Origin of the sequence: Pedobacter cryoconitis (assembly GCF_001590605.1) — a bacterium.
In the GTDB taxonomy this organism is placed as follows: domain Bacteria; phylum Bacteroidota; class Bacteroidia; order Sphingobacteriales; family Sphingobacteriaceae; genus Pedobacter; species Pedobacter cryoconitis_A.
Genome location: NZ_CP014504.1, coordinates 230,516 through 345,858 on the forward strand (window position 1 = coordinate 230,516; position 115,343 = coordinate 345,858).

Annotated in this window: 93 protein-coding genes and 7 tRNA genes (2 of these 100 running past the window's edge); 63 read left to right on the plus strand and 37 right to left on the minus strand. The window is 39.0% G+C overall.

Translation table 11 applies throughout. The features are described from left to right. Positions 1–675 carry the 3' portion of a glycosyltransferase family 2 protein gene (locus tag AY601_RS01075; protein ID WP_068395349.1) on the plus strand. It extends 495 nt beyond the left edge of the window, so the window shows 675 of its 1,170 coding nt (coding positions 496–1,170); its start codon lies off the left edge, out of view; its stop codon occupies positions 673–675. A 41-nt stretch (positions 676–716) separates the two neighbouring features. Here the strand turns inward: AY601_RS01075 and AY601_RS01080 are convergent, their stop codons facing one another. The 3 genes from AY601_RS01080 to AY601_RS01090 are packed head-to-tail and all read right to left on the minus strand — an operon-like array spanning position 717 to position 12,118. Continuing rightward, the gene (locus AY601_RS01080) at positions 717–4,769 is read right to left on the minus strand and encodes a non-ribosomal peptide synthetase (RefSeq protein WP_198163579.1); all 4,053 of its coding nucleotides are present in this window, start codon (positions 4,767–4,769) and stop codon (positions 717–719) included. A 7-nt stretch (positions 4,770–4,776) separates the two neighbouring features. Then, positions 4,777–11,334 carry a type I polyketide synthase gene (locus AY601_RS01085; RefSeq protein WP_068395353.1) on the minus strand — a complete coding sequence of 2,186 codons (6,558 nt, stop codon included), beginning with the start codon at positions 11,332–11,334 and terminating at the stop codon, positions 4,777–4,779. Next, positions 11,327–12,118 carry an FkbM family methyltransferase gene (locus tag AY601_RS01090; RefSeq protein WP_068395355.1) on the minus strand — a complete coding sequence of 264 codons (792 nt, stop codon included), beginning with the start codon at positions 12,116–12,118 and terminating at the stop codon, positions 11,327–11,329. Before AY601_RS01090 ends, AY601_RS01085 begins: the two co-directional genes overlap by 8 nt. A 441-nt stretch (positions 12,119–12,559) precedes the next feature. Here AY601_RS01090 and AY601_RS01095 point away from each other — a divergent pair, with 441 nt between their 5' ends. From AY601_RS01095 to AY601_RS01120, 6 genes are read left to right on the plus strand one after another with little or no spacing between them, the layout of a single operon-like run. Continuing rightward, complete coding sequence (locus tag AY601_RS01095; protein ID WP_198163580.1) at positions 12,560–13,147, plus strand: TetR/AcrR family transcriptional regulator; 588 nt, start codon at positions 12,560–12,562, stop codon at positions 13,145–13,147. 25 nt (positions 13,148–13,172) lie between these two features. Next, positions 13,173–14,411, plus strand: a complete 1,239-nt coding sequence (locus tag AY601_RS01100; protein WP_068395360.1) for a Pycsar system effector family protein — start codon at positions 13,173–13,175, stop codon at positions 14,409–14,411. 7 nt (positions 14,412–14,418) lie between these two features. Further along, positions 14,419–16,482 (plus strand): polyphosphate kinase 1, encoded by a 2,064-nt coding sequence (gene ppk1 / locus AY601_RS01105; RefSeq protein WP_068395362.1) that lies wholly within the window; start codon positions 14,419–14,421, stop codon positions 16,480–16,482. Next, positions 16,479–17,348 carry an SdiA-regulated domain-containing protein gene (locus tag AY601_RS01110; protein ID WP_232324676.1) on the plus strand — a complete coding sequence of 290 codons (870 nt, stop codon included), beginning with the start codon at positions 16,479–16,481 and terminating at the stop codon, positions 17,346–17,348. Before ppk1 ends, AY601_RS01110 begins: the two co-directional genes overlap by 4 nt. Positions 17,349–17,406: 58 nt before the next feature. Next, positions 17,407–19,761 (plus strand): GAF domain-containing protein, encoded by a 2,355-nt coding sequence (locus AY601_RS01115; RefSeq protein WP_068395364.1) that lies wholly within the window; start codon positions 17,407–17,409, stop codon positions 19,759–19,761. Between the two features lie 11 nt (positions 19,762–19,772). Continuing rightward, positions 19,773–22,367: a BamA/TamA family outer membrane protein gene (locus AY601_RS01120; RefSeq protein ID WP_068395366.1), complete on the plus strand. Its 2,595-nt coding sequence runs from the start codon at positions 19,773–19,775 to the stop codon at positions 22,365–22,367. A 62-nt stretch (positions 22,368–22,429) separates the two neighbouring features. On the opposite strand, the gene AY601_RS01125 is transcribed toward AY601_RS01120, so the two are convergent. Further along, positions 22,430–23,233: a hypothetical protein gene (locus AY601_RS01125; protein ID WP_068395369.1), complete on the minus strand. Its 804-nt coding sequence runs from the start codon at positions 23,231–23,233 to the stop codon at positions 22,430–22,432. A 226-nt stretch (positions 23,234–23,459) separates the two neighbouring features. Between AY601_RS01125 and AY601_RS01130 the strand changes: the two genes are divergently transcribed. Continuing rightward, complete coding sequence (locus AY601_RS01130) at positions 23,460–24,866, plus strand: glycogen synthase (RefSeq protein WP_068395371.1); 1,407 nt, start codon at positions 23,460–23,462, stop codon at positions 24,864–24,866. 9 nt (positions 24,867–24,875) lie between these two features. Next, the gene (locus tag AY601_RS01135; protein ID WP_068395373.1) at positions 24,876–26,150 is read left to right on the plus strand and encodes a glucose-1-phosphate adenylyltransferase; all 1,275 of its coding nucleotides are present in this window, start codon (positions 24,876–24,878) and stop codon (positions 26,148–26,150) included. 405 nt (positions 26,151–26,555) lie between these two features. Here AY601_RS01135 and AY601_RS01140 read toward each other — a convergent pair whose 3' ends face one another. The 3 genes from AY601_RS01140 to AY601_RS01150 are packed head-to-tail and all read right to left on the minus strand — an operon-like array spanning position 26,556 to position 30,379. After that, the gene (locus AY601_RS01140; protein WP_068395375.1) at positions 26,556–27,608 is read right to left on the minus strand and encodes a ferredoxin--NADP reductase; all 1,053 of its coding nucleotides are present in this window, start codon (positions 27,606–27,608) and stop codon (positions 26,556–26,558) included. A 38-nt stretch (positions 27,609–27,646) separates the two neighbouring features. Then, entirely contained in the window at positions 27,647–29,005 is a 1,359-nt protein-coding gene (locus AY601_RS01145) for a sensor histidine kinase (protein WP_068395377.1), read from the minus strand. Between the two features lie 3 nt (positions 29,006–29,008). After that, positions 29,009–30,379: a sigma-54-dependent transcriptional regulator gene (locus AY601_RS01150; RefSeq protein WP_068395379.1), complete on the minus strand. Its 1,371-nt coding sequence runs from the start codon at positions 30,377–30,379 to the stop codon at positions 29,009–29,011. A gap of 222 nt (positions 30,380–30,601) precedes the next feature. On the opposite strand from AY601_RS01150, the gene AY601_RS01155 reads away from it, so the two are divergent. The 13 genes from AY601_RS01155 to AY601_RS01215 all read left to right on the plus strand — a co-directional run bounded on the left by AY601_RS01155 (position 30,602) and on the right by AY601_RS01215 (position 47,799). After that, positions 30,602–31,846 carry an efflux RND transporter periplasmic adaptor subunit gene (locus AY601_RS01155; protein ID WP_068395381.1) on the plus strand — a complete coding sequence of 415 codons (1,245 nt, stop codon included), beginning with the start codon at positions 30,602–30,604 and terminating at the stop codon, positions 31,844–31,846. A gap of 94 nt (positions 31,847–31,940) precedes the next feature. Further along, entirely contained in the window at positions 31,941–32,639 is a 699-nt protein-coding gene (locus AY601_RS01160) for an ABC transporter ATP-binding protein (protein ID WP_068395383.1), read from the plus strand. 65 nt (positions 32,640–32,704) lie between these two features. Then, positions 32,705–35,098, plus strand: a complete 2,394-nt coding sequence (locus AY601_RS01165; RefSeq protein WP_068395385.1) for an ABC transporter permease — start codon at positions 32,705–32,707, stop codon at positions 35,096–35,098. 10 nt (positions 35,099–35,108) lie between these two features. Further along, on the plus strand, positions 35,109–37,502 hold the full coding sequence (locus AY601_RS01170) for an ABC transporter permease (protein WP_068395387.1): 2,394 nt from the start codon (positions 35,109–35,111) through the stop codon (positions 37,500–37,502). Positions 37,503–37,512: 10 nt separating this feature from the next. Then, the gene (locus tag AY601_RS01175) at positions 37,513–39,906 is read left to right on the plus strand and encodes an ABC transporter permease (RefSeq protein WP_068406994.1); all 2,394 of its coding nucleotides are present in this window, start codon (positions 37,513–37,515) and stop codon (positions 39,904–39,906) included. A 42-nt stretch (positions 39,907–39,948) separates the two neighbouring features. Then, on the plus strand, positions 39,949–40,632 hold the full coding sequence (locus AY601_RS01180) for an ABC transporter ATP-binding protein (protein ID WP_068395389.1): 684 nt from the start codon (positions 39,949–39,951) through the stop codon (positions 40,630–40,632). A gap of 17 nt (positions 40,633–40,649) precedes the next feature. Then, positions 40,650–41,447: an ABC transporter substrate-binding protein gene (locus AY601_RS01185; protein WP_068395391.1), complete on the plus strand. Its 798-nt coding sequence runs from the start codon at positions 40,650–40,652 to the stop codon at positions 41,445–41,447. Between the two features lie 112 nt (positions 41,448–41,559). Beyond that, a tRNA-Leu gene (locus AY601_RS01190) sits at positions 41,560–41,641 on the plus strand. Between the two features lie 123 nt (positions 41,642–41,764). Next, positions 41,765–42,568, plus strand: a complete 804-nt coding sequence (locus tag AY601_RS01195) for a Fic family protein (RefSeq protein ID WP_068395393.1) — start codon at positions 41,765–41,767, stop codon at positions 42,566–42,568. Between the two features lie 636 nt (positions 42,569–43,204). Further along, on the plus strand, positions 43,205–44,560 hold the full coding sequence (gene tig, locus AY601_RS01200) for a trigger factor (RefSeq protein ID WP_068395395.1): 1,356 nt from the start codon (positions 43,205–43,207) through the stop codon (positions 44,558–44,560). Positions 44,561–44,867: 307 nt separating this feature from the next. After that, complete coding sequence (clpP, locus tag AY601_RS01205) at positions 44,868–45,557, plus strand: ATP-dependent Clp endopeptidase proteolytic subunit ClpP (RefSeq protein WP_068395397.1); 690 nt, start codon at positions 44,868–44,870, stop codon at positions 45,555–45,557. Positions 45,558–45,560: 3 nt separating this feature from the next. Further along, positions 45,561–46,802, plus strand: coding sequence for an ATP-dependent Clp protease ATP-binding subunit ClpX (gene clpX / locus AY601_RS01210; RefSeq protein WP_068395399.1), 1,242 nt, complete (start codon positions 45,561–45,563; stop codon positions 46,800–46,802). Positions 46,803–46,935: 133 nt separating this feature from the next. Beyond that, positions 46,936–47,799 (plus strand): AMP nucleosidase, encoded by an 864-nt coding sequence (locus AY601_RS01215; protein ID WP_068406998.1) that lies wholly within the window; start codon positions 46,936–46,938, stop codon positions 47,797–47,799. Here the strand turns inward: AY601_RS01215 and AY601_RS01220 are convergent. Genes AY601_RS01220 through AY601_RS01245 form a run of 6 tightly spaced genes read right to left on the minus strand, consistent with a single transcriptional unit; the run spans position 47,796 to position 53,065 of the window. Then, positions 47,796–48,299, minus strand: coding sequence for a SixA phosphatase family protein (locus AY601_RS01220; RefSeq protein ID WP_068395401.1), 504 nt, complete (start codon positions 48,297–48,299; stop codon positions 47,796–47,798). The genes AY601_RS01215 and AY601_RS01220 overlap by 4 nt on opposite strands. A gap of 8 nt (positions 48,300–48,307) precedes the next feature. After that, entirely contained in the window at positions 48,308–49,288 is a 981-nt protein-coding gene (locus AY601_RS01225) for a glycosyltransferase family 9 protein (RefSeq protein ID WP_232324677.1), read from the minus strand. An 11-nt stretch (positions 49,289–49,299) separates the two neighbouring features. Then, positions 49,300–49,791: a D-glycero-beta-D-manno-heptose 1-phosphate adenylyltransferase gene (gene rfaE2, locus AY601_RS01230; protein ID WP_068395405.1), complete on the minus strand. Its 492-nt coding sequence runs from the start codon at positions 49,789–49,791 to the stop codon at positions 49,300–49,302. 10 nt (positions 49,792–49,801) lie between these two features. Next, positions 49,802–50,356 carry a D-sedoheptulose 7-phosphate isomerase gene (gmhA, locus tag AY601_RS01235; protein ID WP_068395407.1) on the minus strand — a complete coding sequence of 185 codons (555 nt, stop codon included), beginning with the start codon at positions 50,354–50,356 and terminating at the stop codon, positions 49,802–49,804. Next, positions 50,356–51,339, minus strand: a complete 984-nt coding sequence (gene rfaE1 / locus AY601_RS01240; protein ID WP_068395409.1) for a D-glycero-beta-D-manno-heptose-7-phosphate kinase — start codon at positions 51,337–51,339, stop codon at positions 50,356–50,358. Before rfaE1 ends, gmhA begins: the two co-directional genes overlap by 1 nt. Before the next feature lie 40 nt (positions 51,340–51,379). Further along, the gene (locus AY601_RS01245; RefSeq protein WP_068407001.1) at positions 51,380–53,065 is read right to left on the minus strand and encodes a DNA polymerase/3'-5' exonuclease PolX; all 1,686 of its coding nucleotides are present in this window, start codon (positions 53,063–53,065) and stop codon (positions 51,380–51,382) included. 117 nt (positions 53,066–53,182) lie between these two features. Here AY601_RS01245 and AY601_RS01250 point away from each other — a divergent pair, with 117 nt between their 5' ends. Both AY601_RS01250 and AY601_RS01255 read left to right on the plus strand, forming a co-directional pair. Then, a complete protein-coding gene (locus AY601_RS01250) occupies positions 53,183–53,791 on the plus strand; it encodes a hypothetical protein (RefSeq protein ID WP_068395411.1) in 609 nt (202 codons plus the stop codon). A gap of 57 nt (positions 53,792–53,848) precedes the next feature. Continuing rightward, complete coding sequence (locus AY601_RS01255) at positions 53,849–55,159, plus strand: hypothetical protein (RefSeq protein ID WP_068395413.1); 1,311 nt, start codon at positions 53,849–53,851, stop codon at positions 55,157–55,159. 39 nt (positions 55,160–55,198) lie between these two features. Here the strand turns inward: AY601_RS01255 and AY601_RS01260 are convergent, their stop codons facing one another. Continuing rightward, entirely contained in the window at positions 55,199–56,149 is a 951-nt protein-coding gene (locus AY601_RS01260; protein WP_068395415.1) for an Rpn family recombination-promoting nuclease/putative transposase, read from the minus strand. 161 nt (positions 56,150–56,310) lie between these two features. Continuing rightward, a complete protein-coding gene (sppA, locus tag AY601_RS01265; RefSeq protein ID WP_068395417.1) occupies positions 56,311–58,080 on the minus strand; it encodes a signal peptide peptidase SppA in 1,770 nt (589 codons plus the stop codon). A gap of 94 nt (positions 58,081–58,174) precedes the next feature. Between sppA and folK the strand changes: the two genes are divergently transcribed. Continuing rightward, positions 58,175–58,672 (plus strand): 2-amino-4-hydroxy-6-hydroxymethyldihydropteridine diphosphokinase, encoded by a 498-nt coding sequence (gene folK / locus AY601_RS01270; protein WP_068395419.1) that lies wholly within the window; start codon positions 58,175–58,177, stop codon positions 58,670–58,672. A 20-nt stretch (positions 58,673–58,692) separates the two neighbouring features. Then, a complete protein-coding gene (locus AY601_RS01275; protein ID WP_068395421.1) occupies positions 58,693–59,070 on the plus strand; it encodes an Hpt domain-containing protein in 378 nt (125 codons plus the stop codon). 78 nt (positions 59,071–59,148) lie between these two features. Here the strand turns inward: AY601_RS01275 and pssA are convergent, their stop codons facing one another. Beyond that, positions 59,149–59,832 (minus strand): CDP-diacylglycerol--serine O-phosphatidyltransferase, encoded by a 684-nt coding sequence (gene pssA, locus AY601_RS01280; protein WP_068395423.1) that lies wholly within the window; start codon positions 59,830–59,832, stop codon positions 59,149–59,151. A gap of 6 nt (positions 59,833–59,838) precedes the next feature. Next, positions 59,839–61,572 carry a transcription termination factor Rho gene (gene rho / locus AY601_RS01285; protein ID WP_068395425.1) on the minus strand — a complete coding sequence of 578 codons (1,734 nt, stop codon included), beginning with the start codon at positions 61,570–61,572 and terminating at the stop codon, positions 59,839–59,841. 285 nt (positions 61,573–61,857) lie between these two features. Between rho and pyrF the strand changes: the two genes are divergently transcribed. From pyrF to AY601_RS01315, 6 genes are all read left to right on the plus strand, one after another. After that, entirely contained in the window at positions 61,858–62,688 is an 831-nt protein-coding gene (gene pyrF / locus AY601_RS01290) for an orotidine-5'-phosphate decarboxylase (protein WP_068395427.1), read from the plus strand. Positions 62,689–62,814: 126 nt separating this feature from the next. Further along, positions 62,815–63,036 (plus strand): PspC domain-containing protein, encoded by a 222-nt coding sequence (locus tag AY601_RS01295; RefSeq protein WP_068395429.1) that lies wholly within the window; start codon positions 62,815–62,817, stop codon positions 63,034–63,036. Positions 63,037–63,122: 86 nt separating this feature from the next. Then, a complete protein-coding gene (locus AY601_RS01300) occupies positions 63,123–65,747 on the plus strand; it encodes an FtsK/SpoIIIE family DNA translocase (protein ID WP_068395431.1) in 2,625 nt (874 codons plus the stop codon). Between the two features lie 12 nt (positions 65,748–65,759). Then, positions 65,760–66,410 (plus strand): LolA family protein, encoded by a 651-nt coding sequence (locus tag AY601_RS01305; RefSeq protein WP_068395433.1) that lies wholly within the window; start codon positions 65,760–65,762, stop codon positions 66,408–66,410. Between the two features lie 116 nt (positions 66,411–66,526). Then, a complete protein-coding gene (locus AY601_RS01310; RefSeq protein WP_068407004.1) occupies positions 66,527–67,288 on the plus strand; it encodes an MBL fold metallo-hydrolase in 762 nt (253 codons plus the stop codon). 57 nt (positions 67,289–67,345) lie between these two features. Continuing rightward, positions 67,346–67,429, plus strand: a tRNA-Leu gene (locus AY601_RS01315). Positions 67,430–67,490: 61 nt separating this feature from the next. Here the strand turns inward: AY601_RS01315 and AY601_RS01320 are convergent. Next, positions 67,491–69,278, minus strand: a complete 1,788-nt coding sequence (locus tag AY601_RS01320; protein ID WP_068395435.1) for an MAC/perforin domain-containing protein — start codon at positions 69,276–69,278, stop codon at positions 67,491–67,493. A gap of 210 nt (positions 69,279–69,488) precedes the next feature. Further along, on the minus strand, positions 69,489–70,550 hold the full coding sequence (locus AY601_RS01325; RefSeq protein ID WP_198163581.1) for a helix-turn-helix domain-containing protein: 1,062 nt from the start codon (positions 70,548–70,550) through the stop codon (positions 69,489–69,491). Positions 70,551–70,704: 154 nt separating this feature from the next. On the opposite strand from AY601_RS01325, the gene AY601_RS01330 reads away from it, so the two are divergent. Both AY601_RS01330 and AY601_RS01335 read left to right on the plus strand, forming a co-directional pair. Further along, positions 70,705–71,553: a sugar phosphate isomerase/epimerase family protein gene (locus tag AY601_RS01330; protein ID WP_157288112.1), complete on the plus strand. Its 849-nt coding sequence runs from the start codon at positions 70,705–70,707 to the stop codon at positions 71,551–71,553. A gap of 194 nt (positions 71,554–71,747) precedes the next feature. Further along, positions 71,748–72,455 carry an SMI1/KNR4 family protein gene (locus tag AY601_RS01335; RefSeq protein WP_157287634.1) on the plus strand — a complete coding sequence of 236 codons (708 nt, stop codon included), beginning with the start codon at positions 71,748–71,750 and terminating at the stop codon, positions 72,453–72,455. Positions 72,456–72,533: 78 nt separating this feature from the next. Here the strand turns inward: AY601_RS01335 and AY601_RS01340 are convergent, their stop codons facing one another. Then, positions 72,534–72,764 carry a hypothetical protein gene (locus AY601_RS01340; RefSeq protein WP_068395442.1) on the minus strand — a complete coding sequence of 77 codons (231 nt, stop codon included), beginning with the start codon at positions 72,762–72,764 and terminating at the stop codon, positions 72,534–72,536. A gap of 219 nt (positions 72,765–72,983) precedes the next feature. Here AY601_RS01340 and AY601_RS01345 point away from each other — a divergent pair, with 219 nt between their 5' ends. From AY601_RS01345 to AY601_RS01365, 5 genes are all read left to right on the plus strand, one after another. After that, positions 72,984–73,355, plus strand: a complete 372-nt coding sequence (locus AY601_RS01345) for a hypothetical protein (RefSeq protein ID WP_068395444.1) — start codon at positions 72,984–72,986, stop codon at positions 73,353–73,355. Between the two features lie 200 nt (positions 73,356–73,555). After that, positions 73,556–73,756 (plus strand): hypothetical protein, encoded by a 201-nt coding sequence (locus AY601_RS01350; protein WP_068395446.1) that lies wholly within the window; start codon positions 73,556–73,558, stop codon positions 73,754–73,756. Between the two features lie 203 nt (positions 73,757–73,959). Beyond that, on the plus strand, positions 73,960–76,962 hold the full coding sequence (locus AY601_RS01355; protein ID WP_068395448.1) for a SusC/RagA family TonB-linked outer membrane protein: 3,003 nt from the start codon (positions 73,960–73,962) through the stop codon (positions 76,960–76,962). Positions 76,963–76,974: 12 nt separating this feature from the next. Next, positions 76,975–78,573: a RagB/SusD family nutrient uptake outer membrane protein gene (locus AY601_RS01360; RefSeq protein ID WP_068395450.1), complete on the plus strand. Its 1,599-nt coding sequence runs from the start codon at positions 76,975–76,977 to the stop codon at positions 78,571–78,573. A gap of 47 nt (positions 78,574–78,620) precedes the next feature. Next, the gene (locus tag AY601_RS01365) at positions 78,621–79,682 is read left to right on the plus strand and encodes a phosphatidylinositol-specific phospholipase C1-like protein (protein ID WP_084359008.1); all 1,062 of its coding nucleotides are present in this window, start codon (positions 78,621–78,623) and stop codon (positions 79,680–79,682) included. A 123-nt stretch (positions 79,683–79,805) separates the two neighbouring features. Here the strand turns inward: AY601_RS01365 and AY601_RS01370 are convergent, their stop codons facing one another. Continuing rightward, entirely contained in the window at positions 79,806–81,419 is a 1,614-nt protein-coding gene (locus AY601_RS01370; protein ID WP_068395452.1) for an ArnT family glycosyltransferase, read from the minus strand. Between the two features lie 80 nt (positions 81,420–81,499). On the opposite strand from AY601_RS01370, the gene AY601_RS01375 reads away from it, so the two are divergent. The 4 genes from AY601_RS01375 to AY601_RS01390 are packed head-to-tail and all read left to right on the plus strand — an operon-like array spanning position 81,500 to position 85,039. Continuing rightward, positions 81,500–82,177, plus strand: a complete 678-nt coding sequence (locus AY601_RS01375; protein ID WP_068395454.1) for an HAD family hydrolase — start codon at positions 81,500–81,502, stop codon at positions 82,175–82,177. A gap of 10 nt (positions 82,178–82,187) precedes the next feature. Beyond that, positions 82,188–83,177, plus strand: coding sequence for a UbiA prenyltransferase family protein (locus AY601_RS01380; protein ID WP_068395456.1), 990 nt, complete (start codon positions 82,188–82,190; stop codon positions 83,175–83,177). Next, on the plus strand, positions 83,178–84,620 hold the full coding sequence (locus AY601_RS01385) for a GMC oxidoreductase (protein WP_068395458.1): 1,443 nt from the start codon (positions 83,178–83,180) through the stop codon (positions 84,618–84,620). 2 nt (positions 84,621–84,622) lie between these two features. Next, positions 84,623–85,039: a hypothetical protein gene (locus tag AY601_RS01390; protein WP_068395460.1), complete on the plus strand. Its 417-nt coding sequence runs from the start codon at positions 84,623–84,625 to the stop codon at positions 85,037–85,039. Between the two features lie 90 nt (positions 85,040–85,129). Here the strand turns inward: AY601_RS01390 and AY601_RS01395 are convergent, their stop codons facing one another. Then, positions 85,130–86,068: a hypothetical protein gene (locus tag AY601_RS01395; RefSeq protein ID WP_068395462.1), complete on the minus strand. Its 939-nt coding sequence runs from the start codon at positions 86,066–86,068 to the stop codon at positions 85,130–85,132. A 133-nt stretch (positions 86,069–86,201) separates the two neighbouring features. Beyond that, positions 86,202–86,372, minus strand: a complete 171-nt coding sequence (locus AY601_RS25210) for a DUF2158 domain-containing protein (protein WP_084359010.1) — start codon at positions 86,370–86,372, stop codon at positions 86,202–86,204. A gap of 210 nt (positions 86,373–86,582) precedes the next feature. Here AY601_RS25210 and AY601_RS01400 point away from each other — a divergent pair, with 210 nt between their 5' ends. Together AY601_RS01400 and AY601_RS01405 are read left to right on the plus strand one after the other, a co-directional pair. Then, a complete protein-coding gene (locus tag AY601_RS01400; protein ID WP_068395465.1) occupies positions 86,583–87,881 on the plus strand; it encodes an esterase-like activity of phytase family protein in 1,299 nt (432 codons plus the stop codon). A 242-nt stretch (positions 87,882–88,123) separates the two neighbouring features. Then, positions 88,124–88,207 (plus strand) — tRNA-Leu (locus AY601_RS01405). A 538-nt stretch (positions 88,208–88,745) separates the two neighbouring features. Here the strand turns inward: AY601_RS01405 and AY601_RS01410 are convergent. Next, positions 88,746–89,267 (minus strand): hypothetical protein, encoded by a 522-nt coding sequence (locus AY601_RS01410; RefSeq protein WP_068395467.1) that lies wholly within the window; start codon positions 89,265–89,267, stop codon positions 88,746–88,748. A 10-nt stretch (positions 89,268–89,277) separates the two neighbouring features. Next, complete coding sequence (locus tag AY601_RS01415) at positions 89,278–90,627, minus strand: hypothetical protein (RefSeq protein ID WP_157287636.1); 1,350 nt, start codon at positions 90,625–90,627, stop codon at positions 89,278–89,280. A 257-nt stretch (positions 90,628–90,884) separates the two neighbouring features. On the opposite strand from AY601_RS01415, the gene AY601_RS01420 reads away from it, so the two are divergent. From AY601_RS01420 to AY601_RS01440, 5 genes are all read left to right on the plus strand, one after another. Beyond that, positions 90,885–91,928 carry a hypothetical protein gene (locus AY601_RS01420; RefSeq protein WP_068395471.1) on the plus strand — a complete coding sequence of 348 codons (1,044 nt, stop codon included), beginning with the start codon at positions 90,885–90,887 and terminating at the stop codon, positions 91,926–91,928. 116 nt (positions 91,929–92,044) lie between these two features. Next, positions 92,045–93,064: an LLM class flavin-dependent oxidoreductase gene (locus AY601_RS01425; RefSeq protein ID WP_068395473.1), complete on the plus strand. Its 1,020-nt coding sequence runs from the start codon at positions 92,045–92,047 to the stop codon at positions 93,062–93,064. 63 nt (positions 93,065–93,127) lie between these two features. Continuing rightward, positions 93,128–94,165: an aldo/keto reductase gene (locus tag AY601_RS01430; protein ID WP_068395474.1), complete on the plus strand. Its 1,038-nt coding sequence runs from the start codon at positions 93,128–93,130 to the stop codon at positions 94,163–94,165. 130 nt (positions 94,166–94,295) lie between these two features. Further along, positions 94,296–94,727: a DUF2147 domain-containing protein gene (locus tag AY601_RS01435; protein ID WP_068395476.1), complete on the plus strand. Its 432-nt coding sequence runs from the start codon at positions 94,296–94,298 to the stop codon at positions 94,725–94,727. Continuing rightward, positions 94,727–95,743, plus strand: a complete 1,017-nt coding sequence (locus tag AY601_RS01440) for a WD40/YVTN/BNR-like repeat-containing protein (protein ID WP_068395478.1) — start codon at positions 94,727–94,729, stop codon at positions 95,741–95,743. Before AY601_RS01435 ends, AY601_RS01440 begins: the two co-directional genes overlap by 1 nt. Positions 95,744–95,748: 5 nt before the next feature. Here the strand turns inward: AY601_RS01440 and pncB are convergent, their stop codons facing one another. Continuing rightward, entirely contained in the window at positions 95,749–96,933 is a 1,185-nt protein-coding gene (gene pncB / locus AY601_RS01445; RefSeq protein ID WP_068395480.1) for a nicotinate phosphoribosyltransferase, read from the minus strand. Between the two features lie 388 nt (positions 96,934–97,321). On the opposite strand from pncB, the gene AY601_RS01450 reads away from it, so the two are divergent. Next, positions 97,322–98,467, plus strand: a complete 1,146-nt coding sequence (locus AY601_RS01450) for a fatty acid desaturase family protein (RefSeq protein ID WP_068395482.1) — start codon at positions 97,322–97,324, stop codon at positions 98,465–98,467. Between the two features lie 54 nt (positions 98,468–98,521). Here AY601_RS01450 and AY601_RS01455 read toward each other — a convergent pair whose 3' ends face one another. Both AY601_RS01455 and AY601_RS01460 read right to left on the minus strand, forming a co-directional pair. After that, positions 98,522–99,082 (minus strand): hypothetical protein, encoded by a 561-nt coding sequence (locus AY601_RS01455; RefSeq protein WP_068395484.1) that lies wholly within the window; start codon positions 99,080–99,082, stop codon positions 98,522–98,524. After that, positions 99,075–99,974, minus strand: coding sequence for an NAD(P)-dependent oxidoreductase (locus tag AY601_RS01460; RefSeq protein ID WP_068395486.1), 900 nt, complete (start codon positions 99,972–99,974; stop codon positions 99,075–99,077). Before AY601_RS01460 ends, AY601_RS01455 begins: the two co-directional genes overlap by 8 nt. A 276-nt stretch (positions 99,975–100,250) precedes the next feature. On the opposite strand from AY601_RS01460, the gene AY601_RS01465 reads away from it, so the two are divergent. Both AY601_RS01465 and AY601_RS01470 read left to right on the plus strand, forming a co-directional pair. Then, positions 100,251–101,150 carry an oxidoreductase gene (locus AY601_RS01465; RefSeq protein WP_068395488.1) on the plus strand — a complete coding sequence of 300 codons (900 nt, stop codon included), beginning with the start codon at positions 100,251–100,253 and terminating at the stop codon, positions 101,148–101,150. Positions 101,151–101,187: 37 nt separating this feature from the next. Next, on the plus strand, positions 101,188–101,994 hold the full coding sequence (locus tag AY601_RS01470; protein ID WP_068395490.1) for a helix-turn-helix domain-containing protein: 807 nt from the start codon (positions 101,188–101,190) through the stop codon (positions 101,992–101,994). Between the two features lie 119 nt (positions 101,995–102,113). On the opposite strand, the gene AY601_RS01475 is transcribed toward AY601_RS01470, so the two are convergent. Together AY601_RS01475 and AY601_RS01480 are read right to left on the minus strand one after the other, a co-directional pair. Continuing rightward, positions 102,114–102,641 carry a hypothetical protein gene (locus AY601_RS01475; protein WP_157287637.1) on the minus strand — a complete coding sequence of 176 codons (528 nt, stop codon included), beginning with the start codon at positions 102,639–102,641 and terminating at the stop codon, positions 102,114–102,116. A 124-nt stretch (positions 102,642–102,765) separates the two neighbouring features. Then, positions 102,766–103,524: a glycoside hydrolase family 11 protein gene (locus AY601_RS01480; RefSeq protein WP_068395494.1), complete on the minus strand. Its 759-nt coding sequence runs from the start codon at positions 103,522–103,524 to the stop codon at positions 102,766–102,768. A 760-nt stretch (positions 103,525–104,284) separates the two neighbouring features. Between AY601_RS01480 and AY601_RS01490 the strand changes: the two genes are divergently transcribed. From AY601_RS01490 to AY601_RS01500, 3 genes are all read left to right on the plus strand, one after another. Next, positions 104,285–104,545, plus strand: coding sequence for a hypothetical protein (locus AY601_RS01490; RefSeq protein WP_068395498.1), 261 nt, complete (start codon positions 104,285–104,287; stop codon positions 104,543–104,545). Positions 104,546–104,746: 201 nt separating this feature from the next. Next, complete coding sequence (locus AY601_RS01495) at positions 104,747–105,112, plus strand: transposase (RefSeq protein WP_068395501.1); 366 nt, start codon at positions 104,747–104,749, stop codon at positions 105,110–105,112. Positions 105,113–105,122: 10 nt separating this feature from the next. After that, positions 105,123–106,076 carry a transposase gene (locus AY601_RS01500; protein ID WP_068395503.1) on the plus strand — a complete coding sequence of 318 codons (954 nt, stop codon included), beginning with the start codon at positions 105,123–105,125 and terminating at the stop codon, positions 106,074–106,076. Between the two features lie 122 nt (positions 106,077–106,198). On the opposite strand, the gene AY601_RS01505 is transcribed toward AY601_RS01500, so the two are convergent. From AY601_RS01505 to AY601_RS01525, 5 genes are all read right to left on the minus strand, one after another. After that, positions 106,199–106,283: transfer RNA gene (locus AY601_RS01505), tRNA-Leu, on the minus strand. Between the two features lie 48 nt (positions 106,284–106,331). Further along, a tRNA-Gly gene (locus tag AY601_RS01510) sits at positions 106,332–106,404 on the minus strand. A 43-nt stretch (positions 106,405–106,447) separates the two neighbouring features. Further along, positions 106,448–106,532: transfer RNA gene (locus tag AY601_RS01515), tRNA-Leu, on the minus strand. A 48-nt stretch (positions 106,533–106,580) separates the two neighbouring features. Then, a tRNA-Gly gene (locus AY601_RS01520) sits at positions 106,581–106,653 on the minus strand. A gap of 137 nt (positions 106,654–106,790) precedes the next feature. Next, positions 106,791–107,276 (minus strand): regulatory protein RecX, encoded by a 486-nt coding sequence (locus AY601_RS01525; protein WP_335340585.1) that lies wholly within the window; start codon positions 107,274–107,276, stop codon positions 106,791–106,793. 138 nt (positions 107,277–107,414) lie between these two features. Here AY601_RS01525 and AY601_RS01530 point away from each other — a divergent pair, with 138 nt between their 5' ends. Next, entirely contained in the window at positions 107,415–109,874 is a 2,460-nt protein-coding gene (locus tag AY601_RS01530) for a bifunctional UDP-N-acetylmuramoyl-tripeptide:D-alanyl-D-alanine ligase/alanine racemase (protein ID WP_068395506.1), read from the plus strand. 9 nt (positions 109,875–109,883) lie between these two features. Next, a complete protein-coding gene (locus AY601_RS01535) occupies positions 109,884–110,474 on the plus strand; it encodes a DUF502 domain-containing protein (protein ID WP_068395508.1) in 591 nt (196 codons plus the stop codon). Between the two features lie 18 nt (positions 110,475–110,492). Here the strand turns inward: AY601_RS01535 and AY601_RS01540 are convergent, their stop codons facing one another. Together AY601_RS01540 and AY601_RS01545 are read right to left on the minus strand one after the other, a co-directional pair. Continuing rightward, a complete protein-coding gene (locus tag AY601_RS01540) occupies positions 110,493–111,200 on the minus strand; it encodes a TIGR00730 family Rossman fold protein (protein WP_041884462.1) in 708 nt (235 codons plus the stop codon). Between the two features lie 19 nt (positions 111,201–111,219). Beyond that, positions 111,220–112,698, minus strand: a complete 1,479-nt coding sequence (locus AY601_RS01545; RefSeq protein ID WP_068395510.1) for a sodium:solute symporter — start codon at positions 112,696–112,698, stop codon at positions 111,220–111,222. A gap of 143 nt (positions 112,699–112,841) precedes the next feature. Between AY601_RS01545 and parS the strand changes: the two genes are divergently transcribed. The 5 genes in view from parS to AY601_RS01570 are tightly spaced (at most 15 nt apart) and all read left to right on the plus strand, a layout consistent with a single transcriptional unit that may run on beyond the window. Next, complete coding sequence (gene parS, locus AY601_RS01550; RefSeq protein WP_198163582.1) at positions 112,842–113,282, plus strand: antitoxin Xre/MbcA/ParS toxin-binding domain-containing protein; 441 nt, start codon at positions 112,842–112,844, stop codon at positions 113,280–113,282. Positions 113,283–113,294: 12 nt separating this feature from the next. After that, complete coding sequence (locus AY601_RS01555) at positions 113,295–113,759, plus strand: RES family NAD+ phosphorylase (RefSeq protein WP_068395514.1); 465 nt, start codon at positions 113,295–113,297, stop codon at positions 113,757–113,759. A 15-nt stretch (positions 113,760–113,774) separates the two neighbouring features. Next, positions 113,775–114,392 carry a recombination mediator RecR gene (gene recR / locus AY601_RS01560; protein WP_068395516.1) on the plus strand — a complete coding sequence of 206 codons (618 nt, stop codon included), beginning with the start codon at positions 113,775–113,777 and terminating at the stop codon, positions 114,390–114,392. 6 nt (positions 114,393–114,398) lie between these two features. Then, positions 114,399–115,214 (plus strand): SDR family oxidoreductase, encoded by an 816-nt coding sequence (locus tag AY601_RS01565; protein ID WP_068395518.1) that lies wholly within the window; start codon positions 114,399–114,401, stop codon positions 115,212–115,214. A gap of 3 nt (positions 115,215–115,217) precedes the next feature. After that, positions 115,218–115,343: the 5' portion of an alpha/beta hydrolase gene (locus AY601_RS01570; RefSeq protein ID WP_084359015.1), read on the plus strand. 717 nt of this gene lie beyond the right edge of the window; 126 of the gene's 843 nt are visible here — the first part of the coding sequence; the start codon lies at positions 115,218–115,220; its stop codon lies beyond the right edge, outside the window.

Genomic DNA, 115,343 nt, shown 5'->3' on the forward strand with positions numbered 1-115,343 from the left:
GAAGCATCGGCTGATGCCAGTTCAGCAGGGGAGGGTTTTTACTGGAAATATGAGTCTAAACTAAAAAAACTGGACTATGAATTATATTCCAATGTAGGAGCAGCCGGAGAATTGTTCAGTATCAGGACTGCATTGTACCAGCCTGTTGAAAGCGATACAATTATAGATGACCATATGATTGCCATGCGCATTGCTGAGAATGGTTATGTGATTGCTTATGAACCTGGAGCCTATGCTATGGAAACCGCATCGGCTGATGTCAAAGAAGAGCTGAAAAGAAAGATCAGAATCGCTGCGGGGGGCATGCAATCCATCCTTCGTTTAAAAAAAGCGGCAAATCCATTTCGTAATTTTGTATTTACGTTTCAATATATTAGTCACAGGGTTTTACGGTGGACAATTGTACCGGTTCTTTTAATCCTGGTTTTTATACTGAATGGCCTTATCGCATTTTCAAAACCTGTTGTCTTTTATCAATATTTATTTGCGCTGCAAGTGCTTTTCTATGTATTAAGTATGATTGGGTTTTATTTTGAACAGCGGAATATCCGTGTAAAAGCCTTATTCGTTCCTTATTATTTTTGCATGATGAATTATGCCGTACTTGCAGGTATTTTGCGATATTACCAAAAAAACCAGAGTGCAGCATGGGAAAAATCGAAAAGAAAAGCTTAACCACATTCAAAAATTTTAAGAGACACGTTGTCCAGCGCATTTTAGGATACACTATCCAGCACTTGCTGGAGTGTCCTTGCAAATTCTTTATCGTAAGGTGCCAGGAGCATCGTTTTATGGTCTCCGGGCACATCATGTACTTCAACTCCTTTTAAGGCATATTTCTGCCAGCCCAGGTATTTAAAATCCTCTACAAAATAAACATTGTCTGTGGCTCTGAACAAATGTACCTTCTCTTCAAAAGGAGCTAGTTTATAGGCTTGATAAGCAATGTCATACTTCTTGTCAATCCGCCTCATAATCTCATAGATTCCCCCCGCTTCTTCTTCTGTTTTTGTCTGGGTCCCAAAAATTTCCTTTAATCTGGTAGTGATGATATGTTTCTGATAATTAACAGTCGCTTTGGGGTTCTTGAAAAATGAAGTGATGATCCACCAGAATTTTGGTAACTGTTTCTTCACCCTTTCTTTGAAAACACTAAAATCATTTCCGTGGAAGTCCAGGTTTTTTGCATTGGTATCAAAAATACCCAGCATTTTAATCTCATGTCCCAGTTCTCTTAACTGTCTGGCCATTTCTATCACGACATATCCTCCAAAAGAATAGCCTGCAAGTGCATAAGGGCCATGTGGGTTTTGTGCCAGTATACTTTCTATATAATAACGGGCAATGTCTTCCATATTGTCCATGGGTTCTTCCACGCCGTCCAATCCTTGCGCCTGAATACCAAATACAGGTTGTTCCTGGTCTACATGCAACCCAATCCCACTAAAGTTAAGTACATTGTAACCGCCTCCATGAACAATATAGATCGGAGTCTTTGAACCTGATGGTTTAATAGGTACCAAAGAGGTATAGGTAGTTGGGCGGTTCTGTCCATCCAGTAATTTTCCTAAAGTCCGGATGGTCGGATATTCAAATAAAGTAGCAAGTGGCAAACCATGTCCGTTAGCTTTTTCTATCTGGATCATGAACTGGATTGCGATGAGTGAATGTCCGCCCAGTTCAAAGAAATTATCATCAATTCCTATTTCTTTGACATCGAGTAATTGTTCCCATAATTTGACAATGGTAAGCTCAGTTGCCGTTTGCGGTGCTTTATATTTGCTGAAATCACCAGCATGCAGATGGTCGGGGGCTGGCAATAATTTTTTGTCTATTTTACCACTGCTTGTTCTTGGAAATTCCATGACCCAGACAAATACGGAAGGGATCATAAAGGCGGGTAATCTGCTTTGAATTTCGTTTCTTACAAAAGCAGTATCCTGATTTCCGGTAGCAGAAGCTAAATAAGCGACTAATCTTTTCCGGCCGTTATGGTCTTCTTTCGCAGTCACTACAACTTGCGCGATCCCTGGAATGCGGTTTAATACGGCTTCTACTTCTCCAAGTTCAATCCGGTAACCTCTTATTTTAACCTGGTCATCGTTACGGCCCAGGAACTCAATATTTCCATCAGGTAATATTCTGGCCAAATCACCTGTACGGTAAACACGTACCTGTTTTCCATCAGGTAAATTTAAGCTGACAAACTTCTCCGCAGTCAGTTCAGGTTTATTTAAATATCCGGCAGCCAGGCTGGCACCAGCAATACATAATTCCCCAATTTCTCCCGGGGCCAGTATTTCCAGGTTTTCGGTAGTAATATGGATAGTTGTATTGGAAACCGGGCTTCCAATGGGAGGTAAAGCCGGCCATTTGGAAGGATTTCCGGTTAATTTCAATTGGGTCACCACATGGCATTCAGTAGGGCCATATTGATTGTAAAGGATACAACCCGGAACAGCTCTGAAAAACTGCTCAATCTGCGGGGTAATTTTCAACTGTTCACCGGCTGTCATCACTTCTTTTAAAGCTTTAGGGAATTTACCCATACTTGCTGCAGTTTCGGCAAGGAATTGTAAGGCTACAAAAGGCAGATAAATTCTGTTGATCTTTTTTAGCTCAATCTTATCCAGTAAGTTATCAGGGTTTAACCGGAGTACATCGTCAATCAGGATCAGTTGTCCGCCTGCACAAAGTGTACAGAATATCTCCTGGAAAGATACATCAAAAGTTAACGGTGCAAATTGCAGGGTTATACTCCCTGCTCCGGCAATAGAATTGACCATTTGCCACTGGATTAAATTGACCAGGGCAAGCTGGGTCATGTAAACGCCTTTAGGCTTTCCGGTAGAACCTGAAGTATATAAAACATAGCCGTTCGGATTCTGCAGGCTGTCGTTTTGTACAGGTAAACTATAAGTAAGATCGAAATCTATCGTTTGTAAATCCAGCTGCTGAAAGAACTTGTTTTCTACGGCCCCGGCAATACAAAAATGGAGATTTGAATCATTTATAATCTGGCTCAGCCTGATTTCCGGATAATTAGGGTCCATTGGCAGATAGGCTTTTCCTGCTTTAAGAATCGCCAGGATAGCCACGATCATATTAATGCCGCGTGTAGTACTGATTCCGATGATTTCCTCCTGAGGTGCACGGTTCAGGATTGCCCTGCTCAGGTTGTCGGCCCTGATTTCAAGATTGCTATAACTAATAGACTCATCCTGAAAAGTAATGGCGGTCTGATCTTTAAAAGCGGCGGCAGCTTTTTCAAATAAATGCTGAATTGTAACCCCTTTTAGTGCAGCAATCTCTGCGCTGAAATCGGGTATGGCTAATGCAGAAATAGCTGTACTTCTTTTAAAGACAGGAGCGGAAAGAAAATATGGATTATCCTGCTGAACCAATTCTTTCAGTTTCAGGTTGGGATGTGCAGTGATAAACTTTAAGATATTTTCAAAGCCAGCCATCATTTGCTCAATGGTCTGCTGTTCAAATAACTGGGTATTGTAAGACCATTCCAGCACAAATGAATTTTCTGAGCCGCTGGCATTAATGAACAGTTCGAAGCTTTCAAAAGCTCTTGGATTACTGATCAATTGATAGTCAAGGTTTTCAAAAGCTACCCCGTCATCTAAGCCCATGTCTACATTGAAAACAACGGGGGCCAGGGGGATTCTGGAAGGATCTCTTGCAATCTTAAGATTTTTCAATAAGTTACCCCAGGTAATCTGCTGATGATCGAAAGCATCCAGCACAGCTGATTTTCTCAGTTTCAGGTATTCCTTAAAACTGTAGTTTTTATTCGGGTAACTTCTTAAAGGCAGAAAGTTTACACAATGTCCAACCAGGTTATAATGTCCGGTAACGGATTGTCCGGAAGCTGGTAAGCCGACCACGACATCTCTTTGCCCGGTTAAAAGGTGCAGAAATACTTCAAAGGCAGCCAGAAAAGTAATAACCAGGCTGCTTCCTTCAGCTCTTCCGGTTTCCTTCAGCGCATGGATCAATTCCTGTGAAATATGGAAATCCAGGCGCTTACTCTGGAAGGTTCTGAGCTGCGGACGTTCATGATCAGTGGGTACATCCAATACTGGAATATGCTGTTCATACTGGCTGAGCCAGAATTGTTCGTTGGCTTTGCGCTCCGCGCTCTTTGAAAACTCCAGTTGTTCATAAGCAAAATCAGTTAAGGAAGTTGCTTCTTGCAGATCTGGATCAGTATGGTTGACCAGCGCAGTATAGATTTTACTGATGTCCTGTAAAATAATCCCCAGTGACCAGCCATCACAGATAACATGATGTCCTGTAAAAGTGAAATGGTATTCCTGATCGGAAAGCTTTTGCAGACCTGTTTTAAACAGCGGGCCATTCAGCAGATCAAATAAGAATAAGGCATCACTTTCAACGTATTGTTTGATCTCCTGTTCCTTTTGAGCAGAACTCAGCGCCGATAAATCTGTAAAAGCCAGTTCATCTTTTACCTGGTCAAAAATCAGGATAGTAGCACCGTCCCTGCTAAAAGCTGACCTTAAGGCTTCATGGCGCTGGGCTACTCTTTTGATCGTATCTTTTAATAAAACAGGGTTTATATTTCCTTTTAGACGGAGTGAAACAGATTCATTGTATGCTCTGCTCGCATCATTCCCTCCCAGCATACAAGAAGTCCAGATTTCTAGCTGAGGCTCCGTTGATGGTGCAGTACGAATGATTTCTCCTGCTATAAAAGGATCAAAATCAACTGGTTTATAGGTTATGTTTTGTTTACGCACTATCATTTTAACTATTTGACTCCACCTGAAGATATTTTCCCGGATTTTCCGGATCTGTAATGAACCAGGCAGGATTTCCCGATTGATCTCTCCCTAATCTTGCACCTGGAACAGGCGGTTGAAGTCCGGATGTTCCTGTTGAGCGGACAGGTTCAGTTAAAGATGGGGATTGATTTAGAGGAATTAGTCCGGTTTTCATTAATTCCAGCACACTTTCTTTGAATTGCGCTGCAATCTGATTGATTTCATCCAGGGTATGCGCCTCTGTTAAAAAACAAGGGAAACCATCCCAGATATGAATTCCTTTGTACCGCATTAAGGTAAACAGCAGCTCACTGTATGGATATTCTGCTGTAAATTTTATTTTCCACAAAGAACCAAAATGAGCGGCAAGCATGGGCAGGCCCAATTCCTCAATGGTATCATTTAATAAGCCGGCCAGATAAGTAGTATTGTTATTTAATTTGAGCTGGAATTCATGACCTTTTGCTTTCATGTATTCCAGGCTGGCTTTGCCAGCAGCCAGTGCCAAAGGGTGTCTGACAAAAGTCCCGGCGAAATAAGTAACGCCAACTTCCGGGTAAGAAGCATCTCCAAAAGACCAAAAACCGCCATCCAATGCATCCATAAACTGTTTTTTTCCAGCAATAGCTCCGATTGGTAAACCTCCGCCAATGACTTTTCCATAAGTGCCCAGATCGGCCTGGATGCCAAATATCGCTTGTGCACCACCCTGATTTGCGCGAAAACCGGTGATGACTTCGTCAAAGATCAGTACAGTTTCAGCTTTCAGGGTAATCTCCCTGAGCGCTTTCAGAAATGCTACAGGTTGAAATTCTGGTCTTCTGCTCTGTACAGGTTCTACCAGAACAGCGGCAATTTCATTTGCCCGCTCTTTGATGATATTTAATGACTCTTCAGTCCCATAATCCAGGACCAGCATATTTTGAACAGCTTCGGGCATAATACCCGGAGCGGCTGGAAAGCTTTTTAATTTTTTAGTTCCCCTGATAATGACCTCATCATTAATTCCATGATAAGATCCTGAAAAAGAAACAATTAAAGAGCGTCCGGTTACTGTTCTTGCAATTCTCATTGCGCCTAAAACAGCTTCAGAGCCAGTATTACATAAGGCAGCGCGGTCAAAACCAGTGAATTCACAAATCAACTGGCTAACATCACCGGCAAGCTCATGCTGCGGGCCTATTTCATATCCTTTTTCTACCTGTTCCAGGATTGCATTTTTTAATACCGGATGCTGATAGCCTAATAAGTTTGAGCCAAAACCATTCAGGGCATCTATATATTCATTTCCATCGATATCCCATAAATGACTTCCAGCAGATTTATTAGCGACAATAGAATAAACAATCTCTTTGGTATAAGGCTTGAACCCGGATACTACCCGGGGATCGGCCATATGGGACCTGTGTTTTTGTGTATAAGCTTTACTGGCAGCGGTTTTTTGAGTATAGCGTTGTGTTAATTGCGCCAGGAATTCTTTTTGCTCAGGTGTAAGCGCAGTTGAACTTTTTTCAATTCGTGCAGTGGCCCCGAATGGTTTTTTAATTTCTATCAGTTCCTCTGCAGAAATATCCGTTGCTGGTGCAAGTACCGGCGCGGCCGAAACTGCATCCCTGTAATTGGAAGGCGCAGATCCACTCATTAATTCTACCTGTTTAGTCAATAACTGCAACTGCTGAGCGATTAACCCCAGTGCAGTATCTGCAGGTGCAAAGGCAGGTGCAAAGGTAGCAGGTGCACTGTCTTGCTGTGTATAAGCCGGTGATGGGCTTGGTATAGCTGCGGGAACTGGCTCCTGTGGTGTATTTTTATCTATATAAAAGGCAAGTGCCTCAATAGTTGAATATTCTTCATTCAATTGTCTAAAGCTGACCGGAAGCGAGAATTCTTTTTTAAAGGTAATTGCTACCTGTGTCAGCAGTAATGAATCCAGTCCGATTTCAATAAAACTTGTATCTGGGGTAATGCCATCCATTTCAATTCCTGAGGCATTTTCCAGCAGATGTTTTATTTTCTCAATCAGTGTATCTTTCCTCATGGCAATAAGGGTTGTATTGTTTTGGTGAGTATTGGTCAATAGATTTTGTTTTGCAATGTTTTTTGGTTCTGCCCAGTATCGTTTTTTATGATAACTATAAGCTGGCAGCTCAACCCGCTGTCTTTGCTGATGGTTATATAATGCCTTCCAGTCTGGGGTTAATCCTGCTAACCAGGTTTTTCCTAAAGCTGTTAAAATGGCATCGTAAGCGCCTGTGGCTTCTTTTTTATCCAGACTGGCGATAGCGGTAAAAGTAGTTTTGGCTTCGTGCTGCCAGGCCAGTGTGGTACAGGTATTTCCTGGTCCGGCTTCAATCAATACTGGATGATCCAGTGCTAATATCGTATCCAGTGCAGGAGAAAACCGCACTGTGTTTCTTAAATGTTCCGTCCAGTAAGCAGGGTTCTGTGCTTGCGCATCGGTCAGAAAATCACCAGTAACTGTAGAAACAATTGGTTTTTGCGGTCTGTTTAATTTAACCTGGCTTACAATTTCATTGAAGTCTTTGAGGATAGGGTCCATCATTGCAGAGTGAAAAGCATGACTGGTCAATAATCTTTTATGTAAAATCAGTCTTTCATCAAGTTTGAGCTGAAAAGCATCAATATCTTCATTCTTTCCGGCAACGACACATAATTTGGGACTGTTTATGGCTGCAATGGCTAAGCTTTCGGGAAGGATTTTCTCAATTTCCAAAGCAGAAGCTCTTACACTTAACATGCTTCCTTCTGGTAGTCCGCTAACCATTGCACCACGTGTAGCAATCAGTTTAAGACCGTCTTCCAATGTGAAAACACCGGCTAAATGTGCTGCAACGTACTCTCCTATACTGTGTCCGCAAAGGATAGAGGGCTGTATTCCCCAGCTGATCCACAAACGTGCAAGTGCATAAGAGGTGATAAATAAAGCAGGTTGTGTATATTTTGTATTGTTCAGCAGTATACCCGCCTGGAGGTCCTCAGCCGCTGCATAAATAAGCTGCCTGATATCCAGCTCCAGGTATTTGGTTAATATCAATGCACATTCATCGATAGCAGCTTTGTAAACAGGCTCATTTTCGTATAATTCAGTACCCATGCCAGGGTATTGTGCACCCTGACCAGGAAATAGAAATACAGTTTCGCCTGGCATTATTTTAACAATAGCAGTGGATACGGTATATCCCTCTGCTAATTCCTGTCCGGTATTTGCAACGAGGAAACTACGTTGTAAAAAATCAGCCCTTGTAGTTTGCAGCGTATAAGCAGCATCAGCGTGATTAAGCTCAGGTTTTGTATTCAGATATGTTTTTAAAACCGATTCATAAGCTTGTAAGCTCTCTGTTGATTTAGCCGACCAGGTAAACAGGTTTTTTAAACGTCCCTGATCTTCATTCAGTGCTTTTAAATGGTCGTGTTCTTCTACAATGACATGAACATTTGTTCCTCCTACACCAAAAGAGCTTACACCTGCTCTCCTTATTTTATCCGTATCCCAGGGTTTTAACTTGTCATTGACATAAAACGGAGAATCGGCAAATGATATATTTGGATTGGGCTTTTCAAAGTTGATAGAAGGAGGGATTTCTTTATAATATAAAGCAAGGGTTGTTTTGATCAGACCAGCCACACCTGCAGCTGCAGTCATATGTCCCATATTGCTTTTAATAGAACCTATAGCACAAAATTGTTTGGCGGTTTGGGTTCCGAATGCTTGTTTTAAGCCTTCAATCTCAATCGGATCACCCAGAGGAGTGGCCGTTCCATGCGTTTCCACATAAGAGATCGTAGCAGGATCAACGCCGGCATCCTGAATAGCCATTTCAATTGCAGCAGCTTGTCCATCGGTACTTGGTGCAGTAAAGCTTCCTTTGGCGCCTCCGTCATTGTTTATACCGACACCCTTAATCAGGCCATAAATAGTATCTCCGTCTTTTAATGCAGTTGCCAATGTTTTCAAAAGTACAACTCCTGCTCCATCACTGAATACTGTTCCGGTAGCGTTGGCATCAAAAGAGCGGCAATGGCCGTCCTGGCTTAACATGGCACCTTCCTGATAAATATGTCCGCTGTGAATGGGAGAGGTAATACTTGCCCCACCAGCAATAGCAACGTCACATTGGTTTTTTCGCAGGCTTTCTACGGCCTGGGTAACTGCAAGCAGAGAAGTAGAGCAGGCTGAAAATACACTCACTGCAGGGCCTTTCAAATCCAGCTGGTAAGCCGTCCGGGAAGAGATATAATCTTTCTCGTTGACCGTCATGACCTGGAAACTACCTACCTGGTTAATCAAATCGGTGTTGCCTGCCACATTATGAGGGAAATAACTGTTGTTTCCAGAACCTGCAAATACACCGATCAGGCCATCATAAACCGCAGGTAAATGTCCTGATTTTTCCAGCACATCCCTGCTGATCTCCAGGAATACCCTTTGCTGCGGATCCATGAGTTCGGCAAGTTTAGGATTGATCCCGAAAAATGCGGGGTCAAATAAATCTGCGCCATTCAGAATACCTCTGGCTTTTACGTATTGCGGATCATTTTTGATTTCATCCGGAATACTACTATCGAGATCTTTAAAGAAAGTAATTGTTTCTTTACCGTTACGCAGTACTTCCCATAACTCTTCGATTGTGTCTGCACCGGGGAATTTACCCGCCATGCCGATAATGGCAATCGGTTGTTCCGGATCTGAAGAGTGTACTCTTTGTTTTTTTGTCGCTGCCGCTGCCGTATCAAGATAATTTACGAGCTTACTGATTTGCGGAAATTGATAAAGTTTTGTGATCGGCAGTGCAATATGATGTTCAGTTCTTAAGGAAGAAACTGTTTTTAAGGCTAAAAGAGAGTTACCACCCAGTTCAAAGAAATTATCATTGATCCCGATTTGATCTATTTCTAATACATTGCCCCAGATTGCGGCAATTCTTTTCTCCAAAGTCGTTTTGGCCGGACTATATAGCGTGGCTAATTCAGGTCTTTTTCGTTCTGGTAAAGGAAGGTTTTTTTTGTCCACTTTACCACTGGTTGTTTTAGGCAGATCTTCCATCCAGATGAAAGCGGAAGGGATCATATAATCAGGTAAATTTGCTTCCAGTTCATTTCTGATCAGGCTTGTATTCCTGTTTTTAGTATCGGCAACAAGATATGCCAGCAACCTGTATTGGCCACTTAAATCGGGTTTAGCGATAACAACAGCTTGTTTGACACCAGCTATCTGGTTGAGCAAAACTTCAATTTCTCCCAATTCAATTCTATAACCTCTGATTTTTACCTGATCGTCCTTTCTTCCCAAAAACTCAATACTACCATCATTTTCATAACGGGCAAGGTCACCAGTCACGTAAACACGGGTCTGCAGACCATCTACGGCGATCCAGATAAATTTTTCAGCAGTTAGCTCCGGCCTGTTCAGGTAACCTTCAGCAAGGCTGGTCCCTGAAATTGCCAGTTCTCCGGTTTCTCCCGTTTTCAGTACATTGTTGTCCTGGTCTAAAATATAAATAACCGTATTGGAGATAGACCGGCCAATATTTGGCAATGGCGGCCATTTGGAAGGTGCTCCGGTCAGTTTAAGTTCAGTGACCACATGGCATTCTGTAGGGCCATATTGGTTAAAAAGAACACAGTTGTTTAGTCCTTCGAAAAATTCTTTGACCTGCGGAGTGATTTTTAACTGTTCACCAGCAGTCATCACCTCTTTTAAATGCTGAGGATATTGCTGGCTGGCAGTGGCAGCTTCAGCTAAAAACTGCAATGCCACAAAAGGCAGAAAAATACGGTCTATAGCAGCCTCATTGATGAAATTCAGCAGGTTGACAGGATCTAGTCTCAAGTCATCGTTAATGAGTACTAAGGTTGCTCCTGTAGTGAGTGTGCAGAATATTTCCTGGAAAGACACGTCAAAACTTACAGGTGCGAATTGTAAGGTTTTACTGCCCGGGCCTGTAATTGAATGCTGCTGCTGCCATAAAATAAGGTTGACCAGGGCAGCCTGTGTCATATATACTCCTTTAGGTGTACCGGTAGAACCTGAAGTATACAGTACATAAGCATTGGGATTTTGCACGAGTGGTGCTTCCTTTTGCTGTGATACAGCTGTTTCAGCAGCGGTATTGCTGATCATGATATTTAATGCTGATGAACCAAAAAGTTCCTGTTCCTGAACCTGACAAATGCAGGTTTTAAGACCAGAATCTGCAACGATTTGCTGTAACCTTTGTTTGGGGTAGGCAGGGTCTAAAGGGAGGTAAGCTTTTCCTGATTTGAGTATAGCCAGCAAGGTAATGATCATGTCGGCAGATCTGGTTGTACTTAAGCCAATAAGATCTTCATTCAGCGTTAATTCAGAGATTTTTGCACTCAGGTCTGTCACTCTTTTTAAGAGTGCTTCGTAAGTGAGCTGTTCCTGCCCGAAAGCAAGCGCAGTGAGTTTTGGGAAATTCTTTGCTGCATCCTCAAAAAGAGAATAAACTGAAGGAATAGCTTCCAAATCAACAAAATCCTGTTTAGTAGTGTTATGCATTAATTTCTAATTTTTTTAACTGATCATAAATGTCTTTCCTGATAAACAGGCGTTTCATCGCAACCGTGGAATGTGCCAGTACATAACCAGCTTTCCTTAATTTATTACAGCTCCTTTTTATTCTGAAATGGAATGATTTGTCCTTTGTATTGTAAATTTCATCAAATTCTACCAAGATAGCTTTAACATTCAGCTTATCTTCAATAATTGTATCAATCACCTTGTATTCAGCTCCTTCTATTTCTATTTTGAGCAAATCAATATGCTGGTGGCCCAGCTCGGTCATCAGGTTGCTTAAACGGTCAACAGGAGCTTCAATGAAATTCTTTGATTCTGTAAATAAAATAGCAGAATGAGAGGAATAATTCTCTCTTTCAGGGTCGTAGAACCTTAATGTTTTCTTCTCATCCCAGAGTCCTACCGGAACAAATTTGATTTCAGAGAACTGTTTGCTGCTGATATTGTAAACGTAAGGTGCAAGGGTTTTATCCAGGGTGAGCGGGATTCCATGATTTACATAATCTTTAACCTGATTGAAGTGGTTAATTCCATAAGGGGAAGGATCAAAAATGTAAACTTTTGCATCAAAAGCCATTTTAAGCTCTGTATCGAAAGAAATATCTTCGCCAGCACCTACACAGTAACAAATGGAATGTGATCCTAAAAAGTGATCAGGAACCATATATCCATGTCTTTCGGAGCCGAAATAGCTTAAGTTTTTCAAGAGCTGTACGTTGGACTGATGATGAATGCCGAGCATTCTTTTAATAAATTGAGTTGCCATCCTGAGAATGCGGTTGAATTTGCGTTAAAATTACGTTCTGATTGGTGTTGTCTTAATATAAGAAAATCAATTAATATTATATTAATCCGTTTTGATTTGGGTTATTTAATTCGTTTAATGCATTTTAGTATGACTTGACCAGGCTGATTAAGTTATTCAATTAGAATTCATTTATTTTGGGTATACTCAGAAGAACAGGCAAAGATCGTTCCTGTTCTGATATTCCAGGTTTGAGTTCATGATAACTTGTTGTCTGACTCTGTTTAAATCAATTTGTCATTGTTTGTTACCATTTAATCCTATCATTTATTTAGAAAGGAAAGGGGGTTCTTTTTATTCATCAGGGTATTATTTTCCCCAGTTAAATTCAATACTTTTGGAATTCAAAAAGCAGTCTGAAATTAGCAGACCTGTTAAGCAGAACCTATTGAAACAATGTTTATGGATAAAGATGAAATCGTAGTTAGTGAGATCTTAATTGCCGCCAAATCTTTGTTTGGGAAATTCGGATTAAAAAAGACAACTATAGAAGATATCTCTGCTGCCGCCGGAAAAGGAAAAAGCACGCTTTATTATTATTTCCCCGGAAAAAACGAAATCTTCGCTGCTGTTGTTAAAGATGAAATGAAAGCAGTAATTAAAAATTTGCGCGAAATAGTAAACCGCGTATTTTCTGCGGAAGATAAGCTAAAAGCTTTTCTGAATTTTCAAAGCACAGCTATCCTGGAATTCCGCAGTCTCTATAAAGTGATTTTTGTAGACATGATTGAATCCCGGAGGATGTTGCTGCCCCTTAGACTAAAATATGAACAGATGCAACTGGGGATGATCAGTGAAATCATTCTTGGTGGTACACAAAGCGGGGAATTCAGAGACCTTTCTGCAGAAAGTATTCATAAGATGTCCTTCGTATTGATCGTTGCTTTCAGGGGCTTGCACTTTCCGCTCTCTATTAATCCTTCAGAAGTACAATCCCATGAATATTTTGATGAGCTCGTAGAGATGCTTATTGAAGGCATTGGGAATTAAGAATTTAAACCTCCATATTTATAGCATGAATTACCTGGATATCCTGGATCAGGTCAGAGCGCATGTCTCGAACTTGTTTCACCTGAATAAAGATGAGAGATTAACTTATCATAACTTGTTGCATACCGAGCAGGTTGTGAAAGCTGTAGTCAAAATAGCCAACCATTACCAATTGTCAGACCATGACTTTTTTGTGGTCAATGTAGCTGCTTGGTTCCATGATATAGGTTACCTGACCAACTGTGAAAGGCATGAAGACCGCGGTGCGGCATTGGCTAAAGAATTTCTGGAATCAAAGGGAGCAGAGCCGGAATTAACGGATTTGGTAACCAATTGTATTCTGGCTACAAAAATGCCTCAGCGCCCGGTAGGGTTGTTAGAAGAAATTGTTTGTGATGCTGACCTTTTTCATTTAGGCAGTGAAGATTTTAAGGAACGAAATAAACTGATCCGTAAAGAAGCAATTGCTTTTTCGGGCAGGGATATTGATAAGGAGGAATGGCGTTCAAAAACCATTGTCCTTTTCGAAATGCACCATTACCATACCGATTACTGTCAGGGTTTACTGGCAGCAAAAAAGGAATCAAACCTGAACGAATTGAAAGAAAAAGTATTTAAAGATAAGCATGGGAAAGCAAAGGAAAAGGCTATTCATGATTCAGCCCCGGTTATCTCAGAAAAGCATACCGAAATAATTGTGGAGAAAAAAAAAGATAAGAAGCAAAAAAGCGACCGCCCGGATAAGGGGATAGAAACCATGTTCCGGATTTCTTCAGGTAACCATCAGCGGTTGAGTGATATGGCAGATAATAAAGCACATATTATGATCTCTACCAATTCTATCATTTTATCTGTTACTTTAAGTGTACTGCTGCGTAAACTGGAAGATAATCCTCATTTGATCATTCCGACATTGATCTTGCTGATTATTTGTGTGGTGACGATGGTGTTTTCTATCCTGGCTACCAGGCCTACCGTACCTCCGGGGACTTTCAGTAAGCAGGATATTGATGAAAAAAGGGTGAATTTACTGTTCTTTGGTAATTTTTACCGGATGGCTTTACCCGATTATGTGAATGGAATGGAGAAAATGATGGAAGACAGAGAATTCTTATATGGGAGCCTGATCCGTGATTTATATTCTCAGGGTGTGGTTTTAGGACGTAAATACCGTTTACTGAGAATTGCCTATAATGTTTTTATGTTCGGTATTATTGCTTCCGTTCTTGCTTTTGTTATTGCCAGTGCGGTAGTAGCTTTATAAAAATACGATGACAGAATATACCTTTTTTAACCGTGACCTGAGCTGGTTAAGCTTTAATGAGCGCGTATTGATGGAAGCTGAAAATGAGCAGGTTCCCTTATTGGAGCGTATCAGGTTTCTGTCTATTTATTCTTCCAATCTGGATGAATTTTACCGCGTCAGGATGCCGGTTTTGATGGCTATTGATAACTTTGATGAGCGTACCGGATTAAATAATAATTATTATAAAGCACAGTTTTTAATCAACCAGCAGCAGCAAAAGTTTGGGCATTTACTTGCTAACCAGCTTTTGCCAGCTTTAAAAGCAAAGGATATCCACTGGTTATATAATGAAGCTATTCCTGAATTGATCATAGATGAATTATCCCGGATCTTCTTTACTGAAGTACTGGCTTATATCAGGTTATTTTCTGTAGCGAAGGATGAAGATGGCTTCTTTGCTGAAAATAACAGATTGTACCAGGCAGTAATCCTGTCGGATGCGGCCGGTATAGAACGTCTGGAAATAATTACGCTTCCTTCTGATGTTTTGCCCAGGTTGTATGCGGTTAACAAAGAAGATCAGAAATATGTTGTGTTTCTTGATGATATTATCAGAAATAACCTGAATTATCTTTTTCCTGCTGAAGAAATTAAAGGCGTCTTTAATATCAAGATCACCAGGAATGCGGAGATGAATATTAAAGAGGAAATCGAAGATCTGGATGAAGATATTACGATTGCGCTGGAAAAGGAGCTAAAGAAAAGGGATCTGGGTACTGCTACCCGGTTTCTATGTCAGCCAGGGATACCACTCAGACATCTTTATAAAATCATTTATGCACTCAATCTGGCTAATTCTTCGGTTGTAGAAGGTGGATATTACCACAACATGAAGGACCTGAGTAACTTCCCCTTTCAGGAAGTTGGGCTAAACTATCCAAAGTGGCCGGCATTGCCGAACCTGCTTTTGAAAAAAGAAGAGACTCTTTTTGAACAAATATTTAAAAAGGATCTGATGGTTCATGTTCCTTATCAGAATTATGATCCGATATTAAGATTTTTCAATGAAGCGGCAAATGATAGTTTCACCGAAGAGATTTACGTGACGCTTTACCGGGTTGCAGATAATTCCAGAATTGTCAATGCTTTAATGACTGCGGCAAAAAATGGTAAAAAGGTAACTGTAATGGTAGAGCTGAAAGCTAGATTTGATGAAGCCAATAATATCAAGTGGGCTTCCCGGATGAAAGCTGCAGGCGTAAAAATCATTTATAGCAACAAAGAACTGAAAGTACATGCAAAGGTGGCACTGGTTAAAAGAAGAGTTAGCAATCAAAGTCATTATCTGGGACTGCTGGCTACAGGAAATCTGAATGAATCAACAGCACGCTTTTATACGGATCATATCTTATTGACAGCTAACCAGGCCATGCTGGGAGAGTTGAAACAGCTATTTGGTTTCCTGAGCAAGAAGAAGAAAAAACCATTGCTTGAAGATGCTATTAACTTTGAACATTTATTAGTTGCGCAATTCAATTTGCAGCAGAAATTTATTGCATTGATAGACCGTGAAATTGTCAATGCAAAAAAGGGACTGCAAGCTGGGATTATCATTAAGATGAACAATCTTGAAGAGCGGGTATTAATTTCCAAGCTTTATGAGGCTTCTGCTGCGGGTATAAAAATACAATTGCTTATACGGAGTGTTTGCTGTCTTATTCCCGGGATTGAAGGGCAAAGTGAAAATATCACGGTAACAAGAATTGTAGACAGATATCTGGAGCATGGGCGGATCTTTCTTTTCCACAACAATGGTGAGGAGGATCTTTTTATGGGATCGGCTGATTGGATGAACAGAAATATTTATGGCAGGATAGAGGTCTGTTTTCCAATCTATAACGAGGAATTAAAAATAAGACTGATAGAAATCTTAAATTTACAGTTAAGGGATACTGTTCAGGCAGTTGAACTCAACGAAGAAATGCAGAATAACTATTGTGCCGGTGAGGTTAAAGTCCGCTCTCAACAGGCTATTTATGATTATCTGAAAGAAACCACTTTACATACCATCGAAAATAACGTATCATGAAAGCATTTCTTAAAAAGCTGAGTTACCTTTTGCCAATATTGATTCTTATTGGGTTTTATGCCTGTAAGCCAGCAAAGCAATCTTATTCAAGCCCTAAAGTCTATGATTTCAATCATCCTGAGAAATTTATTATGCCCGAAAGTTTGCATGAGATCTCTGGAATTGCTTTTTACAAAGGTAAAAGTGATACGATCTATTCCATACAGGATGAAGAAGGCCGGCTTTACAGACAAGCCTGGGGGAATAAAAAACAGCAGCATACAGTTTTTGGTAAGAAGGGGGACTATGAAGATCTGGCAATTTTAAACGAGACGGTCATTATTCTGAGAAGCGACGGCACACTTTTCACTTTTCCTTTTACAGAAGCCATTCAGCCGAAAGCGGGAAAGATTAAAGAATGGGCCGATATTTTGCCGGATGGAGAATATGAGAGTATTTATGCTGACCAGCAAACCAACCAGGTTTATCTGTTGTGTAAAAACTGTAAAGGAGATAAAAAAAAACAAACGATGTCCGGTTTTATCTTTACTTATAATCCAGCGAAAAAAGAATTGATTGCGTCGGGTAATTTCTCTATGGATCTGAGTGAACTGGTTACTTCAGGACAAATTCTGAAAACGGGATTAAAGGCTTCTGCATTAACAAAAGATCCGCATTCAGGAGATTGGTATATTCTTTCTTCGGTAAATAAACTGCTGTTAGTAGCCGGTCCGGACTGGAAAGTTAAAAGCGTATACCGGTTAAATTCTTCTATTTTTGCCCAACCCGAAGGAATAGCTTTTGATAACCAGATGAACCTGTATATTTCTAATGAAGGTGATGAACTGAGTTCTGGAAATATTTTAAAGTTTAAGCGTAAACCCTGAGCATTTGATTAAATTTATATGAATGCCAATTAATGACTCTTATAATTGAAAACAAAAAATGCAGGCAATAACGATTGACTTTAACAAGTACGTGTGCGGAGATGAATTAAATGGGATGAAAGCAGATATCCGGCTTTCCTTAAAACCATTTATCAATTTCCTGACGGAAAAAATTAAAGTAGAAAAGACAGCCAAAATAAATTTCTATACTTATCTGCTGGACCAGTTCTCTGCTTTTCCAGAATTGATGGACCCGATCCCTGTTACCGATGTGGCTAAATACAATCATTTGTATGAACTGATTTATACTGCGCTATCTCCTATCATCAACGACGAGAAGGAGCAGCTTTGGGCTTTAAGTAAACCGGTTTGCCCTTGCTTTCATTATGGGACAAATGCTTTTTATAAAGTTTTGCTGGATGATAAAAAAGAAGGGCTGAATGCAGATCTGGCTTTACCTTCTCAAAAGGAAATGCAAAAGACCATGTTGAGTACGCTATATAATCTTGTGCTGCAAAAGTTTTACAACTTTAGCCTGGGAACAGATCAGCATGTGATTAAATCTATTGTTGACCATGAAACGCAATTACTAAGATATTACAAATTAAATATAGATACCCGTTTTGTAGAAGTCACCAGTACTAAAGCTTTACCTGAGCTGACACTTCAAAATGTAAAGGAGTATATGCAGGATGAAACCAACAGCCTGGATACCCTGATGACGCTATTGCCTTCAGAAATGTTCCGTGTAGAAGGGATTTCTATTGTGAGTTTAGTAGATATTACTGCAGAATATGCATTGGAATCTATTAAAAATGCTATTATATCACATAACCAGTGTCAAATAGGGTGGAGTACTGCTTCAATTTCAGCCGCATTAAAGTCTTTAGTGGGCAGTGACCAGATCTCCTTTGGACTATTGCCTTATCTGAAATTAAATGATAAGGTCTTACCTTACTTTCACGAAGGCTTTCAAAGCGTAATCATTCAGCAGGCAAAGCTAGATGGAGTTAGTGAGCCAGAATATTCCAAGCTTATAGAAGACTTTGTCGCAAACCCGCGCAGATTGATCTTTCCTGAGCTTAACATAGAAGAATATTCAACTTTTCCGATGCTGAAGCTTGCTGCAGCTGCAGGAATTAAGTCTTATGCTATTTTTCCATTGTATTACAATGCCAGGTTGATTGGCTGTTTAGAACTTTATACTAAAGACAGCTCTGCTTTCAATGGGAATACTTTGTCCAGGATTGAAAGTGCATTTCCTTTACTTGCACAGCTTTACCAAAATATTATTGTTGATTTTAACAATGAGATTACGACTATCGTAACGGATAAATTTACAGCGCTCCAATCTTCTGTATCCTGGCGTTTCAACGAAGTTGCCTACAATTATATGCAATCTGGCGATTGGAAGAAAGACCTTCCTATTGAACCTGTTTATTTTAAGGATGTACATCCTTTTTATGGGGCAATTGATATCAGGAATTCGAGTATTGAACGGAACCTGATGATCCGGAAAGATTTATTTGCACATTTTGAAATCCTGGAAACTGCATTGGGAAACCTGAAGAGTGTTATTCCGGAAATTGTAGAAGATGATTTTCCAAGGCAGCAATCGTCCTGGGACCATAAAGGTTTCGATGAGATCTCTGACCGGGAAATTATGAAAACTGATGACTATTTACAGCATCAGCTCCCTCCTTATCTGAACGTCCTTAAAGAAGTCTATCCTGAGGCTGAAGGAATCATTAATGAATATTTTGAGCTGACACGCCAGGGAGGGAAGATCTTTGAAAACAGGGATAATTATGAGCAAAGCATGCAGACCATTAACCAGGCAGTGAATAAACACCTGGATCAGTTCAATGCAGAATTACAACAACAACACCCTTGTTATTTTGAGAAATTCAGAACTGATGGGGTAGAGTTTGATATTTACCTCGGACATTCGATTGCTCCGGACAGAGAGTTCAGCACAGATTTGGTGGCCGATTTCCGGTTGAGGCAATTGAAAGCTATTGCACAGATTACGAAACTAACACATGAACTGAAGCCGTCCTTACCAATTCCATTGGAAACTACGCAGCTGATCTTTGTTTATGAGAAGATCATTGACATTAGTTTCCGTATCGATGAACAAAGATTTGATGTGGAAGGAAGTTATAATATCCGGTATCAGATGGTGAAGAAAAGGATTGACAAAGCACATATCAAAGAAAGTTCCGAGCGGCTGACCCAGCCAGGTAAAATTGCCATTGTTTATTTCAATGCCTCAGAGGCAGATGAATATATGGTTTATATCCATAAATTACAGCAACAAGGCCTGTTGACTGATCAGGTGGAATACCTGGAGGTAGAAGAATTACAAGGTGTGGAAGGACTTAAAGCATTGCGCGTAACAGTCGCCGTTTAAAAACAGATTAAATGATCATAATTTCCAGAAAGAATAAGCTAAACCTGACAGTATCATTAACTACTCTGTTTTTTAGTTTCCCGTTATTTACAAATGCGCAAGTAAAAAGCACAAAGGATTCTATTACTATAGCGATTGCTCCTGAATATGATGCCGTATCCAAAACACACCGGTTCTTCTTAGGAGAGAATTACCGTAAGCAATGGGCCACGCCTGTAAAGATGCGGGTTATTGACTTGCAGAAAGAACAAGGTGGAATGAAATTTCTGCAAATGGGCGGAGGGATGCAAACCCGGTCAATGCGTTTGGAAGATGCTTCGGGCAGGGAATGGGTATTAAGAACAGTACAAAAATATTCTGAAAGAGGTTTACCTGAAAATCTAAGGGCAACGATTGCAAAAGACATTGTGCAGGATCAGATCTCTACGAGTCATCCTTATTCTGCATTAATAGTTCCTCCATTAGCTGATGCGCTTGACCTTCCGCATGCCAATCCCGAAATTGTATATGTTGGTGATGATCCTGCATTGGGACAATATAGAAAGGATTTTGCCAATGCGGTTTATTTGTTGGAAGAACGCATGCCGACTGGCTACGAAAAAAGCGATAATACCCTTAAATCACAGCGGAAAGTAGAAGAAGATAATGATATTCATTTCAATCAAAAACTGGTATTAAGAGCTAGGTTGCTTGATTTTATTGTAGGAGATTGGGATAGACATGAGGATAATTGGAGGTGGCTGAAGCTGGAAGATAAGAAAGGCGATAAGGAATATGTTCCTGTCCCGCGTGACCGGGATAAAGTGTTCTTTAAGTCTTCTGGTATATTTCCATGGATTCTTTCTCATCAATGGCTGAACGCTAAACATCAGCCTTATGAACCAAATATCAGGGCAGTTGACCAATGGAATTTTTATCAGCGTTACTTTGACAGATATTTCCTGAGCGGACTGAGTGAAAAAGACTGGCAGGAAGAAATCAAATATGTACAAGAGAAATTGACGCCTGCACTTTTAAGGAAGTCAATGCTGCTGATGCCGGCAAATATCTTTGCACAAGGTGGAGAACAGACTTTGCAAATTATGATAGCAAGGAAAGATAACCTGGAGAAAAGTGCAATGACTTATTATCGTTTTCTGGCCACTACTGTCGAAATTCCTGCTTCTGATAAAAAAGAGTATTTTGAAGTGAAACATCAAAAAAATGGTCACATCGAACTGACGGTTAGAAATATTAAAAAGAGCGGTGAAACAGGCAGAAAGCTTTATCAACGTACCTTTGATCCGAAGCTAACCAACGAAATCAGGTTATATGGAATGGGAGGGGATGATGTTTTTGAAGTGACCGGAAAAACGAAATCTCCTATTAAAGTTCGTATGATCGGTGGAGATGGGCATGACAAGTTTGAAATTGACCAGGCGCTGAACCATAAATCCAATACTTATATCTATGACCGTTCGGATGAAGAAAACGATCTTCCGGCCGCGAGTGTTGCCAAACTTCGTTTATCAACAGATACAAGCGTCAATCAATACAATAAAAGAAGCTTTGTATTCGATCAGTTTGGGCCATTGTTTCATGTAAACTATAATATTGATCAGGGGATACAAGCAGGTGCAGGTTTAATCCTGGAAAAACAGGGTTTTAGAAAAGCTCCTTATGCTGCTCACCAGGAATTTTGGGTAGATTATTCAACGGGTCGGAAATCCTTTATCTTAAGCTATGCCGGAGACTTTAAAAAAGTAATCGGTAATGCTAATTTCAAAGTGAATGCAAACCTGCTGGGCCCGAATAACCTGAGTAACTTTTTTGGCTTGGGGAATGAGACTGCTTTTATTAAAGAGGAGCCTAAAGGGATGTCTTATTACAGAAACCGCTACGATTACCTGACGGCAGATTTTCAGGTCTATGAAAAACTTGACAAATGGACCGTAGGTGGAGGGCTAACTACAGAATATTATACCAGCAGCCGTAAAGGAAATGAAAACCGGTTCCTGAATGACTTTAACCTGAGTAACCCGGAAGAATCTGTTTTCTCAGACCGTGTTTATGCAGGGCTTATTACTGAAATAAAATATGATTCCAGAGATAATATCTCTATACCTAAAAAAGGAATGTACTGGAATACCAGGATTACTGCTAACCAGCAACTCAACGGAGATCATGAGCGTTACGGAAAAATACAATCAGAATTCCGTTATTATCTGAATCCGGGACATTCCGGTTTTGTAATTGCGAACCGTTTGGGTGGAGGTACCACCGTTGGTGATCCTGAATTTTTCCAGCAAATGCAGTTAGGCGGTGTACATAACCTGCGTGGTTTTCATACCAACCGTTTTACAGGGAAATCCATGCTGTATTATAACCTTGACCTGCGTCTGAAGCTATTTGACTTTACATCTTATATTGTACCCGGTTCCTTAGGCCTTTTAGGTTTTAACGATGTAGGCCGTGTATGGATGCCCGGACAAACCTCTAATCAGTGGCATCACGGTTATGGTGGTGGAATTTACATTGTTCCAGCAGATTTAATCCTGATCCAGGCAGCAGTAGGTTTTTCAAAAGAAAGTACTATGCCTTACATCTCGGTAGGGTTTAATTTCTAAAATTTCATAAAAGAAGGTGCCGGACTGATTCAATATTCATTCCGGCATCTCTCCACAGTCTGTCAGAGTTCTTTATAAACCACCTTAACTGAACTTTTTACACCATCAACTGTTGCATTGATCGTTTCCGGATAACCATCCTTGTTAAAAATATAACTAAAACTCTGCTGCATACCCGGACTTAACAGGTTATTGCAAAGCTGTATGTTATTTATTCCGGAAAGAAAGAGTTGCATCTCTGCAGGGAAAAGGTTGTTCTCTTTTTCCAGTTGTAATAACCAGGTATAACTGCTCTGCTTAAACATGCCATTTTTGAGATCATAATTATAGCCTAAACTGAGTGTACCTCCTTTGTCAGCACTCAGGCTGCCGGTCGCATGATAGCTTTTCTCCTGTTCAGCTATCTTTCTGTTATTTATATCGAAATAACTTACTTTAATGACTTGGTTTTCCGTATTGTAATCCAGTTCGTAAGTCCCGTTCTGGACATAGCTATTCCCTTTTATTTTATAGGCCGTACCGCTGATCACCCTGCCTTTTTCATCCAGATCATAACTTGTACCAGAAACCGGCTCCTCATTTTTAAAACGCTCCAGCTCTATGGGCTTACCTGTTTGGTCATAGGTTATGACCAGCGTTCTCCCGTCTTCGTGTATTATCTTTTGAATAGCGGATTGCTGGGTATAGCTGATCACCACTTTCGACTTGCCGGTCCCCAGCTGTACCGGAATTAATTTCCTGATTCCAACCTCCACAATTGGTGGAATAATTTCGGAATCCTGAACTGCTCCATCTTTCTTTTTGCAACCTGTGATTCCCAATAACAAGATCAGGCTAATCCTGAAATATTTTTTGTAAGTTTCCATATCAATAATAAATTTAAGATTTAATTAAAACCTCAACTTACTCTTGTATTTCCATATAATGTTTAAATATTTAAATAAATATCCTAACAATAACAAAATAAGCCTGATAGGCATTGAAAAAAAATAATACAATTTAATGAAAAACAAACTGCGCTTATTTGGGTTATAACTCATATTTTAATAGCAAATTATAAACAACCCTTTATCCCAGTACTCCAAATAATTTATGGAAATAATTCATCTCAGCGCAGAATGTTATCCGATAGCTAAAGTTGGCGGTTTGGGGGATGTAGTAGGTGCATTGCCTAAGTATCAAACCAAACTTGGCCATTATGCTAAAGTGGTGATGCCAGCCTATAATAACTCATTTTTGCTTCAAAACGAATTTGAAGTTGTCTATGATGGATGGGGCAACCTTGGAACACGCCATTTTCCTGTTCGCATTTTCAGAGAGAAAACCAATAAGCTGGGTTTTGATCTTTATCTTGTTCACATTGCCGGCTTAACAGACCGCGACAAAGTTTATGGTTATGAAGATGATGTTGAACGTTTTCTAGCCTATCAGATTGCTACATTAGATTGGATCAATCAATGGGAACATCGCCCGGATGTGATCCATTGTCACGATCACCACACTGGCCTTGTTCCGTTTATGACAGGCAATTGTGAAAAATATAAAGACCTCAGAAATATTCCAACTATACTGACTATCCATAATGCGCAATATCAAGGGCAGTTTGGATGGGATAAGTTACATTATCTGCCTGCTTTTGATCTTTGGAGATCGGGCTTGCTGGAATGGAAAAAAGATATTAATCCACTGGCTTCAGCAATTAAATGTGCGTGGCGTGTAACGACTGTTTCTCCAAGTTATCTGGAAGAGATCAGCTACAATGCCAATGGACTGGAAAGTCTTTTAGCGAGTGAAAGAGGAAAGTCTGCCGGAATTTTAAATGGTATAGACAATGAAGTATGGGATCCGCAAAAAGATCCTATGTTAACAAAAAATTATGCAATAAGGACGGTAGAAAGTGGAAAGAAAGCAAACAAAGTGGCCTTATGTGATGTTTTTAATTTAGATCCTGCAAAACCGCTGTTCACTTTTATTGGCAGGTTAGTGGGAGAGAAGGGAGCAGATTTATTGCCTGCAATTTTCCATAATTCATTAGCACACAGTTACGGGAATATAAATATTCTTGTGCTGGGATCGGGTGAGCCTGATGTTGAAGAAAAACTGGTTGAATTAAAGGAATGGTTCCCCGGAAATTATAACGCTTATATAGGTTACAATGAAACGTTGTCCCACCAGATTTATGCTGGAGCAGATTTCTTATTGATGCCTTCGAGGGTAGAGCCTTGCGGGTTAAATCAGCTATATGCTTTGCGTTACGGGACAATACCAATTGTAAGAAGAATTGGCGGATTAAAAGATACGGTGGTGGATATAGGTGATGGTGGGTTTGGTATTTGCCATGACCAAACAAGTGTAGAAGATGTTGGACAGGCTATTGGAAGAGCTTATGATCTTTATCAGAATAAGAAACAGGTAAAGGAGATTTTGAAATTTACAATGCAACTGGACCACTCCTGGGATAAGGCAGCCCAACAATATATAGATCTGTACCAAATGTAATTTATTCATATGACTGAAAAAGTACTAGGAGTTATCCTTGGCGGTGGCCAGGGCTCCAGATTATCACCGCTTACGCAGACCCGTTCCAAACCCGCAGTTCCGATTGCCGGGAAATATCGTTTGGTAGACATTCCTATTTCTAATTGTCTGAATTCTGGTATTCACCGCATGTTCGTACTTACGCAGTTTAATTCGGCATCGTTAAATAAGCACATTAAAAATACATACCATTTTAGTCACTTCAGTGATGCTTTTGTAGATATACTTGCAGCTGAGCAGACTCCTGATAATCCGACGTGGTTCCAGGGGACGGCTGATGCTGTGCGTCAGACGATGCATCACTTGTTACAGCATGATTTTGAGTATGTCCTGATCTTGTCGGGTGACCAGTTGTATCAGATGGATTTCAATGAGATGTTACTGGCGCATGAGGAAAGTGGCGCGGAGGTTACTTTAGCGACTATTCCAAGTACGGCTAAGGATGCAACGAGTTTTGGCATCTTAAAGGCGAATGAAGAAAATATAATTACTTCTTTCATTGAGAAGCCGAGTGCTGAATTATTGGTAGACTGGGCTTCTGATACGGGACCGGAGATGCAGGCTGAAGGGCGTAATTACTTGGCTTCAATGGGTATTTATATTTTTAACAGGGATTTATTAGTCAAAATATTTGCTGAGAATCCTGATGAGAAGGATTTTGGTAAGGAGATTATTCCGCGTGTATTACAGACGCAAAGGGTACTGAGTTATCAGTATGAGGGGTATTGGACGGATATTGGTAATATCTGCTCTTTCTTTGAGGCGAATCTGGGTTTAACGGATGATATTCCAAAGTTTAATTTATTTGATAGCAACCAGAGCATTTTCACAAGGCCGAGGATGTTGCCTCCGACCAAGATTTTAAGTACGTCTTTAGTGAAAGCGGTCATTGCAGAGGGGTGTATTTTGAATGCGGATCTGATTAAGCATTCTGTGATTGGTATCAGGTCAAGAATTGGAAATGGTACGTCTATTGAGAATACTTATATTATGGGAAGTGACAGGTATCAGACACTTTCGGAGATTGCAGAGGAAAATGCTGCGGGAAGACCGCTGATCGGGATTGGTGACAGGTGTAAGATTTTTAACGCGATCGTTGATAAGAATTGCAGGATTGGGAATGATGTAGTGATCAATGGGGGGATTCATTTAGAGGATGGCGATTTTGAGTGTTATGCGGTTAAGGATGGGATTGTGGTTGTGAAGAAGGATGCAGTAATTACTGATGGAACGGTGATCGGGTAAGGGGGTTCTCCTGAGGGTCAATTAAAAAAAGGTTGAGCAGTTTTCTGGCTTGCGTTCCCTGAAGAGGGATCCGAGGCTCAGAAAATTGCTCAACCTTTTTTTATTGATTCAGGTTTTAATCCTTTTCCGATCACCGGTTGCATGAGTTTTACAACGCAATACTTTATTCACAACCTTGTGGTTGTTGGTAATATGGTTAGATATCGTTATGGATTGCTGTTACTTGTTGTTAATTGCTGGTTAGGTGTTGTTGATGGATTGCTAATCTCTTAATGATTTTTTGAAGGATCCAGAATTAAATGAGACTTTAATTTCTGAATTTGATAGAATTTTGGGGCATAGAATTATACAGATCCTTAGCATATTAGGATCAGATAGAATTTTAAGATAAATTGTGATCGTGTTTTAGATTACGATTTTAGTGTTGTTTTGGGTAGGGTGTCCTGTGCAGATTAGCACTCTGCCGGCTGCGATTTCTTCATCGGTCAGGACTTCGTTATAGTCCATTCTGACACCGCCTTCGGTGCAGGAGGCCACGCAAGAACTGCATATCCCGGCTCCGCAGCTGTAGGGTACGTTGATGTTGTGGGCAAGGGCCACTTCCAGGATTCTTTTATACCAGGGTACTTCTAATTGGTAGATGTTTTTATTGAATTCAAGGAGAACTGTGTAAGTGTTTTTGTCTTTAATAACCTTCTCTGTCATGTCGTCATCGTCTGCTTCGTCTTCGGGGATAAAGTAGGTTTCTTTTTTTATCTGATCTATACGGAAGCCTAAGCCTAACAGGGAAATGCGGCACATGACCATGTAGTCAATGGGGCCGCAGGTGTAGCATCGGGCATCGGATTGGTCGTATTGGATGTTGGAGTTGTAGAGGTCGTGGAATGCGAAGCTGTTGAGGCGTGCGAATTGGAGGTTCTTGGAGTCGCTGAGCAGGTAGATTAGTTTAAAGCGTTCGGGGTAGTCTTTTTGCCATTGGTTTAGTTCTTCGTAGAAGAGGGTTGTGGTTGCGGAACGGTTACTGTAGATCAGTACTATTTTTGAGTTTTCTTCCTGGAGCAGGGCTGTTTTTAAAATGGAGTAAATAGGCGTGATGCCCACGCCGGCTGCAAAAAGGAAGACGGTACGTTTAATGGTTTTGACAGGAGTATAGGTGAAGATTCCTGTTGGGGGCAGCACAGTCAGGATATCTCCGGTGGCTGTTTTGTGGTGCAGGTATTTAGAGATTTCTCCGTTTTCTACGAGTTTTACTGCGATACTGAGGAGTTCATCAATTGCGGGTGAGCTGCAAATGGAGTAGGAACGCCTGATTTCTTTGTTGTTGACCTGGAAGAGTACGGTCAGGAATTGTCCTGCTTCGTAGCTTGGCAGCAGGCCATTTACGGGTTCGAATTGAATGAAGACGTTGTTTCCGGGACGTTGTGAAATTTTAGTAATACGTAATTGCAGGGTAGTCATAGCATACAAATCTATCGATTTATTTTATAAAGGGTGACTTAAATATAGTTGAAAACGAGGGAGAAGATGGTTTTTTCATGGGGTATTGAACTGACTTCCAGGTTGCCGTAGTGCATTTTCATGATGTTACGGGTAATGGTTAAGCCAATGCCAGAACCGTTTTTCCGGGTCGTAAAAAATGGGACGAATATTTTCTCGGTAAGTTCAGGTTCAATTCCTTTACCGTTATCGGTAACGTCTATGAAGAGCTTGCTTTGTTCCAGGCGGTAGTCGATTTCTATCTGGGGATGATCGACGTTTTCCAGGGCATGGATGCTGTTGGTGATTAGGTTGATTAAGGCTTGTTCTACAAGTTTCAAGTCTACATTGATGGTGATTTTTGAAGAGGTTTGACCTACTGATAGTTTGACGTCTTTTGCAGCAGCAAACGGCTGCATCAGCACCTGGATGTGCTGCAGGATTTCGCCTATACTATGGGATTCGAGTTCAGGTGTTGGTAATTCAGCAATTAAACGGTAGTCTTTAACAAAATCCAGCAAACCAATTGAGCGTCTTTTGATGGCCTGAATTGCGGGTTTGAGGTCTTCAAGTTCCTCCTTGTTGAGGGAATCTTTGTTCGCAACCATGGTATTGACGGTGTCAGAAAGGGAACTGATGGGGGTAATGGAATTCAGGATCTCATGAGAGATAACACCAATGAGCCTGTTCCATGCTTCTATTTCTTTTTGCTCAATTTCATCCTTGATGTTTTGGAAAGAGATGATCCTGTAATTTGTATTGTAGAGGTTGATGGGGATCACTTCGGTAGAGAGCTGGATCAGTTTGTCCTGAATTTTTAATTCAAGGAATCTTTTACCTCCTTTTTCTATGCGCTCAATTTCAGTGGCGAAAAGTGGAAGGTGTTCTTTCAGGCGGTGCCAGTATTTATAGGCTGGAACTTTTAGTAAGGCTGCTGCGGCTTCATTAAAGAAGGATATTTCTGCTTGTTCAGGTATGGTGTTGTCGTCTTTTAGTACGATTACCCCAACGGGAACCTGCTGAAGAATAGTTTTAATAAGCTGAAACATGGCATCCTGTTCCAGTTGGATGTCTTTATGCGTTTTAATGATGTCATCAAAGGAACTGTAAAGGTCGGGAAAACTGCCTTTGGTACTTTTATTTCTGAAATTTAAGGTATGATCCCGTGTTTTGATAGCGAGTATAAAACGTTTGATATCAGCTCTGATCTGATTGATATAATTGTAGAGCGAAATGATACTGATCAAAAAGATACAAGAGACACCGGCAATGGTAAACCAGAGCTGAGTTTTCAGCACGAGGTATGCCAGCAACAACGCCAGTGAGTTGATCAGTAAAAGACTAAAAAGGAGCCTGAAAGTGAAACGTTGATAAAACATAAGCTATAATCCGAATTTTTCTATCCTGCGATACAGGGCTGCGCGGGTCAGACCAAGCTCAGCAGCAGCGCGGGATATATTTCCTTTGTGGTTTTCTATTGCCTTTTGTACCATCATCTTCTCCATTTCTTCCAAATCCAGTGTCTGTGGCATTGGTGCGGTACCACCAAATCTTTGTGGGCTCAGTTGTAAATCCTGCTCGGTAATCTCTTTACCATCGGCCATAATAATAGCCCGTTCAATCACGTGCTGCAATTCGCGGACATTTCCTGGCCAATGATAGTTTAATAAGGTCTTCTCTGCCTTTTCGGTGATGCTGGTGATGCTTTTATGATACTTTGTGCTGAATGTATGTAAAAAATGATTAGCAAGCTGTATGATGTCCTCTGCACGTTTGTGCAGGGGAGGAAGTTCCAATTCTACGGTATTAATCCGGAAAAGTAAATCCTGACGGAATGTACCTTTGGCAACCATCTCATTCAAAGGCATATTGGTGGCCGTAATTAATCTTATATTCACTTTACGGTCTTTGCTCTCTCCCAAACGTGTTACAGTCCGGTTTTGCAGTACTGTAAGCAGTTTGGATTGTAGGGGAAGCGAAAGGTTACCGATTTCATCGAGGAATATGGTTCCGTTATCCGCAAGTTCGAATCTTCCCGGCCGGTCATCCCGGGCATCCGTAAAGGCACCTTTAGCGTAACCAAACAGCTCACTTTCAAAGAGGTTCTCATTTAAAGAGCCCAGATCGACATGCATAAAAATGTGGTTCTTTCTCAGGGAATGTTTGTGGAGTTCGTATGCGAAAACCTGTTTTCCAGTGCCGTTTTCTCCAAGGATCAATACGTTAGCATCAGTTGGGGCAACTTTAATTAAGGTGTTTTGCAAATGCCTGATAGGCTCAGAAGTGCCGATAATATTTTCAAATTTGCGTGCCTGATCGGTTTGAATAGAGGTATTGATCTTCTCTAATTTTTTAACTTTTTTAGTGGATTGCCTTAATTTAGAGGCAGCAGAAAGTGTTGCATAGAGCTTTTCATTTTCCCAGGGTTTGAGGATAAAGTCCGTTGCCCCTTTCTTGATGGCTTGTACAGCCAGTTCTACATTGCCATAGGCAGTCATCAGAATAACTACATAATCTTTATCAATAGATAAGATGTGCTCTAACCAATAGAGCCCTTCCCGGCCATTGCTTGCCCCTTTCTGATAATTCATATCCAGCAGAATGATATCTATTTCGTTATGGCTCAGCAGAACATTGATTTCCTTTGGTGATTTGCAAGTAACAACCTGGTTGAAATGCTGCTTTAAAAAGAGCTTCGCACTGAGTAGAATATCATCGTCATCATCGATTACTAAAACGTTTGCTTCTGTCATTTTGTGAATTTTTAGGCAGCAGCCAGGCTTTGTGATCCAGTCGTTTAAATAGCTGCTGAACAAAAATAGTGGAATTGTCCGTTGCTGTACAACAGGTGTCCGATAATGAACGGTAATTTTCTCATTAAATGTGTTAATTCTTTGGTATGTAGTGTTTTAAATATGTTTCGTTGCTTTGGCATATCCTTAGCTTAAGGCCAGATAGATATTACAATAGTTATCATGGATAAGATCATCGAAAAAAAGAGATTCAGTACTAAAAAGATATTAATGCTTACAGGAGGACTTTTGTTAGCTGTATTAATGGGATATGGATATAAATTATCATTGAATAAAGTTTATAAAGCTGATGCAGACAAACTGACGATCAGTAAAGTGAAATATGGTGATTTTGAGGATGTAGTTTTACTGAATGCGAGTGTGGTACCCTTAACTTCAGTAATCGTGAGCTCTCCGGAAGGTGGGACAGTAGCTGAAATTTTCACAGAGAATGGGGCTAGTGTAGTTAAAGGCACTCCGCTGTTAAGAATTGCTAATCCAAATGCCCTTTCTAACTATACCTCGAGCGAAACCAGTATTATAGAACAGATCAATCAATTGCGTAAAGTGCGTCTGGATCTGGAACAAAATCAAAGGGTAATGGCTCAGGATATGATGGTGATCGAGAATACACTGAGAACCGCTGGCCGGAAATATAAAATTGATAGTGCGCTGTTTTTGAATAAAGTAATTACCAGGGAAGAGTTTAATACTTCGAGCCAGGATTATGAGTATAATAAGGGTAGAAAAGCGATTTTAAAACAGGCAGTTAAACAGGAAAACCAGAGCAGGACAATGCAGTTACAGCAAATTGATGTTTCTGTAACCAGAATGAATGAGAGCTTGGAAACTATCCGCAAAAATATAGAGAATATGACTATTAAAGCGCCTGTTTCAGGAAGGTTGTCTTCTTATGATCCTGTAATCGGTAAATCTTATACGGCCAATGAGATGCTTGGAAAGATTGATGTAATGCAAGGCTATAAATTGCAGGCTGGTGTGGATGAATATTATATTAACCGGGTAAAAGAAGGGCAATCTGCTAATTGTGAGTTTAATGGAAAAACTTATCGCCTTACGGTCAGAAAAGTAATTCCTGAAGTCACAGCCGGACAGTTCCAGGTGGAATTAGTTTTTGAAGGGAAATCACCCGATGAGTTAAGAAGAGGATTATCTTTACAAGTAAAACTTACACTTTCTGACAATAGTAAATCTTTGCTATTGGCACAGGGACAGTTCTTTCAGAGTACCGGAGGATCATGGGTATTTGTGCTGAAGGATGGAAAAGCCCAAAAAAGAAACGTAAAAATAGGCCGTAAAAACTACCTGTACTATGAGATTATGGAAGGGTTGCAGAAAGATGAAGAAGTCATTACTTCCTCTTATGATCAATTCAATCAATATGATATTGTAGAGGTCAGTAAGTAATCAGATAACAATAGCATAATCAGATAGCAATGGCGTAATCAAATGATTAAAGCGTCAATTCATAAAAAGACATAAAAATATAAATCATAATATCATGATAAAAATTGAGAACCTGGAAAAAGTATACAAAACGGAAGAAGTAGAAACGACTGCCTTGAATGGAATCAATATGCATGTCAAAGCAGGGGAGTTTGTCTCTATTATGGGCCCCTCAGGTTGTGGAAAATCAACTTTACTGAATGTAATGGGACTCCTGGATAAACCTGAAAGCGGCAGTTATAAATTTCTGGAAACAGAACTGTTGACTATGAATGATAAAGAACGCTCCAACTTTCGCAAAAGAAATATGGGTTTTGTATTCCAGAACTTCAACCTGATTGATGAACTGACTGTATTTGAAAATATAGAATTGCCCCTGATTTATAATAAAGTTGCTGCTCCTGAGCGTAAACGTCTGGTGAATGAGATGATCGAAAGGATGAATATTGTGAACCGCAGTGGTCATTTTCCTCAGCAGTTGTCCGGAGGTCAGCAGCAACGTGTTGCCGTAGCAAGAGCTTTAGTCACTAAACCAAAATTAGTATTGGCAGATGAGCCTACGGGAAACCTGGACAGTTCTCATGGAAATGAGGTTATGGAACTGCTTTGTGAACTGAATGAGCAAGGGACTACCATTGTGATGGTGACCCACTCTTCGCATGATGCTAGTTTCTCTAACCGGATTATTAACCTGAAAGATGGACATGTAATTTCAGAAAAAGTAAATAAAGCGAGGTCTGAAGAACTTATCTAAGCAACGTTTTCATTTAAAAAGCGTCAACCTGTAAATTGAACCGCCATCGTACTCAACCACCGACCATGTTTAAACTCAACCTTAAAATTGCATTCAGGAACCTTTGGAAGAATAAAGGGTATACTTTGATTAATATAGCTGGTTTATCTATTGGTATGGCAGGTTGTATTCTGATCTTTTTATTTATCAGTTATCAATTAAGCTTTGATCAGCAGTATAAAAATAAAGATAGAATCTACAGGGTAGTGAGCCACGCGTATTATGCAGGCGGTGAAGAATTTGATCGTGGAGTTCCCTTGCCCTTAGCTTCTGCTATGCGTAATGATTTTGGAATGTTGGAACAGGTTGCTGCTTTGGAGGGAAGCTGGGGAATGATTAAAGTCAAAGATTCCAAAGGGAATGTGAAAATTAAAATTCAGGAGAAAGCATTTTACGTAGAACCTGATTTTTTCAGAATATTTGATTACGAGTGGTTGGACGGAAATCCGGAGCAGGCTTTAAAAGAGCCAAATACAGTTGCACTTTCGCAAAAGACAGCTGAGCGGTTTTTTGGTGATTGGCATCAGGCCGTTGGTAAAACTATCAATTATCAGAATAATAAAGATCTAAAAGTTACAGGTGTATTTGCTGATATACCAGAAAATAATAGTAATGTGATCAATATTGCAATTTCTTATGCAAGCTTTGAAAATAGAAATCAAAAAAGATGGGGGTCAATATCTTCAAATTCAGAGTGCTACGTTTTACTTAAACCAGGTGTAACAACTGCTGACTTAGCGAGTCCAAAAGCAGTATTCCTGAAAAAATACTATGTCGAAAAGACAATTGCTAAACCGGATCATCTTTTTCAACGTATGGATGAAATCCATATAGATGAACGTTTCAGTAATTTTTCTGGCAAAATAACCAGTAAAAGTGAACTGTTTGGCCTTACAGCGATAGGTGTGTTGCTGCTAATTACCGCATGCATCAACTTCATTAACCTGGCTACTGCACAAGCGATAGGGAGGTCTAAAGAAGTTGGTGTACGCAAGGTAATGGGAAGTGGTAAAAAACAGCTTATGATCCAGTTTTTAACCGAAACAATGCTGCTGACTTTCATCGCATTGTTATTGGCTTGTGCAATCACAGAAGTTGCTTTGCCAGGTATGTCTGCCTTGTTTAAGGAAAAAATAACGTTTAATCTGCTGGAGCGCCCGGTCATCTTTGTATTTCTTACCTGTATGGTCTTGTTTGTTAGCTTTTTATCCGGCTTTTATCCAGCAATGGTCATGTCTGGATTTAGTCCGGCGCTGGCTATTAAAAACAAGGTGAATATTGGTCATGGTGGTGGGTTGCTACGCAAGGTGCTTGTTGTTGTTCAATTCGCCATCACAATTGTATTAGTTACTGGTACATTAGTCATCCTGATGCAGATGAAATTTATGAGAGAAAAACCTCTTGGATTTAATTCTTCAGCCGTAGCTTTAATTACCATTCCTACTGACAGTCTAAGCAGACAGAAATTTGAAATTTTAAAGAGCAGGGTTAAAGCTCAACCCGGTGTATTAGCTGTTAGTTTATGCAATAATGGCCCGAGTGCAGATGATAATACAAATAACGCATTTGCTTTCGATGGAACAAAAGAGGCTGATTTTCAAGCTAACACCAAAATTGTAGATGCAGATTATCTGAAGACATTTGGTTTGCAGCTTGTGGCTGGAAGATACCTGAGTCAGCGTAAAAGCGATACCATCCATGAATTTGTGGTGAATGAAACTTTATTGAAAAAATTGAATGTTATCCATCCTCAGGATGCAATTGGAAAGAAAATCCTGTTTGGAGGGTTAAGTATACCTGTGGTCGGTGTAGTGAAAGATTTTAATAATCTGAATCTGAGAGCTTCAATTTCCCCGATCATTATGGGTACCCGTAATGATCGTTTCGAGATTATGGCAGTGAAAATGAACGCGCAGCAAATTCCAGCAGTCATGAAAAATATAGAAAAAATCTGGAATGAGTATTATCCGGATCATGTATATTCTTCTGATTTCATGGAAGATAAGATTAATAAATATTATGAAAGTGAGCAGATTATGGGCACACTTTTCAAAGTATTTGCCCTGGTCATCATCTTTATTTCTTTCATTGGTTTATTTGGCTTGATCGCTTTTGTTGCGGCGCAAAGAACAAAGGAAATGGCTATTCGTAAAATATTGGGGGCAAGTGTATTTGAACTGATGAGCATGCTGAATACGACTTTTATCTTCCTGATTTTAATAGCCAATCTTGTCGCCTGGCCAGTAGCCTATATTTTTATTCAGAAATGGTTATCAGGTTATGCTTATCGTATAGAACTCAGCATCTGGCCATTTGCAGCCGCGATGTTTATTTCCTTGATAATTACTTTGGTTACGGTAAGTTTTCGCTCCTATAAAACAGCGAAAACTAATCCGGTAGACGCACTTAAATACGAATAAAAAACGCAGGATGTTTAGACTCAATCTCAAAATTGCATTAAGAAATCTCTGTAAAAATAAAGGATATACCTTTATCAATATCGCAGGCTTATCTATCGGTATGGCCAGCTGTATCCTCATTTTTATCTTTATCAGGTATCAATTGAGTTTTGATCAGCAATTCATCAATAAAGACCGGATTTACAGGGTAGTTTCTTATTGGAAATATGCGGATAAGGAAGAATTTCAGAGTGGTGTTCCAAGGCCTTTGGCTGCGGCTATGCGGAATGATTTTGGGATGCTGGAAGAAGTCGCTGCATTAGAGCGTAGCAGCGGAATTATCAAGGTAAAAGACCAATCAGGTAAGGTGAGGTTAAAAACAGCAGAGGATGTGTATTATGTTGAGCCTGGTTTTTTCAAAATATTCGATTATCCCTGGCTGGAAGGAAACCCTCAGCAAGCATTGGTACAACCAAATACTGTAGCGCTTTCTCAGAAAATGGCTTCAAGGTTTTTTGGTGACTGGCACAAAGCAGTAGGGCAAACTTTTCAATACCGGGACAAGATCCTTAAAGTAACAGGTGTATTTGCAGACATTCCTGAAAATAACAGTAATCCTATCCATATCGTAATAGCCTATGCGGGATATGAAAATAAAGATATGAAAGCTTGGTATACGGTCTCTTCAAGTTCGGAAGTCTATATTTTGTTAAAAAAAGGAGTAGACATTGCTGACCTTGAAGGGACTAAAAATGCCTTTCTTAAAAAATATTATACAGAAAAACAATCAAATGTTAAAGAAGATCATTTTTTTCAACCGCTGGCTGAACTGCATAAAGATGCAAACTATGGCAACTTTTCCGGGAAAATAATAGAGAGTAGTCAGTTGAAAGGCTTAACGGCTATTGGTGTGTTTTTACTCCTCACTGCTTGTGTAAATTTTATTAACCTGTCTGCGGCACAAGCAATAAGCCGCTCTAAAGAGATAGGGGTGCGTAAAGTGATGGGGGGCACACGAAAGCAATTGATGGTGCAGTTTCTGACCGAAACACTGACAATTACTATTTTATCTTCACTGATTGCATGCGTATTAACAGAGGCTGCTTTACCAAGTATGATCGCATTGTTCAGGGAAAATATCTCTTTCAGTATGGTGGATCATCCGGTTATTTTTGTGTTCATGATCGGGCTTGTTCTGCTGGTTAGCCTGGTCGCTGGTTTTTATCCGGCAATGGTGATGTCAGGCTTTAATCCTATCCTGGCCATAAAGAACAAAGTTAACTTAAGTAATTCGGGGGGTGTTGTTTTACGCAAGGTGTTGGTGGTTATGCAGTTTACACTTACTATTGTCCTGATGACAGGCACGTTTATCATCATGAAACAGATGAAGTATATGCGCGAAAAGCCATTGGGATTTAATCCTTCGGCAATTGCCATGGTAGAGGTGCCGGGGGATAGTCTCAGCCGGTTAAAATATGGCCTGTTGAAAAAAAGAATATGGAAGGAGACAGGTGTGCGTTTTGCAAGTTTATGCAGTAGTGGCCCTTCCTCAATAGATGTTGACGATTATAATTTCTCTTATAATGGGAAGAAGCCACGTTTTCATGTGGGCAGTAAATATGCAGATGCTGATTATTTTAAAACATTTGACTTAAAGATAATTGCAGGAAAGAGCTTTTCTCAAAATGATAGCTTGCAGGAGTATATGGTGAATGAGACTTTTCTCAAAAAATTAAATATAGTACGTCCGGAAGATGCAATTGGACAAAAAGTTACATTGGGCGGAAGTTCAGCTCAGCTCTCCATTGTTGGCGTAGTGAAAGATTTCAACAACACAAATTTAAGAGAAGCTATTTCGCCGATTTTATTCCATAAAAATTCCAGGGAGGCTACTGTGATTGCTGTCAAAATGAATACGCAAAATATACCTGCTACGATGAAAAGTATTGAATCTATATGGAATTCTATTTATCCGGATCATGTGTATGGGGCCACTTTTATGGAAGAAAAAATCAATAAATATTATGAGAGTGAGCGGGTAATGGGTACGCTGTTTAAGGCATTTGCATTGGTCATCGTATTTATATCTTTTATTGGTTTGTTTGGATTGATTTCTTTTGTCGCTACACAAAGAACAAAAGAAATGGCAATACGTAAGGTTTTGGGTGCAAGTACATTAGAGTTGGTTAATATGCTGAATTTTTCTTTTATGGCGCTTGTGCTCCTGGCTAACCTGATTGCCTGGCCAATTGCATATGTTTTGATAGATAAATGGTTGTCTGGTTATGCGTACAGGATTGAGTTAAATAGCTGGCCCTTTTTAATTGTCACCTCTATTTCGATGGTGGCAACCCTGCTGACGGTCAGCTTCCGTTCTTTTAGTGCCGCAAGAACAAACCCGGCAGATGCATTGAAAGATGAATAATTAAATGATTATGATTAAACTCAACTTCAAAATTGCCTTACGTAACTTATGGAAGTATAAGACCTATACTTTGATAAACATTGCCGGCCTTACAGTGGGAATGGCATGCTGTATCCTGATATTTATTTTTATCCGGTATCAGCTTAGTTTTGATAGCCAGTTTAAATACAGCGATCGTATTTACAGGATAGTCACTAACTGGAAAATGGCTGCTGGAACCAATACTTCCCAAGGTGTGCCTATTCCGCTGGTGAAAGCCATAACGCAGGATTTCCCACAGGTAGAAAAAGCAGCAGCTATCCAGGGCTCTTATGGGATGATCAGTATTAACAATTTTTCAGGCAAACCCGGTCTTAGAGAGACATCCCGCCTGTTTTATGCACAACCTGCATTTTTTGAAATCTTTAATTTCACCTGGCTTGCAGGGAATCCTCAACAAGCATTAAGCCAGCCGAACACCGTAGTGCTATCTGATGCTAAAGCAATTCAATATTTTGGAGACTGGCATAAGGCTGTAGGGAAATCCATCCGATTGAACAACAAAGCAGATTTAAAGGTAACAGGTGTATTCAAAGCGCTTTCTGAAAATACCAGTTTGCCGCTTCATGTGGTTTTAAGCTATGCGACCTTTCCGGATAAAAATGATAAAAACTGGAACTATGTGATCTCTCATTCTGAATGCTACATTCTACTAAAAAAAGAAGTTGGAATCCATGATTTAGCTGCTTCTTTAGCTGCGTTCAATCATAAACACTACAATGACACAGATAAACAGGGGCAGCAATATCATTCATTCCAACCACTGAAAGATATACATCACAATGGGCTTTATGGGAACTTCGCCCATAAAACGATGGAAAAGAAGGAAATTTATGGGCTGGTGATTATTGGTGTTTTTTTACTCCTCACTGCTTGCATTAACTTTATTAATATATCGACTGCACAAGCCATAAACCGGTCAAAAGAAGTTGGTATCCGTAAGGTAATGGGTAGCGGACGCAAACAGCTTATGATCCAGTTTTTAGCAGAAACACTAACGCTTAGTCTTATCGCTTTATTAATTGCCTGCGTGCTGACAGAAATCACAATTCCTTATTTACAGCATCTTTTTGATGAACCTATTTCTTTCAGTTTGTTTGAACACCCGGTAATCTTTGTCTTTCTTGCTGGGCTGGTGCTTACCGTCGGTTTGCTTGCGGGTTTCTATCCTGCAATGGTTATGTCGGGATTTAGTCCTGCACTAGCTATTAAGAACAAAGTAGCTTCCAATCAGGCTGGTGGGTTAGGACTGCGCAGAATTCTGGTTGTTGTCCAGTTTACGATTACTGTTGTGCTGATTATTTCTACGCTGGTAGTTTTAAAGCAAATGAACTATATGCGGCAAAAACCACTGGGCTTTAATCCAGATGCAGTTGCTATGATCCGTTTACCAAATGATAGTCAGAATCAGCCAAAACAAAACCAGCTAAGAGAGCGGATATTAACTATACCGGGTGTTAGCCAGGTTAGCCTTTGCGACATGGCTCCTGCTTCAACTATGGTGAATGAAAGTAAATTCTCCATAAACGGGATTCTGATTAAAGATTTCGAAGTGCGGGTATTACATGCAGACCAGGCTTATTTTGAAACTTTTAACCTGAAGATGATTGCCGGAAAAAGCTTATCAAAAAGTGATACGGTTAATTCATATGTGGTGAATGAAACCTTTCTGAAAAAGATGAATATAGCAAGTCCGGAGCTTGCACTTGGAAAGTTAATCCGCATTGATAACCATGAGGCCAGGATAACGGGAGTGGTGAAGGATTTTAATGATAAGTCTCTGCATCAGGAAATTTCTCCACTTGCACTTTCTTCCGACAAAGGTCTGTACACAAATCTGGCTATTAAAATGGAACGGAAAGATTTGCTGGAGTCCATGAAACAAGTGGAAAGTTTATGGAATACTATTTTTCCGCAGGAGGTCTACGAGGCGGATTTTGTTAGTGATGACTTAAACAGATACTATCAGACGGAGAAAGTAATGGGTGTCTTATTTCAAAACTTTTCAGTGGTGATTATCTTCATTTCATTTATTGGTTTATTTGGCCTGGTATCTTTTGTGGCCTCGCAGCGTACACGTGAAGTGGCGATCAGAAAAGTTTTGGGTGCTACTGATTTTGAACTGGTCAAGCTGCTGAATGGTTCATTTTTACTACTGGTATTTTTGTCGAATTTAGTGGCATGGCCAATTGCTTATCTCTTTATCAGCAGGTGGTTGGCTGGTTATGCTTACCGGATTGAACTCAATATATGGCCTTTTGCAATTGCCATGTTTACCTCAATGGGCATCACCCTGCTGACGGTCAGCTTCCGTTCTTTTAGTGCCGCAAGAACAAATCCGGCAGATGCATTGAAAGACGAATAAAACAAAAAGTATTAATTGATTAAACCTTATATTTATCAAAACATGATACAATTACAGAATATAGAAAAATACTACGCAAACAAAGGACTGAAAAGTTATATCCTCAGACATGTGAGCACAACCATACAACAAGGCGAGTTTGTTTCGATTATGGGGCCTTCTGGTGCCGGTAAATCTACTTTACTGAATATTTTGGGAATGTTGGAAGAGCCTACTTACGGAAGTTATGAGTTTATGGGCGAAAATGTAGTTTCATTGAATGAGCGCAAAAGGATAGAACTTTACAGAAATCATATCGGTTTTGTTTTCCAGGCTTATCATTTGATAGATGAGATGACTGTTGCCGAGAATATTGAAGCGCCTTTACTTTATAAAAAGGTAGGTAGTGCAGAACGTAAAAGCCGCGTGGCAGAAATGCTTGACCGCTTTAACATGGTCGCTAAAAAAGATCTTTTCCCTAATCAGTTATCAGGTGGTCAGCAACAACTGGTGGGTATTGCAAGGGCTTTAGCAGCACAACCACTAATTATCCTGGCAGATGAGCCAACAGGAAATTTGCAGTCAGCACAGGCTTTGCAAATCATGGATCTTTTCAAAAAACTGAATGAAGAAGAAAACATTACTATTATCCAGGTAACGCACTCTGAAATCAATGCAGGTTATGGTACACGTATTTTACATTTGCTTGATGGAGTAATCAGTGAGGATCTTCAGGTGGTGGTATAAAAAAGTATCTTTGTTCCATGTTACGTCAGTTTACCGATCAGCTTGATCAGACCATTACGATTAATTATCCACCAAAGCGGATCATTTCTATTGTGCCTTCCCAAACCGAATTATTGTTTGAACTGGGCTTGAATAAAGAAGTGATCGGGCTGACTAAGTTTTGCATTCATCCTGCGCAGCAGTTTAAGGCTAAAACTAAAGTAGGAGGGACGAAGAAACTTAATATCGAACTGATCAGAAGCCTGAAGCCTGATTTAATTATTGGCAACAAGGAAGAAAATACGAAAGAAGATATAGAATTGCTCCGGAAAGAGTTTCCAGTATGGATGAGTGATATTTTTACGTTGGAAGATGCCATGAAAACCATTACGCAGATTGCAGAACTGGTAGACAGGCAACCTGAAGCAGCTTACTTAAATTATCTGATCAACGCGGGGTTTACAGATCTGCAAACTTTAGCTTTACAGCAGGGGATAGCTAAAACAGTCGCTTACCTGATCTGGAAGGGCCCTTACATGCTGGCTGGAAGAAATACTTTCATTGATGATATTTTGGTTAAAAACGGGCTGACTAATGTGATTAAGGCTGATCGTTACCCTGAAATTGAACTTCAGGAGCTGGCCGCATTAAAGCCGGAACTGATTTTACTCTCTTCAGAACCGTATCCTTTCCGGGAAAAGCATATAGAGGAATTGAAAATGGCCATCCCAGGATCCAAATTGATGCTGGTAGACGGCGAAATGTTCTCCTGGTATGGCAGCAGATTGGTCAAAGCGGTTCAATATTTATTTCAGTTGCAAAAAGAATTAAAATAAATTAGCTTAAAATGAATGTGTTAGCTGTTTAGAGGTGAAATAAATGCAAAAGGTTTTTGATAATTGATAACTATCTCTATCTTTGCAGTCCAAACAAAAACAATTCCTAACTGCGGATGTGGCGTAATTGGTAGCCGCACCAGACTTAGGATCTGGCGCTTCACGGCGTGGGGGTTCGAGTCCCTTCATCCGCACAATAATGGTGATAGATTTAATTATCTGTCACCATTTTTATTTTAAGGGGTTTTTTATTGATACTTTACTTGCAGCTAGTCCGATAAATTAGGTTAATTTTGTACTATTATTGAGGTACAAAAATGAATGAGCTGCTCAGAAAATATGATTCGCTGGTATTGGAATACAACAAAACAATTGTTGAAAGTTTCAGTATACAAGATTTTAGAGAATACAATGAAATCTTATTTTCAGCCCATAATTGTGCTGTAGAAGGCAATACTTTTACAGTTGATGAAACCCGTGAATTAAGACAACAGGGCATCAATTTAAAATTGCACAACCGATCTCTTTATGAAGCTTACGAAATTCTTGATCACTTTAAAGCTTACGACTTCCTTTTTAATAACCCGGATCAGCCCTTAACAGAGGAATTGATCAAACAAACTCAAAAAATCTTAACAGAAAATACAATCAAGTTTTCAAAAGGGTATGAGCCGGGTGAATATACTGATACTCAAATGGCAGCCGGAGATACTGTTTTTGGTGATTATAAAACCAGTATAGCACGTATGCCCTCATTAATTACTTCTACACAAAAAGCGATTGAAAAGGCTGAACTCCATCCTTTGGACATTAGTGCAAGGTTTCATCAGTTTTTTATTTACCTGCATCCATTCCCTGATGGGAATGGGCGAACCGGGCGATTAATCTCAAACTTTATACTGGCTAAATTCAATCAGCCTCATTTAATCATTGGTACAGTTGAAAAGGCAGCCTATGTTGACGCCTTAAAACAGTCCGCCAAACATCAGGATACAGATATTTTAACTGTTTTTTTTGCTGAAACAGCTATCAGCAGAATGCAAAGAGAAATAGATCAGCAGAAAAATCTGACTCAGAACTTCACCATGAGTTTCAAACCAACCCAAAAAGGTAAAGCTTGATAAGCATAATGCTGACAGCAAAATAAAAGCTTTCTTCTCTTAATTCCCGTCAATTTTCTTTTGGAACACCGCAAACCATCGATAGCTAATATATATCCTTGAAGCTTTGAGCAGGTATTTCTATTAATCTTCTGACACAATAAATCATAGTAAAGCAGTTTTACGCCTGTTTAAGACAAAGACAAATTACTTTGAAGCCCTGTTTACTCCTTGTTCAGGCTATGTTTCCTTTCGGTTCTCTCCCAGTTTGATACGGGTTTGAAGCGGGTTTGATACGGGTTTGAAACGCCTCGACCCGTATCAAACCCGTTTCAAACCCGTATCAAACCCGCTTGAAACTGCAACAGAACCCAGCCAAAGACTTTCCTGAAACATGCTTTATACATTGTTCTTTCAATATTTGTCAGGTCTTCAACTAATTCTTAAACCCGGTTTTTTCACGAAAAATGCGGCTTAAAATAACATTAAAAACACAATTTGATAATTAACTATGTCTTATTCGGGAAAATTAATACTTTTGGCACCTCTATTGAAGAGGGGGTATCGAAGAGTTTATATCCTTCATACGCGTAAATCCTCTAAGAATACCGGCGTGGATTTCAATAAAAAGACATTTAAACACATTGATTTAGAAAGATGAATATTACACAGGAAAAAATTGACAACTTAAATGCAGTTGTAAAGATTAAAATTTCGCCTGAAGATTATACTGAAAAGGTCGATAAAACTATTAAAGAACAAGCGAAAAAATCTACCCTTCCGGGATTCCGTAAAGGAATGGTTCCTGCTGCACATATTAAGAAAATGTATGGTAGAAGTATCCTTGTGGAAACTATAAACGCTTTATTAAGCGAAAACCTGAATAAATTCCTGACAGAAAATAAAGTTGAAATCCTTGGTCAGCCGGTTCCGGTTGTTGATAATACCAAAGATTTTAAATGGGATGGTACTGACGATTTTGAATTTGACTACGAAATTGGTCTTGCTCCAGCAGTTGAAGTTAACATCACTGCGAAAGATAAATTTACACAATACAATGTAAAAGCAGATGACGAGACTCTAGCTTCCCGTATCAAAAACATCCGCCGCAGCTATGGCAAAATGACAAACCCGGAAGTTTCGGCAGACGATGATGTACTTTATGCCGAATTAGCACAACTTTCTCCTGATGGTTCAGTTTTTGAAGGTGGAATTACCAATACTGGTTCTATCCGTTTAGATCAGGTTAAAGACAAAGCAATTTTAAAATCTTTAATCGGACTTAAAAAAGATGCAGTACTTGAATTAGATCTTCAGAAAGCACTGGGAAACAACCAGGCGGTAATTGCCAAGTTGTTAAACATTGGAGAAGATGAAGCTAAGGATCTGCAATCTAAATTCCAGGTAACGGTTAAAAATATCAACCGCTTAGAGGAATCTGATTTGAACCAGGAGTTCTTTGATAAAATATTTGGTGAAGGTATCGTTACTGACGAAGCTGGTTTTACTGCAAAAATCACAGAAGAAATTGAAGGTATGTTCAAACAGGATGCGGACCGCAAACTGCAAAATGACATGTATACTCAGTTAACTGAAAACGTGAAAATGGATTTGCCTGATGAATTTTTAAGAAAGTGGTTAAAAGCTACCAACGAAAAATTATCCGATGCAGAACTGGAAGAAGGTTACAATGATTTCGCGAAAAACCTGAAATGGACTTTAATTGAAAATAAGATCATTAAAGACAACAGTATCGAAATTAAATACGAAGATGTATTCCAAACAGCTAAACAACGTTTAGATGCGCAATTCAGGATGTACAGTCCAGCTCCAATGCCGGAAGATCAGTTGTCACAATACACAGCTACATTCCTGCAGGAAAAAGACAACGCAAACCGTATATTCGAAGAGGTAAAAGCAATTAAAGTTTTTGAATACATTCAGTCGGTTGCCACTTTAGACCAAAAAGATATAGCTTATAATAAATTTCAAGAGTTAGTTGAATCTGTATAACAGGTTTCTCAAATTTCTTTAATCTTATCGTAAGGCGGCTTTAGTAAAGCCGCCTTACTTATATAAAGTTATTTCTGACCTGTGTAAATTAGGTAGTTGAATTTAAAAAGGCACTTAATTTTACAATAACCAAATAATTTGTCAACTTAGTTTGATTAATTTGGATTTGATAAAAGCAAAATCCCCGTAAAAAGGACGCACAGTCAAACCACAAAACAAAAATAGAAACCCGATAAACTTATATACAGATGAACCGAGCCCTTCGCGAGCTCCATCTGACAATTAAAAACAAGTAAAATATATACAGATGAATATAGATAAAGACGAATTTAGAAAATATGCAGTTAAACATCACCGTATAAACGGCTTAAATGTAGATCGTTATATTGGTCATACAAATAGTTCACCAAAAAGCATGACTCCATACATCATTGAAGAACGTCAGTTGAACGTTGCTCAGATGGATGTGTTCTCCCGCTTAATGATGGACAGAATTATCTTTTTAGGTGACGCTATCCATGATGGTAATGCAAATATCATTCAGGCGCAGTTACTGTTCTTACAGTCAACTGACAACAACAGAGATATTCAGATTTATATCAACTCACCAGGTGGGTCTGTTTACGCTGGTCTGGGTATTTATGATACGATGCAGTACATCACTCCTGATGTAGCTACCATCTGTACAGGTATGGCGGCATCAATGGGTGCGGTTTTATTAGTCGCAGGTGCTAAAGGTAAACGTGCGGCATTGACACATTCACGTGTAATGATCCACCAGCCTTCAGGAGGTTCACAAGGTGTGGCTTCAGATATGGAGATCAACTTAAGAGAGATGCTTAAATTGAAAAAAGAATTATATGATATCATTTCTGACCATTCAGGACAGAGTTACGAATGGGTAGAAAAAGCATCTGACCGTGATTACTGGATGAAAGCAGATGAAGCTAAAAGCTTCGGAATGATTGATGAAGTATTAGGTTCGAATAAAAAATAGATAATGGCTAAACAAACTAAAGAATCCCGTTGCTCTTTTTGCGGTTCAAATAAGCAGGATACTTTAATGCTTATTGAAGGGCTTGATGCATACATTTGCGATAAATGCGTGACACAGGCTCATCAACTGGTGCTGCAGGAATTTGGCAATAAACAAGCTAAATCACTGGATGCTGCCGGCCCCCTCTTAAAGCCAATGGAGATTAAAGCACATATTGATCAATACGTTATTGGGCAGGATGATGCTAAGAAAGTACTTTCTGTAGCCGTATATAACCACTATAAAAGGTTAGGACAGAAGATTGATGCAGTGGATGAAGTGGAGATTGAGAAATCTAACATCATGCTGGTTGGTGAAACTGGTACAGGTAAAACTTTGCTGGCGAAAACAATCGCTAAAATTCTTCACGTACCTTTCTGTATCTGTGATGCTACGGTATTAACAGAAGCAGGTTATGTGGGTGAAGATGTAGAAAGTATTCTGACCCGCTTACTTCAGGCAGCAGATTATGATGTAGCTTCTGCTGAACGCGGAATTGTTTATATCGATGAGGTAGATAAAGTTGCGCGTAAAAGCGATAACCCTTCTATTACCAGAGATGTATCGGGAGAAGGTGTACAACAGGCTTTATTAAAGATCCTGGAAGGTACCATCGTCAATGTTCCGCCTCAGGGTGGACGTAAACACCCTGATCAGAAAATGATTCCTGTGAACACGAATAATATCCTGTTTATCTGTGGTGGTGCATTTGATGGCATTGAACGTAAAATTGCCAACAGATTGCGTACCCAGGCAGTAGGTTATAAAGTTAAAAAGGATGACACTGAACTTGACCTGGACAATCTGTACAAGTATATCACACCTGCTGATTTAAAATCTTTTGGTTTGATCCCTGAGCTGATTGGACGTGTTCCGGTATTAACTCACCTGAATCCGCTGGATAAACAAGCATTACGTAATATATTAACGGAACCTAAGAATTCTTTATTCCGTCAGTATGTGAAGTTGTTTGAATTTGAAGGGGTAAATCTTGTATTTGAAGATGAAGTTTTAGACTTTATCGTAGATAAGGCCATGGAATATAAGTTAGGTGCAAGGGGATTAAGATCTATTTGTGAAGCTATTATGCTGGATGCGATGTTTGACATCCCGTCTGACCCAACTATTAAGGAACTGGTCATCTCGCTCGGATATGCGGTGGAGAAATTTGAAAAGGCAGACTTTAAGAAGTTAAAAGCTGCTTAAAGAATTTAAAATCCCCGTTTTAACGGGGATTTTTTTTTAACTTGTTATTTGACCACAATTAACCAGTATCAGGAGGTTTGTCCTGAAATTGTCCGCTCTGGCTGCTATGGTGCAGTCTATAATTATTAATGATATGAACGAAGAAAAAGAAGTAAAAAAAGACGAGGCTATTGTAAAAAAATCAAAAAAGAACAAAGAAGTAGATTCACCGGTAAAACCGGGTTTGAAATCTAAAGGAGATATCGTTAAAAACTGGTTACCAAGATATACCGGCCGTCCGCTGGAAGAATTCGGAGAATACATTTTACTGACCAATTTTAGTAAATACTTACAAATGTTCTCGGAATGGAATGATAATGCACCAATCATGGGATTGGATAAACCAATGCAAAGTGTAACTGCAAATGGGATTACGATTATAAATTTTGGTATGGGAAGCCCGATGGCGGCAACGATGATGGATTTACTGACTGCAATTATGCCTAAAGCAGTATTGTTTTTAGGAAAGTGCGGTGGCTTAAAAAAGAAAAACCAATTAGGAGATCTTATCCTTCCGATTGCTGCAATCAGGGGAGAAGGTACTTCTAATGATTATCTTCCGGCAGAAGTGCCTGCATTGCCTTCATTTGCTTTACAAAAAGCGATCTCTACCACTATCCGTGATCACTCACGCGATTACTGGACAGGAACATGTTATACCACTAACCGCAGGGTTTGGGAGCACGATAAGCATTTCAAGAAATATCTTAAAACTTTGAGAGCAATGGCAGTAGATATGGAAACAGCAACAATTTTCACCACTGGTTTTGCCAATAAAATCCCTACTGGTGCTTTATTGTTGGTTTCTGATCAGCCAATGATTCCTGAAGGCGTGAAAACTACTGAAAGCGATAGTTCAGTAACTACAAATTATGTAGATACACACCTTAAAATTGGTATTGATTCTCTGAAACAATTAATCAACAATGGATTAACTGTTAAACACCTTAAATTCTAAATAGAATCGGTATTTTTAGGATAATCAAATAACTGTAGACTTCCTGTATGATGGCTTACCATTGACCAGTCATCAAATGGGAAATCTATATATACCATACTTGCAGTGGGCAGATTATAGATATGTGCATCAGCAAGATAGTTTAGGAAATCTGTTAATCCGGGATTATGCCCGAAAAGTGCCACCCGGTCATATTTCGGATCCAGTTTATTCACTACCGCTAATAAAGCTGTGGTATTGGCTTCGTAAATAGATGGTTCTTTATGAATCTCTTCCTTTGGGATATTCCAGGTTTCTGCAAAGTGTTTAGCGGTAGTCAAAGCTCTTTTAGCCGGGCTGCTCACTAATAATTCGGGAATAAGGTTTCTTTTACTCATTCGCTCTGCCATTTCGGGGGCATTTTTGTTACCCCGGTGATTTAATGGTCTGTCAAAGTCAGCAGTTCCGCTTGCCGCCCAGTCCGATTTGCCATGTCTTACTAATACCAGTTGTTTTGCCATCCTTTTTCTTATTCGTTTGAGAAATTAACAATTATCTCACCCGGAAGTTTTTCCATACAGTCAAAATGTCCAAGCGGGCATTGCTCTAATCCAAATTTAGAGCAGGGTCTGCAGGCTAAATCAATACCTGCCAGCAATGAGTTTTTTATTTTATAAGGATATACGCCTAATAATTCGGGTGTAGTGCCTCCCCAGATTGAAGCTATTGGTTTGTCAAATGCTTCGGCAATATGGGTCAGACCGGTGTCAAAACCGATCACTTTATGCGCTTTGGATACAAGGAATACGGACTGATCCAGGTTAGTCAGACCACAAGTAGAATAGATGTTATCGCCTACAGCTAGTTTAATCTCTTCTGCATTGTCTTTAACGTCATTTCCTCCTAACAGCACAATAGGAAGATTAATCCCTTTACAGATCTCTATAATCTTATGGTTAGGTAATCTTTTGGTGAAATGCGTAGCGCCAATAACGAAAGCGACGAATTTTTCCTGATGTGTAACAGGAAGCAGGTCCCGGATTTGATATTCTTTCGCTATGTAATAATCAATTGGTTTGTTGTCATTTTTTACGCCAAGAAACTTTACAGTTTCCAGGTAGCGGTCTACTAAATGATCTTTAGAGAAAAGACTTGTCCATTTGAATTTCAGGGCTAGCCATTTTTTTACCGTATCTTTTTTATAGGTGGAAGAAGGGATCCGGGTTGATAACTTGATAATTGTTGTGCGCAGGTTATTGTGCAGGTCAATAATCAGATCAAATTTCTCCGCTTTAATATCCCTGATAGTCTCTGCCAGGGTCGGTTTTAAGAAGTGTAATTTTGTTAAATATGGATTTTGCTGATAGATATATTTAAACTGTTCCTTGGTCAGAAAGTGAACTTCACAACCTGGTATTTGCAGTTTTAAACAGCGGATAACGGGTGTGGTATAAATAATATCACCCATAGAGCTGAATCTGATCACCAATATCTTTTTAGGTATGCTCAAATCAGGATATGTTAAGATTTTTTTATTTTATCGATGATTGCGCTAGAAGAGTATCCCGGTAAAAAGCTTAATACCTGTACATTACCGCCATTTTCAATGACTTCTTTAGCGCCTGCAATTTCTTCTATTTTATAATCTCCTCCTTTAACCAGTACATCTGGCAAGACCTTTTTAATGAGTTCCAATGGGGTATCTTCATTAAAAAAGACCACTGCATCTATGAAAGACATCGAGCCTAAGATGACCGATCTGGTGATTTCATTGTTAACTGGTCTTAAAGGCCCTTTTAGTCTTTGTACAGAATCATCACTGTTCAAACCGATAATCAGAATGTCTCCTAAACTTGCAGCTTCAGTTAAGTAAGTAATATGCCCGGCGTGTAATAAATCAAAACAGCCGTTCGTAAATACAATTTTCTTGCCTTCTCCTTTCCAGTAATTTACCAGTGAATTGAGTTCAGTTAAAGAAACAATTTTTGGGCTTAAGGAATGATTGATACTCATGTTGACTAATTTAATATAAGTTATCTACTGCTTTACAAAAGATATGACCGATCAGAATATGCATCTCTTGTATACGTGCTGTAACATCGTTGGGTATAATAATGTTTAAATCACATAAATTATTCATCTGGCCGCCATCTCTTCCCGATAAACCTATTATTTTACAGCCTAGTTCTCTGGCAGTGTGGAGTGCCTGGATAATATTTGGACTGTTACCACTGGTTGATATCGCTATAAAAAGATCACCAGGGCGGGCAAAAGCCTCAACTTGTCTGGCAAATACTCTTTCAAAGCCGTAATCATTACTGATTGCCGTTAGGGCAGAAGTATCTACGGTTAAAGCTATTGCCGGTAAGGCTTTACGGTCTTTAACATATCTTCCTGTTAATTCTGCAGCAATATGCTGGGCATCAGCAGCACTTCCGCCATTGCCTGCAATTAATACTTTTCCTCCGGCAAGAACAGTGTCTGTCAGTAATTTGCAGCCGCTTTCGATTTCAGGGACCAGTTTGGCAATAACCTGGTCAATTGTATTTTTATGATGATTAAGTTCTTCTAATACCATTAGTTTATTATTTTGATGGCGGCTAAAATTTCATCAACCGTTGTAGTGGCGCTGCCAATGTGTTTAATGACAATGGAAGCTGCATAATTTGAAATATGGCAGGCTTCTTCTACCGTAAGACCTAAAGTTAAGCAGTAAGCCAGTGTCGCAATCACAGTATCTCCGGCACCGGTAACGTCGTAAACTTCAGTTGCCCTGACCGGTAAAATCTGATGGTTATCTGGTGTAATAATAGCTATTCCTCCTTCAGAAAGCGTCACAATTAAATAGGCAGCATGGGTCGTGTCAAAAATGACTTCAGCTGCCTTAACCAATTCTTCAGCGCTGTGTATTTTCTCCGTTTTGGCTGCTTCGGCAAGTTCTTTACGGTTAGGCTTAATGATAAATGCGCCTTTATATTTAGTATAATCCAGTCCTTTAGGATCAACGATGATCCGTTTTTGGTGTTGGTTACAGTATTCAATCAATGCAAGACACAAGGTTTTAGTTAATAAACCTTTGTTGTAATCAGAAAGGATAATAATATCACTTGCTTCAATATGAGTATAAACAGCCTGCAGGAAGCTTTTTTCCAGCTGACCCGAAATATCATGCGTTTCTTCGTGGTCTATTCTTACGATTTGATGCGTAGAGGCAATTACCCTGGTTTTTACTGTTGTCGGACGTGACTGATCAGTTAAGATCAGTTGTGTATCGATGTTTTTAGTTTGCAGAATTGCTTTGATTTCTTCTCCGAAACTATCATCGCCAATAATACCGGCAAGAGATACTTGTGCACCCAGATCGATCAGATTACTGGCCACATTGGCTGCACCACCAATTATTTTATTTTCTTTTTTGACATTGACAATGGGTACAGGGGCTTCTGGTGATAGCCTGGACGCACTGCCAATAATATAATGGTCGAGCATCAGGTCGCCTATGACAAGGATCTTAGGCTTTTGACTTTGATGGTGTGCATTATATAGTTTTTCTGCAAGCATGCTTATATATTAATGTTCAAAGATAGGTATAATGGTCTACTTAAATTCCGTGTTTTACGGTGTTAAAAAAAGCAGTAATTTCAGCTAAAGTGAATGCATTTAAACATTGTTTTGCTTGTAACCCACCTTTTCTTCCAATGTACACGCCATAATGCATATCTCTGAAACCTTCCATACGGTGTGCATCAGGGTTTATCGAAAGCAATACGCCTTTTTCCAGTGCATAACGGTGCCATCTCCAGTCCAGGTCTAAACGCAGCGGATTCGCATTGATTTCTATGACTACATTATTGGCTGCACAGGCATCAATAATTTTAGCGTAAGCTATAGGATAGCCTTTACGGCTTAATAACAAGCGTCCGGTTGGGTGACCTAAAATTGTTGTATATGGGTTTTCTACAGCTTTAATCAGCCTTGCTGTTGCTTTTTCTTCATCCATCCTTAAATTGCTATGGACAGAAGCTACAACGAAATCGAATGTTTTTAAAACTTCATCACTATAATCCAGCGAGCCATCGTTCAGAATATCGCTTTCAATTCCTTTAAATATTTTAAAAGGTGCGAGCTTTTCATTAAGGGCATCAATTTCTTTATGTTGTGCAAAAATGCGTTGTTCGTTTAATCCGTTGGCATAAAATGCGGATTTGGAGTGATCACACATCCCAAGATATTCCAGGTTAAGGGTATCTTTACAATAGATGGCCATTTGTTCTAAGGTATGCACGCCGTCACTCCAGGTGGAGTGATTGTGAAGGCTTCCTTTGAGGTCATTATAAGTGATGAGTTCTGGAAGTTGGTTTGCTTTCGCAAGCGCAATTTCGTCCAGACCTTCTCTAAGTTCAGGAGTGATGAAAGCGAGTCCGGCTTTGCTGTAGATAGCATTTTCGTTTGTAAAAGGGCCGTTGCCTGCTAGTTTTAAAACTTCTTCTACGTGAGCTTCGTTACCAGTTAGTTTAAAGAGGCTCAGGTAAAAATCTGCTTTCGGATAAATGTGCAACTGTATTTTTAAGCCGAAAGTGCTCATTGCTGTATATTGATTTTCTGTCTGTTGTTCGAAAATAAGGTCTTTCAGCAGCGGAAGACCAGCTACAATAGCTGCCGGATCTTCTGCACCGATCACAAAATCAAGTTCATTGATAATTTCCAGGTATCTGCGGTATTCTCCGGCGACGCTGATTAAGGTGTCTTTATTGATTTGATTTAACCAGATTTCCAGTTCTGCGGAAAGCGTATTTACCAGAGTTTCTGCCTGTGCATACAAGAATTTACCCTGAGCAGCCATCTTAAATTCAATGACCTTTTTGATCTCTTCCTGTGTTTTTAATCCAAAGCCTTTGGCTTCTATCAGGCGATTTTCATTACACGCATAATAAAGTTCTCCGATGTTTTCAATGCCGAGGTCTTTCCAGATTACCACAATCTTTTTTGGACCAATACCTTTGATACCAAGCATTTCAACAATTCCTTCCGGGGTTTCTGCAAGAATGTTTTGCAGTTCTGTCATTGTTCCGGTCTGAAGTAATTCTGCAACTTTAGCGGCAGTACTTTTACCAAGTCCATCGATCTTCTCGATTTCCTCCATGGTTTTACTGCTGATTGCATAAGGCAGCTTGTCTACTTTGAAGGCAGCATTTGCTATTGATTTTATTTTGAAAGGATTCTCATTGTGAAGCTCCATCAGTTGTGAAAGGAGTCTGAGGCTACGGGCTATGGTTTTATTTTCCATCGGGGGCAAAAATAAATAAAAAGAAGCGTTTTTTTGGAACAATGTGTTTCTGATCCTGTTATTAAGGATAGTACCCGTTGTTTTTAAGGAACGTGTATTCACAAATGCTTGATATCGATGAATAAATTAAATTATACGGGCCTGTTGCTGTTTGCAATGGCTACAGCTTGTCATTCTCCTGCTGATCAAAAAAAAGATCCCTTTTCAACAGCACATACAGTTACTGCCATTGAGGATAAGAAAATAGATAGTACCAAACTCATTATCGCTGGAAAACAGGCAGGTAGTATTTACCTTGGGCAGGATATGCAGGCTGTATTTAAGTTATTGGGGAGACCTGATGATGGTGATGCAGCGATGGGAAGTGCATTGGCGATCTGGAATAAAAAAGAGCCATTGCTTGTCTTTTCTTCTTATCGGGATAGTAATATGGTGATTAAGGGCGTGAAACAAATTTCTGTTTCTGCTCCTGGTTTTAGTACAGCAGAAGGAATTCATACCGGTATAAGTTTAAAGGCATTAATGGTGGCTTATCCTGAACTTGAAAAAGCAGCAGTTTATACGCATCTGCAAACAAAAGCTGAGCTTACAGTCTATGATGCTGTAGCTAAAGGGATTGCTTTTGATGTACAAAAGGATACCTGTACTGCAATTACCATACATCCTTCCAGTAAATCTGTTAACGAAGTTTATCTGACTATGTATCCCGGCTGGAAGAAATTGTAAGCTGGGTAGCTGTTTCTCCGGAATATACTTATCTTATGAGGATATCATTTTATTCTTATGAAAAGACGTTTCAATAAAAGTATGCTTTATATTTTATCCCTGATTTTTCTTTGTGGGATTGTATCTTGTAAAAAAGATAAGCTTGCTGCTGATCCACCTGTTGTGAAGGATGGTGCAGCAGATACATTAGCTGTTTTATTCCGGAATTCGTACCGGGTATATGAAATGCAGCGGAATGCAATTGGAATTTACAGAGATTCAAAGTTGTTTAAGGGAACTGATTATCATCCGGCTTCTGTAGCTAATATCGGTATTGGGCTGGTGTCACTTTGTATCGCGGATCAAATGAAATGGGTTCCGGATGCGGATAAGCAGGCTATCATTACTTTAAGAAGCGTTCTTGCACGCAATAAGAGTTTCAAGCTGGATGTAAATATTGCCGGATTTCCGAGGCATTTTGTAAATATGGAAACTGGAGCACAGGAGTGGGGCTCTGAGTATAGTACGGTTGATGCGGCTATTATGGTTTCAGGAGCTTTGTTTTGTAAGAACTATTTTAAAAATAATCAGATAATTTCCGGGCTCGCGGATTCTTTATATCAGTCTATTGACTGGTCAAAAGCAATTGCCGATCCGCTAACTGGTAAGCTTTATCTTACGCTTGATGCAAATGGGAATGGGATAGGCACTACATCGGTTTATAATGAATATATGCTGCTGGCTCACCTGGCTTATAAAGCCGAAAATGGAAAAGGGGGCCCTGCAACTAATTTATGGACTAATTTCTATGCGAATACGCCTAATTTACCTAAATCGAATTACGCTAATTATGAACTTTTAACAGATTATCCAGGTTCATATCTCTCCGATTTTATTCCGCAGTTTTGTTATTATTTATGTCAGCCGTATGCTGCAAATCCTGCTTATATGAACTATATGAAGAATGCAATGCTCGCTGATCAGCAGTGGTGGACAGCAACCGGTAAAGTAGCAAACTATGAATGGGGGCTGGGAGCAGGTAGTGATCCTTCCGGTTATCATGCAAACCGGATTAATGATAATGCCGGGCAGGTAGTTTCTCCGCACATTATAGGTGGTTTTATTCCGGTTAACCCAACTGCTAAGAATGATTTAATGAGGCTATACAGAGCTAATAAAGGGGTCTACAAGCTTCCTGGAACTGCATACGATATTTTATGGAGATATAGTGTGAAGGATCCGGCCTGGACAGCTAATGAAGTTCAGGGTATTGATTATTCAACGATGCTTTTTGGACTGGCTACTTTAGCTGAGCATTGTGGTAAAGACTTTTTTACCGTGAATAACAATTATAAGTTTCCTGTATATTCTTTTGTGATTGCTAAATGATTAAAAGAAAGGTGAGGCTACTATAAGCCTCACCTTTGGTTAAAGCCCTTCTATTTCTTCCATGGAGAGCCCAGTAAACCCGGCAATTTTAGCCAGATCAAAATTCTCTTCTTTCATTTTTTTTGCGATGGCCAGCGCAGTTTCATGTTTTCCTTGCTCCATTCCTTTCTCCAAACCTTGCTCCATGCCTTTTTCCATGCCTTTTTCCATGCCTTTTTCCAAACCTTTCTCCAAACCTTTCTCCATGCCTTCTTTTTCTGCTCTTTCCTTTACACATTCCATCAAACCTATATCGTCTTCTTCCTGCTGTAAAATCGATAGGTATAAAAGTTGTTGTTCTGGTGATAAGTTGTCCATTTCAGCGATCTTAAATATTTTTTCAAAAATACGTTTATCCAGATATTTAGGAATCTGATTCAAACTGTGCATATGTTTAAGCAGATAAACCCATTTGTCCAGCTCATTTTCCAGTTCATCTTCTTTCTTGTCAAATTTAGGCAGTTCTAAAAACTTAAATCCCAGTCCATTGTGGAATATTTTACCAGTACCGGTATTGACCAGTGAAATACTTTGCAAATAATCATCACTCAGACAATTCTTCATGTTAAAATCCAGGATTGCAATCAGGAAAACTTCTTTCAGTTTAACTCTCCAATTACCCTTTCTCATCAATTTCTGTTGTTGAATGAGCCGGCTCAGGTAAAAGATGCAGCGGTCTTCAAAATTATCATGTGCTGCACGTTGCATTTCTACGATAAACTGCTCACCCTTGTCCCCGGTACACAGCAAGTCGAAGAAGATCTTTTTATCTTCCTTGCCATCCCCTGCAAGTTCAGTTGGATTATATACAATATCGGTAATGTGTTTTTCTCCTTCAAACAACGCGTTTAGAAAATCAATCATGATCTCTTTGTTGGGTTCACCGCCAAAAAGATGTTTAAATCCAAAATCTGATAATGGATCAATGTATTTATTTGTACTAGCTGACATAATTCTTAATGATTTAGGTCAAGCTACTCATGTTCTGTATTTAAAAGTTAATAAATATCTTTATTGTTAACAAGTGATTTATTAAAGAAACCATAGCTACCAAAAAAAGGCCTTCTCAATACTACTGAAAAGGCCTTTTTAACTTTTAATACAAGTAGATACTACTGAATGTTGATTTCAAATGGCATTCTTGCTTGAATACCGCTATTAACCACTACTTTTTTCAATTGCTGATACAACAGGAAGTTTTCGCCGAATTCTTGTTTTGCATAATACATTCTTACATTATCTCCTGCATCTGATAAGAAAGATTTTAACGGATCTATTTTCTCAGGATATTCTACGATTTTATAACTGCTTAATTTCGCTTTTTTACCAGCTGCAACAATTGCATCATTGAAACTGCCAATCTTATCCGCCAAACCGATTCTAACTGCATCTGTACCTACCCAGACATGTCCGCCGCCTATGGAGTCAATATAAGCTTTAGAACGCTTACGGCCTTCGGCTACGCGGCTGGTGAAAGTGTCATATACATGGTTAACGTCAGTTTGAATGATTAATCTTTCTCCCGGGGTTAATGGGCGGTTTGTACTCATGATATCTGCATACTGGCCAGTTTTTACACCGTCAAAAGTAATTCCTATTTTATTGGTTAACAGGTTCTGGAAATTAGGAATGATTCCGAATACACCGATAGAGCCCGTAATCGTATTTGGCTGCACAAAAATGGAGTCTGCCGCGCAAGCAATATAGTAACCGCCCGAAGCTGCAACATCACCAAAAGATGCCATTACAGGTTTCACTTTTTTAGCCAGTACAATTTCTCTCCAGATCACGTCTGAGGCTAATGCACTACCGCCACCTGAATTTACGCGAAGTACGATCGCTTTAATTTTATCATCCTGTCTGGCTTTTCTGATGGCACGGGAAATACGCTCTGAACCAATTGACTCATCACTGCCTTCACCACCTGTAATATCACCATTAGCATAAATAATCGCTATTTTGTTTTTGCTTTCAGTGCTTTCTTCTTTCTGATTGGTTGCATAGTCATTGATGCTGACAGTCGCAATAGTTTCCTTTTTGCCTGTTCCACTTAATGCTTTCAATTCATCAATGACTTCATCTTTGTATTTAAGGCCGTCTATCATTTTATAATTCAGTGCATCCTTAGGGGCCTGAATTCTATAAGTATCAGCCATTTTATATAAACTATCTTTCGGGATATTTCTGGATACAGAAATGCCTTCCAAAAAAGTATTATATAAACCACCAAGGTAAGCGGTAACCTGCTGACGGTTGTAATCACTCATTTTAACATTCGTGAATGGTTCTACAGCACTTTTATAATTACCAACGCGGATTATCTGCGCTTCTACGCCTAATTTCTCCATGGCACCTTTGAAAAAGGTTAGTTGAGAACTGAATCCTTTGAACTCTAATGTGCCTTGTGGGTTCAGGTAAACTTTATCAGCTACTGAAGCCAGGTAATAAGCATCTTGTGTATATACTTCGCTATAAGCGATTATCTTTTTCTTACTGGTTTTGAAGTCGATCAAAGCATCCCTGATTTCTTTTAAAGTAGCTTTTCCTGCTCTTGGAGAACTTACGTTCAGATAAATACACTTAATGTTATCATCGGTTTTTGCTCTTTTTAAAGCTCTCATCAAGTCGTTAAAGCCCAGGCTTTTTCCAACGTTTGAACCTATAATAGGCAGATTGTCAAGTGTTTTGTTTGGTGTACGTTCTTTAATAGCCTGATCAAGGTTAAGATAGAGCACAGAATTACTGACAACATCCACTGTTTTGTCGCTGTCTATAGAAGAAACAATTGCGACCACAAAAACGATAAAGAAAATGGCAATAAGAAAAGTGGAAATGATAATTCCTACTACGGTAGCAAAAACATATTTAAAAAATTCTTTCATGTGGATGTTTAATATTTAATTTGTAAATATATTAAGAAACTACCTGAGATTTATCAACTAAATTAAGGGGCGCTCTTAATGAATTAGCTTTTATATGGAATTGGAGTACAAAACAGTTTATTTGTTACTTGGAAGTAACCTGGGAGAAAGAAAAGAGTTAATTGAAGAAGCTATTTCGAAGATTGAAAGCAGTATTGGGTCAATAGTCTCTAAATCAGCTTTATATGAGACTGCGGCTTGGGGAGACGAAGATCAGCCTTCATTCTTGAATTTAGCAATTGGTGTGCAAACAAACAAAACCGCTGATTTGGTGTTGGAGTTAGCATTGGAGATAGAGCAGGAACTGGGTAGAGTAAGATTGGTGAAATGGGGTGCCCGGCTGATTGACATTGATGTGATCTTATATGGACAAGATATTATCAATGACGGAGAGCGGCTACAGGTTCCACATCCAAGGATGCAGGACAGGAGGTTTGTACTGGAACCGCTGGCAGAAATTGCCGGAGGGGTTGAACATCCTGTATTTAAACAGCCTATATCAACATTATTATCTTTATTAAAAGATAATTTAACTGTATATAAAATATTATAAATTTACTAGTTTTGTTTCAAATGATTGACGAAGAAAAAAATAATAGCCCCCTTGATCTGTCTTATCTCCGGGATATGTCTGGCGATAGTGCTGAGTTTATGATTGAAATGATCGATATGTTTAAGGTACAAACACCTTTATACGTAGCGGATCTTGAACAATCATTTGAAGCTCAGGACTGGGAAAAGATGGCGGGCTATGCACATAAAATAAAGCCTACGCTATCATACGTAGGCAGAGAAGATGCCCGCGGACATCTCCAGCTTATCGAAAACAATGCACGTGATATGAAAGATCTTTCGGATATGCCACGCGCTTTAAAGGAGTTGAATGAATTTATAGAGATCTTGTACAGACAGCTTGATGAAGCGAAAGCAGAGTTGGCAAAAAGACTGTAATGAAATCCTTAAAAAACAAAAAAGCTGTCAGAGAATCATGAGATCCGCTGACAGCTTTTTTTATAGCTGATGAATTGATTACAATTTCGGCAAGCGCCTGAAGTGTAATAAAGATAAAGCGATGTAAAGTACCAGTACAAATGGAACTGCAGCAAACTGCAGGAAAGCAACCAATATTACTGACAAAATCAGAAATATAAACTTTATTTTATTTGGTTCCCATTTCATGGAACTGAATTTCAAAGAGAAGATTCTGATTTCACTGGTCAGTAGAAAACTCATGATAACCGTTATTGCAACCAATAAAATGGAAGAGCCAATTAATGCTGGATAATCTTTCTGGATAAAAGGCAATGACACAATAAACAGGGTATTCATAGGTGTATTTAAACCGATAAAGTCTTCTGTCTGCCGCGTATCTATGTTAAATTTGGCTAAACGTAACGCAGAGAATATAGTCATTATAAAACCCAGGTAAGGAAGGTATGGGGAAGAAAAATCACTCTGTGCGAGTAATTGAAACATGACCACTCCTGGCAAAAATCCGAAACTTACCATATCTGCTAAAGAGTCAAGCTCTTTACCGATAGGGGATTTTACATTCAGCAACCGGGCTGCGAAGCCGTCAAAAAAGTCGCATATGCCGGATATTAAAACGGCATATGCTGCAATATTCAAGTCTCCTTTAAATGCAAAAACCACGCCTATACAACCCGAAAAGAGATTGGCACAGGTTAATGCATTGGGAATGTGTTTCTTCATATCTGACTAGCTGTTCATAGAAATTAAGAACTCTTCGTTAGTTTTTGTGTTCTTGATTTGTGCCTGAACAAATTCCATAGCCTCCTGCGCATTCATATCTGCAAGGTGGTTACGTAAGATCCATACGCGTTGTAAGGTATCTCTGTCATGTAATAAGTCGTCTCTACGGGTACTTGATGCCGTGATATCGATAGCAGGGAAGATACGTTTGTTAGACAATTTACGGTCTAATTGTAATTCCATATTACCTGTTCCTTTGAATTCTTCGAAAATTACTTCGTCCATTTTAGAACCTGTATCAGTTAATGCAGTTGCTAAAATAGTTAAAGATCCTCCTCTTTCAATGTTACGGGCAGCACCAAAGAAACGTTTTGGTTTATGTAAAGCGTTTGCGTCCACACCACCAGATAAGATTTTACCAGATGCAGGAGCAGTTGTATTGTAAGCACGTGCAAGTCGTGTAATTGAATCCAGCAGGATGACAACGTCGTGTCCGCATTCTACTAAACGTTTTGCTTTTTCCAATACGATATTGGCAATTTTCACATGACGTTCAGCTGGCTCATCAAATGTAGAAGCAATGACTTCTGCACGTACGCTTCTTGCCATATCTGTTACCTCTTCCGGACGTTCATCGATCAGTAAAATAATCAGGTAAACTTCAGGGTGGTTTTTAGCAATTGCATTGGCAACTTCTTTCAACAGGTTTGTTTTACCTGTTTTAGGTTGTGCAACGATTAAACCGCGCTGACCTTTACCGATTGGGGTAAATAAGTCAATGATACGGGTAGAGTAGTTATTGGTTTCTGTGAAAAGATTTAATCTTTCTGTCGGGAATAGTGGAGTCAGGTAGTCGAAAGGGACTCTATCTCTTACATCAGCTGGTAAACGGCCATTGATCGTCTCTACTCTGACCAGTGGGAAATATTTTTCGCCTTCTTTTGGAGGACGGATACTTCCTTTAACTGTATCTCCGGTTTTTAAACCGAAAAGTTTGATCTGAGATTGTGAAACGTAAATATCATCAGGTGAAGAAAGGTAATTGTAATCTGCCGATCTTAAGAAACCATATCCATCAGGCATAATTTCCAATACACCTTCATTTGTGATGGTATTGTCGAAATCAAGATTTGAATAGCTGTTCTCGTTCTGCTTCTGATTGCTATTGTTACCGTTGTTATTGTTGTTTTTTGGCCTGTTATCTTCTCTTACAGGTTTTGACTTCTTAATTTCTGCAGGTGCTGTAACAGCTGGCTGAACAGGTTGTCTTTCTTCAGTTCTTGGTGCTGGAACAGCAACCGGGGCCGGAGTTTCTGACTGAACATTTCCATTAGTTGCTGATGCAGGTGTAGTTTCAGGCTGTACCTGCTGCTCTTCTTGCTGCGGTGTATCGAACAGGGATGCTCTGTTGAAGTTATTTCCGTTGCTGGTTGCCGGAGCTTGTTCTGCTTCGTCTTTAGGAATACGTGTCCTTTTTCTAAGCGGTTTTTCTGCAGTATTGATTTTCGGAGCTTTTGGTTTAGCTGTTTTTGCCGGATTTTCTTTGACAACATCATTGCTGATTGCTGCTTCAGGAACAGCAGTGGCAGGTGCAGCTTCAGGTTGTTGTTCACTGATTTGATGAATAACTTCAACCAATTCAGCTTTACGCAAATCATCAGCATTCAAGATCCCCTGAGATTTTGCTAACTCCCGCAATTCTGCAGTAAGTTTTTCATTTAATTCTGTTTTGTTAAACATTATGTGGGTGTAGAGAAATTTTTATAAACGAAATTATTTATCAGTAGATCAAAGCAAAAAAATGCAATTATGAATTTGAAAATAGAACAAATTTTTGTGAGATTTTCTGGAATGATCAGATAAACTTTTGAGAATTATGTTGCAATTGTATGTAATTGTATCCTAATCTCCAAGTAAAAACGAAAATTGTTATAAAGATTTTACTTAATATGTGCAAAACTCATCTTAAATAGGCTCTGAATTGCTGTGGAAAATTTGGCATATTTGCGCATAATCTAAGCCCAAATGAATAAGAAGCAACTATTTGAACAAATTCAAGCTAAAAAATCGTTTTTATGTGTTGGACTCGATCCGGTGTTGGAAAATGTTCCAAAACACTTGTTGAGTTTTGAAGATCCGATATTTGAATTCAACAAACAAATTATTGAGGCGACCAAAGATCTGTGTGTTGCTTATAAGCCTAACACAGCGTTCTATGAATCAAGAGGTTTGAAGGGCTGGGAGAGTTTATTGAAAACATGGGCTCATATTCCTGAAGATATTTTTACCATTGCGGATGCAAAAAGAGGAGATATTGGAAATACTTCTGCGATGTATGCGGATGCTTTTTTCAACGAAGAGAAATCGGGAATGAGTTTCGATGCGATTACTGTTGCTCCTTATATGGGAAAAGATTCTGTTGGTCCTTTTTTAAAGTATGAGGATAAATGGGTTATTTTACTGGCACTGACTTCAAATGAGAGCCATAGTGATTTTCAATTGTTTGAAAATGCTGATGGAAAGCTTTATGAAGAAGTAATCCGCGTGTCTTCGAAATGGGGAAGCAGTGATCAGCTGATGTATGTAGTTGGCGCAACAAGGGGAGCTGAGTTTGCAAATATCAGAAGGCTTGCACCGGATAACTTTTTACTGGTTCCTGGTGTAGGTGCACAAGGTGGAAGTTTAGCAGATGTCTGCGAATTTGGCTTAAATGCAACTTGTGGTTTACTGGTGAATTCATCAAGAGGGATAATTTATGCGGGTAAAGGGGAAGACTTTGCGGAGAAGGCAAGGGAAGAAGCCTTAAAGTTGCAGCAGGAAATGGAGATAATCCTTGAAAAATCAGGTTTATTATAAGTTTCTTACAATAAAAAAGAAATCTTGATGTGAGAAAAAATGTTTAAATTGCTATTGGCATTGTTATCAATAAGAGTCCCTGTTTGGGGTATGATTATTGCACAGGCCTGTTAATAAATTAAAAACATGTTTCAGCGCATCGTAACCTATTTCGAGAAGCAAAGTTTTGGGGTCTGTACTTATATTGCAGACCGTTTTGACATGTCGATCAGTAAAATCAGATTATTCTTTATCTATTCTTCTTTTCTGGCAGTAGGTTTTCCTATTGTTTTTTATATAATGGCTGTGCTTATTTTAGATGTCCGCCATTATATTAAAAGGATCAGACAGCGGATTTGGGATTTATAAATTTAATGTGCTGTTATAAATCAGCATAACAGGACTCATACAACTATATATTTTATATTTGTTGTTTATTAATACAGTTACGAAAAATGTCGTTAAGGGGAAACCAATTTAAATCTAATTCATTCAAAAACGAATACGGGGAGAAGCCAGGTTCAAGAGCATCGTCCAAAGAACCAAGAGCAAGATTTGAAAGGATACCTTCACTGAATTTTCAGGATGAGAGGGTTTTGAAAATTGCAGGCTTGTTTTTCCTGATTCTATCTATCTATTTCCTTGTGGCATTCACTTCCTACCTTTTTACCTGGCAGGAAGATTATAGCTATGTAATTGATGCAAATGGTGGCTGGAGTAATCTTTTTAAAACAGTAGAAGAGTTACAGCAGCATAATATTCCTATTGTAGTACAAAACTGGCTGGGTAAGTTTGGTGCGTTATTATCTCATCAGTTCATCTATGAGTGGTTTGGTGTCGCTTCCTTTTTATTTGTATTCGTTTTCTTCGTTATCGGTTACCGCTTATTGTTTAAGGTGAAAATATTTGCACTGGAAAAAACATTGGGTTACAGTCTGTTTTTCCTGCTTTTCCTGTCACTGGTTTTCGGGTTTCTGCATTCTTTTATTGCTGATTCTCCGCATTACCTGGAAGGTGAAATCGGGTATTGGGCTAACCGCTTACTCGTTGCTCAGGTTGGTGTGACCGGGGTTGGTGGGCTGATTGCCTTTTTAGGACTGACAATTTTAATTATTGCTTACAATATTGACTTTAAATTCCCGGAGAGGGTACGTCATGAAGAAGAGGAAGAAACTATGCCTGAGGCTTCTGGTAATGCTTTCTCAGACTTTAAAGAGCAAGTCGAAAGAGTTTCTCCCCTAGAACGTGCATCGCCTGTGGCAGTGAAAGAAAATATAGAACGGCCTGATCAGATAGAATTTACCTTAAATGACAGACTGGCTTCTGAACGTAAAAAGGAGCAGCAGAATATTACGCTGACACCGAGCCGTTTCGAAGAGAAGGAAGCTGAACCTGAGGTAATAGTGCCAAAAGCACCTATCTTAAATGTAATGAATGCACCGATCATTCTTTCTCCGGCAGTAGAGCCGATTAAGGAATTGATCTTTGAAGAAGTTAAAGCAGAACCGCAGTTAACGATTCAGAAAAGTGAAGAGGAAAAGAAATCGGATGATCTGGTAGAACAGTTTGGTAATTATGACCCTACGCTGGATCTGGCGAGTTATGTTTATCCTAATCTGGAGTTATTAGAAAATTATGGTTCTAACAAGATCTCAGTAAACGCAGATGAATTAGAGGCTAACAAGAATAAAATTGTTGAGACACTGAATCATTATAATATTGAGATTGATAAAATTAAGGCTACGATTGGCCCGACGGTAACGCTTTATGAGATTATTCCTGCTCCGGGAGTCAGGATTTCAAAAATTAAGAACCTGGAAGATGATATTGCCTTAAGTTTAGCGGCATTGGGTATTCGTATTATTGCGCCGATGCCTGGAAAAGGTACCATTGGTATAGAGGTTCCCAATATGCATCCGGAGATGGTATCGATGAGAAGTATTCTGAATACTGAAAAGTTCCAGAAAACGGAAATGGATCTGCCTATTGCTTTAGGAAAAACTATTTCTAATGAGGTTTATATTGCCGATCTGGCTAAAATGCCCCATTTACTGGTTGCAGGAGCAACCGGACAGGGTAAATCTGTTGGTATTAATGCGATCCTGGTTTCTCTGCTTTATAAGAAACATCCTTCGCAGCTTAAATTTGTACTGGTAGATCCAAAGAAAGTAGAGCTGACATTGTTTAACAAGATCGAAAGGCATTTCCTGGCGAAACTTCCGGGGGAGGCTGATGCGATTATTACAGATACAAAAAAGGTAATCCATACTTTAAATTCGTTATGTATTGAGATGGATCAGCGTTATGATCTGTTGAAGGATGCACAGGTGAGAAATTTGAAAGAGTACAATGAGAAGTTCATCAAACGGAAGCTGAATCCAAATAATTCACACCGTTTCTTACCTTATATTGTATTAATTGTAGACGAGTTTGCCGATTTAATGATGACCGCTGGTAAAGAGGTGGAAACGCCGATTGCCCGTTTGGCTCAATTGGCACGTGCAGTAGGTATTCACCTGGTATTAGCCACGCAGCGTCCTTCGGTAAATATTATTACGGGTACAATTAAAGCGAATTTCCCGGCAAGGCTTGCTTTCAGAGTATTGTCTAAAATTGACTCCAGAACTATCCTGGATAGTGGCGGTGCGGATCAGCTGATTGGTCGTGGAGATATGTTGTTATCTACCGGAAATGATCTGATCAGGCTACAGTGTGCATTTGTGGATACACCTGAGGTTGACCGTATTTCTGAGTTTATCGGTAATCAGCGCGGATATGCAGAGGCTTATCAGTTGCCTGAATATCTGGACGAGGCGGCAGAGTCTGCCAAATCTGATTTTGATCCGAATGACCGTGATGTGATGTTTGAGGATGCAGCCAGGCTGATTGTAATGCATCAGCAGGGTTCTACTTCTCTGATCCAAAGAAAAATGAAGCTTGGCTATAACAGAGCGGGCAGAATTATTGACCAGTTGGAGGCTTTTGGTATTGTTGGCCCTTTTGAGGGAAGTAAAGCAAGAGAGGTATTAATACTTGATGAACATCAATTGGAACAGTTATTGAACGATCTGAAGAAATAATTAGAAGAGCAGATGAAGAAGATATTAGGTGCATTACTGATTTTATCAGGAATAAGTTTTGGTGTATATGCTCAGCAGGATGTTAAAGCAAAGACTATTTTAGCAGATGTAAGCAAGAAATATAAATCATATGATATCGTAAAGGCAGATTTTACTTTTACACTGGAGAGCCCTCAAAATAAGGCGAAAGAAACTCAGCAGGGGACGCTGATTGCAAAAGCTGCTGCTAATAAATATAAAGTGATCATGACTGATCAGGATATGATCAGTGATGGTAAAAGCCAGTGGACTTATCTGAAAAAAGATAAAGAAGTACAGGTTTCTGTTGCAGATAATGGCAGTGATGCATTAAACCCTGCAAAGGTGTTTACTTTGTATGAAAAGGGGTTCAAATATCTTTATACTGGCGACCAGAAAGTAGGTGCAAAGGTTTATCAGCTGATAGATTTATCTCCTGTAGATTCAAAGACTTCTTATTTTAAGATCCGGTTAAGTATTGATAAGGTGGCTAAGCAATTGTCAAATGTTTTAATTCTGGACAAAAACGGTAATAAATATACGTATACCATAAAATCGTTTATGGGCAATGCGAAGGTTCCGGAATCGACATTTACATTTGATGCGAGGAAATATCCTGGTGTTGAAGTAGTTGATTTGCGGTAATCAGATTAAAGATAAATGGGGTTCAGACAAGGCGTCTGAACCCTTTTTTTTTGTTATTTTTGAACTACATTAGACTCTGTTTTAATTTTAAACAGGATCTTATAAACCAGCTGCTTTTGAAAATTACATTTTTAGGTACTGGCACTTCCCAGGGAATTCCTGTGATTTGCTGCAATTGTGAAGTTTGCCACTCTGATGATCCAAGAGATAATCGGCTGAGGGTTTCTGTATTGGTGGAAACGGGGGATAAGACGATTGTAATAGATAGCGGGCCTGATTTCAGGTACCAGATGCTGCGTGCAGGTGTAAAGAATCTGGATGCGATTGTATACACGCATGAGCATAAAGATCATGTTGCTGGGTTGGATGATATTCGTCCTTTCAATTATTTGCTGCAGAAGAACATTGACATTTATGCGACCGAAAGAGTTCAGGATGCTTTGAAAAGAGAGTTCTCCTATATTTTTGCGGAAAAGGTTTATCCGGGAATTCCGCAGATCAATATACATACGATTGCTACGGAGAATTTTTATATCGGAAAAACGGAATTGATTCCTTTGCAGATCATGCATTATAAGCTACCGATCCTGGGTTTCAGAATTAATGATTTTACCTATATCACCGATGCGAAAACTATTTCGCAGGAAACGATTGCTAAAATAAAAGGAACAAAGGTTTTAGTCGTGAATGCTTTGCAGGTTGAAGATCATATATCGCATTTTACTTTAGGAGAAGCGATTACCTTTGCACAGGAAATTGGTGCGGAGATGACTTATTTAACGCATATTGGCCATAATATGGGGAAACATGCGGATGTGGAAAAGGAGTTGCCGGAGAATATCAGGTTAGGGTATGATGGACTGGTTATAAATTTATAATTTTTAAAATAGTTGCTCGATTATAGCGAATAAATATATATTTGCACCTCACAAGATATCCGGGTGGCGAAATTGGCAGACGCACCACCTTGAGGGGGTGGCGCCTGAAAAGGCGTGGCAGTTCGAATCTGCTTCCGGATACACTAATGAAGAATAGCCAGTCATAATTGACTGGCTATTCTTTTGTAACACTTGCTGATTTTTAATAAGCTATACTCGCAGTTAAACCGATACCAAAAACAGTTGCTGTAGCTGTTGAGCCATCTTCCGCTCCATTATAGCTTTTATTAAATTCAGTCCAGCTGTTTGCAGAAGAAGGATAAGATTGCTGTAGCAGATTACCAGAGCCCTTATTTACAATAACTACCTTTGCACCTCCCCCTATAACTGGAATGTCACCTAAATTAACTGTTGTCTGATCTGATCCTCCTGTTGCAGAGGTTGATGAACCTGTAGTTTGATTAATTTTTAAGTTAACTGGTGCAATCACTCCAACTGCGTAAGAAGTAAGTACAACATTAGATGCAGCTGTATGGCAATCTTTTACTTCAGATATCCATTGTGTATAATTTCCATCTGGATAAGTGCTCACAATAAACTTGATTCCGCCGGTATTTTCGCAATGCGTTCCTCCTCCGGCTAATATTGCCCCATTAAAATTATTAAGTGATGCGTAAGCGACATCGGTGCCGCTTCCCGGATGTGTTCCTTGCTGCTGATTGAGCACAACCTTTAGTAAATTACCCGGATCATAGATACACAAAGCGTATGCGGTTAAGGTATCTGTGTTTTTACAGCGATATTTAAGATCGTCACTATTGGCTTCCCATCCGGAAACACTGGTATTTCCATTACTTATCACCGTTGTTGGAAAAGAAGCTGTTAAGTAAGCAGTAGCTGAGGTAGGTAGTATCTGCGCACCGCCCGAGACAACTTTATAGGCTGCGGGCAATGGCTTAGATCCGTCGACGCTGGAATTAGTCGATGGATTTACCAAGACAACAGCTTCATAATCCAAACCTAAAGGAATTGTATTGGATATGACTGTAGGATGGTTAATGCTTTGCGCTAAAATAAAAAGATTGATATAGTCCAATAGTATATGAGATGCTGTTGGGTAGGTTGACTGTATTAATTTCCAGTATTCAAGACTTTTATATACGCCATAAACCGTATCAGCTGTGCAGCTTTTTGCAAATTCATCATATTGAGCTGAGGTTGATGTTAATCCAATTCTGGAAGCTGCAGCAGAGCTGCCACCTACAGCTTTTACTTCGTTGTCAGCATTATACTTGCTTAGGCTGCTGGTCACCGTGCTGGTAGCTGTTGCTGTAGCATCAGCACTGCTGCCTGCACCATTATAAGCAGCTTTTACTGTAGCAGATGCTGATTGCTGTTCAGCATAAGTTTGGGTACTTATCTGTAGTGTTGTCAGAATAATTCCACCCAAATTTAAACCTGTGATCAGATGGGTGCCATATTGTTCAGTAAAGGCTTGCGCATCTCTAAGGCTGCTGATGCTTTTTAAGGCAGTTAATAAGGATGGTTTTAACAAAGATAATATGGTTGTATAGTCTGTCGAATTATTATAGCTGATCGTGCCGCAGTTAATTACAGACGTATTACTTGCGCTCAGGCTGGTACTGGTTTGCTGGGTTTCTTCTGAATAGTTGGCCTGGACAGATCCGCTATAGCAGGCGTAACTCATGCTCATGCCCATAGAAGCGGCAATTGAAGTGCTGGTTGCTTCCATACAGCTTTCTATACTAAATACCCCTTTAAATTGGCCTTGAGCAGTTTGTAAACTTATTTGATCATCAGCTACACTTGTGATCAGGTTATTCAGCGTATAGTTCAGGATGTCCCATGGTGCACTGGCAATTGCTTCATCAAATGCATTAAATGATTGAAGGATAAACTGCTGTGGGGTGGTAGGGCTTACTGCTGTCAGGTTTATTGCTGCAGTTGTTGTTTCTTCTGTTGTCGACATTTTTAATAATAAGTTAATGTGAAAAGATTGATTTTATTTAGTCCAAAACAAATCTTTTTCCTCATAAGATACAAGAAACAGCGGTGCCGGCAGTAGTCACCACGTTAACTTTTATGTCACCTTGATTTTCAGCGCTTTACATGATGTGTGTCGGGGTTGTAGGAAACGGAAGGACCTGATCATAATTTCTCCTCTGTAAATATGATTAGCCTAGGCCGTTACGGATTTTATGAAATCGGATGGTGTTCCGCCGTGGAATCTTTTAAATGATTTATATAAATGGAACCTGGAACTGAAACCAGCTTCTTGTGCGATGGCATCAATTGTATAATTGCTAAATTTTCCTGTATTGACCAGATCTATAAAATAATTTATCCGGTGTTTATTAGTTAGGTCTGTCAGGCCTGACCCGTAATTGGCATACAAGAAATTGCTCAGTACATCTGCTGAAACATTTAGCCGTTTTTTTAGAGTTTCAACTGAAGCATCTTTATCCAGGTAAAACGCATCCGTAAAAAATACCTCAATGAATAAATGCTCCGGGAGATCGTCCCCTGTTTTTTTATCAAACAGGTTTCCCAGTTTAATTTTTAAATTACTTCTGTTGAGAAATTTAGGCCTGAATAATAAAAGTAAAAGGGTCAGGAAATTTAAGATCAGGATACAGAGGTTTGGTAGACTACTATTCTGTGATTGAGAGTATTGATTAAAAAGCAGGCTTATCCAGGTAAATAGCTCAATGGTCAATAAATAAAGAGTCCATTTTCTCAACTGAATAAAATAGATGTTTTTCCGTTTGTACTTCGCTAAGATCTTCAGTACTATTCTCAGGTTAATTACAAATATAAGGGAGGCGAAAATGATCTTTGCCAACCTGACAAAATCTCCTGCTCCGGGTAAGTTCCATAATGGAATACCCGGATCAACAGGCACAATGAAGGTAAAATAGGCCAGGCATACTATATGTGTAACGATCATCAATAGCCCGCAGGAAATGATATGCCATTTTAATTTACTTTCATATAAATAGGCGAAAAAGCTAATTACGGCCGCTACTAGTAAGGACTGGGGTGTTTCTATTATCCAGCGATTGTAGGAGTAATGAGAAAAATAAAGTGAACCAATCCCGCGCCATGCAAGACCTGTGGTCAGTAAAAGAATTATTATTTTAAGAATAACGGGTCTTTTAAAATTAATTGATACCTCTACAAAAACAATAAGTGCTTGTATAATAAGGCAAACGGCAACGTAATTAAGTAAGATAGAGAGCATAGGTTTCAGTATGGGATATTTTAAACGAAAATATATAATTTTATTACCTGTTTTTTTGGAATGATTAATTTTAATCATTAGAAGACTAAATTCTTTCTGTTACCAAAATTAGTTTAGCTTGCTGCTGATTAACCTTATAACGGAACAATTGAATATGGTAAAATTCGGTGCATCTTTATTATCATGGATCCTGCCAGAATGGAAGGCAATTGAGGGGGCTTATGCAATTCAAAAAACAGCAGCAGCAGGATTTGATGTGCTGGAGATCTTATTGCCTCCTTCGATGAAAATCAATACCACAATAGTACGAAAACAATTAAAGGAACATCATATTAAGGCGATCTGTTCATTTAATCTTCCTGCTAATTGCCATATTCCTTTTTATCCTGATCAGGCATATGATGCGATTAAATCGGCACTTAACAAAGCTGCTGAACTGGAATCAACAATTCTTGCAGGAGTGCTTCACAGTGGTATTGGTGTTTTTTCAGGTTCGCTAAAAACTGCTGAGGAAACTGAAACAGTAGTTCAGGTATTAGCGCTGTGTGCCGATTATGCGAGCCGTTTAGGTGTAACGATGTGTTTAGAGCCTGTTAACCGGTATGAAAGTTATGTATGCACCTGTGCTGCTGATGTGCTGGATTTAATTGAACAGGTTGGCTCACCTGCTTTAGCACTTCATCTGGATACTTTTCATATGAATATCGAAGAAGATAATTTTCGTGATCCGGTGATCAATAGTGGCGGTCATTTAAAACATATGCATATTACCGAGAGTAATCGCGGTATGCCAGGAGAAGGAAATGTCAACTGGGATGATCTTTTTGAGGCGCTGGCAAAGATTAATTATGACGGCGCATTAGTGCTGGAGAATTTTTCTTCTGCTATTGACGGGATGGCGGAACGTGTTAAGCTATGGCATCCTTCCAAATATAATGCACAGGACCTGGCAGAAGGTAGTCTGGCTTTTATCAAGCAAAAGGCCCTGGATTATGGGATGTAATTTTTCTTACCTTATATCTTTATAATCAACTCCTATATCTGGACATTCAGCATATTGAAATTTTAGTTGAAGTATTCAATGAATATAAAGGGACATTACTAGTGGTTTCGCATGATATTTATTTTTTGAGACAAATCAATATAGATCGGTCGATTGTTTTGGATGATTAATAGAAATAAATATTAGCTTGCGATATGGAACTACATCCAGAGATTAAAAACTTTATAGAGAAGAGAATAATGCCAGATAATCTCTATCTCCCTCAGAATTATCCCGAAGTCAAAACCTTTGAGGAATTCCAGGACGGTTATAGGTTTAATGGAACGACTGGTGAAATTTATACCGGTACAAAGCCCGCTGAATTCCGGGAAAACTGGTATGTTATCTGTTCTAACGAGATGAATGATCCTTTTTATGTAGATTTATCTGAACAGGACCGGGGTTTCCCTGTCTATTTTTCATGGCATGGAGCAGGGAGCTGGGAACCAGTTAAAGTTGCTGATGATTTAAATGATTTTGCAGCAAAATTGCTGAGCATACAAAAGGTAGAAAAGGATAAAGATGAGTTAATCAATTTGCTGGATGCAGATTTTGATTTGACTATTGAATTATGGGAGGAAATGTATGTATCAATTGAGGAAGAAGAAGGTGATGATGGTGAAGAGAAAGGTCCTTCAGAATGGATCAAAGGAAAAGTCGTAATCAGAGACATTGGTCAGCAGAAAATGAAAATTGTCCATTATTTGAAAGATCATTTCAAATTAACTCCACAACAGGCATTAGCATTAAGTAAACAAAAGGATATTGAAGTTGATCAGGGGCATTTGCTCTATCTCAAAGGGCTGGTTGACTATTTGAGGGAACTAGGTGCGACCGCTGAATTTGTAGCGGATAAAATATAAACTTTACGATTCAAATGATCAATAAAACTGAATGCAGATTACCAAGTCTGCATTCAGTTGTTTAATCCTCATCAATTCCTAGTTTTGAGGTTGTCTCATCGTTGTGTCTGATCTGCGATCAGTTCTTTTTAACGTATCATTTGCTGGCCACCCTTTTTTCTTTGTTTTCTTTTTTTGTGGAGATTTTTTGTCTGTACGCTTTTTGGAGGTGTCTTGTTTTTGCCTTGTAGTATCCTGTTGAGGCATTTCAATTGCAAATGTTGCGAAGCCGAATGTGCAGAGCATCATCATCATTAATAACTTTTTCATGGTCTTAATATTTAGTGAATATTTTGATTTACAGATGCTTAAACAAAGAGTATAACTGTTGGTTTTTTTTATTTCAAAAATCAGGTATATGTCTCGCGAATCACGTATTTAACCTATATTGCAGGTATATTCATTATTTTGTTTGTTTTTGTAATTAAAATTGCTTTTGTTTTTCTTTTAAGATATTTGAAGTATATTTATATGAACTAATTGTGTTTGATGAGAAAATATTTATTATCATGTGCAGCAGTATTGTTAATCAGTACATTGTCTTCTTTTAGCGGTGTACCTGCGAAAATTCAAAATCCTATAACTTCAGCACTATATTTTGCTGTTCCAGATGCTCCGGTTTTTAGTTACGCTAATTACAATGGAAAAGGACGTACGCTGGTTGGTGTTGGACTAGTACCAGGTGCAACAGGTTATAATTGGTATTTGAACGGCAAATTCTTATACACAACAACTAATAATTATACGAGTGTCGGAATTAATTGCGGCTCATATGGTGCGATAGGCGTTGAAGCTGTGAATGCCTCTGGTGTTTCTGCACTTACCATCAAAGGAGTAATCGGTTGCAGTCTGGAAGATTAATATTTAAGCTAATCTGATTTAGGTGTTGCTTGTGAAGCAGGCAAAACCCTTTTAATTTTTTCCGATTGAGAATCTTGTCGTTTTTTAGCACTTCACGTAATTTTAGCTATAGTTGCCGTAATAATATAAACCCATTGATATTATTGAATTACTTTTCATCAAGTAGAGCTGAAAAGAATATTTAACCTTAAACATATACAATGGGCGCAAATAATGATTTATTTCTGGATATAGTCGAGTTCAATGCGAAGTCGGGATTCGTTGCAGACGAGCTTAATTCTTTAAACAGTGAGCAAACTGGTGGTTTGCCAATGGAGTATATCACAAATCTGCTAAAATGCAGGATTCTTGAACAGCAGCTGAATGAGCTAAAAGGTTTATTGAGTAAGCATAATTCTTAAGCGTAAAGCGCAGGTTTACCTCATAATTTCCACATTCTCTTAAATATTTATCTGGTTTTATTAAGACTTAAAAGTTATTCTCATGTTATTTTAATAATAACATGTAATGATTGTTCTTAACAATTTAATAACTTCAATGTATATCCGTATTAAACTGAGAGCTACATCTTTGGCGGAATTTAAAAGCTTAGATAAAACCATTTATGAGAAAAAACTACAAATTAATTTTCGTGGTTACCCATTATTTTCAGCAGAAGTCTTTTTTGCTGCTGCTATTAATGCTGGCCATCTCAGTCTGTACGTTTGCACAACAACAGGCCAGAGTTATTAAAGGAAAAGTAACCGACGAAAGTAACGGCGGTTTACCCGGTGTGACTATCAGGGTTAAAGGAACTAAATCAGCTACCTCTACTAACCAGGACGGTAATTTTTCTATACAGGTAAATGGCCCGCAGGACATTCTTGTATTTAATATGTTGGGAACGCTTACCAGGGAGGTGATTGTTGGTAACAATCAAAATTTAAACATCACACTCGTTACGGATAGCAAACAGCTAAAAGATGTAGTAGTAATTGGTTATGGCACTTCTAGTAAAAAGGATTTAACAGGAGCTGTGACTTCTGTGAATGCCGAAGAATTTAACCAAGGTGTAATGACAAGCCCTGCGCAATTACTGCAAGGTAAGGTGGCAGGATTAAATGTAACCAAAAGTGGCGATCCTAATGCAAAACCTTCTACTATATTAAGGGGGCCGTCTACTTTACGTGAGGGTGCAGCACAAGAGCCTTTTTATGTAATCGATGGTGTTCCTGGAGCATCAATCGACCTGTTAGCACCTGCTGACATAGAAAGTATAGATATTTTAAAAGATGCCTCTTCTACCGCAATTTACGGGTCAAGAGCTGCGAATGGGGTAATCATCGTTACTACAAAAAGATCAAAGGGTGGACAATCCAGACTTTCTTATAGTGGTTATGGGGCGGTTGAAAGTGTATCTAAAAAATATGATATGCTCAGTGCACCAGAATTGCGTCAGTATTTGAAAGACAATAAGCAAGTGTTAAACCCTATTGATGATGATGGATCTGACACGAACTGGCAAAAAATGCTGGAAAGGACTGGTTATTCACAAAATCATAATTTGTCTTATGGTGGTTCAGGTGCATCTTCAGAATATGGTGCAAGTGTCAATTATTTCGACAATCAGGGAATCCTGAAAAATACTTCTTTAAAAAGAACGATTGTCCGTGCATATGTAAATCAGCGGTTCTTTAATGACAGACTGAAATTAGGTTTGACGATCACGAACAGTGCTACGACTGGTAATGATATTTATCAAACTCAGGCCCTGTCAAACATGTTGTTCTATTTGCCAACAGTAAGCCCTTTCAATGCGGACGGGACTTATAAAGAAAACTATGACAGAACGGGTAGCGGAACAAGAAATCCGCTTTCTATTGTTGATAATAACTCCATTAAAAATGTAAATAACAAAACTTTAATCAATGGGATGGCACAAGTAAACATCTTATCTGGTTTGAAGTTTACCGCAAGTTTATCTACACAAAAAGATCAGAATAATTCAAGTTCTTATTTAAATAGCCAGTCAGGACTTGCCAGAGGAGTGAGCGGACAGGCGATCAAAGCTGATGTACTGAATAAATCTGAAGTGATAGAAGGATACTTTAACTATGATAAAGTATTTGGTCAGCATAGCTTGAAATTGCTTGCAGGTTATTCCTGGCAGGAAGACCGGACTAATGATGGTTTCGGCGTAACAACGCAAGGGTTTTCGAATGATAATCTGGGCGCAAACAATATCTTTTTATCAAACCCATCCTTACTTTCACAAATTACATTTGCCAACTCTCCAATCTCCACTTTAAGATTAATCTCATTTTATGGAAGAGCGCAATACAATTACAAAGAGAAATATTTGTTTCAGGCCTCTTTAAGAAAAGATGGTTCTTCTGCTTTTGGTATCAATAGCCGTTGGGGACTATTTCCTGCGGTATCTGCCGGATGGAGAATTATCGGAGAAGATTTTATGAAAAGTGTACCTGTGATCAGTGATCTGAAATTGAGAGCTGGTTATGGTAAATCAGGAAATAGTCTTGGTTTTGATGCCTTTTCTGCTTTATTAGTTTATGGAACACCTGCAACCAGCAGTAAATACCTGAACAACGGAGTCATCAGCAATGCAATTGGCCCGGTAAGAAATGAGAACCCGGACTTGAAATGGGAAAGCACTTCGACTACCAATATCGGATTGGATTTTGGTTTATTCGGGAACAGAGTTACAGGTTCAGTAGATTACTATATCAAAAAGACATCTGACCTGATTTATTCTGAGTATGCTGTTTCTACCACGCAGTATTTCTTACCAACCATTACGGCCAATGTAGGCAAGATCAAAAATACGGGTATTGAATTGTCTTTAAATGCTTTAGTTGTAAAAACAAAGGATTTTAGCTGGAATACTTCACCAAATATTGCGCACAATAAAAACGTAGTGGAAACCTTATCGGATGATTTCTACAAAATCTCTTATATACAAACCGCAGTATTGGGCGGTAAAGGACAATCTGGAAATTATAGCCAGATTATACAACCAGGAGAAGCATTGGGAACTTTCAAGCTTTGGAATTATGCAGGTAAGAATGCTGCAGGTGTAAGTACCTATGTCAATGCAGCTGGGCAAACAATTGCCACTCAGCCATTAACATCTGATGCTAAAATTGCTGGCAATGCGCAGCCAAAATATATCTACGGCTGGGGGAATAGCTTTACTTATAAAAAATGGGACCTGAGTTTCCTTGTACGTGGCGTATTGGGAAATAAGATCTTAAATGCTACTGCAGCTGGTCTGAATACACCTGCTGATGCTAAATTACAGAACATCCCAAGAGCTACACTTGGTGAGTCTTTCAATGATGGAAATGCTTACCTGATTTCTGACCGTTACCTGGAAAGTGGTTCTTATTTACGTTTGGATAATGCTACGTTAGGTTATTCCATCAAACCAAAAGTGCAGACCATTAAAGCGATCAGGCTTTATGTAACGGCAAATAACTTATTTGTAATTACTAAATATACTGGACTGGATCCTGAGATTAACATCGGAGGTTTAACACCTGGTATTGATAATAACAACTATTACCCTAAGACCCGCACATTCAGTCTCGGTATTAACGCATCATTCTAATTTCAACGAACAATGAAACAGATATTTTTATTAACGGCGGCATTTGCTGTCATGTTAGCCACTGTATCCTGCACAAAACTGGATGTAAAAGTGGAATCTCAATATGTAAAAGATAACTTTCCTACTACTGACGCTGATTACGCGGCTTTATATGGAACGATGTATTCTAACCTTTCTTCTCAATTTGGAGTACCTTATTTCAGAATGCAGGAAATGTCCACTGATGCTGCGATCTTACCGGCAAGAGACGGAAATTTTGATGACGGTGGGCAGTACAGACAGTTGCACTACCATACCTGGACATTTGATCATCCAAACGTGAAAACAATTTGGGAATGGGGATTTGGAGGAATTAACAACTGTAACCGTCTAATTTCAGTGACCAATGCTTCTTCAGCATCCGATGCAAAAAAGGCTTCCGGAGTAACGGAAATAAAAACTATGCGGGCATTGTACTACTTCCTGATGATGGATCTTTATGGTAATATTCCTATTATTGATAAGTTCCCGGTAGAAGCGGGCGCTTTACCTGGTACAACAAGCAGAGATAAGGTATTTGATTTTATTGAGAAAGAATTGCTGGCGGTTATCCCTAATTTACCTCAGAAAACAGGAGCAAATCAGAAGTTGCTTTATGGAAAACCAACGCGTGGAACAGCTTTCGCCTTACTAGCTAAAATGTACTTGAATTCACAGGTATATACTGGGAAACCCAGGTATACGGATGCAGTAGCTATGGCAGATAGTGTAATGAAAAATACAACTTATCAGCTGGACCCTAAGTACTCAGATATCTTTGATGTTAATAATGGCCCTCAGATTTCTGAAACGATATTCGCAATTCCTTATGATCAGCAGATTCCGGGTAACCAGATGACCAGGTTCGGTTTCTACCCTGCACTGGCTACTGCTTACGGGATTACAGGAGTTGGATTTAGTATTTCTATGAGTACAACACCAGAATATTATGATCGCTTTAATCTGGCGAATGATATCAGAAAAAGTTTCTGGTTGGTTGGGCCTCAATTTGCCCCGGATGCGAACAGACAACCTGATAAGACAAAGCCTGTATATATCGCAGGAACAACACAACAAATTGTATTGACACGTGATCTGATCCTCAAACCCGGTAAGCCAATGGATGTGGGAAATACAGTAGCCGACCAGGCAAAGGGGATCCGCTCTGTTAAATACTGGCCGGATGTGAATGCGATACAAGCGACACGTTTGAACGGTAATGATATGCCTTTTTTACGTTTAGCAGATGTCATGTTGATGAAAGCAGAAGCTATTTTACGCGGAGCTTCACCAACTGCAGTCAATGGAGAAATGCAGACTCCACTAAGTTTAGTGAATAAAATCAGGGCAAGAGCTGGTGCAGAAGCGGCAACAAGCGTTGATTTAGAATCCTTATTGGATGAAAGAGCAAGGGAGTTGAGCTGGGAAGCCTGGAGAAGGAACGATTTGATTCGTTATGGTTTGTTTGAAAAGGAATACCCTTTGCAAAATGATGTACTCTCGATGAATAAAGATGCTGCGAGAAGACTTTATCCGATCCCTGCAACTGAACTGCAGTTAAATTCCAATTTAAGACAAAACCCAGGTTATTAATTCTTTTAAACAGCCGGGTTTTTCCGGATGTTCTCATTTTAATACTTATGATAAAGACAGTTTCCAGCGCATTGCTATTGTTTGTATTTCCATTATTGATACCAAAAGATGGAGATAATTTACCAATTAATAAGATCCAGGTTATTGGATCGCACAACAGTTACAAGAAAGCGATTGATCCTCATTTGTTTGACGTATTCAGAAAAAAGGATTCTGTATCGGCCAGCAAGATAGACTATGAGCATATTGGCATAACTGAACAACTTGATCTGGGGTTAAGAAATCTGGAAATTGACGTTTACTCAGATGCAAAAGGAGGGAAATATGCACATCCCAGAGGTTTGGATTGGGCGAAAGATCAGGCTCCTTATGATGTTGATAAAGAAATGAAGGCACCGGGTTTTAAAGTTTTTCATATTCAGGATCTTGATTTCAGAAGTGATTTCCTGACCTTGAAAAGTGGATTGGCGAAATTGAAAAAATGGTCAGATGCACACCCTGATCATACACCCATATTTATTACACTGGAGGCCAAAGACAATAAAATAAAGGGAGAGGGTTTCAGTGATCCTGAAGAATTTACAGCAGAAACATTTGATCAGCTGGATAAGGCACTGCTTGATGGACTGGGCGTGGACAAGATTATCACACCAGATGTGGTGAGAGGAAACTATAAAACATTAGAAACTGCAGTTTTAAAAGATAACTGGCCTGTACTTTCAGCAGCAAGAGGAAAGTTTCTTTTCATTCTTGACCAGAAAGGTGAGAAGATGGAACTTTATATCAAAGGTCACCCTTCGCTAAAAAATAGGGTGTTATTTGCAAATGCGGCTGCTGGCAGGCCTGAAGCTGCGATGATGATCCTCAATAATGCTAAAGATCCAATGATTCCTCAGCTAGTTAAAAAAGGATATATTATCCGTACCCGTGCGGATTCGGATACACAAGAGGCACGCCGAAATGACCATGCTAACTTCGACGCAGCATGTGCTTCCGGAGCCCAGATCATTACTACAGACTATTATTTAAAAAGTACTCATTTTAAGTCTGACTATGCAGTGAGTTTTGAAGATGGTCAGTATTTCAGGATCAATCCATTTTTTAAATAGGTTAATGTGAGTCAATCTCGGTGGTTTATCGCAGTATTAACAATTTGATTATTGGAAACGTGCGCTTAATGAACCATAACTTAATTGGCGGCTCTTCTTTGTGGAAGAGCCGCTTTTTTTCTTTTATGGTTTCAGCGTAATCAAAGTAACTTTTACATCAAATGAGGTATAGACATTTTCTTCTTTTCCCAGCGTAGAGAGGTGGCTCATCAGGCGATCTGTGGGATTGATATCTTTTAAATAATACCAGGCAGGCTGATCTATTTCATCACCAATATCAGTTAGAATAAGGTGATTGTAAATCACCCAGATTCTTTTCTTTCCTTCAAATGATTTAAAGTCCTTTTGTAAATGATTTAAATAGTCCGGATAGCTGGTTGAAATTTTACGATAATCTCCTCCTTCAAGTGCTATGAAGTTATAAGGATAAGTATGCTTGTAAAAACGATAACCAGGCAAGTTATTCCAGTACACATAAACTAAGTCGCCTGGTTTAAAATGAGTATTGACATAAGTAAGCGCTTCTTTTTGAAAAGATCTTTTATGAATGATAAATTCATCGGGATGTACCAGTGTTTGTACTGCGCTGTAAACTGGTGCTGCTATCAAGAGGATAAAGAACAGCAGGCTCATTCGTTCAGATTTGAAAAAAGAGGCAAGCTTATCTGTTCCTTTGACAATAAACAGGATGAGCAAAGGGCAAATGAAAACCCAGAAACGTTCATTTAAAGGGTACAGTTTAAGTCCTGAAGCTAAGAACATAAACAAAAAGGGAAATAGCAGGATTAGCGCATATCGTTTCTCCCTGATATAAATCCAGATGCCGTAAAACAGGCTAATAAGTGGTAACCATGGAGTATTCAATAATGCTTTAAGCAAAACAGAATTTCCAGGATACAATCTCCAGGTCAGGCCTAGCGGATATTCTATTAAATGATATAGAGCCGCTGGATACCAACGCAATTCTTCCATGTTGACTGGTGGCAATGGCATGAAATAATGATAAAAATCAAACCATTCAGCTGCCCATTTAGATTCTGCATGTTTATGGGTAAACAGCAAATAGTTCAGGGCAAAACCAGCTGCCCATAATAGAAAAGGAACCAGTTGCCTGAAGAATGGCTTCCAGTCTCTTTTGTAAAGATTTTTACAGCTGATGCCTGTCGCCATTCCGGCCAGGATAAATATAGAAGAGTAGGAGAACCAGAGAATAACTGCGCCTAAAATCCCCCAGGTTAGGAGTGGTTTCCATGTTAACCGATGTTGATAGCGGATATAAATATACAAGATCAGTACGGTGGCAAACAGTTCAGTCGAATACTGTTTAATCTCAACAGAATGGAAAACAAGAGGAGGGGCCAGGGCTAACAGGGCAACCGCCATTACTGCTGCCAGTGGACGAAGAAAATACTTTGCTACAGGAATGAACAGTGGAATTGCCGCTATACCACATAACATAGGAAATAAACGCAATACGATCTCATTCGTCCCTAAAAGATAAATACATGTTTTAACGCTCCATAAAAATCCAATCGGTGCTTTCTGCTGATAGTCCAGTGCTTGCATTACCAGCTCAATATAATTCATTTTGATCAGGCTGGTCGCCAGATAAACTTCATCCAGCCACAGAGAACGGTTATAAAAAAGATGGAAAAGACGAACGAAAATACCGCACCCAATAATTATACTGTACCAGATATTCTGGTTTTTGATATAGCTGGATTCTTTTTTACACATATGAATGATGTTCAGTCATTTGAAACTCTTTAATTAATGTAAATAATTCATAAATTTAGAAATTATTTAAATAGCCATAGGTGGATGTTATAAATTGGAAGAAAATAAAAGTTCTGATTCTTGATGTGGACGGCACTTTATACAATCAGTCTGGATTAAGAAGAAGAATGTTATATGCTTTGCTAAAATACTATTTAGTCAGGCCAATACAACTTAAAGATCTTCTGATCTTGTACTTTTTTCGTTCCGAGCGTGGAAAAAGAGCAGGTTATTGCAGTAATAATCTTGAAATTGAACAATATCAGTGGTGTGCGGCTAAAGTAGGCGCGCCATTGGAAAGAATTAAAAGGGTCGTTTCCAAATGGATGTTTGAATTTCCAAATCCCTATTTATATGCTTGCCGTTACGCTGAATTATATCCATTTTTGCAACTGTTAAAGGAGCATCAGATCAAAGTAGCTATTTATTCAGATTATAGTGCTGTTGAAAAGCTAAAAGCTTTAAAAATTGAAGCTGATTTAGTGATTGCGTCTACTGATAAAGAGATCAATTGTTTGAAGCCGAAACCAATAGCGTTGTTTCATATCATGAAGCATTTTGAGGTTGGTTCAGCAGCCTGTCTTTATATTGGTGACCGCGACGAACTGGATGGAATATGTGCTGATGAGGCCACAATACGCTACCTCAATATCAATAAATATAACTCAGGCACTTTATATACAGTGCTTGCGAATAGTTTAAGGGAACATTATAAATAAGAGATTGTAAATGACGGTTAAAAAAAAGGCGGGCCTTAAAGATTATATAGCTCTCGCCCGCCCGGATAGCTGGGTAAAGAACGTTTTCATGGTACCTGGAATGCTGTTTGCATTATCTGTATTTAAAACACCTATAGACAGTCATCTGTTCTTTAAAATCATTGTTGGAATCATTAGTACTTGTTTAATTGCATCGGCAAACTATGTAATCAATGAATATCTGGATGCGGATTTCGACAGATTCCATCCTTTAAAAAAGAACAGATCTTCTGTTGTATATACTGTAAACCCAAAGATAGTTTACCTGGAATATGGTGCTCTGGTAATTATAGGCTTATCATTAGCTTATTTGATCTCTTATAAATTTATTCTTCTTTCAGCATTTCTCTTGTTCATGGGGGTTATCTATAATGTAAGGCCTTTCAGGAGCAAAGAGCGTGTATTTCTCGATGTACTCTCTGAATCCGTGAATAACCCTATCCGTTTTGGTTTAGGCTGGTTTATATTTTCTCCGGCATTAGGTGCTCCGGACAGCAAATGGGATTTCGACTGGATCAACACTTTTCCTCCAACAAGTATTATTGTTGCCTACTGGATGGGGGGAGCATTTTTAATGGCTACTAAACGTTTTGCAGAATACAGGATGATTGGTAATCCTGAAACGGCTGGTCAGTACCGGAGATCGTTTAAGTTTTATACCGAGAACAGCTTGCTGGTCTCTATGTTTTTTTACGCGATTACCTCTGCATTTTTCATGGGGATTTTCCTGATTAAAGACAGAATAGAATTACTGGTTAGTTTTCCGTTTTTCGCTTTGTTGTTTTCCTGGTATCTCAGAATTGGATTATTAAACGATTCTCCGGTACAAGGTTCCGAAAAACTACATACGCGTAAGTGGTTTATGTTATATTTATTTCTTTTTACGGCATTGCTTTGCATTTTGATGTTTGTTGATATTCCATGGCTATATTGGTTCCTTAAAAACGCATCCAATTATTAGATGAAATACAATTATTACGATTTAATTATTGTCGGTACCGGCTTCTCTTCTACATTTTTTCTGAAAAAGTATCTGGAAAAGAATAAAGAAGTAAAGAGGATTCTTGTGCTTGAACGCGGACAGTTATTCCCGCATAGTGAAAGATTAAAGCTCAAAAGAGGGGAGCTTGCTGATTCTCCGGCTTCAGGTAACTCCTGGGAAGATCAGATCATGAATAAAACCCCAGAGAAAAGATGGCCTTTTACCACTGCTTTTGGAGGAAGTTCCAATTGCTGGTGGGGATGTACACCGAGATTTATGCCTTCTGATTTTAAAATGAAGACATTATTCGGCTTAGAAAATGACTGGCCGGTCACTTATGAAGAGCTTGACCCTTATTATGAGGAAGCAGAAGAACTGATGGCTATTTCCGGGCCAGAAGGAACACCTTTTCCTAAGAAAAGTAAATACCCGCTTCCGCCCCATAATTTCAGCCCGATAGATAAAATACTGCATCAGAAATATGGAAATCAGTATATCAGCCAGCCTACTGCAAGGGCCAGCAGGGGTACAAAAGGAAGAAACCAATGCATGGCCAACTCAAGTTGTGATGTTTGTCCGGTAGACGCTAAATTCACCATAGAGAATTCTGGTATTGACGTTTATCAGAACGCGCAAGTGGAGCTTTTATATGGTGCACAGGTTTACCGTTTGGAAACCGCAGGCAATGTGGCAAAAAAAGTGTGTTACGTGAAAGACGGAAAGGATTATGAGATTGCCGGAGAGGTTATCGTTCTGGGTGCTAATCCGATGTTTAATTCGAATATCCTGTTAAATTCGGGGGATCGGAATCCATTGACCGGTAAAGGATTTGGAGAGCAGCTTGGCATGCAGGTTTTAATTTACCTGGACAATCTGAAGAACACAGGAGGCAGTACCTGGGTCAATGCTAACGGTTATATGTTATATGATGGGAACCATCGCAAGGACTATGCAGCTTGTTTGATAGAAACCAATAATGCACCTTATAATATCCGGCTTGAAAGAGGTAAATGGCTAAACATGACTTCTTTCAGGATGATTTTTGAAGATTTACCATTGGTAACGAATTATATTACTACCACTTCAGATAAACTGGTTCCTGAAATCAATTTTAAAGGGGGCAGATCTGATTATGCGCTGAAGGGAATGGAAAACATGAAAAAAGTTCTTCCGGGAATCCTATCCTGTCTGCCTGTTGAAAAATTAAAATTCCTGGATCCTTTCCCTAATGAAGGGCATATTTTAGGGGGCACCAGAATGGGCAAAACCCCGGCAGACAGTGTGGTAGATAAAAATATGGTTCACCATCAGTACAGAAATGTTTTTGTATTAGGCAGTGGCTCTTTTACTACTTTTAGTGCATCAAATCCAACGCTGACTTTATCAGCCATGTCATTATACTCCGCAGATCATTCATTTTAGCTATGAAAAGAAGAAAATTCATCGCCATGGCAGGTATTGGAACAGGCTTATTAATTCTTCCTCCTGCATTATATATCGCTTCTCCGGCGTTGCGGAAACACGCCGTCATGTTAATCAGAGAAGAATTGTATTACCTGAAACTTGATACCGCCGGAGTGGAACAGTACGTCAATGATTACTTTAGTTCTTCTTCCAATAATGTGATCACTAATTTAAGGTGGAAAGCCTTTTATTATTTAGGGATCAAAGCGGAAAAGTCAAACCAGATTTTTGAACTGATCAAGTTTTACCTGCTATCAACAGATTTTTTTATCCATAAAATGGATGAAAGTAAACTGGTCAGCTACCTGGGGTTATATAGTCCTTATAAAAGCCCTGTTCCGAATCCTTACTCCTTTGTATTATATCCAGCTGATTAATAATTATTGTACATAACTAAGCTTAAACTTATGGAGTATCTTCTGAATTGATATTGTTTCTTTTGTAAGGATATCAATTCAGAAGCTGTTTTAATCTGTCTTTGCAATAAAAGCAATTAAGCTTGTTAGATCCTGGTTAAGAGAACGAATCGTAGATTGTAACTGATTAATCATTGTTGCACGCGTATGTAAATCATCTGAACGGTAATAACCTCCCTTGCCAAATAATAAAGCTTCCTGATCCTGATCAATATGACCATCAAATTCATATTGTATCCACCTGTTTTTAATGCTTTGCGAAAGGGTTACCTCTCCTTTATTACTGAAGCTTTTTTCATGAAGCATCGCCCATATAAATTCTGGGTAATCGGTATTTGTTTTCGGTTCAGACCAGATTGTACGCAACAAATTGTGTTCATGTTCAAATTCCAGTTGTTTTCCTTTAGGATTTATAGTCAGCGCTCCTAAACCAGCACTAACTAAACCGCCACCGACACCAACAGCAGTTTGCACGCTGTTTTTAGTGATGACAGCTGTAGCAACAGTTGTTAATGCGCCCAGGATTACAGATCCTACTGTTAGTCTTGTATTTCTTTTACTATTAATACCATCCAGATAAGCTGCGGCCATATCAGCCCGCTCTCCCTCGCAATCCAGCTCAGCAGCTACCGCTTGTAACTGAGTCTGTGCAAGCAATATTCTGCTGGTTACTTTCTGTCTGAGCAAAAATGTTCCGGATACAGGTTCTTTTGTGGTTTGCTTTATTGTCCAGAGCTCATTGATTGCACTACTGATTCCTAAAATCTGGCAAAGGAGTTGATCGTGTGGGGAAATATCCGTTTTCGACAAGTCAACTTTTATTGAATCTTTCCAAAGAATTTCATGTTGAAGGTAGGGAATGTTTGGTGCACAGTAGTTATACTTAAAACTTTGCAACCTGGTATTCATCGTTGTCTTTTTTGCAGTGCTGCAAGAAGAAATGATTGCAATAGAAGCTATTGCGAAGGTTGTTTTCAGAAGTTGTGTCATAAATAGACGTTAAAGATGCTTTGAATTTCTGATAGAATCCTGTTAATATAAATAAAATCAGAATTAAAGCTTAAAAAGGAGCAGCCAAAAAAGACAAAGGCCCTATTGATTTGTTCAATAAGGCCTTTGTCTTTTAGACCACAGCTTCAACCAGAAGATCTTCATGCAGGGTCACACTCTGAAGGGATTGGTTTTGATCAAACCAGAAACAAGTCACATAACCGACTTCTGTTAGCGTACCGGCAGTCATATTCGGGCCGCCCGATTTTAGCGCTACAATTGCGCCTGTTGCAAATTTTGCCATAAGATTCAGTTTTAGTATTAGGTTTTATTAATGAAATCTGCTTTTGATATTACGAGTATAGGTAATTTCTACTACAAATATAGTGTGCCTGTATTATTAATGAAATACTTATACTATTTTGAAATAGTTGTAGTACTATTAAACAATATTAGCTTAACACTGAGTTGATAGTGTAATCATTGTTTTGTAAAACATATCTAAACATTTTTTATGAAAAAAGCTATACTCTCATCCTGCCTTATGCTTACCTTATCCTTATATTCCTGTAAAAAGAATAATGGGGGAACGATCACCGGAAATATGACTTATCCAGATATGGCCGAAGCTTCAGACCCTGCGGTATTGATGACTGCAGCAAACGGCGTAAAAGTATATAATGGAGGCTTTGGTTCTGCTGTAGCAGCTGACCCCAATGATCCTGAAGTTTTTTACCTGTTAACAGACCGTGGCCCTAATGCAGATGGTCCTGCAGATAATATCAAGATATTTGGTAAGCCCGACTTTACGCCTCAGATTGGTAAATTCCGTTTGAAAGAAGGAAAGTTAGTTTTGGAGCAAACCATATTATTGAAAAATGCTGCCGGAATCAACCTAAGCGGTTTGCCAAATTTGCCAGGTGCTGGCTCTACTGAAGAAACAGCAATTGATCTTAACGGGGCAGTTCTGGCACCAAGTAAAGATGGGCTTGATTCCGAAGGATTAGTTCGCGCTGCTGACGGCAGTTTTTGGGTGAGCGATGAATATGGGCCTCATCTTGTTCACTTTGATCCATCTGGAAAGACCATTGAGCGGATTAATCCATTTGGAGATGGTACAGGTGGCCGTAAACTTCCTGCGGTACTTGCAAGGCGTAAACCGAACCGTGGTATGGAGGGGTTAACGCTCACTCCTGATGGAAAAACCTTAGTAGGAATCATGCAGTCTCCAATGTTTAATCCTTCTAAAGCAGAAGTAAAGGGATCTGTAGTGCTGCGTATTGTAACTTTTGACATTGCTACTGGTGCGACTAAGCAATATGCTTACTTACAGGAAAATGCTTCGCTAACTGGAGTTAGTGAGATTCTGGCGATAAATAATACGACATTTTTAACTCTGGAAAGGGATGGAGATTATGGAGGAGCACCAACTACTCCCGCAACCTTTAAAAAAGTATTTAAGATTGATCTTTCTCAGGCTACAGATCTTTCTGATGCTACGAACAGTGCAGCAGGCAAGTTATTTGGAGGTAAAACCCCAGAACAATTAAAAGATTTGGCAGGTCTTCAGACAGCAGGTATCGTACCAGTCAGCAAAACAGTTGTACTTGATCTCTTAAAAGATTTGCCATCTGTTTATCCGCATGATAAAGCAGAAGGAATGGCTTTGGTTAATGGAAATACCCTGGTGATCTCAAATGATGACGATTTTGGAGTGATTCCGGGAGATAATGGTTCATTTGCACCTAAAATTTTACCGGCTACGAAGACGGTTGACCGCAACAGGTTATATTTTGTGAAGATTAAATTATAATATTTTTATAATAAAATAGAAGAGCTCTCTTGTCCTGAAGATAAGAGGGCTCTTTGTAATTGTCAGATTTTCTGATTTGTAGCTTAATATTTTAGTGTTGATTGCTTTGAATCCGGTTGTTTAAAATGATTTATTGTTTCAATATCTTCCAGTAAAACGTGAACAAATTTGTTGAATATTTTATATCATTTCAGAAATAATGCTACATTTGTCGCCACAGAGCGGATATCCAGAATTTTAATGCCCGGATGGCGAAATTGGTAAACGTTGCGGTCTCAGAAGCCGTTGGAGTAAGATCCTTGAGAGTTCGAGTCTCTCTTCGGGCACGATATGTGTTTAAAACCGCCTAGCATTCAATATGTTAGGCGGTTTTTTATTTTTCGGTGTAAATTAGGTGTCGAAAATAAGAAGTGCTACGGATCAAGTCATAAACTTGTGGAGTAGCCGATATAGTTGAAATTATTGCTGGTTTACAGTTTGATAGTGATGAATCTTTACAACAGATCATGGATTTTGAAAGAAGGATTAACGAATTAGAAGAAATTAGTAATGAATACAGGTGTGAATTGCTCTCAGCCTTAAATAAAATCAAGCTATTTATAAAGGATGAGTTAACACTGAAGACACTTGCAGCCAGGGGAAAGTAAACAAATAAACTTAATATTGTTGGCCTTCGGCAATGATGGCTGCCAATGGATGAATTACCAACTGGACAATAACTCAATTTATTGAACGATTCATTATAATGAACAATTAGTTTGTTTATTGAGATAAGTAGCGTTATCTAGAATCATTAACCGAAACAGGGATTTAAGTTTACCTTAAATCCCTGTTATTAATTGATGACCATTCCATAAAAAAACATTAATATTGAATATCACCAAGTGTTACCGAATGCGTCCGAAGAATATTTAAGCTCTTAGTTCTTTCAAAATAATCTTTTGATGGGATTAATTTTTCAAAATCTTTCAAAAACTCCGGGGTTATTAACATGGAGTAATTTCCACCTTTTGTTATCAATATTGGTAAAACATAGATAGAATTTTTATACTGATTGAAAATCTTCTTTTTATCCTTTTTGATTTCGTTAGAGACTTTTTCATATCTTATCAAACTATCAGCTCGATTTGATGGATTGGTAAACTCAACTTTACTCACCTTTCCTAAGCCGTCTATGTATACTATAATTGAAAATAGAACGGATTGTTTTTCTGGAGGTAAGGCATCAAAATTAAATGTTCCTTCTGTCATAATACCACTTAGCATGGAAGTATATATTTGATCCTCCGGCGTAGTGATTCGTGCTTTTAGCTTTTTATTTTGAGCATTTGTCTGAACTGATATCAGAATTATTATTGATAAAAAAAATAATTTAGTTATTTTCATAATTTTAAATTTAAGGGCAATAACTGCCTTTCGACTGTGTATTTGCAGTAGTAGGTTTTGTACTGTATAGGGTATTTATTTTAATAAAATCACTTTTTGCCGATGGTGCTAATCTATTAAACAAATTAGTATTCTGTAAACCTCCCCATGCTAAATTTCTAGCATCACTTTCAAGTAAAGTTGGAAATATTGACATAAGATCTTTAGTTAGCATCTTAACATAATTATCGGCAATATATTCATGTTGTACTGGCACCAACATTGGATTTCCAGGTATATCCGGGCCATACAATGCATTAAGGTATGCGTGTAAGACTTCATGGTATACAGTTGCTACATTATACTCCAGAGAATTGTTTGGCATTTTATCTGTATTAAATGATATAGTCAAATCATTTAAATTAGTTTCACTAGAAAATCTAGTGTAGGCTTCGGCATCTTTAGTATTATTGAATGGATAATCGTAGAAAGCAACATTAAATTCTTTGCCTGACAAAAATGTATTAACCATTAAATTTTTAATTTCACTCTTTACATTTTTTCCTAATGCCATTTTAAGCGCTGCATTTATGCAAGGATTTTGGACGTTGTTAGCAGTGTCTCGTCCTGCCTCTGGTGTAGAGCCTGTTGATCCACCTGATGGAGGTACGGGTTCGACAGGATAATAGTCAACAGGCCCATAACCATTATCAGTTGAAGGCCCCTGAGGATCTCCGATTTGTGGTGTAGTTGGGCCTTGCCCTTCAATTTCAACTTCTTCAAGATCATGGATGCCATTTACGGCAACAGTTTTTACTCCCGTGAATATTTTTGTTTTATTATTAGCTAACAGCAAAAATAAATTACCATTGCTACCGATTTTATTTTTTTGCTCGTATAACATAACACTGTTGGTTATTGACTTTGCTAATTGGAACCTGCCTGATGTTGCATCATACTGTCCTGCTTTTAGTAATGCACCATTTAAAGCATAAAACTCTAATAATATTGAATTGTCATTCGACACAGTATATTTTTTGATTACCTCATGTGGCAATCCATTGGTTATAATCACATTTAATTCAGAGAATGAATTAGTTGTTTGTTTAAGAGGAATGGCGAGAACGGTTTTATTTTCACTATTTATGCTGGTCTTGATATTTGACCAGTCTGGCGCCATGCCAATAGATTTTAAACTGCTTATCAGTGGGATTCCTGCTAGGGATTGCTTTTCAAGAGATGATTTAGCAATATCTACAAGAGACTGCGTAGATAGTTGGCCTTTAGCAACCTCGGGTACATTGTCTTTTTTACATGAATGCAAAAAGAGCATTATAGGAACAACTAAAAATAGATGTTTACATAAAAATTGTTTTCTCATACTTAATTTAGATTTGGTCAAGTATCGTAATTAAACTGAGCTGAATTTTTTCTTTTACGCCAAATGAGGTTTTGTCGTGGTGAAAATCGGGCAAATACGGAAACCCGTATTTTTCTCCTTCAATTAGGATGATTTTCAATTGCCTCACCAATTCATTTAACATAAGCTGTGGCTGCAAAATCAGCAAAATAGATTCCTTACCTTTGCGCGGAATTATAGCTATTTAGCCTTGATTCAAAATAATAATAAATCATTATATGCTGAGAAGAAAGACAATAGTATTGGTTATCATATGCCTGATTTTCACCATCAAGGTAAATGGACAAACAACTTGTAAAATAATGCCTGATTCTCTGGGCAAAGACCTCGCAGCTGCCTTCTTAAACCAAGAAGATCTTAGTCAGCTATCGATTTTCCCAAACGCTCCATCTGCTGCACCGCTACTCATCAATGCATGGAATAAACTACTTAATAAAGCGAAAAACAAGGAAATTACTCCAGCAAATACTACTTTCTATAACAGTTACTTCTCAACCAACCAGGTTTTAGACAATTCCCAAACACCAGACAGACTCACCTTATATGTCACATTTAAACATGCTGCTGATACACTCGCAATCAAACTGGACTTATTGAAACAGGATGACCACTGGTTATTAACAGCAGTCAAAGACAATTTCTTTTGGCTTAAGACAGCAGAAAGTAATAAGATTAGTTTTGAACCTGCCATTGGAAAGGAAGAACCAGATGCAGCAAATTCATTACCTGTCTATTCAACAACTCATGCTATCAAGGATGACCATTGGATAACAGCAGGAACATGTGTTTCAGACCCTAAGCTATTTGTCGATGCAGTATTAAACGATATGGCTGCTCATACTCCTGTAAAAGAGCTTCCTTATCTGGTTTCTGAAGCCGAATTTATCCAGTATTTTCGCTCAGATATCCTGCAAATGGCAGGTAATAAATTAAAAGGTTCGCCAGGTGCCCAGGAAAAAGAAATATTAACAAATATTCAGACGCTGATGAATAAACATCCTGAACAATATTATAGTGAAATATTAAATGATATCAGTTCGGTTTCCGACTATCTTGGAAGTACTAAATATACGATCAGCAAGAATAAATCAATAAGCTATAAGATTGGGAATTTTGATAATGACCTTTATGCATCCGGTAAAATAAGTTTGGAGGTGACCGTCAAATTTGAAATTGAAAATGGTGAAGATACAATTCAGTTCTCCGGTTACTGGATTAATGGCAAATGGATACTTGCAGAATTGGACCGGTTGTCTATTTAAGCTTTGCAACACTTCTGTATGTAAAGTCAAATCTTTCAGTACCGGATATTTTTACCATTACTAATCTCTAATTTTATAAAACAGGCAAATATCCTGTCTTAATAGAGAGCTCAATAATGGTAAATGAAACACATCAAAAGAAACTATCAAGTATCCCATATTCAGTATTAGATTTAGCAACAGTAGTTGCAGGAAAGACACCTTCTGATACTTTTATCAATAGCGTTGATCTGGCGCAAAATGCAGAGAAATTTGGTTATACCAGGTATTGGCTGGCAGAACATCACAACATGATTAGTGTGGCCAGCTCTGCAACTTCGCTGCTGATCGGTCATATCGCAGGGAATACCAAGACCATCCGGGTAGGTTCTGGCGGAATTATGCTGCCTAACCACTCCCCGTTAATCGTTGCAGAACAGTTTGGAACTTTGGCCTCGTTATATCCAGGAAGAATAGATTTAGGCCTCGGTCGTGCGCCGGGGACAGATCAAACCACTGCAATGGCTATCAGAGGAGAGCGCTTTAACGCGGTGCATGACTTCCCGCAAGATATTATCAAATTACAAACTTTTTTCTCTGCAGATAATGCAAATAGCCGTGTCAGAGCAATTCCGGGTGAAGGACTCGACATTCCAATCTGGGTACTGGGGTCAAGTACTGACAGTGCACGTTTAGCTGCCGCTATGGGACTTCCTTATGCTTTTGCAAGTCATTTTGCTCCGGCACAATTCCTGACAGCAATCAACCTTTACCGTCAGAATTTCAAACCTTCTGAACATCTTAAAGAACCATATGTAATCTCTTGTATCAATGTAATCGCTGCAGATACAGATGCGGAAGCAGACAGACTGTCCACTTCTTTAAAACGCTTTTTTATGGGAGTTGTAACCGGTAAACTTGAACTACTGCAACCTCCGGTTGACCATATGAATGACGTGTGGACTGACTACGAAGAAGAAGCAGTGAGCCAAATGATAGCCTGTTCATTTTTTGGTAGTCCTGAAACTATCAAAGAAGATATGGAATCTTTTATTAAACAGACCGGAGTTGATGAGGTCATGGTTACTTCTCACATTTTTGATCATCAGGCAAGATTGCATTCGTACCAGCTTTTTGCAGAGCTGATGAAGGGGTAACTGGCGTCTCAAACAAATAACAAAATCTCTCAGGAGACTAAATGGATTTTAAACTAATATAGCATGGAATACAGACAATTAGGCGCATCGGGACTTAAAGTGCCCGTATTAAGTTTTGGTACTGCAACTTTTGGTGGTGGAAATGAATTCTTTAAAGCCTGGGGAAGTACACAAGCAGATGAAGCAAGCAGACTGATCAACCTTTGCCTGGATGCAGGTGTTAATCTTTTTGATACTGCGAACGTATATTCTAACGGACTTTCGGAAGAAATTTTAGGGCAAGCCCTCAAAGGGTTGCGCAATAAAGTTTTAATCTCCACTAAAGCTACTTTTGCAATGGCTGACGGACCAAATGATCTGGGATCTTCCAGATTTCATTTGCTAAAGCAATGTGAAGACAGTTTAAAAAGACTGAATACTGATCACATTGACATTTATCACATGCACGGTTTTGATGCAACTACACCAGTTGAAGAAACCTTGAAGACTTTAGAAAACCTGGTAGAAAGTGGTAAAGTACGTTATATAGCCTGCTCTAATTTTTCAGGCTGGCACTTAATGAAATCCCTTTCAGTTTCCGAAAGATACGGATGGTCCAGATATATCGCCCACCAAGCCTATTATTCTTTGCTTGACCGGGAATTTGAATGGGAATTAATGCCATTAGGAATCGATCAGAAAGTTGGGACGATTGTATGGAGCCCTTTGGCTTCGGGACGTTTATCAGGAAAATACAGACGCAACCAACCACTTCCTGAGAATAACCGTGTACAACAGGGAGGAGGGCATGGACCTGCTCTAGATGAAGAACGTTTATATACAATCATGGATGCACTGGACATTGTAGCCGAAGAAACAGGTAAAACTGTTGCACAGGTCTCATTAAACTGGCTATTACAGCGTCCTACGGTTTCAAATATTGTAATTGGGGCTAGAAATGAAGAGCAATTGAAACAAAATCTGGAAGCAATAGGCTGGAACCTGAATACAGATCAGGTGAAAAGACTAGATGAGGCTAGTCAACTGGAGCCGGTTTATCCTTACTGGCACCAAAGACAAAGTTTGCAATTAAACCCATTGCCAGAATTTTATAAAGGATAATATTCCTGTCAACGCAACTATGGTTGGAGATTGGCTGGCTCAATAAAATGAACAAAAACAAAAAACCAATGAAAACCATAGTTGTTTAATAGGTGTAATTTGTAAATTAGCCTAAACTAAATATAAACTTATGAAATACATTTCACTGCTTTTACTGATTACGGCAATCTCCTTCACAGGTTTTGCACAAAACAAAGATGCTATTCTTGGTCAATGGGTTAACTCCACAGGGGAGGCACATGTAGAGATTTATAAAAAAGAGTCTAAATATTTCGGTAAGATTGTATGGCTTAAGGCTCCGAAAGATGAAAAAGGCAATGCAAAAACGGATATAAAAAATCCTGATGCCAAACTGAAGTCAAGACCTATATTAGGAATGGAAATGCTTAAAGACTTTGTTTTTGAGGATGGTAAATGGACTGACGGAAAAATCTATGATCCTAAATCGGGTAAAACCTATAGCTGTAATATGAACCTTAAAGACAACGGTGATTTGAATATGCGCGGGTATATCGGTATCTCGATTATTGGAAGATCTGAAGTCTGGAAAAAAGTTAAATAATGCGAATACTCCTGTACCTTTTATTGCTGACGCCCTTTGCTGTATTTTCACAAACCTATGAACTAAGTACTGTTAGTACTGGAACCAATACCAGTATCAGAGGGATGTCTGTCGTATCTGACAGCATTGCCTGGGTAAGTGGGAGCAACGGATTTATTGGCAGAAGCATAGATGGAGGTAAGGAGTGGACATGGACAAAACCCAAAGGCTATGAAAAACTCGATTTCAGGGATATCGAAGCATTTGATAAAAACCATGCAGTAATCGTCAATGCAGGTTCCCCAGCATATGTTCTTCGTACTGAAGATGGAGGTAAAAGCTGGACTGAAACCTATAAAAACCTGGACTCTGCTATATTTCTTGATGGCATGTCATTCTGGGATAAAAAACATGGGATCATCTTTGGTGATCCCATTCAAAATCATTTACAACTGCTTATTACCGATGATGGAGGATGTAACTGGAAAGATGTATCCTCCAGATTAGAACAGACTTTAGCAACAGGCGAAGCAGGTTTTGCTGCAAGTGGCACCGGAATTAAAACCTTGCCCGGTGGAAAAGTCTGGATCGCTACAGGCGGTACAAAATCAAACATTTATGCTTCTGACAATTACGGGCTGAGCTGGAAAAGATATGACTGTCCGATTTTGCATGGAAAAAGCACTACCGGAGCATTCTCCGTTGACTTCTATAACGAAAATCAGGGGATAGTAGTTGGTGGTGATTATGAAAAAGATAAGGAGAACACCAACAACGTCTTACTCACCAGCGATGGAGGAAAATCATGGTCAAAACCATCCAGACCAGTATTCGGTTTCCGTTCGGGAGTAATCTGGTATGATGATAAAACCTGTTTTGCGACTGGTACCTCAGGTACCGATGTTTCCAGAGACGGAGGAATGAATTGGTATCACATTTCTGAAGAAAGCTTTAATGTCATTCAAAAAGCAAAAGGCGGCAAGCTCATTTTACTTGCCGGTGGTAAAGGGTTGATCTACAGTTTGAAAATCAAATAAGCTGACTAATCAATTTCGAGAATCTCTTTAGCAAGCGTAATCATTTTCTCTGTACCTGTATACTTTCCATGCTCATCAGATAATTTGATCACATCTGTCCACTGCTCATTCTGAGGTTGGGCCTGGGTCATCTTAATCACAATATTCATAGGTTCAGGCCCAGCATCATTAGTCAGGTTAGTTCCAATACCGAAGGATATACCAATCCTGTTGCGACAATGGCCAGCTATGCGGGCAACCTTTTCATAATTAAGCGCATCAGAAAAAATGATAGTTTTATTCTTTGGATCTATACCCATCCGCTCATAATGTGCAATAACTTTATCCGCAAAAAGCAGCGGATCACCACTGTCATGCCTAACCCCATCAAATAGCTTCGAGAACATTTTGTCAAACTGTCTGAAAAATACATCAGTCGTATAAGTATCAGATAATGCAATCCCTAGATCTCCGCGGAAAACCTGTACCCAATGCTCTAAACCTAAAGAATTTGCCATTTTAAAACCATAACGTGCCGCATGGAACATGAACCACTCATGCGCATGTGTACCAATTGGTTTGGTTTGATGAACCATTGCCATATGCACATTACTAGTTCCAATAAATGAGCCCTCCCCATACTGTTGTAAGGTTTGCAATACTAAGCGGTGAATAGCATAAGAATACCTCCGGCGTGTACCGAATTCAGCAACCGTAACTCCAAGATCACGGTAGTTTTCAATCTTTTTCCTTGTTCTTTGAATGACCTCTTCGTTGCTGATTCTAACTGCATGAGTCAGCTCGTAGAATAGCTCGCAAATTAAGGACATAATTGGAACCTCCCATAAAATAGCCCGATACCATAAGCCTTCGATATGTATTTCTAACTGATCGCCCACCTGTTCAATATGAACTTCATCTGGCTGATAACGATAACCTTCCAAAAAATCCAGGTACAGCGGATCAAGATAAGGGCAGTTTACCTGCAGGAATTTCTTTTCCTCCCGCGTTAACCGCAGCGCTGGCATTTCATTAACGGCTTTACGCAATGTATCACCAAATCCCGGTGGAAAAGAATGTTTACCACGGTTTATAAATTTATAACGCACTTTGGCATAGGGAAATAAACGTATTACGCCCTGTTGCATCGTGAACTTATAAAAGTCATTATCAAGGATGGACACAATTGAAGTAACGGGTTGTATAGTCATATCGTAAGGCTAATCATCAACTGACTTAACACAATTCGCGCCATTAGCTGATGGATTGGCCTTAAATATAAACTTAATTGGCACAGTCACTGATATATTAGTTCAATGGGGATTGAATCACCGCGGGAAAATCAAGGAAGATATACTTGTATAGTTTCTTTACCGTTATAGTGTTGTGCAAGCGAATCTGCGGGATTGGTTATCAAATAATAAAGATTTTGTACTGAAAGATAAAGATGCCTTAACAAGGCATGGTATAAACATACACTATATTTACGGCGGATATTTACAGCGGAAATACTGGCGGCACAATTAATATAATTGGCAGCATAATAATTTACAGCAATACATAAAGACTCTTAAAGTCGAAGCGGGGAAAACACACAGGATGACTAAAAAAGTCAAGTTTATTAATACCAATCAGTCTGCATTTTATAGTACGGTACGAAAAAGGGTTGATACCTATTTTACAGCAAATAATATTTCTATCCATGCAAATGGAGCTATGTGGTTTAAAGCCATATTCTTTTTAACAGGTTTAACAGTACTATATTTGCTTATTTGCTTCGCTAATCTTAGTCTGCCAATCTTATTGTTGCTAGCCATATTGTTGGGTACGTTCGGTGCATTTGTCGGGTTTAATATCTGTCATGATGCCATTCATAATTCCTTTTCGGGCAATGCCACTGTCAACAAGATTTTCAGCTTCGTGTTTAATCTGATTGGCGCCAGTCCATACGTCTGGAATATTTGCCATAACATTGTGCACCATACCTATACAAATATTGCAGGGCATGATGAAGATATTGACGTAGCGCCAGGTCTTATCCGGTTTTCTGATACCGAAACGGTTAACAAACTGCAACGTTATCAGCATTACTATGCATTCATATTGTATAGTTTTTCTATGTTATCATGGGTTTTCAGAAAAGATTATAAGAAGTTTTTTCAACATAAAATCGGAGAACATACCGTGGTTCATCCCCGGGTCGAATATTACAAACTATTTGGTTATAAAGCAATCTATTACTTCCTTTTTATAGCCTTGCCTTTACTGGTGATGCCGATTACTTTTGGGCAATTTGTAATCGGTTTTCTGGCTATGCAATTTGCTCAGGGCTTAGTCCTTGGACTTGTGTTCCAGCTGGCACACGTGGTAGAAGGAACAGATTTTCCATTACCGAATAAAGAAGGAAATATGGAAGAAGCCTGGGCAGCTCATCAAATGAGAACTACGGCGAATTTTGCAGGAGGAAGCAAAATAGCGGCATTTTTATGCGGGGGATTAAACCGCCAGATAGAACACCACCTTTTTCCAAAGATCTGTCATATCCACTATCCTGCAATAGGACTTATTGTTAAAGAAACCGCCAGAGAATTTAATCTTCCTTATATAGAAAGTCTCACTTTTACAGGCGCTTTGCAATCACATTACCGAACGCTGCGGAGGCTGGGAAAAGAGACTTATCAAACAAATAAAAACATTAACAGGGAAGTTTATCCTGTTCCTGAAACTGTTGTTGTTATACTCTGAATTTAATGAGTTTGATTATATACCGCTGAAGTTTAACTGATTTAATGAGGCATATTAACGGAGCACATTTGCAGGAGTATTTTTTTTACTAACCGGGATCAAGACCCGTTTCCATAAACTTTTATCAATACGATTGGTATCTATATCATTTATCCAGAACAAACTGGAGGTGATATATACAACTTTGCAAGTTTTATAAATGGGGTAGGTCTTTTGATCAGAACCACAGCCTTTTCTTCTTAAAACTATCTGAGTACCCGGATTGTCTTTTTGTTCAAATAAAGTGCGGTCAGTATTCCAGCTGCACATACCAGAAAAGACAGTTATAAATGCTAGAAAGGCAGCAACAAATGCAATAACCAATGTTAAAGCTATTTTTCCCAGCAGCAGCTTTTTACTATCTGTTACTTTTAACGTACCTGCTAAAGTAAAAATCACAGCTGTTTGTAATCCATAAAATACAAACAGCTGGTGAAAGTTTCCGCTTTTTCCAATCTTGATTTCCAATGGAATAACTTTTCCGAACAGCGCTATAATTACCCAACAAACAATGACAATTATCGAAGCCCAAAATATAAGTCTTTTAAGCAACTGTATCGAAGAATTGTTAACCATTCAGGTAATTGGTTATGTTCGTCAGTACTTTCTCTGATAGTCTTTGTTTCGCTTCAAACGTAAAGCCTCCAAACTGATCTGATAAAATGATATTATCATGGCCTGAAAATTCTTCTGCAAAGTCTCCAACTCCATCTGCATCGAAAATGGCAAAATTCTTTGCATCCGCAATCCAGTTCAGAAAAGCTTCCTTCTCAAAAGGTACACCCAGAGATGTATTGACAAGAATTGAATTTGGTTTCTTTAACTTAAACTCCCTTTCTGTAAGTATAACTGTGTTTTTTGGCAAATGTGTCGAGATGATATCACACGATGCTATTAATTCCGCTAAAGGCAAAAATGTAATCCCATTTTTTTCCTGCTCGTACTTTCTGCTGCGGCTAAAATAAAATACCTGCATTCCAAAATGCTGTGCGGTTTGGGCAACCATCAGTCCTAAGGTTCCCAGACCAATGATCCCCATGCTTTTATTTTTTAACTCTACAGGCTCATCTTTCCATCTGGCCTTTATTAAACCTTTCAATAAGAAAATCAGCTGTGCGAATATAAATTCTACCGCACCTTCATCCCCATAATCCTTAACCCCTTTTACCTGGATACCTTTTTCACGGGCAGCTATAATATTGACATTTGCAGAAGCTTCGTCATATAAACTGCAACACATACCAATATATTTTAAGTGGGAAGTCTGTGCAATGATCTCTGCCGTAATTTTTGTTTGCCAGCTCACCAGCACACAGTCTGAATCTCCAATACGGGCAAGCGTTTCATCGTCATCCTGAGGATAATCACTATAGATGCTAATCTTATTTTTTGATAAAGCAGTAAGCTGGTTTATGATTTCCTGAGTAAGGCCACAGCTATCTATGATGGTTATTTTTTCAAATCGCATGTTAGTGTTAATTAATTATCAGAAATGCGAATATATATTAATTGTAATCAGTAAGATATAAGTTAAACAAAAAGAAAGGAGGTTCAATCGACGAAATCACATAATTGACAGGTAAGTAGATAAGAGTCACGTTCTTATCGCATATCAAATTAAAGTCACAAATCTACTATACCTCTACCGCTATTAAGCTGAGCTTTATAACAAATAAAAATTGAGCTTTACAACAAAATATACTCCTTGAATACTTCCGAACTTTAACTTCATAAAATCATAAAAATGACAAATTCAGAAACAACCACAAAAGTTTGGTTTATCACCGGAAGTTCAAGAGGATTAGGAAGAAACCTGACCGAAAGTGTGCTCGCAAGCGGAGCTTATGTAGTAGCAACAGCCCGTAATCCGGAAAAATTAAACGACCTTCTGGCAAAATATCCGGATCAGCTTTATACTGTAAAGCTGGAAGTCACAGATCAAAATCAAATTAATCAGGCAGTTAAAGCGGCTATCGGGCATTTTGGCCGTATTAATGTATTGGTAAACAATGCCGGTTTTGGCATTACCGGAGCTGCTGAAGCTTTTACGGATGAAGAAGTGCGCAGTCAGCTGGAAACTAATTTATATGCGCCTATTGCGATTACGCGTGCTATTTTACCTTATATGCGTAAACAACGCTCAGGAAGGATTCTTCAGATCAGTTCTGTAGGAGGGAGGGTTGGTCATTTCGGACTGACAATTTATCAAGCTGCTAAATTTGGCCTTGGTGGTTTTAGCGAAGCATTAGCTCAAGAAGTTGCTCATTTGGGAATTTATGTAACGAGCGTAGAGCCAGGAGGATTCCGTACAGACTGGGCAGGTGATTCGATGAGTTATGCGCAAACAGTGGAAGGATACGAATCTACTGTCGATCAAATAGCAGGACTCTTTAAAGCAGGTAATTTTGTGCCAATGGGAGATCCTGACAAAGCTGCGAAAGTAATGATTGATTTAGTTGAACATCCAAATCCACCAGTGCACCTGATACTGGGCAGTGAAGCTGTAGGGCTTATAAAACATGCTGAAGCTTTAAAAACAGCAGAATTTGAAGAGTGGATACCAGTATCTGTCTCTACCGACCACACAAACGCCGTCAATTTTCTGGAAACTGAAGAAGGAAAAACATTGTTGAAAAAAGCGTAAACCAGGAGCCAGTTTATCTTATATATTTGAGCTTGATATGTTCCAGAAAGAAGAAGATCAAAAATTGACCCACATACTCTATTCCTGCTACTTCAGCAAGAGTAGAGAAGGAGAACAGTTCGTACCTGAACACATTTTTAGTTATCAGATTTCTGGAACTCTTCAGCTCAATGATGGCCATCAGTCTCATGTTTTTAAAGAAGGTGACTTTCGGTTCTGCAAAAGGAACAACCTGGTTAAATTCATTAAAATACCACCAGAAAATGGAGAATTCAGGTCAATATCAGTTCGTCTTGATCAGCAAATGCTTCGTGATTTTAGCAGAGAGTATGGTTATTATGATCAGGTTAAAAAGCAAGGCAGTGAGATTATTCAGGAATTAAAGCCGGATCCACTTTATAAAAGTTATATGGATTCTCTTCTTCCTTATCAATTCAAACAACCAGAGAATCAAAAACTCTTGTCTTTAAAATTAAGAGAGGCTATCCTAATCCTGCTGCAAACTAATCCGGAACTGGCAGATACCCTATTCGACTTCACAGAGCCAGGAAAAATAGATCTGGAAGCCTTTATGAATAAAAACTTTCACTTCAATGTGGAAATGAAAAGATTTGCTTATTTAACCGGAAGAAGCCTCGCAACCTTTAAAAGAGACTTCGAAAAACTTTACCAGATTCCCCCAGGCAGGTGGTTACAGCAAAGGAGATTACAAGAAGCCTATCATTTGATCAAGGAAAAAGGAAGGGCGGTTTCAGATGTTTATCTGGAAGTCGGTTTTGAAGATCTTTCCCATTTTTCTTTCGCTTTTAAGAAAAAATACGGGCTGTCACCTTCAAGGATTTAAACCAACTAGTGCCTGTATCTTAAAAGTCAGTAATGCACCATTGATCAATGGAGCTTTACTGACCGCCTTACCTATATCCAGAAGCAAAATATCCGGTGCATATTATTTGTAAGCCTGGTTTATTTGCTATTAATCTTTCTTTTTAACAACTCTTTATATTCAGGTCTTTCAGACTTTTCCATACCATCAGAAATTTTTATCCCGGCTTTCTCAAACTCCCGGATTAATCTTTTATCAAAATCTGCAATGTAGGATTTAAATGATAAAGAATCTTTTTCTTCAGGAATTGTCTTAAAAGGAATAGGCTGTTCTTTAAATTTTTGTAAAGTGGCTTTAGTACTATCGTTTCCTTCAAGAAGTACGGAGTCACCATTGTATGTAAGCTTCGCCACGTATTGACTTGTAAGGTATTTTAAAGAATCATTTTCTATTTTATAAGGAAGTTTGAACCGGCCTACTTTCTGATTATAGAAAACTATGTATTGCGAATCAATATCAAATTCGCTATAGCCATTTGCAATTGAAAATCTATGCCATTTTCCGATCAGTGATTTTTTATTTCCTGCTATGTTTTTATGATTCGGGGAATTGCAGGCAGAAAGAGCAAAAATGGAAAAAGCAAGAAAATAAAGTGTTGATCTCATCATAATGAATTGTTAAACAATATTAAAGAGGTATTCTTAGTTCAGGTAAATGACAGGAAATATCAGACAAATACTGCCTGGCAAAAAACCAGGCAGTATTTGTCTGTTCTTAACTTTAAAGCAGCCTTTATTGTTGTGCCCAGATCGTACAGTTAATATTGCCACTCGTATTAGTACCCCATGTCTCTGAAACCATAATGGCCGGAATATTTAACTGACCAAGTGTATATCCTAAGCTTTTCCATTTGTTATAGTGGTTGGCAAAAGTAATGACGCGGTTTTGTCCGGTAGGAGCTTTTGTAACTCTGGAGCTGTAAATCTGTCTGAAACCATCACCACCATCAATATTTTTACCTGGCATCCAACGGGTCCATACGTTATAAGCTGTACCATCGCTATCAAAAGTGCCTAGGAAAGTGCCGGTATGAGGTGATTCTTTGCCCCATGTTTCGTTCACATAATATTCATAATAAGGGGTTCTGCTCCATCCATACCAGCCAAAAGTACCACCACCAGAATTTGAATAACTGGCAAGGTTATATCCTATTTTGTAGGAAGCGGAACCTACAGAATATCCTTTGCCACATGTAAAATTACCATTAAATCCGCTCCAGTTAACGCTGTAATTTCCGGCTGCACCATTTGCGTAATTAACGGTACCGGTAGCGCCATCACTTTTCCAAAGTGACCAAAAGAAGCCGTTATGTGTGCCCGATTGGTAAGATTCGACAGCAGCTTTCCCTTTGGGAGAAGCACTCTCTTCAGGCTCTGCATTAACCTCTTTTTTACAGCTGGTTAACATTGTAGAGCCAGCAAGCAAAATGATTGCAGCAGTACCAAAAGCAACCTTCCGGGTTACTCTTGTCAATGAATTTTGTTTTTTCATATAGGGTTTTGTTTGTTTGTTGATGAAGCAAAGAAAACATATTTGAAAATGAAACATGGCTAATAATCGGCAAAGTTGTTACACAAATGTTCAATACTATATTATTTTTAAACCCTGTTTATAGGTCTTATATCTGTTCAGAAACCTGCCTAAAGTTCATTAGCTGGACAATTCATAATGCTCCACTTTTTGAGCGGACAGGATAAATCTTTTGAATCCACTTGATTGGATCAAGTCATCAACTTGTGGAGCAGACTCTTTTTTAAGCATAAATTTTGACACGCTAGACAGAAAGTCTTTGCTGTCACGGATGCTCTTATTCCTGTGGAAGTTGCGCTGAAAGCTTTCCATTTGCATGGGAATGACTCAGGGGAAACAAGGCCGGGCTGTTCGTAAATAAATTCAAAATAGCTAAATAATAAAACTATATCGGCCGGGTACTGCCTGAGTACTCGTTAGGGTAAGAGCAGTGCTAAAGTAACGCGAGAGCATGGCAAGTCCAAGTCAAAACAACTAGTTGAAATAACATAGACTTGCCATAGTTAAAGCCCGTTCTCAACCTGGTGTCATCCCGACCACCACTCAGGCACAACCAAACATAACTAGTTGAAGATTAATGAAGTTATAATTTTCCCTTGGGCTAACCCATGGACAACTGCGGACAATTGCAGACAGCTGCGGACAATTACGGACATTTTTTACGCATCAGGATAATCTTTAACGCGAATAGCTTACATTGGTGGAAAGGCATTTATTTATTATGGGAAGTTTAACGGGTAAATTTTCAAAGGGAATCCTGGGCGATTTCATTTTTAAAGCAGCAGTTTGGCGTACTGGTTGTTTCAAAAGGTCTGTACTGGGTACAATGAAACAAGGAATGGAAACCCAAAGGCATCAGAGAACTTTCGTCAAAGTAGCAAGCCTGGAAAAATCAGGATCTTTCCTCCCCCTAAGAATTCCGCTGAAGCGTTGGCCGATCTCTTATCAAAGTAATCAGGAGCGTTTAATAAGGATAAATTGAACAATAAAATCAGGAAGTAATTAGCTTATTAAAGAATCGTAACCATCTGCTTTGAACTCAAAAAATATCAAAAACAAAACTTGAAATTTAATCCCTAATCCACAAGTTTATGACTTGATCCGGTATTGATCCATTGAGGATCAATACCAAAACTTGTGGGGAAGCGTGAAAATTTTTAGTTTTGGGCTTTGAATTTTACAGATGTTATCAAGTTACCAAGAGCTCCTACGTTTATTATTACCCGATTTTATATTAGAGAATTTTGAGTTGAAATCTGCTCGTAAAGAGCATGATATTTTACATATTGCTCTGGAAGAGGTGAATTCTATTCCAGTGGCATTTGAAAAGGATAAACTGGAGTCCAAAGGTTTCTTTCCTACCATCACCGTCCAGGATTTCCCCATGCGCGGACATCAGGTCTTTTTTCATATCAAACGACGCAGATGGCTGAACCATACCACAGGAAAAGTGGCTTACCGAGACTGGAGCCTGGTTGCTAAGGGAACGCGAATGACAGGGGAATTCGCGGCTTTTTTAAAACAACTCAGTCAGTACCGCCCCGAATGATATTCAAACGATCGGGAACTTTTATGGAGTAAAAGGCAGAAATCTTGGGCGTCAGTACAAGGATTTTTTGAGTGGTTTTAAGAGTTGGGATCAAAAAGAACATGCCAGTAAATGGTTGCTTTATCCAGACAATCTGGGTACACAACTTTCCATAGATGAGACCAGCGTGTCCCATGGCGAGCTTTATACCATTGTCACTAATAAAGCTGCCAAAGGCAAAAAAGGGGCAATTGTAGCGATTGTTGCAGGTGTAAAAGCAGAAACTGTCATTGAAGTGCTTAGAAAAATTCCATTGAATAAAAGGCGGAAGGTGAAAGAAATTACGTTGGATATGGCTGGTAATATGGAACTGATTGCCAAAAGAGCATTTCCTGTTGCGGTCAGGGTAACCGACAGGTTTCATGTACAGCAACTGGCCACAGAAGCCTTGCAGGAAATGCGAATCAAGCACCGATGGGCAGCATTAGATGCCGAAAATGAAGCGATAGAAAAGGCGAAAAAAGGGAACTATGATTTCCAGTCCAGCTTTCTCCCTAATGGGGATACCCTCAAGCAATTACTGGCCAGAAGCAGATACGTTTTGTATAAACGTGCTGAATATTGGACTCAAAGTCAAAAAGAAAGAGCAGATCTGTTATTTGAGCGTTATCCGGATCTGAAGCAGGCCTATGATTTAAGTATGAACCTCAGCAATATCTTTGAAAAAACTACCGATAAAGTGTATGGTTTGGCCAGGCTGGCCAGATGGCACGAAAAGGTAAGGCAAGCGGGATTTAAAGCTTTTAATACCATTTCAAGAACAATTGAAAATCACTATCAAACGATCTTGAATTATTTCGACAACAGATCTACCAATGCTTCTGCGGAATCTTTTAATGCCAAACTCAAAGCTTTTAGATCCCAATTCAGGGGGGTGAGAAATATCGAATTTTTCTTGTACAGACTGTCTCGGATTTACGCCTGATTTAATTCAGCCCCACAAGTTTTGGTATTGATCCTCCATTGATCCCCGATATCAGCGTAATAAAAAATTACGTATAAATAAAAATGGGAAGTCACGTCTTTCAGAACGTGCTTCCCATCGAGTACTCAGAGCGGGAATCGAACCCGCACGACTTTTAAGGTCACAGGATTTTAAGTCCTGCGTGTCTACCAGTTCCACCATCTGAGCAGGTGTTAAACCTTTTAAAAATAAAAACCTTCTTAGAGAAGGCTTTAGAGCGAAAGACGAGATTCGAACTCGCGACCCCGACCTTGGCAAGGTCGTGCTCTACCAACTGAGCTACTTTCGCATTGGTATAGTATTTCAGGTTCTGTATAACTTTATACAGGGAGTACTCAGAGCGGGAATCGAACCCGCACGACTTTTAAGGTCACAGGATTTTAAGTCCTGCGTGTCTACCAGTTCCACCATCTGAGCAGGTGTTAACCTTTTAAATAAATGCCTTCTGGTAAAGAAGACACTTAGAGCGAAAGACGAGATTCGAACTCGCGACCCCGACCTTGGCAAGGTCGTGCTCTACCAACTGAGCTACTTTCGCATTGGTTTTATCAACATCATCCGATGTTTCCGTCACATTTGCAAGGCTTAAAACTGTATACCTTGTTTCCGTTTGGGATTGCAAATATAAGGACTTTTATATTACTGTCAAGTTATTTTGAATAAAAAAAATAGGTATTAGCTTAAGTTATTGTCCTTCAGTACTTCAGAAATCAAATTATTTTCAAAGCCCTTCCCCATAAGGTACGTAATTAGCTTATATTTCCTCTTATAGGCATCTTTCTCTACTAAAACTGCTGATTTCTTTTCAGCAGCAGCGAGAATAGTTTTTAAATAATCATCATAATCAATAGAATTTAATGCTTTTAAAATCATTTTCTCCGGAATCTTTTTCAATTTAAGCCCCTGTTTGATTTTAACCTTGCCCCATTTCTTGATATTAAACTTGCCAGATACATAAGCCATCGCAAACCTTTCCTCATTCAGAAAATTATTCAGGATAAGTTCTGTGATCACTTCTTCCACGTCATCATGTCTTAATCCCCAGTCATATAGCTTATTCCTGATTTCCTGCTGCGCACGTTCCTGGTAGGCGCAGTAACTTTCCGCTTTTACTAAAGCAGTCCTTTTGTCCAGTGCAGGTTTTGAATATTCTTTTTCCAATATAAATTCCTTGTTATATGTAGCTGATATTGCAAATATCCGCATTATTTATTACAGCTTGTTTACAAATAAACGCTAAACTAAACTAAACTGGCTCTTAGAAAAGTTTAACTTTATCCCATTCTAGTATTCGGATCAATGAGTGAAATAAACTATACCATTCAGCAATTGGCTGAACTTTTAAATATAAAATCCTTCGAATTAAAATATCCCGCTTTAATTAATAGCCTGCTTATAGACAGCCGTGTAGTGATCAGCCCGGAAACCTCTTTGTTCTTTGCTTTGTCAGCTGCCAGAGACGGACATGAATTTCTTGCAGAAGCCTATGCCAATGGCATTAAAAACTTTGTCGTTAGTAAAGCTGGATATCAGGAAAAATTTCCTGAAGCTAACTTTCTTTTGGTAGATGATGTGCATGCGGCCTTACAACTCATCGCTGCAAATCACCGAAACGCATTTGATCTGGAAGTCATCGCAATTACAGGGAGTAACGGGAAAACTATCGTTAAAGAATGGCTATATCAATTACTATCCTCAGATTTCCAGGTTGTCAGGAGCCCGAAAAGTTTTAACTCACAGCTTGGTGTTCCCCTTTCTGTCTGGCAAATTCATCAGGAACATACCCTTGGAATCTTTGAAGCTGGTATCTCTAAAAATGGAGAAATGCAGCAGCTCGCTGAAATTATACAGCCCACTATTGGTATACTTACCAATATAGGAGAAGCCCATGCCGAAGGATTTACCTCTCCGGAAGAAAAGTTGAAAGAGAAATTGAAACTCTTCAAAGATGTTAAACTATTTATTTACAGTCCTGATTATACCGTAAATATACCTGCAGATGAACTACCAGGTGAACAACAGTTTTCCTGGAGCACAAAAACTGAAGCAGATTTGTCCATTTTGTTTGTGGAACCAATCAATGGTAAAAGCTATATCAAAGCGCTTTACAAAGGAGAAGAAATTGAATGCCTGCTTCCATTTGGCGACGGGGCATCCGTAGAAAACGGAATTATCTGCTGGGCCTGTTTATTAGCCCTGGGATATACCCCAGAGCAAGCAGATATTCGTTTAGAACATTTAACAGCTGTAAACATGCGTTTAGAACTGAAAAATGGTATCAATCAATGCTCCATTATTGACGATTCCTATAGCGCTGACATTTCTTCGCTTGCTATAGCCCTTGATTTTCTGAATCAGCAAAATCAGCATCCACTGAAAACAGTGATCCTGTCAGACTTGCCCGAAACGGGAAAAACGGATGTGGAACTTTATACTGAAATTGCCGCTTTGTTAAAACAAAAGCAGGTAAACAGGTTGGTTGGTATAGGATCTCATATCAGTGCATTCGCTTCCCTCTTTGATTTACCTGCAGTATTCTATGAAAATACAGAAGAATTCATTCAGAAGTTTGCTGAAATAACATTTAACAGTGAAACGATCCTGGTTAAAGGAGCAAGGCGATTTGAATTTGAAAGGATCAGTAAACTCCTGACGCAAAAAGTTCATGGAACAGTCATGGAAATTGATTTAAACGCATTAGCCAGTAATCTGAAATTCTATAAAGCAAAGTTAGCACCCGGCGTGAAAGTAATGGCCATGGTAAAAGCCTTCTCTTATGGCAGCGGAAGCTTCGAAATTGCCAATTTATTACAATATCATAAAGTAGATTACCTTGCTGTAGCTTATACAGACGAAGGAATTGCTTTAAGAAAAGCAGGGATAACTTTACCAATCATGGTGATGAGTCCTGAACCTTTTGCTTTCGAGGCGATTTTGAAATATAAGCTGGAACCTGAACTTTATAACCTTGATATTCTGAAAGCATTTGTTGCTTTCTTACCTGAAACACAAACAGCTTATCCAGTTCATATTAAAATTGATACCGGGATGCACAGACTGGGATTTGAAGAACCAGATCTTCCAGCGTTATTGCCCTTGCTCAACCAGACTAAAAAGATAAAAGTAGTTTCTGCATTTTCGCATCTTGCAGCAAGTGAAGACCCGCAGCATGATGAATTTACAGGCTATCAGCTGGAAACCTATTTGCATCTTAGCGGAGCCCTGCGCAAAGGATTAGGTTATGGCTTTATACAGCATATTTCCAATACCTCGGCAATAACCAGACATCCCGAAGCGCAGCTGGACATGGTCAGAATAGGTATAGGTTTATATGGCTTTGACAGTGGGCTGGCAGATAAAAGCGGACTCTGTACCGTAGCTGTTTTAAAAACTACGATCACACAAATTAAGACAGTAGGCCCTAAGGATACTATCGGTTATGGGCGCTGGGGCGTTTTGCCCGATGGGGGCACTACAGCAACTATAAAAATAGGTTACGCAGATGGGTACCGCAGATCGTTTGGAAACGGGGTAGGGAAGATGCTCGTTAACGGTAAATTTGCTCCTGTAATCGGTACCATTGCCATGGATATGTGTATGCTTGATGTAACCGGACTGGACGCGAAAATTGGGGACGAGGTTATTATTTTCAATAATGAGCTGACGGTTGATGATTTAGCGAAGCAAATTAATACTATTCCCTATGAGATTTTAACAAATATCTCTCAAAGGGTAAAACGCATCTATTTTTATGAGTAGTTTTGTCTTATGAACAGGATTGGGAAGGCACTGTTAAATTACCTGATTAAGGGTTTACTGATAGTATTGCCTATAGCTTTAAGTATTTACATCGTGATATGGGCAGTGACCACAGTCGATAGCTGGTTGAATGTCAATAATATTCTGGGGGTTGACCCAAGAACAGGAGAAAGCAGGAATATTCCTGGTTTAGGGCTTGCGCTGGTTATAGCGTTAATTCTGGCCGCAGGGATATTTGTGACTAATTTTGTAACTGAACCAATGTATAACTGGTTCAACCGGTGGATGAACAGATTGCCTGGGTTAAATTTTATTTATTCTTCTATTAAGGACCTCACAGAGGCATTTGTTGGTGATGAAAAGAAATTTAATCACCCTGTTTTGGTAGAAATGACTGCAGATATCAAAAGGATTGGCTTCATGACGCAGAGCGATCTGTCGTCAATTGGCTTACCCGGAGATTGTGTCGTTTATTTTCCATTCTCGTACTCCTTTGCCGGACAAGTTTGTGTCGTGTCTAAGGATAAGATCAAAGAATTGAAAATGAATGCTGCTGATGCTATGAAATTAGTTGTATCAGGAGGGGTTAGTCATATCTAACCCCTGTATAATACCAGCCTAGAAATTTGGTTTCAGAACGTATTTATCATAGAATCTGAAAATATGCTCTGTTGCTTCCTCAGCAGTATCCGCTAATCTGAACAAGTTTAAATCTTCTGCATGGATATTATGCTCTTTCTCTAACATCGTGTTTTTGATCCAGTCAATTAATCCACCCCAGTAATCCTTACCTAACAATACGATCGGAAAACGGGCAATTTTACCGGTCTGAATCAATGTAATCGCTTCAAACAATTCGTCCATTGTTCCCATTCCACCAGGTAATACAATAAATCCCTGTGAGTATTTCATGAACATGACTTTTCTTACAAAGAAGTAATCGAATTGCAGTAATTTATTGTGGTCAACATACTTATTGTGGAACTGTTCAAAAGGCAGGTCAATATTCAATCCTACAGATTTCCCCCCATTGGTATGGGCGCCTTTATTACCAGCTTCCATAATACCAGGGCCACCTCCTGTAATTACACCATAACCGCGGTCAGTCAATAATTTACCGCAATCTACTGCCATTTGATAATATTTATTCGTTTCAGCAGTTCTTGCAGAACCAAAGATGGATACACAGGGGCCAATTTTAGCCAGCTTCTCAAAGCCATCTACAAATTCAGCCATTATTTTAAAGATCTGCCAGGAATCAGTCACTTTGATCTCCTGCCAGTTTTTGTTTTCAAACGCGCTTCTTATTTTCTCTTCACTCGTCATTGCTATGCTTATTTATATTTTAAAATTTAGTTTGGTCAGCCGTATTTCGTCCGGTAACCCAAAGTAGTAAAAATGTAATCAAACCGTTCAGCACAATCAGCTCAAAACCCATCGCATAGCCAAACCATTTTATACTGTGTGTATTGATTACAAAACACAACACAGGGGATGCAATACACAAATAAGGTACTAATTTATCTGCAACTGCTTTCTTTGTCAGCATCCCGAAAGCAAATAAACCTAACAGCGGACCATAAGTATACCCAGCCGCTGTAAATATTGAATTGACCACAGAATCATCATTGATAGCTTTAAACACCAGGATAACAGCAACCATAACAACCGAAAAACCGATATGTACCCAGTGTCGCTGCGTCACCAGTTTAGGGTCATTCTGATCTTCTTTTTTGTCAAAATGGAGGAAGTCCATACAAAACGAAGTCGTCAATGCAGTCAGTGCAGAATCCGTAGTTGCGAATGTTGCAGCTGTCAAACCCAGCATAAAAATAATCCCTGGGATGATATTTAAATGATTTAAAGCAATTTCAGGATAAAGATGATCCGGTGTTTTTAAGTCAGCAACTGCTATGCCATTTTTTGCAGCATACAAGTATAATAAAGCGCCTACACTCAGGAAAAAGATATTCATGACTACAAATACACCTGTAAAAGTGAACATGTTTTTCTGTGCTTCTCCAATACTTTTCATGCTTAGGTTCTTTTGCATCAGGTCCTGATCCAGCCCTACCATGGCTACGGTAACAAAAATACCTCCTAAAAACTGTTTCAGGAAGTGAGATTTGCTGCCCAGGAAATCTTCCCAGAAGAATATTTTGGAGTAACTGCTGTTTTTTACTGCTTCAAAAGTACCTGCTATATCCAGATGTAGTGATCTTGCAATGAATATAATCGACAGGACAACCGATAACAGCAGAAATACAGTTTGCAGCGTATCGGTGATGATAATAGTTTTAAGACCACCTTTGTGCGTGTAAACCCAGATTAATACCAGGCAAAGTACGATAGTTAACCAAAATGGGATATTCCAGGCATCAAAAATGAATTTTTGAAGGACAATAGCCACCAGGTATAATCTGAACGAAGACCCGATCGTTCTGGAAATCAGGAAGATTACAGCGCCTGTTTTATAGCTGTAAGCACCTAGCCTTCTTTCCAGATACGTATAAATTGAAATGAGGTTCATCCGGTAATAAAGGGGTAAAAGGACAGTGGCTACAATGATGAAACCTACTGCGTTACCCAGTACAAACTGGAAATACCCAAATTCACCTTTGCCAACTGCGCCGGGCACAGAAATAAAAGTTACTCCCGAAAGGGCTGTTCCAATCATTCCAAAAGCTACCAGGTACCATTTTGAATTGCGGTTCGCAATAAAAAATGAGGCGTTGTCAGATGAGTTCCTGGAGGTGAAATAGGCTACTCCTATTAAAAGAGCAAAATATCCTAACAGAAAGGATAAAAGTATGGCGGGAGTCATATATAATTATACTTTAGGAGCTAAATGTAATAAAATCATCTGCTAAAAATCAAAAGGGTGTTTAAAAAAGTTGATGATAAATTTTTAACAGTCTGTCTATTTAATGCGACATATTATCCTTATCTTTAGGAAAAATGTCGGTTATGGTGTTACGTGAAGATAATCTGGTCTACTTACTAGGTGGGGCAGATCTGATAAGAGAAAAGATTAAGTCTGTGTTTGATTTGATTACTTTAAGCAATAAAGGGATCAAGAAAGCTTCTTTGGATGCTCTGGTGGGGCATATGGGGATGACCAAAAAGAACTTTGCTGAAGACATACTAAATTTATCTGTTAAAACTCTGGAACGAAAAAAAGCAGACGATTTACTAGACAGATATACTTCTTCCCACATTATAGAAGTGACCAAGGTAGTAGCCCATGCTTTTGAGGTATTTGAACAAGAAGAAAAAATGCAAAGATGGTTAAACACACCTAATAGGGCATTGAATGAAATGAAGCCATTGGACTTGTTTTATATTCCTACAGGACTTGCGATGGTTGATAATGTACTGGGCAGGATTGAAGAAGGAGTTTACTCTTAGCAATTATCCTACATGATTGTATATCGTATTGCAAAATTAAAAAAGAGAGCTACTGATTTGTCTGGCATGGGAGCTTATAAAGAGGGTGGACGCTGGAATAATGCTGGAACTTATATGTTATATACCAGTGAAAATAGTTCGTTAGCTTATCTTGAAAATCTGGTCCATTTTGAAATAGAAAACAGTCCTCCAAATCTCTATATTATGAGTATTGAACTCAAAATAGATGATACACTTATTTATACACTCCCTGATAAAATTTATCCTGCAAACTGGCAGGAGATAGGTAATCTTCAAAATAAAAGAATTGGTGATGAGCTAATGGAAGAACGGAAATTTCTGGGTATTAAAACCAGATCGGCTATCAATAAATTAGAATACAATTATTTGTTGAATCCTTTGTTTCCCGGCTATCATGAGCTGGTTAGTGTCAGGTTAGTTGAAGAATTAGCGGTAGATGCGAGATTAGTGAAATAAAATATAAATTTGTAAATGAATTTTTCTTCCAAGCTACTCGAAGATGCTGTTAACGAATTTTCTAAACTACCTGGTGTAGGACAAAAGACTGCATTGCGTCTGGTACTGCACTTATTGAACAAGGAACAAGAGGAAGTAGATACTTTCGGGAACTCCATCATCAGGCTGAGAAAAGATATCAAGCACTGTAGCATCTGTCATAATATATCAGATCTGCCCATATGCGGGATTTGCAGTTCCAATAAACGGGAGAAAGAAATAATTTGTGTGGTCGAAGATACGCGTGATGTTATGGCTGTAGAAAATACCTCTCAATATTTTGGCGTTTATCATGTATTAGGCGGTTTAATTTCTCCAATGGACGGAATCGGGCCATCCGATCTGTTTATAGATTCTTTGGTCCAGCGGGTTGCTACTACACCTGTTAAGGAGGTTATTTTAGCCTTAAGTGCAACTATGGAAGGCGATACCACACTTTTTTATCTTTACAAAAGACTCAAAGACTTTCAAATACCAATTACTACTATTGCCCGTGGAATCGCTTTTGGCGGTGAACTGGAATATGCAGACGAAATCACTTTAGGCCGCTCAATCGTTACCAGAGTACCCTATGTCAATTCAATAACCAAATAGATCACAATGGATTTTAAGAATAAAGTAGTCATTATTACCGGTGCCTCATCGGGTATAGGAAAGTCATGCGCTGAAGAATTTGCCAAACGCGGAGCAAACTTAGTACTGGCAGCCAGGCAATTTGTGACTTTATGTGAGGTTACTGCCGATCTGGAAAAAAGATACGGGATTAAAGCCCTGGCTGTACAAGCTGATGTCAGTAAAGAAGCAGATTGTGAAGCACTGATCAAACAGGCGTTATTAACCTTTAACCAGGTTGATATTATGGTAAACAATGCGGGACTATCTATGCGTGCACTCTTCAACGAACTTGATTTATCAGTCCTTAAAAACCTGATGGATGTCAACTTCTGGGGTACAGTTTATTGCACTAAATATGCATTACCTGAAATCCTGAAGACTAAAGGGAGTATAATTGGCGTTTCTTCTATTGCAGGCTATCGTGGTTTACCGGGCAGAACAGGTTATTCAGCGTCCAAATTTGCAATGAATGGATTTATGGAAGCGCTGAGAACAGAGCTCCTGCATACCGGAGTACACGTGATGGTCGCTTGTCCGGGTTTTACTACTTCGAATATCAGAGTGGCGGCCCTGGCAAAAGACGGTACCTCACATGGAGAAACCAGTATGGAAGAAGGAAAGATGATGTCTTCAGCAGAAGTTGCAGTAAATATAGTCAATGGAATTGCTGGGCGTAAACGTACACTGATCATGACCGGACAAGGTAAATTAACCGTATGGATCAATAAACTATTTCCGGCACTTGCCGATAAACTGGTATTTAACCACTTTACAAAAGAGAAGAATGCCTTAATTAAATAAGGAATGACCCCTATAAAAAAACTACTGATGTTATTTGCCTTTCTGGGACAGTTCTTCGCTTTATCTGCTAAAGTAAAAGTAGAGAAGAACATTAATTATACGGCAGCAAATGACAAATACAGGCAACTG

Bases quoted from the DNA above. Each gene is read 5' to 3' on its own strand.
- AY601_RS01320 (WP_068395435.1), bottom strand. From the start codon at position 69,278: ATGTCGACAACAGAAGAAACAACAACTGCAGCAATAAACCTGACAGCA.
- AY601_RS01185 (WP_068395391.1), top strand. From the start codon at position 40,650: ATGTTACGTCAGTTTACCGATCAGCTTGATCAGACCATTACGATTAAT.
- AY601_RS01325 (WP_198163581.1), bottom strand. From the start codon at position 70,550: ATGCTCTCTATCTTACTTAATTACGTTGCCGTTTGCCTTATTATACAA.
- sppA (WP_068395417.1), bottom strand. From the start codon at position 58,080: ATGAAAGAATTTTTTAAATATGTTTTTGCTACCGTAGTAGGAATTATC.
- AY601_RS01410 (WP_068395467.1), bottom strand. From the start codon at position 89,267: ATGAAAATAACTAAATTATTTTTTTTATCAATAATAATTCTGATATCA.
- AY601_RS01095 (WP_198163580.1), top strand. From the start codon at position 12,560: ATGGATAAAGATGAAATCGTAGTTAGTGAGATCTTAATTGCCGCCAAA.
- AY601_RS01370 (WP_068395452.1), bottom strand. From the start codon at position 81,419: ATGTGTAAAAAAGAATCCAGCTATATCAAAAACCAGAATATCTGGTAC.
- AY601_RS01115 (WP_068395364.1), top strand. From the start codon at position 17,407: ATGCAGGCAATAACGATTGACTTTAACAAGTACGTGTGCGGAGATGAA.
- AY601_RS01415 (WP_157287636.1), bottom strand. From the start codon at position 90,627: ATGAGAAAACAATTTTTATGTAAACATCTATTTTTAGTTGTTCCTATA.
- AY601_RS01120 (WP_068395366.1), top strand. From the start codon at position 19,773: ATGATCATAATTTCCAGAAAGAATAAGCTAAACCTGACAGTATCATTA.
- AY601_RS01385 (WP_068395458.1), top strand. From the start codon at position 83,178: ATGAAATACAATTATTACGATTTAATTATTGTCGGTACCGGCTTCTCT.
- AY601_RS01135 (WP_068395373.1), top strand. From the start codon at position 24,876: ATGACTGAAAAAGTACTAGGAGTTATCCTTGGCGGTGGCCAGGGCTCC.
- AY601_RS01300 (WP_068395431.1), top strand. From the start codon at position 63,123: ATGTCGTTAAGGGGAAACCAATTTAAATCTAATTCATTCAAAAACGAA.
- rfaE1 (WP_068395409.1), bottom strand. From the start codon at position 51,339: ATGCTTGCAGAAAAACTATATAATGCACACCATCAAAGTCAAAAGCCT.
- AY601_RS01260 (WP_068395415.1), bottom strand. From the start codon at position 56,149: ATGTCAGCTAGTACAAATAAATACATTGATCCATTATCAGATTTTGGA.
- gmhA (WP_068395407.1), bottom strand. From the start codon at position 50,356: ATGGTATTAGAAGAACTTAATCATCATAAAAATACAATTGACCAGGTT.
- AY601_RS01435 (WP_068395476.1), top strand. From the start codon at position 94,296: ATGAAATACATTTCACTGCTTTTACTGATTACGGCAATCTCCTTCACA.
- AY601_RS01145 (WP_068395377.1), bottom strand. From the start codon at position 29,005: ATGTTTTATCAACGTTTCACTTTCAGGCTCCTTTTTAGTCTTTTACTG.
- AY601_RS01495 (WP_068395501.1), top strand. From the start codon at position 104,747: ATGTTATCAAGTTACCAAGAGCTCCTACGTTTATTATTACCCGATTTT.
- AY601_RS01395 (WP_068395462.1), bottom strand. From the start codon at position 86,068: ATGACACAACTTCTGAAAACAACCTTCGCAATAGCTTCTATTGCAATC.
- AY601_RS01555 (WP_068395514.1), top strand. From the start codon at position 113,295: ATGATTGTATATCGTATTGCAAAATTAAAAAAGAGAGCTACTGATTTG.
- AY601_RS01390 (WP_068395460.1), top strand. From the start codon at position 84,623: ATGAAAAGAAGAAAATTCATCGCCATGGCAGGTATTGGAACAGGCTTA.
- AY601_RS01250 (WP_068395411.1), top strand. From the start codon at position 53,183: ATGAATAAATTAAATTATACGGGCCTGTTGCTGTTTGCAATGGCTACA.
- AY601_RS01100 (WP_068395360.1), top strand. From the start codon at position 13,173: ATGAATTACCTGGATATCCTGGATCAGGTCAGAGCGCATGTCTCGAAC.
- clpX (WP_068395399.1), top strand. From the start codon at position 45,561: ATGGCTAAACAAACTAAAGAATCCCGTTGCTCTTTTTGCGGTTCAAAT.
- AY601_RS01160 (WP_068395383.1), top strand. From the start codon at position 31,941: ATGATAAAAATTGAGAACCTGGAAAAAGTATACAAAACGGAAGAAGTA.
- AY601_RS01180 (WP_068395389.1), top strand. From the start codon at position 39,949: ATGATACAATTACAGAATATAGAAAAATACTACGCAAACAAAGGACTG.
- AY601_RS01305 (WP_068395433.1), top strand. From the start codon at position 65,760: ATGAAGAAGATATTAGGTGCATTACTGATTTTATCAGGAATAAGTTTT.
- AY601_RS01465 (WP_068395488.1), top strand. From the start codon at position 100,251: ATGACAAATTCAGAAACAACCACAAAAGTTTGGTTTATCACCGGAAGT.
- parS (WP_198163582.1), top strand. From the start codon at position 112,842: ATGGTGTTACGTGAAGATAATCTGGTCTACTTACTAGGTGGGGCAGAT.
- AY601_RS01335 (WP_157287634.1), top strand. From the start codon at position 71,748: ATGGAACTACATCCAGAGATTAAAAACTTTATAGAGAAGAGAATAATG.
- AY601_RS01170 (WP_068395387.1), top strand. From the start codon at position 35,109: ATGTTTAGACTCAATCTCAAAATTGCATTAAGAAATCTCTGTAAAAAT.
- AY601_RS01255 (WP_068395413.1), top strand. From the start codon at position 53,849: ATGAAAAGACGTTTCAATAAAAGTATGCTTTATATTTTATCCCTGATT.
- AY601_RS01350 (WP_068395446.1), top strand. From the start codon at position 73,556: ATGGGCGCAAATAATGATTTATTTCTGGATATAGTCGAGTTCAATGCG.
- recR (WP_068395516.1), top strand. From the start codon at position 113,775: ATGAATTTTTCTTCCAAGCTACTCGAAGATGCTGTTAACGAATTTTCT.
- pncB (WP_068395480.1), bottom strand. From the start codon at position 96,933: ATGACTATACAACCCGTTACTTCAATTGTGTCCATCCTTGATAATGAC.
- AY601_RS01545 (WP_068395510.1), bottom strand. From the start codon at position 112,698: ATGACTCCCGCCATACTTTTATCCTTTCTGTTAGGATATTTTGCTCTT.
- AY601_RS01365 (WP_084359008.1), top strand. From the start codon at position 78,621: ATGATAAAGACAGTTTCCAGCGCATTGCTATTGTTTGTATTTCCATTA.
- AY601_RS01420 (WP_068395471.1), top strand. From the start codon at position 90,885: ATGCTGAGAAGAAAGACAATAGTATTGGTTATCATATGCCTGATTTTC.
- AY601_RS01275 (WP_068395421.1), top strand. From the start codon at position 58,693: ATGATTGACGAAGAAAAAAATAATAGCCCCCTTGATCTGTCTTATCTC.
- AY601_RS01125 (WP_068395369.1), bottom strand. From the start codon at position 23,233: ATGGAAACTTACAAAAAATATTTCAGGATTAGCCTGATCTTGTTATTG.
- AY601_RS01400 (WP_068395465.1), top strand. From the start codon at position 86,583: ATGAAAAAAGCTATACTCTCATCCTGCCTTATGCTTACCTTATCCTTA.
- AY601_RS01090 (WP_068395355.1), bottom strand. From the start codon at position 12,118: ATGGCAACTCAATTTATTAAAAGAATGCTCGGCATTCATCATCAGTCC.
- AY601_RS01530 (WP_068395506.1), top strand. From the start codon at position 107,415: ATGAGTGAAATAAACTATACCATTCAGCAATTGGCTGAACTTTTAAAT.
- pssA (WP_068395423.1), bottom strand. From the start codon at position 59,832: ATGAAGAAACACATTCCCAATGCATTAACCTGTGCCAATCTCTTTTCG.
- ppk1 (WP_068395362.1), top strand. From the start codon at position 14,419: ATGACAGAATATACCTTTTTTAACCGTGACCTGAGCTGGTTAAGCTTT.
- rho (WP_068395425.1), bottom strand. From the start codon at position 61,572: ATGTTTAACAAAACAGAATTAAATGAAAAACTTACTGCAGAATTGCGG.
- AY601_RS01175 (WP_068406994.1), top strand. From the start codon at position 37,513: ATGATTAAACTCAACTTCAAAATTGCCTTACGTAACTTATGGAAGTAT.
- AY601_RS01155 (WP_068395381.1), top strand. From the start codon at position 30,602: ATGGATAAGATCATCGAAAAAAAGAGATTCAGTACTAAAAAGATATTA.
- AY601_RS01460 (WP_068395486.1), bottom strand. From the start codon at position 99,974: ATGCGATTTGAAAAAATAACCATCATAGATAGCTGTGGCCTTACTCAG.
- AY601_RS01475 (WP_157287637.1), bottom strand. From the start codon at position 102,641: ATGATGAGATCAACACTTTATTTTCTTGCTTTTTCCATTTTTGCTCTT.
- AY601_RS01295 (WP_068395429.1), top strand. From the start codon at position 62,815: ATGTTTCAGCGCATCGTAACCTATTTCGAGAAGCAAAGTTTTGGGGTC.
- clpP (WP_068395397.1), top strand. From the start codon at position 44,868: ATGAATATAGATAAAGACGAATTTAGAAAATATGCAGTTAAACATCAC.
- AY601_RS01470 (WP_068395490.1), top strand. From the start codon at position 101,188: ATGTTCCAGAAAGAAGAAGATCAAAAATTGACCCACATACTCTATTCC.
- AY601_RS01215 (WP_068406998.1), top strand. From the start codon at position 46,936: ATGAACGAAGAAAAAGAAGTAAAAAAAGACGAGGCTATTGTAAAAAAA.
- AY601_RS01455 (WP_068395484.1), bottom strand. From the start codon at position 99,082: ATGGTTAACAATTCTTCGATACAGTTGCTTAAAAGACTTATATTTTGG.
- AY601_RS01165 (WP_068395385.1), top strand. From the start codon at position 32,705: ATGTTTAAACTCAACCTTAAAATTGCATTCAGGAACCTTTGGAAGAAT.
- AY601_RS01355 (WP_068395448.1), top strand. From the start codon at position 73,960: ATGAGAAAAAACTACAAATTAATTTTCGTGGTTACCCATTATTTTCAG.
- rfaE2 (WP_068395405.1), bottom strand. From the start codon at position 49,791: ATGAGTATCAATCATTCCTTAAGCCCAAAAATTGTTTCTTTAACTGAA.
- AY601_RS01425 (WP_068395473.1), top strand. From the start codon at position 92,045: ATGGTAAATGAAACACATCAAAAGAAACTATCAAGTATCCCATATTCA.
- AY601_RS01440 (WP_068395478.1), top strand. From the start codon at position 94,727: ATGCGAATACTCCTGTACCTTTTATTGCTGACGCCCTTTGCTGTATTT.
- AY601_RS01245 (WP_068407001.1), bottom strand. From the start codon at position 53,065: ATGGAAAATAAAACCATAGCCCGTAGCCTCAGACTCCTTTCACAACTG.
- tig (WP_068395395.1), top strand. From the start codon at position 43,205: ATGAATATTACACAGGAAAAAATTGACAACTTAAATGCAGTTGTAAAG.
- AY601_RS01330 (WP_157288112.1), top strand. From the start codon at position 70,705: ATGGTAAAATTCGGTGCATCTTTATTATCATGGATCCTGCCAGAATGG.
- folK (WP_068395419.1), top strand. From the start codon at position 58,175: ATGGAATTGGAGTACAAAACAGTTTATTTGTTACTTGGAAGTAACCTG.
- AY601_RS01565 (WP_068395518.1), top strand. From the start codon at position 114,399: ATGGATTTTAAGAATAAAGTAGTCATTATTACCGGTGCCTCATCGGGT.
- AY601_RS01220 (WP_068395401.1), bottom strand. From the start codon at position 48,299: ATGGCAAAACAACTGGTATTAGTAAGACATGGCAAATCGGACTGGGCG.
- AY601_RS01540 (WP_041884462.1), bottom strand. From the start codon at position 111,200: ATGACGAGTGAAGAGAAAATAAGAAGCGCGTTTGAAAACAAAAACTGG.
- AY601_RS01345 (WP_068395444.1), top strand. From the start codon at position 72,984: ATGAGAAAATATTTATTATCATGTGCAGCAGTATTGTTAATCAGTACA.
- pyrF (WP_068395427.1), top strand. From the start codon at position 61,858: ATGAATAAGAAGCAACTATTTGAACAAATTCAAGCTAAAAAATCGTTT.
- AY601_RS01110 (WP_232324676.1), top strand. From the start codon at position 16,479: ATGAAAGCATTTCTTAAAAAGCTGAGTTACCTTTTGCCAATATTGATT.
- AY601_RS01130 (WP_068395371.1), top strand. From the start codon at position 23,460: ATGGAAATAATTCATCTCAGCGCAGAATGTTATCCGATAGCTAAAGTT.
- AY601_RS01380 (WP_068395456.1), top strand. From the start codon at position 82,188: ATGACGGTTAAAAAAAAGGCGGGCCTTAAAGATTATATAGCTCTCGCC.
- AY601_RS01535 (WP_068395508.1), top strand. From the start codon at position 109,884: ATGAACAGGATTGGGAAGGCACTGTTAAATTACCTGATTAAGGGTTTA.
- AY601_RS01085 (WP_068395353.1), bottom strand. From the start codon at position 11,334: ATGCATAACACTACTAAACAGGATTTTGTTGATTTGGAAGCTATTCCT.
- AY601_RS01430 (WP_068395474.1), top strand. From the start codon at position 93,128: ATGGAATACAGACAATTAGGCGCATCGGGACTTAAAGTGCCCGTATTA.
- AY601_RS01195 (WP_068395393.1), top strand. From the start codon at position 41,765: ATGAATGAGCTGCTCAGAAAATATGATTCGCTGGTATTGGAATACAAC.
- AY601_RS01150 (WP_068395379.1), bottom strand. From the start codon at position 30,379: ATGACAGAAGCAAACGTTTTAGTAATCGATGATGACGATGATATTCTA.
- AY601_RS01140 (WP_068395375.1), bottom strand. From the start codon at position 27,608: ATGACTACCCTGCAATTACGTATTACTAAAATTTCACAACGTCCCGGA.
- AY601_RS01490 (WP_068395498.1), top strand. From the start codon at position 104,285: ATGGGAAGTTTAACGGGTAAATTTTCAAAGGGAATCCTGGGCGATTTC.
- AY601_RS01450 (WP_068395482.1), top strand. From the start codon at position 97,322: ATGACTAAAAAAGTCAAGTTTATTAATACCAATCAGTCTGCATTTTAT.
- AY601_RS25210 (WP_084359010.1), bottom strand. From the start codon at position 86,372: ATGGCAAAATTTGCAACAGGCGCAATTGTAGCGCTAAAATCGGGCGGC.
- AY601_RS01480 (WP_068395494.1), bottom strand. From the start codon at position 103,524: ATGAAAAAACAAAATTCATTGACAAGAGTAACCCGGAAGGTTGCTTTT.
- AY601_RS01340 (WP_068395442.1), bottom strand. From the start codon at position 72,764: ATGAAAAAGTTATTAATGATGATGATGCTCTGCACATTCGGCTTCGCA.
- AY601_RS01360 (WP_068395450.1), top strand. From the start codon at position 76,975: ATGAAACAGATATTTTTATTAACGGCGGCATTTGCTGTCATGTTAGCC.